This is a genomic window from Mesorhizobium sp. RIZ17 (assembly GCF_051127865.1).
GTDB lineage: Bacteria > Pseudomonadota > Alphaproteobacteria > Rhizobiales > Rhizobiaceae > Mesorhizobium > Mesorhizobium humile.
Map to the genome: position 1 here is coordinate 5,858,434 of NZ_CP147861.1, position 111,385 is coordinate 5,969,818.

Annotated in this window: 111 protein-coding genes (2 of these 111 running past the window's edge); 48 read left to right on the top strand and 63 right to left on the bottom strand. The window is 63.0% G+C overall.

The window, feature by feature from the left end; genetic code table 11:
* On the top strand, positions 1 to 21 hold the 3' end of the coding sequence (locus WDX12_RS28535; protein WP_434722836.1) for a hypothetical protein. The gene continues 216 nt to the left of window position 1, outside the view; only the last 21 of its 237 coding nucleotides appear in the window; the start codon falls outside the window, past its left edge; it ends in the stop codon at positions 19 to 21.
* An 89-nt stretch (positions 22 to 110) separates the two neighbouring features.
* Positions 111 to 449, top strand: a complete 339-nt coding sequence (fdxA, locus tag WDX12_RS28540) for a ferredoxin FdxA (RefSeq protein ID WP_434722837.1) — start codon at positions 111 to 113, stop codon at positions 447 to 449.
* Positions 450 to 879: 430 nt separating this feature from the next.
* Here the strand turns inward: fdxA and WDX12_RS28545 are convergent, their stop codons facing one another.
* Positions 880 to 2,037 carry an NnrS family protein gene (locus WDX12_RS28545; RefSeq protein ID WP_434722838.1) on the bottom strand — a complete coding sequence of 386 codons (1,158 nt, stop codon included), beginning with the start codon at positions 2,035 to 2,037 and terminating at the stop codon, positions 880 to 882.
* A 213-nt stretch (positions 2,038 to 2,250) separates the two neighbouring features.
* Between WDX12_RS28545 and WDX12_RS28550 the strand changes: the two genes are divergently transcribed.
* On the top strand, positions 2,251 to 2,637 hold the full coding sequence (locus tag WDX12_RS28550; RefSeq protein ID WP_434722839.1) for a hypothetical protein: 387 nt from the start codon (positions 2,251 to 2,253) through the stop codon (positions 2,635 to 2,637).
* Between the two features lie 355 nt (positions 2,638 to 2,992).
* Here WDX12_RS28550 and WDX12_RS28555 read toward each other — a convergent pair whose 3' ends face one another.
* The 3 genes from WDX12_RS28555 to WDX12_RS28565 are packed head-to-tail and all read right to left on the bottom strand — an operon-like array spanning position 2,993 to position 5,370.
* A complete protein-coding gene (locus WDX12_RS28555; protein WP_434722840.1) occupies positions 2,993 to 3,247 on the bottom strand; it encodes a DUF2249 domain-containing protein in 255 nt (84 codons plus the stop codon).
* Between the two features lie 36 nt (positions 3,248 to 3,283).
* Positions 3,284 to 3,865 carry a UbiX family flavin prenyltransferase gene (locus WDX12_RS28560; RefSeq protein WP_434722841.1) on the bottom strand — a complete coding sequence of 194 codons (582 nt, stop codon included), beginning with the start codon at positions 3,863 to 3,865 and terminating at the stop codon, positions 3,284 to 3,286.
* Positions 3,862 to 5,370 (bottom strand): UbiD family decarboxylase, encoded by a 1,509-nt coding sequence (locus WDX12_RS28565; protein WP_434722842.1) that lies wholly within the window; start codon positions 5,368 to 5,370, stop codon positions 3,862 to 3,864. Before WDX12_RS28565 ends, WDX12_RS28560 begins: the two co-directional genes overlap by 4 nt.
* A gap of 654 nt (positions 5,371 to 6,024) precedes the next feature.
* Here WDX12_RS28565 and ubiT point away from each other — a divergent pair.
* Genes ubiT through mog form a run of 4 tightly spaced genes read left to right on the top strand, consistent with a single transcriptional unit; the run spans position 6,025 to position 8,983 of the window.
* Complete coding sequence (gene ubiT, locus WDX12_RS28570) at positions 6,025 to 6,570, top strand: ubiquinone anaerobic biosynthesis accessory factor UbiT (protein WP_434722843.1); 546 nt, start codon at positions 6,025 to 6,027, stop codon at positions 6,568 to 6,570.
* On the top strand, positions 6,567 to 7,565 hold the full coding sequence (gene ubiU / locus WDX12_RS28575; RefSeq protein ID WP_434722844.1) for a ubiquinone anaerobic biosynthesis protein UbiU: 999 nt from the start codon (positions 6,567 to 6,569) through the stop codon (positions 7,563 to 7,565). Before ubiT ends, ubiU begins: the two co-directional genes overlap by 4 nt.
* Before the next feature lie 4 nt (positions 7,566 to 7,569).
* Positions 7,570 to 8,469 carry a ubiquinone anaerobic biosynthesis protein UbiV gene (gene ubiV, locus WDX12_RS28580; protein WP_434722845.1) on the top strand — a complete coding sequence of 300 codons (900 nt, stop codon included), beginning with the start codon at positions 7,570 to 7,572 and terminating at the stop codon, positions 8,467 to 8,469.
* A 7-nt stretch (positions 8,470 to 8,476) separates the two neighbouring features.
* A complete protein-coding gene (mog, locus tag WDX12_RS28585; RefSeq protein WP_434722846.1) occupies positions 8,477 to 8,983 on the top strand; it encodes a molybdopterin adenylyltransferase in 507 nt (168 codons plus the stop codon).
* Between the two features lie 7 nt (positions 8,984 to 8,990).
* Here mog and WDX12_RS28590 read toward each other — a convergent pair whose 3' ends face one another.
* Positions 8,991 to 10,163 carry an NnrS family protein gene (locus WDX12_RS28590; RefSeq protein ID WP_434725724.1) on the bottom strand — a complete coding sequence of 391 codons (1,173 nt, stop codon included), beginning with the start codon at positions 10,161 to 10,163 and terminating at the stop codon, positions 8,991 to 8,993.
* A gap of 243 nt (positions 10,164 to 10,406) precedes the next feature.
* Between WDX12_RS28590 and WDX12_RS28595 the strand changes: the two genes are divergently transcribed.
* Positions 10,407 to 11,111: a Crp/Fnr family transcriptional regulator gene (locus WDX12_RS28595; protein WP_434722847.1), complete on the top strand. Its 705-nt coding sequence runs from the start codon at positions 10,407 to 10,409 to the stop codon at positions 11,109 to 11,111.
* Positions 11,112 to 11,606: 495 nt separating this feature from the next.
* On the opposite strand, the gene WDX12_RS28600 is transcribed toward WDX12_RS28595, so the two are convergent.
* Genes WDX12_RS28600 through WDX12_RS28630 form a run of 7 tightly spaced genes read right to left on the bottom strand, consistent with a single transcriptional unit; the run spans position 11,607 to position 20,450 of the window.
* Positions 11,607 to 12,656: an FAD:protein FMN transferase gene (locus WDX12_RS28600; RefSeq protein WP_434722848.1), complete on the bottom strand. Its 1,050-nt coding sequence runs from the start codon at positions 12,654 to 12,656 to the stop codon at positions 11,607 to 11,609.
* Positions 12,653 to 13,231: a nitrous oxide reductase accessory protein NosL gene (locus WDX12_RS28605; protein ID WP_434722849.1), complete on the bottom strand. Its 579-nt coding sequence runs from the start codon at positions 13,229 to 13,231 to the stop codon at positions 12,653 to 12,655. Before WDX12_RS28605 ends, WDX12_RS28600 begins: the two co-directional genes overlap by 4 nt.
* Positions 13,228 to 14,058, bottom strand: coding sequence for an ABC transporter permease (locus tag WDX12_RS28610; RefSeq protein ID WP_434722850.1), 831 nt, complete (start codon positions 14,056 to 14,058; stop codon positions 13,228 to 13,230). Before WDX12_RS28610 ends, WDX12_RS28605 begins: the two co-directional genes overlap by 4 nt.
* Positions 14,055 to 14,957 (bottom strand): ABC transporter ATP-binding protein, encoded by a 903-nt coding sequence (locus tag WDX12_RS28615; protein ID WP_434722851.1) that lies wholly within the window; start codon positions 14,955 to 14,957, stop codon positions 14,055 to 14,057. Before WDX12_RS28615 ends, WDX12_RS28610 begins: the two co-directional genes overlap by 4 nt.
* Complete coding sequence (locus WDX12_RS28620) at positions 14,954 to 16,228, bottom strand: nitrous oxide reductase family maturation protein NosD (RefSeq protein ID WP_434722852.1); 1,275 nt, start codon at positions 16,226 to 16,228, stop codon at positions 14,954 to 14,956. The genes WDX12_RS28615 and WDX12_RS28620 overlap by 4 nt, the downstream gene beginning before the upstream one ends.
* Positions 16,225 to 18,147, bottom strand: a complete 1,923-nt coding sequence (gene nosZ, locus WDX12_RS28625; protein ID WP_434722853.1) for a TAT-dependent nitrous-oxide reductase — start codon at positions 18,145 to 18,147, stop codon at positions 16,225 to 16,227. Before nosZ ends, WDX12_RS28620 begins: the two co-directional genes overlap by 4 nt.
* Positions 18,144 to 20,450, bottom strand: a complete 2,307-nt coding sequence (locus WDX12_RS28630) for a 4Fe-4S binding protein (RefSeq protein WP_434722854.1) — start codon at positions 20,448 to 20,450, stop codon at positions 18,144 to 18,146. Before WDX12_RS28630 ends, nosZ begins: the two co-directional genes overlap by 4 nt.
* A gap of 216 nt (positions 20,451 to 20,666) precedes the next feature.
* Between WDX12_RS28630 and WDX12_RS28635 the strand changes: the two genes are divergently transcribed.
* Positions 20,667 to 21,542: a ferritin-like domain-containing protein gene (locus tag WDX12_RS28635; protein ID WP_434722855.1), complete on the top strand. Its 876-nt coding sequence runs from the start codon at positions 20,667 to 20,669 to the stop codon at positions 21,540 to 21,542.
* A 15-nt stretch (positions 21,543 to 21,557) separates the two neighbouring features.
* On the opposite strand, the gene WDX12_RS28640 is transcribed toward WDX12_RS28635, so the two are convergent.
* Positions 21,558 to 22,001: a pseudoazurin gene (locus tag WDX12_RS28640; protein ID WP_434722856.1), complete on the bottom strand. Its 444-nt coding sequence runs from the start codon at positions 21,999 to 22,001 to the stop codon at positions 21,558 to 21,560.
* Between the two features lie 108 nt (positions 22,002 to 22,109).
* Here WDX12_RS28640 and WDX12_RS28645 point away from each other — a divergent pair, with 108 nt between their 5' ends.
* On the top strand, positions 22,110 to 22,328 hold the full coding sequence (locus WDX12_RS28645; protein WP_434725780.1) for a hypothetical protein: 219 nt from the start codon (positions 22,110 to 22,112) through the stop codon (positions 22,326 to 22,328).
* A gap of 151 nt (positions 22,329 to 22,479) precedes the next feature.
* Here the strand turns inward: WDX12_RS28645 and WDX12_RS28650 are convergent, their stop codons facing one another.
* The 3 genes from WDX12_RS28650 to WDX12_RS28660 are packed head-to-tail and all read right to left on the bottom strand — an operon-like array spanning position 22,480 to position 24,702.
* Positions 22,480 to 22,758, bottom strand: a complete 279-nt coding sequence (locus tag WDX12_RS28650; protein WP_434722857.1) for a DUF1858 domain-containing protein — start codon at positions 22,756 to 22,758, stop codon at positions 22,480 to 22,482.
* 35 nt (positions 22,759 to 22,793) lie between these two features.
* A complete protein-coding gene (locus WDX12_RS28655) occupies positions 22,794 to 23,318 on the bottom strand; it encodes a DUF2249 domain-containing protein (RefSeq protein ID WP_434722858.1) in 525 nt (174 codons plus the stop codon).
* Positions 23,319 to 23,340: 22 nt separating this feature from the next.
* The gene (locus WDX12_RS28660; RefSeq protein WP_434722859.1) at positions 23,341 to 24,702 is read right to left on the bottom strand and encodes a hypothetical protein; all 1,362 of its coding nucleotides are present in this window, start codon (positions 24,700 to 24,702) and stop codon (positions 23,341 to 23,343) included.
* Positions 24,703 to 24,961: 259 nt separating this feature from the next.
* Here WDX12_RS28660 and WDX12_RS28665 point away from each other — a divergent pair, with 259 nt between their 5' ends.
* Positions 24,962 to 25,141 (top strand): hypothetical protein, encoded by a 180-nt coding sequence (locus WDX12_RS28665; RefSeq protein ID WP_434722860.1) that lies wholly within the window; start codon positions 24,962 to 24,964, stop codon positions 25,139 to 25,141.
* 266 nt (positions 25,142 to 25,407) lie between these two features.
* Here the strand turns inward: WDX12_RS28665 and WDX12_RS28670 are convergent, their stop codons facing one another.
* The 12 genes from WDX12_RS28670 to WDX12_RS28725 all read right to left on the bottom strand — a co-directional run bounded on the left by WDX12_RS28670 (position 25,408) and on the right by WDX12_RS28725 (position 42,139).
* Positions 25,408 to 25,677 (bottom strand): hypothetical protein, encoded by a 270-nt coding sequence (locus WDX12_RS28670; protein ID WP_434722861.1) that lies wholly within the window; start codon positions 25,675 to 25,677, stop codon positions 25,408 to 25,410.
* 97 nt (positions 25,678 to 25,774) lie between these two features.
* On the bottom strand, positions 25,775 to 26,494 hold the full coding sequence (locus tag WDX12_RS28675; RefSeq protein WP_434722862.1) for a peptidylprolyl isomerase: 720 nt from the start codon (positions 26,492 to 26,494) through the stop codon (positions 25,775 to 25,777).
* Positions 26,491 to 27,210 carry a respiratory nitrate reductase subunit gamma gene (gene narI / locus WDX12_RS28680; RefSeq protein WP_434722863.1) on the bottom strand — a complete coding sequence of 240 codons (720 nt, stop codon included), beginning with the start codon at positions 27,208 to 27,210 and terminating at the stop codon, positions 26,491 to 26,493. The genes WDX12_RS28675 and narI overlap by 4 nt, the downstream gene beginning before the upstream one ends.
* A gap of 18 nt (positions 27,211 to 27,228) precedes the next feature.
* The gene (gene narJ / locus WDX12_RS28685; RefSeq protein ID WP_434722864.1) at positions 27,229 to 27,852 is read right to left on the bottom strand and encodes a nitrate reductase molybdenum cofactor assembly chaperone; all 624 of its coding nucleotides are present in this window, start codon (positions 27,850 to 27,852) and stop codon (positions 27,229 to 27,231) included.
* Between the two features lie 10 nt (positions 27,853 to 27,862).
* Positions 27,863 to 29,395 carry a nitrate reductase subunit beta gene (narH, locus tag WDX12_RS28690; RefSeq protein ID WP_434722865.1) on the bottom strand — a complete coding sequence of 511 codons (1,533 nt, stop codon included), beginning with the start codon at positions 29,393 to 29,395 and terminating at the stop codon, positions 27,863 to 27,865.
* Positions 29,392 to 33,171 (bottom strand): nitrate reductase subunit alpha, encoded by a 3,780-nt coding sequence (locus tag WDX12_RS28695; protein ID WP_434722866.1) that lies wholly within the window; start codon positions 33,169 to 33,171, stop codon positions 29,392 to 29,394. Before WDX12_RS28695 ends, narH begins: the two co-directional genes overlap by 4 nt.
* A gap of 21 nt (positions 33,172 to 33,192) precedes the next feature.
* Complete coding sequence (locus WDX12_RS28700) at positions 33,193 to 34,446, bottom strand: MFS transporter (RefSeq protein ID WP_434722867.1); 1,254 nt, start codon at positions 34,444 to 34,446, stop codon at positions 33,193 to 33,195.
* Between the two features lie 391 nt (positions 34,447 to 34,837).
* On the bottom strand, positions 34,838 to 35,818 hold the full coding sequence (locus tag WDX12_RS28705) for a GlxA family transcriptional regulator (protein WP_434722868.1): 981 nt from the start codon (positions 35,816 to 35,818) through the stop codon (positions 34,838 to 34,840).
* A gap of 271 nt (positions 35,819 to 36,089) precedes the next feature.
* Positions 36,090 to 37,394, bottom strand: coding sequence for an MFS transporter (locus WDX12_RS28710; RefSeq protein ID WP_434722869.1), 1,305 nt, complete (start codon positions 37,392 to 37,394; stop codon positions 36,090 to 36,092).
* Positions 37,395 to 37,461: 67 nt separating this feature from the next.
* On the bottom strand, positions 37,462 to 39,264 hold the full coding sequence (locus WDX12_RS28715) for a hydantoinase B/oxoprolinase family protein (protein ID WP_434722870.1): 1,803 nt from the start codon (positions 39,262 to 39,264) through the stop codon (positions 37,462 to 37,464).
* Between the two features lie 18 nt (positions 39,265 to 39,282).
* Entirely contained in the window at positions 39,283 to 41,511 is a 2,229-nt protein-coding gene (locus WDX12_RS28720; protein ID WP_434722871.1) for a hydantoinase/oxoprolinase family protein, read from the bottom strand.
* A complete protein-coding gene (locus WDX12_RS28725) occupies positions 41,417 to 42,139 on the bottom strand; it encodes an isochorismatase family protein (RefSeq protein WP_434722872.1) in 723 nt (240 codons plus the stop codon). Before WDX12_RS28725 ends, WDX12_RS28720 begins: the two co-directional genes overlap by 95 nt.
* A gap of 167 nt (positions 42,140 to 42,306) precedes the next feature.
* Between WDX12_RS28725 and WDX12_RS28730 the strand changes: the two genes are divergently transcribed.
* The 5 genes from WDX12_RS28730 to WDX12_RS28750 all read left to right on the top strand — a co-directional run bounded on the left by WDX12_RS28730 (position 42,307) and on the right by WDX12_RS28750 (position 49,984).
* Entirely contained in the window at positions 42,307 to 43,206 is a 900-nt protein-coding gene (locus WDX12_RS28730; protein ID WP_434722873.1) for a LysR family transcriptional regulator, read from the top strand.
* Between the two features lie 884 nt (positions 43,207 to 44,090).
* Positions 44,091 to 44,951 carry a hypothetical protein gene (locus WDX12_RS28735; protein WP_434722874.1) on the top strand — a complete coding sequence of 287 codons (861 nt, stop codon included), beginning with the start codon at positions 44,091 to 44,093 and terminating at the stop codon, positions 44,949 to 44,951.
* Positions 44,948 to 47,131 (top strand): hypothetical protein, encoded by a 2,184-nt coding sequence (locus tag WDX12_RS28740; RefSeq protein ID WP_434722875.1) that lies wholly within the window; start codon positions 44,948 to 44,950, stop codon positions 47,129 to 47,131. Before WDX12_RS28735 ends, WDX12_RS28740 begins: the two co-directional genes overlap by 4 nt.
* Positions 47,124 to 48,143, top strand: coding sequence for an AAA family ATPase (locus tag WDX12_RS28745; RefSeq protein ID WP_434722876.1), 1,020 nt, complete (start codon positions 47,124 to 47,126; stop codon positions 48,141 to 48,143). Before WDX12_RS28740 ends, WDX12_RS28745 begins: the two co-directional genes overlap by 8 nt.
* Positions 48,143 to 49,984 (top strand): TniQ family protein, encoded by a 1,842-nt coding sequence (locus WDX12_RS28750; protein WP_434722877.1) that lies wholly within the window; start codon positions 48,143 to 48,145, stop codon positions 49,982 to 49,984. The genes WDX12_RS28745 and WDX12_RS28750 overlap by 1 nt, the downstream gene beginning before the upstream one ends.
* Positions 49,985 to 52,025: 2,041 nt before the next feature.
* Here the strand turns inward: WDX12_RS28750 and WDX12_RS28755 are convergent.
* From WDX12_RS28755 to WDX12_RS28770, 4 genes are all read right to left on the bottom strand, one after another.
* Positions 52,026 to 52,313: a hypothetical protein gene (locus tag WDX12_RS28755; protein ID WP_320295820.1), complete on the bottom strand. Its 288-nt coding sequence runs from the start codon at positions 52,311 to 52,313 to the stop codon at positions 52,026 to 52,028.
* 469 nt (positions 52,314 to 52,782) lie between these two features.
* Positions 52,783 to 53,904, bottom strand: coding sequence for a glycoside hydrolase family 25 protein (locus WDX12_RS28760; RefSeq protein ID WP_320295821.1), 1,122 nt, complete (start codon positions 53,902 to 53,904; stop codon positions 52,783 to 52,785).
* 149 nt (positions 53,905 to 54,053) lie between these two features.
* Positions 54,054 to 54,839, bottom strand: coding sequence for a phosphodiester glycosidase family protein (locus WDX12_RS28765; protein ID WP_320295822.1), 786 nt, complete (start codon positions 54,837 to 54,839; stop codon positions 54,054 to 54,056).
* 47 nt (positions 54,840 to 54,886) lie between these two features.
* A complete protein-coding gene (locus tag WDX12_RS28770) occupies positions 54,887 to 55,759 on the bottom strand; it encodes an undecaprenyl-diphosphate phosphatase (protein ID WP_320295823.1) in 873 nt (290 codons plus the stop codon).
* Between the two features lie 203 nt (positions 55,760 to 55,962).
* Between WDX12_RS28770 and WDX12_RS28775 the strand changes: the two genes are divergently transcribed.
* Positions 55,963 to 56,895 carry a hypothetical protein gene (locus tag WDX12_RS28775; RefSeq protein ID WP_434722878.1) on the top strand — a complete coding sequence of 311 codons (933 nt, stop codon included), beginning with the start codon at positions 55,963 to 55,965 and terminating at the stop codon, positions 56,893 to 56,895.
* Positions 56,896 to 56,911: 16 nt separating this feature from the next.
* Here WDX12_RS28775 and WDX12_RS28780 read toward each other — a convergent pair whose 3' ends face one another.
* On the bottom strand, positions 56,912 to 57,124 hold the full coding sequence (locus WDX12_RS28780) for a hypothetical protein (protein WP_140647475.1): 213 nt from the start codon (positions 57,122 to 57,124) through the stop codon (positions 56,912 to 56,914).
* A gap of 129 nt (positions 57,125 to 57,253) precedes the next feature.
* Entirely contained in the window at positions 57,254 to 57,649 is a 396-nt protein-coding gene (locus WDX12_RS28785) for a GFA family protein (protein WP_434722879.1), read from the bottom strand.
* A 181-nt stretch (positions 57,650 to 57,830) separates the two neighbouring features.
* Between WDX12_RS28785 and WDX12_RS28790 the strand changes: the two genes are divergently transcribed.
* Complete coding sequence (locus WDX12_RS28790; protein WP_434722880.1) at positions 57,831 to 58,868, top strand: isopenicillin N synthase family dioxygenase; 1,038 nt, start codon at positions 57,831 to 57,833, stop codon at positions 58,866 to 58,868.
* Between the two features lie 13 nt (positions 58,869 to 58,881).
* Here the strand turns inward: WDX12_RS28790 and WDX12_RS28795 are convergent, their stop codons facing one another.
* Positions 58,882 to 59,130, bottom strand: a complete 249-nt coding sequence (locus tag WDX12_RS28795) for a ParB N-terminal domain-containing protein (RefSeq protein ID WP_095490758.1) — start codon at positions 59,128 to 59,130, stop codon at positions 58,882 to 58,884.
* 149 nt (positions 59,131 to 59,279) lie between these two features.
* Between WDX12_RS28795 and WDX12_RS28800 the strand changes: the two genes are divergently transcribed.
* The 5 genes from WDX12_RS28800 to WDX12_RS28820 are packed head-to-tail and all read left to right on the top strand — an operon-like array spanning position 59,280 to position 64,403.
* The gene (locus WDX12_RS28800; protein WP_434722881.1) at positions 59,280 to 60,920 is read left to right on the top strand and encodes a N,N-dimethylformamidase beta subunit family domain-containing protein; all 1,641 of its coding nucleotides are present in this window, start codon (positions 59,280 to 59,282) and stop codon (positions 60,918 to 60,920) included.
* Position 60,921: 1 nt separating this feature from the next.
* Positions 60,922 to 62,304, top strand: a complete 1,383-nt coding sequence (locus tag WDX12_RS28805) for an aspartate aminotransferase family protein (protein ID WP_434722882.1) — start codon at positions 60,922 to 60,924, stop codon at positions 62,302 to 62,304.
* A gap of 52 nt (positions 62,305 to 62,356) precedes the next feature.
* Positions 62,357 to 62,866, top strand: coding sequence for a DUF523 domain-containing protein (locus WDX12_RS28810; RefSeq protein WP_434722883.1), 510 nt, complete (start codon positions 62,357 to 62,359; stop codon positions 62,864 to 62,866).
* A 2-nt stretch (positions 62,867 to 62,868) separates the two neighbouring features.
* Positions 62,869 to 63,372: a GNAT family N-acetyltransferase gene (locus WDX12_RS28815; RefSeq protein ID WP_434722884.1), complete on the top strand. Its 504-nt coding sequence runs from the start codon at positions 62,869 to 62,871 to the stop codon at positions 63,370 to 63,372.
* Positions 63,373 to 63,374: 2 nt separating this feature from the next.
* The gene (locus WDX12_RS28820; RefSeq protein ID WP_434722885.1) at positions 63,375 to 64,403 is read left to right on the top strand and encodes a histone deacetylase family protein; all 1,029 of its coding nucleotides are present in this window, start codon (positions 63,375 to 63,377) and stop codon (positions 64,401 to 64,403) included.
* A gap of 1 nt (position 64,404) precedes the next feature.
* Here WDX12_RS28820 and WDX12_RS28825 read toward each other — a convergent pair whose 3' ends face one another.
* From WDX12_RS28825 to WDX12_RS28845, 5 genes are all read right to left on the bottom strand, one after another.
* On the bottom strand, positions 64,405 to 65,673 hold the full coding sequence (locus WDX12_RS28825; RefSeq protein ID WP_434722886.1) for a cysteine desulfurase-like protein: 1,269 nt from the start codon (positions 65,671 to 65,673) through the stop codon (positions 64,405 to 64,407).
* A gap of 55 nt (positions 65,674 to 65,728) precedes the next feature.
* Complete coding sequence (locus WDX12_RS28830; protein WP_434722887.1) at positions 65,729 to 66,796, bottom strand: aldo/keto reductase; 1,068 nt, start codon at positions 66,794 to 66,796, stop codon at positions 65,729 to 65,731.
* 376 nt (positions 66,797 to 67,172) lie between these two features.
* On the bottom strand, positions 67,173 to 68,195 hold the full coding sequence (locus WDX12_RS28835) for an IS110 family transposase (protein WP_434722888.1): 1,023 nt from the start codon (positions 68,193 to 68,195) through the stop codon (positions 67,173 to 67,175).
* A gap of 323 nt (positions 68,196 to 68,518) precedes the next feature.
* A complete protein-coding gene (locus WDX12_RS28840) occupies positions 68,519 to 68,977 on the bottom strand; it encodes a hypothetical protein (protein ID WP_320295834.1) in 459 nt (152 codons plus the stop codon).
* 92 nt (positions 68,978 to 69,069) lie between these two features.
* The gene (locus tag WDX12_RS28845) at positions 69,070 to 69,300 is read right to left on the bottom strand and encodes a hypothetical protein (RefSeq protein WP_320295835.1); all 231 of its coding nucleotides are present in this window, start codon (positions 69,298 to 69,300) and stop codon (positions 69,070 to 69,072) included.
* A 76-nt stretch (positions 69,301 to 69,376) separates the two neighbouring features.
* Here WDX12_RS28845 and WDX12_RS28850 point away from each other — a divergent pair, with 76 nt between their 5' ends.
* Complete coding sequence (locus WDX12_RS28850) at positions 69,377 to 69,541, top strand: DUF1127 domain-containing protein (RefSeq protein WP_095765222.1); 165 nt, start codon at positions 69,377 to 69,379, stop codon at positions 69,539 to 69,541.
* A gap of 54 nt (positions 69,542 to 69,595) precedes the next feature.
* Here WDX12_RS28850 and WDX12_RS28855 read toward each other — a convergent pair whose 3' ends face one another.
* Positions 69,596 to 70,102, bottom strand: coding sequence for a DUF1993 domain-containing protein (locus WDX12_RS28855; RefSeq protein ID WP_320295836.1), 507 nt, complete (start codon positions 70,100 to 70,102; stop codon positions 69,596 to 69,598).
* Positions 70,103 to 70,243: 141 nt separating this feature from the next.
* Here WDX12_RS28855 and WDX12_RS28860 point away from each other — a divergent pair, with 141 nt between their 5' ends.
* A complete protein-coding gene (locus WDX12_RS28860; RefSeq protein ID WP_320295837.1) occupies positions 70,244 to 71,293 on the top strand; it encodes a DUF1176 domain-containing protein in 1,050 nt (349 codons plus the stop codon).
* 15 nt (positions 71,294 to 71,308) lie between these two features.
* Here the strand turns inward: WDX12_RS28860 and WDX12_RS28865 are convergent, their stop codons facing one another.
* The 7 genes from WDX12_RS28865 to WDX12_RS28895 all read right to left on the bottom strand — a co-directional run bounded on the left by WDX12_RS28865 (position 71,309) and on the right by WDX12_RS28895 (position 77,724).
* Complete coding sequence (locus WDX12_RS28865) at positions 71,309 to 72,196, bottom strand: alpha/beta hydrolase (RefSeq protein ID WP_434725725.1); 888 nt, start codon at positions 72,194 to 72,196, stop codon at positions 71,309 to 71,311.
* A gap of 33 nt (positions 72,197 to 72,229) precedes the next feature.
* Entirely contained in the window at positions 72,230 to 73,846 is a 1,617-nt protein-coding gene (locus tag WDX12_RS28870; protein ID WP_434722889.1) for an NTP transferase domain-containing protein, read from the bottom strand.
* Positions 73,843 to 74,547, bottom strand: coding sequence for an XdhC family protein (locus WDX12_RS28875; protein ID WP_434722890.1), 705 nt, complete (start codon positions 74,545 to 74,547; stop codon positions 73,843 to 73,845). Before WDX12_RS28875 ends, WDX12_RS28870 begins: the two co-directional genes overlap by 4 nt.
* Before the next feature lie 5 nt (positions 74,548 to 74,552).
* Positions 74,553 to 74,891, bottom strand: coding sequence for an XdhC family protein (locus tag WDX12_RS28880; protein WP_042644561.1), 339 nt, complete (start codon positions 74,889 to 74,891; stop codon positions 74,553 to 74,555).
* Positions 74,892 to 75,003: 112 nt separating this feature from the next.
* The gene (locus WDX12_RS28885) at positions 75,004 to 76,254 is read right to left on the bottom strand and encodes a vWA domain-containing protein (protein WP_434722891.1); all 1,251 of its coding nucleotides are present in this window, start codon (positions 76,252 to 76,254) and stop codon (positions 75,004 to 75,006) included.
* A 5-nt stretch (positions 76,255 to 76,259) separates the two neighbouring features.
* Entirely contained in the window at positions 76,260 to 77,183 is a 924-nt protein-coding gene (locus WDX12_RS28890) for an AAA family ATPase (protein WP_041008673.1), read from the bottom strand.
* Between the two features lie 46 nt (positions 77,184 to 77,229).
* On the bottom strand, positions 77,230 to 77,724 hold the full coding sequence (locus WDX12_RS28895) for a flavin reductase (protein WP_140647490.1): 495 nt from the start codon (positions 77,722 to 77,724) through the stop codon (positions 77,230 to 77,232).
* Positions 77,725 to 77,916: 192 nt separating this feature from the next.
* Here WDX12_RS28895 and WDX12_RS28900 point away from each other — a divergent pair, with 192 nt between their 5' ends.
* A complete protein-coding gene (locus WDX12_RS28900; protein WP_434722892.1) occupies positions 77,917 to 78,987 on the top strand; it encodes a branched-chain amino acid ABC transporter substrate-binding protein in 1,071 nt (356 codons plus the stop codon).
* A complete protein-coding gene (locus WDX12_RS28905; protein WP_434722893.1) occupies positions 78,987 to 80,003 on the top strand; it encodes a P1 family peptidase in 1,017 nt (338 codons plus the stop codon). The genes WDX12_RS28900 and WDX12_RS28905 overlap by 1 nt, the downstream gene beginning before the upstream one ends.
* 51 nt (positions 80,004 to 80,054) lie before the next feature.
* On the opposite strand, the gene WDX12_RS28910 is transcribed toward WDX12_RS28905, so the two are convergent.
* On the bottom strand, positions 80,055 to 80,312 hold the full coding sequence (locus WDX12_RS28910) for a DUF2171 domain-containing protein (protein ID WP_320295845.1): 258 nt from the start codon (positions 80,310 to 80,312) through the stop codon (positions 80,055 to 80,057).
* Between the two features lie 197 nt (positions 80,313 to 80,509).
* Here WDX12_RS28910 and WDX12_RS28915 point away from each other — a divergent pair, with 197 nt between their 5' ends.
* Both WDX12_RS28915 and purB read left to right on the top strand, forming a co-directional pair.
* Positions 80,510 to 81,034, top strand: a complete 525-nt coding sequence (locus WDX12_RS28915; protein ID WP_434722894.1) for a hypothetical protein — start codon at positions 80,510 to 80,512, stop codon at positions 81,032 to 81,034.
* A 62-nt stretch (positions 81,035 to 81,096) separates the two neighbouring features.
* On the top strand, positions 81,097 to 82,404 hold the full coding sequence (gene purB, locus WDX12_RS28920) for an adenylosuccinate lyase (protein ID WP_434722895.1): 1,308 nt from the start codon (positions 81,097 to 81,099) through the stop codon (positions 82,402 to 82,404).
* Positions 82,405 to 82,652: 248 nt separating this feature from the next.
* Here the strand turns inward: purB and WDX12_RS28925 are convergent, their stop codons facing one another.
* Positions 82,653 to 83,465: a VOC family protein gene (locus tag WDX12_RS28925; RefSeq protein WP_434722896.1), complete on the bottom strand. Its 813-nt coding sequence runs from the start codon at positions 83,463 to 83,465 to the stop codon at positions 82,653 to 82,655.
* A gap of 202 nt (positions 83,466 to 83,667) precedes the next feature.
* Between WDX12_RS28925 and WDX12_RS28930 the strand changes: the two genes are divergently transcribed.
* A complete protein-coding gene (locus tag WDX12_RS28930) occupies positions 83,668 to 84,225 on the top strand; it encodes an RBBP9/YdeN family alpha/beta hydrolase (RefSeq protein WP_320295849.1) in 558 nt (185 codons plus the stop codon).
* Between the two features lie 7 nt (positions 84,226 to 84,232).
* On the opposite strand, the gene WDX12_RS28935 is transcribed toward WDX12_RS28930, so the two are convergent.
* Both WDX12_RS28935 and WDX12_RS28940 read right to left on the bottom strand, forming a co-directional pair.
* Positions 84,233 to 85,006: an HpcH/HpaI aldolase family protein gene (locus tag WDX12_RS28935; protein ID WP_320295850.1), complete on the bottom strand. Its 774-nt coding sequence runs from the start codon at positions 85,004 to 85,006 to the stop codon at positions 84,233 to 84,235.
* A 217-nt stretch (positions 85,007 to 85,223) separates the two neighbouring features.
* Positions 85,224 to 85,544, bottom strand: a complete 321-nt coding sequence (locus WDX12_RS28940; RefSeq protein ID WP_320295851.1) for a DUF1476 domain-containing protein — start codon at positions 85,542 to 85,544, stop codon at positions 85,224 to 85,226.
* Between the two features lie 273 nt (positions 85,545 to 85,817).
* Here WDX12_RS28940 and purC point away from each other — a divergent pair, with 273 nt between their 5' ends.
* The 6 genes from purC (at position 85,818) to WDX12_RS28970 (ending at position 88,974) form a co-directional block, all read left to right on the top strand.
* Entirely contained in the window at positions 85,818 to 86,612 is a 795-nt protein-coding gene (purC, locus tag WDX12_RS28945; RefSeq protein WP_040995384.1) for a phosphoribosylaminoimidazolesuccinocarboxamide synthase, read from the top strand.
* Positions 86,613 to 86,676: 64 nt separating this feature from the next.
* On the top strand, positions 86,677 to 86,916 hold the full coding sequence (gene purS, locus WDX12_RS28950; protein WP_320295852.1) for a phosphoribosylformylglycinamidine synthase subunit PurS: 240 nt from the start codon (positions 86,677 to 86,679) through the stop codon (positions 86,914 to 86,916).
* An 18-nt stretch (positions 86,917 to 86,934) separates the two neighbouring features.
* Positions 86,935 to 87,189, top strand: a complete 255-nt coding sequence (locus WDX12_RS28955; RefSeq protein WP_320295853.1) for a hypothetical protein — start codon at positions 86,935 to 86,937, stop codon at positions 87,187 to 87,189.
* On the top strand, positions 87,186 to 87,854 hold the full coding sequence (purQ, locus tag WDX12_RS28960; RefSeq protein ID WP_320295854.1) for a phosphoribosylformylglycinamidine synthase subunit PurQ: 669 nt from the start codon (positions 87,186 to 87,188) through the stop codon (positions 87,852 to 87,854). The genes WDX12_RS28955 and purQ overlap by 4 nt, the downstream gene beginning before the upstream one ends.
* Before the next feature lie 39 nt (positions 87,855 to 87,893).
* Positions 87,894 to 88,304, top strand: coding sequence for a hypothetical protein (locus WDX12_RS28965; protein ID WP_434722897.1), 411 nt, complete (start codon positions 87,894 to 87,896; stop codon positions 88,302 to 88,304).
* 7 nt (positions 88,305 to 88,311) lie between these two features.
* Positions 88,312 to 88,974: a Pr6Pr family membrane protein gene (locus WDX12_RS28970; RefSeq protein WP_434722898.1), complete on the top strand. Its 663-nt coding sequence runs from the start codon at positions 88,312 to 88,314 to the stop codon at positions 88,972 to 88,974.
* A gap of 4 nt (positions 88,975 to 88,978) precedes the next feature.
* On the opposite strand, the gene WDX12_RS28975 is transcribed toward WDX12_RS28970, so the two are convergent.
* A complete protein-coding gene (locus WDX12_RS28975) occupies positions 88,979 to 89,227 on the bottom strand; it encodes a DUF1127 domain-containing protein (protein ID WP_434722899.1) in 249 nt (82 codons plus the stop codon).
* 91 nt (positions 89,228 to 89,318) lie between these two features.
* Here WDX12_RS28975 and WDX12_RS28980 point away from each other — a divergent pair, with 91 nt between their 5' ends.
* The 6 genes from WDX12_RS28980 (at position 89,319) to WDX12_RS29005 (ending at position 95,872) form a co-directional block, all read left to right on the top strand.
* On the top strand, positions 89,319 to 90,728 hold the full coding sequence (locus tag WDX12_RS28980; RefSeq protein ID WP_434722900.1) for a PLP-dependent aminotransferase family protein: 1,410 nt from the start codon (positions 89,319 to 89,321) through the stop codon (positions 90,726 to 90,728).
* A gap of 150 nt (positions 90,729 to 90,878) precedes the next feature.
* Positions 90,879 to 93,110: a phosphoribosylformylglycinamidine synthase subunit PurL gene (purL, locus tag WDX12_RS28985; protein ID WP_434722901.1), complete on the top strand. Its 2,232-nt coding sequence runs from the start codon at positions 90,879 to 90,881 to the stop codon at positions 93,108 to 93,110.
* Complete coding sequence (locus tag WDX12_RS28990; RefSeq protein WP_434722902.1) at positions 93,107 to 93,631, top strand: hypothetical protein; 525 nt, start codon at positions 93,107 to 93,109, stop codon at positions 93,629 to 93,631. Before purL ends, WDX12_RS28990 begins: the two co-directional genes overlap by 4 nt.
* 95 nt (positions 93,632 to 93,726) lie before the next feature.
* On the top strand, positions 93,727 to 93,960 hold the full coding sequence (locus WDX12_RS28995; RefSeq protein ID WP_320295860.1) for a BolA family transcriptional regulator: 234 nt from the start codon (positions 93,727 to 93,729) through the stop codon (positions 93,958 to 93,960).
* 151 nt (positions 93,961 to 94,111) lie between these two features.
* Positions 94,112 to 94,447: a Grx4 family monothiol glutaredoxin gene (gene grxD, locus WDX12_RS29000; protein ID WP_059185116.1), complete on the top strand. Its 336-nt coding sequence runs from the start codon at positions 94,112 to 94,114 to the stop codon at positions 94,445 to 94,447.
* A 201-nt stretch (positions 94,448 to 94,648) separates the two neighbouring features.
* On the top strand, positions 94,649 to 95,872 hold the full coding sequence (locus WDX12_RS29005; protein WP_434725726.1) for a multidrug effflux MFS transporter: 1,224 nt from the start codon (positions 94,649 to 94,651) through the stop codon (positions 95,870 to 95,872).
* A 30-nt stretch (positions 95,873 to 95,902) separates the two neighbouring features.
* Here WDX12_RS29005 and WDX12_RS29010 read toward each other — a convergent pair whose 3' ends face one another.
* From WDX12_RS29010 to rpsD, 4 genes are all read right to left on the bottom strand, one after another.
* The gene (locus WDX12_RS29010) at positions 95,903 to 96,307 is read right to left on the bottom strand and encodes a hypothetical protein (protein ID WP_434722903.1); all 405 of its coding nucleotides are present in this window, start codon (positions 96,305 to 96,307) and stop codon (positions 95,903 to 95,905) included.
* A 67-nt stretch (positions 96,308 to 96,374) separates the two neighbouring features.
* A complete protein-coding gene (locus WDX12_RS29015; RefSeq protein WP_434722904.1) occupies positions 96,375 to 97,202 on the bottom strand; it encodes an inositol monophosphatase family protein in 828 nt (275 codons plus the stop codon).
* Positions 97,192 to 98,082 (bottom strand): tRNA 2-thiocytidine(32) synthetase TtcA, encoded by an 891-nt coding sequence (ttcA, locus tag WDX12_RS29020; protein ID WP_434722905.1) that lies wholly within the window; start codon positions 98,080 to 98,082, stop codon positions 97,192 to 97,194. The genes WDX12_RS29015 and ttcA overlap by 11 nt, the downstream gene beginning before the upstream one ends.
* A 164-nt stretch (positions 98,083 to 98,246) precedes the next feature.
* Complete coding sequence (gene rpsD / locus WDX12_RS29025) at positions 98,247 to 98,864, bottom strand: 30S ribosomal protein S4 (RefSeq protein WP_320295866.1); 618 nt, start codon at positions 98,862 to 98,864, stop codon at positions 98,247 to 98,249.
* Positions 98,865 to 99,230: 366 nt separating this feature from the next.
* Here rpsD and WDX12_RS29030 point away from each other — a divergent pair, with 366 nt between their 5' ends.
* Entirely contained in the window at positions 99,231 to 99,434 is a 204-nt protein-coding gene (locus tag WDX12_RS29030; protein ID WP_112098551.1) for a hypothetical protein, read from the top strand.
* Positions 99,435 to 99,505: 71 nt separating this feature from the next.
* On the opposite strand, the gene WDX12_RS29035 is transcribed toward WDX12_RS29030, so the two are convergent.
* On the bottom strand, positions 99,506 to 99,688 hold the full coding sequence (locus WDX12_RS29035) for a DUF3008 family protein (protein ID WP_126060592.1): 183 nt from the start codon (positions 99,686 to 99,688) through the stop codon (positions 99,506 to 99,508).
* Positions 99,689 to 99,847: 159 nt separating this feature from the next.
* Here WDX12_RS29035 and WDX12_RS29040 point away from each other — a divergent pair, with 159 nt between their 5' ends.
* Positions 99,848 to 101,236 carry an RNB domain-containing ribonuclease gene (locus WDX12_RS29040; protein ID WP_434722906.1) on the top strand — a complete coding sequence of 463 codons (1,389 nt, stop codon included), beginning with the start codon at positions 99,848 to 99,850 and terminating at the stop codon, positions 101,234 to 101,236.
* Here WDX12_RS29040 and murI read toward each other — a convergent pair.
* The 3 genes from murI to WDX12_RS29055 form a co-directional block, all read right to left on the bottom strand.
* On the bottom strand, positions 101,233 to 102,033 hold the full coding sequence (gene murI, locus WDX12_RS29045; protein ID WP_434722907.1) for a glutamate racemase: 801 nt from the start codon (positions 102,031 to 102,033) through the stop codon (positions 101,233 to 101,235). The genes WDX12_RS29040 and murI overlap by 4 nt on opposite strands.
* A gap of 232 nt (positions 102,034 to 102,265) precedes the next feature.
* Complete coding sequence (locus WDX12_RS29050; protein ID WP_320295869.1) at positions 102,266 to 102,874, bottom strand: hypothetical protein; 609 nt, start codon at positions 102,872 to 102,874, stop codon at positions 102,266 to 102,268.
* Positions 102,875 to 102,955: 81 nt separating this feature from the next.
* Positions 102,956 to 103,804 (bottom strand): RNA methyltransferase, encoded by an 849-nt coding sequence (locus WDX12_RS29055; RefSeq protein ID WP_434722908.1) that lies wholly within the window; start codon positions 103,802 to 103,804, stop codon positions 102,956 to 102,958.
* A gap of 207 nt (positions 103,805 to 104,011) precedes the next feature.
* Between WDX12_RS29055 and WDX12_RS29060 the strand changes: the two genes are divergently transcribed.
* The 3 genes from WDX12_RS29060 (at position 104,012) to WDX12_RS29070 (ending at position 106,496) form a co-directional block, all read left to right on the top strand.
* Entirely contained in the window at positions 104,012 to 105,223 is a 1,212-nt protein-coding gene (locus tag WDX12_RS29060; protein WP_040981283.1) for an NADP-dependent isocitrate dehydrogenase, read from the top strand.
* Positions 105,224 to 105,307: 84 nt separating this feature from the next.
* Entirely contained in the window at positions 105,308 to 105,922 is a 615-nt protein-coding gene (locus WDX12_RS29065) for a glutathione S-transferase family protein (RefSeq protein ID WP_434722909.1), read from the top strand.
* Complete coding sequence (locus WDX12_RS29070; RefSeq protein WP_434722910.1) at positions 105,915 to 106,496, top strand: demethoxyubiquinone hydroxylase family protein; 582 nt, start codon at positions 105,915 to 105,917, stop codon at positions 106,494 to 106,496. Before WDX12_RS29065 ends, WDX12_RS29070 begins: the two co-directional genes overlap by 8 nt.
* Positions 106,497 to 106,507: 11 nt before the next feature.
* Here WDX12_RS29070 and alaS read toward each other — a convergent pair whose 3' ends face one another.
* Both alaS and recA read right to left on the bottom strand, forming a co-directional pair.
* Positions 106,508 to 109,177 (bottom strand): alanine--tRNA ligase, encoded by a 2,670-nt coding sequence (gene alaS, locus WDX12_RS29075; protein WP_434722911.1) that lies wholly within the window; start codon positions 109,175 to 109,177, stop codon positions 106,508 to 106,510.
* A gap of 365 nt (positions 109,178 to 109,542) precedes the next feature.
* Entirely contained in the window at positions 109,543 to 110,640 is a 1,098-nt protein-coding gene (gene recA, locus WDX12_RS29080; protein ID WP_320295873.1) for a recombinase RecA, read from the bottom strand.
* Between the two features lie 378 nt (positions 110,641 to 111,018).
* Here recA and WDX12_RS29085 point away from each other — a divergent pair, with 378 nt between their 5' ends.
* Positions 111,019 to 111,385, top strand: the beginning of a protein-coding gene (locus WDX12_RS29085) for a carbohydrate kinase family protein (RefSeq protein WP_434722912.1). 572 nt of this gene lie beyond the right edge of the window; only the first 367 of its 939 coding nucleotides appear in the window; it begins with the start codon at positions 111,019 to 111,021; the stop codon falls past the right edge of the window.

Here is a 111,385-nt window from a genome sequence, read left to right on the forward strand (position 1 = left end):
CCGAAATCGATCGCCGCCTGAGGCTTCTGCTACCGAGCGATACCGGAACCGCGAGCTGTAACAGCCCGAAACCACGCGCAGCCGCGCCGCACATCGAAGAGGCGGACAACATGGCCTACGTCGTCACCGACAACTGCATCAAATGCAAATACATGGATTGCGTTGAAGTGTGCCCGGTGGACTGCTTCTACGATGGCGAGAACATGCTCGTCATACACCCCGACGAATGCATCGACTGCGGCGTATGCGTCCCCGAATGTCCGGCGGAGGCGATCTTGCCCGACACGGACCTGCCCGCAACGTCGGCATGGCTCGCACTCAATCATCAGTACGCGTCGTCCTGGCCCAACATAACGCGCAGGAAGACACCGCCCGCCGATGCTGATGCCTGGAATGGGGTGCCAGGAAAGTTCGACGCGCATTTCAGCAGCGAGCCTGGCGATGAATAGCCAGTGGCAGGCGCTTCTGGCATCCCTCGCAGGGTCAAGACTGGGGATGATTGCTTTCATTTGATTCAGATCAACGCATTCCCTCCGGTCGCGCGGCTTCCTGAACTCGTCTTGGAATGGAGATCGAATGTGCCAACCGATAGTTTGATGGTCGTCGCGCCCTTGGCCGCCTTTGCATTAGTCCTGGCCGCGCTGGGCTATGCTTCTTTCCTTGAAGCACGTCCCCTACCCAAACCCCGCTTTGTCCTGGTCAAGTTGGATGCGCCAGGGAAGCCTCGCCAGAACGGTGCAGCCAGACACCTGAACCATCGGGTATGAAACGACGGGAGTAACCCAGAACCTTCCGAAAGGGCGATCTGTGTCTCGGTCCTGCATCGACAGGGCCCGCAACTGGCTTCCGCCTTCTTGGGGGTTGTTGCAAGGATTCGTCTCATAGCCTCGGAATGAGCATCCTGCGGAAAGCCCACAGAAACAGGCCGAAGGCGACAACCCACAAACTGCCTGAAAGGCCCGTCAAAGGTGCTGCATAACTCGGCAGCAATTCGACCAACAGACGCGACAGGCAACAAATCGTCATGGCTACGAACGCTCCAGTCGCGGGAACCGAGGTCGCAAACGCGCGGCGGCTGTGCTTGCGGATCATGCTCGCCATGATAGCGAGAGCCATCGTACCAATGGCGCCGATCGTCCAGGCATGAACGGCAGCCGCCTGCCCCAGGCTCGCAGGCTTTAAGATGTGGATCGCCAGAAGTCCAAAGCCCACGACGATCCAGCCATATCCGATATGAAGAGCGAGAACGGTCGACGAGACCCGGCTTCGCCAGATGCTCCATTGGGCGGCGCGTATCACTTGGCTGCAGGCTGCCAAAGCGCAGGCAGCGCCGCTTAGTTGCGCCTGCGGCGCAACAACCCACAGGCCTAGGGCACATGCTGCCACAACCCCTGCCACCCCCTCCACGAGCGCGAAACGATTGAAGGCGATCCGGCCGCCGGCGGCCTCGGCGTAGGCCACCGTCAGTGCCGGCACGACCCGTCCCCCTATGATCATGACGAGGCCGATGATCGAAGCCAGCCCAAGACGCAGAGCAAATTCCACTTGGTACGACGCTGCGGCGAGCACGTTGCCACCGCAAAAGACGAGCAGCAGAGCCAGTACCTTCAGGTTGCGGCGGTCGCGGGCAGCGACCACCCGTCCGGCTGCGATAACGAAAAGGGCGAGCACGAAGAGAGCCGCGAGGGCAAGCCCGACCGAATGCGACAGGAACAAGAAAGTCGCTTGACCAGCCAGCGAGAGAGCTACCAGCAACCGCGTGGTGAGCGGCGACACTTCACGGCGACCCGTCCATCGGGGGAGCGCCGTCAAGAGGAAACCAGTCAGGATGGCCGGAATCATTTCGAACAGGAGCACGTCGCGATGCCAATCGCCGGGAGAAATCCCGGTCGAGTCAGCGGCTCGTATCCCGAACACCGACGGCAGCCAGACCGCCGCGCCCACAATCGCGTCCAACCCGGCGATGAGAAAGAATGGCCGAAACGGCGCCGGCATCCGCTTCACCTCGAGGGCGGGCGTGCTCTCACCTGTATCCATGCAACCATTCCTCTTAGAGGATGACCGACACAACATCCTCGTTCGCGAGCCCGCGACGAGAAGGATCAGTTGGAAGGAGATACCGTCGGCGATCGACGTCGGTATTTGCTCCAGCGCAAACAGGCTTCAAAATGATCGGCTAAACTCAAGAATGCCTTTTTCAAGACTGCCATCGCCAATCAGAAGCAGGTCCAACGGCCTGAATTGCCTCAGATGAAGCCCATCGGTCCAGTGAGCGGTAACGAAGAGCGCCCTCGGCGCTTCATCGACATCGCTGTTGTCAGTCGCTTGGCGGCGGTGATCAAGGAAACCCAACTCGAATGCGAATGCAAATCCAGGCTCGACGAGGCGCTGGCGCGATTTGCAGCTCTGGAAATCCGGCGAGCGGCGCGCGAACATCTCGCCAACGCCCGCAGTCAACGCGAGCGGATCGAAGCCATCCTCTTCTTCCTACAAGATCTCGATGAAATTGGCGCGGCTGAACGGGATCGCAGCGTCTACCTGGATGTCGCGCTTCTGTTCGACGACATAGCGAACACAGCCAGGGAAGGCGCTTTCTCGATGCGGCAACTCAGCCAAACCGCACTGGTTGGCCCCTAAGCGTCTCGGCCTCGCGCTGCCGCAAAAATGATCGAAATCAAACCCGTCATGAGAGTTGAGCGCATACTGTCCGAATGTGGGAGAGAATCCTTAGCGCGCCATTTTCCCGTATACTGGAACTAGCGGTTCTGGACGAGGACGGCGCGCACTCGCTCGTTTTCCCTTGCGAAAGGACTCCGGAAGGCTGGAGGCACGCCATAACTGGAATGATTGTCGACATCAGGCCAACCCACTGGCGCGACTGGATTGAGCAAGATCATTCGGGAGCGGTTCACTGAGCGCTGCTTTTGCGGTTCTAAATCCCACGGTAGATGAGCACCCGCGTCGCTGAATGAGCGCTTCGTCGATTTCGACATCACCGCGCGGATTCAGGCCTCCCTATTTCGACCAGCCAATCCGGCGGCCCCGCTTCAAGACAAGTCCACACGTAATCGTCAGGAAAAAACGCCTCGAACTGACGCTTGAGCGTTTCGGGATCGAAATCAAGAACAACAGTGAATGTCTGGCCCGGCCTCAGTCCGTCGAACATCGACAGGACGGCAGACCGTTTCCTTTCGGCAGGAAGCCTTCGAACATCGTATGCCGTAGCCTTCGGTATCTGCAAATCCATTGCGATCCTCGCTTGCTGAGCAATCCGTCTGAACGACTAACCGACAGCGACCTTTTCGCCCCACCGCGTCAGCTTGCTGCCCGGATCCACGCCCGCCCAGCCAATCAGCCGGGCAGCCATCTCGACCACCATTTCCTCGATCGAGGCGAGCTTGACATAGAATGGCGGCACCGGCGGTGCTATGACCGCTCCCATCCTTGCCAGCCTCAACATCGCGTCGAGGTGCCCTTCGTGGAGGGGCGCCTCGCGCGGGGCGATGACCAGCCGACGCTTCTCCTTCAAGACGACATCGGCAGCCCTGGTCACGAGGTTGTCGCCCAATCCGTGCGCCATCGCCGCTAAGGTCCGCATGGAACATGGCACGACGATCATGCCATCCGTTCTGAACGAGCCGCTGGCAATCGGCGCCGCCAGGTTCTCGTGCGAATGCGCGTGGTTGGCGACAGAGGTCAACTGGGCGAGGCCATCGGCGCCAAGCTCATGAGCGATGGTCATGCGCGCGCCTTTCGAGATGACGAGATGCGTCTCCACCCCTGCCCTGACCAGCTGGCGTATGGTTTCGAGGGCGAGCACGGAGCCGGATGCACCCGTAACGCCGACAATCATCCGTTTGGTCATCTTTGCCCCCGGGCGGTCGTTTGAACAAAAATCTCGTTCCATCGCTGCGAAACCTGCTCCTCGACTTGAGCCGTCATCTTCAGCTCCTTTCCCCATTCGCGGGAGGTCTCGGATCCGATCTTGCGCGTCGCGTCGAACCCGACCTTTCCGCCAAGCCCGTCGATCGGCGAGGCAAAATCCAGATGGTCGATCGGGGTCCGGTCCACCTGCATCAGGTCGCGCGAGGGATCCATGCGCGTGGCGAGCGCCCACATCACGTCCGCCCATGATCGAATGTCGATGTCGCCATCGACCACGATAACCATCTTTGTCATCGAGAATTGCGGCAGCAGGGACCAGAAGCCCATCATCACCCGCCTCGCCTGCCCAGGGTATTTCTTGGCGATCGAGATGACCGCAATCCTGTAGGAACAGGCTTCGGGCGGAAGCCACACGTCGACGATTTCCGGTATCTGCTGGCGCAGGAGCGGCTTGTACACGTCGAGCAGCGCATCGCCGAGGACGGAGGGCTCGTCGGGCGCGCGCCCGGTGAACGTTGTCAGATAGTTCGCCCCGTCGCGGACACGAACGCGCTTGAGGCTGAAGACGGGGTATTGTTCCGGCGCGTTGTAGTATCCGGTATGGTCCCCAAAAGGCCCCTCTTGCGCCGTTTCCGTTGGAGAGACGACACCCTCCAGCACGATTTCCGCACTGGCGGGCGCGCGAAGCATTATGCTCTTGCACGGTGCCAATCCGACCCTGCGATTGTTGATCATCCCTGACAGCGCCAACTCAGACACGCCTTCAGGCGCCGGCATGACCGACGCTATCAAGGTGGCGGGATCCGCCCCGATGACGACCGCCACCGGCATCGGAAGGTTCCTTGCCTGCCACAGGCGATGGTGCATGGCCCCGCCTCGCATGGGCAGCCATCGTATGATCGCACGGTCGCGGCCGAGCACCTGCATCCGGTATATGCCCAGATTGTACGTGCTCGGGTCGTCCGCACCAGGCGGGCGGGTGATGACGACGGGCCACGTAATCAACGGGCCGGCATCTCCCGGCCAACAGGTCTGGACGGGAAGCAGCGAGAAGTCCACGTCGGCATCGCTCCAACTCGTGGGAGGCGAGACGATCTTCGGCCGCGCAACAAGTGCGCTTCGCGCAGCAGGCAGCATCGTCCGGGCTTGACGGAGGGATTGCGGCACCTGAGGCGACCGCATCCAGGCAAGCAGCGCGCCAAGGGTCTCCAGCCCGTGGAGGTCGGTGCCCAAGCCCCAAGCTACGCGCTGCCGGGTGCCAAAGAGGTTCGTGACCACCGGAAAGGCCAACCTGCGGCCGCCGCCGTCGACAGGCGCGGTCAGGCGAAGCGCCGGGCCTTCCGTGGCGATCACCCGCTTATGTATCTCGGTCAATTCATGGAATGTCGAAACCGGGGCCCGAATTTCCGTCAGTTCGCCGTTGCGATCCAGCCACGAGAGGAATGAGGAGAGGTCTGAAAACGATGGTAAGCAACGATGATGCATGGCGAGTATCCGGCTCGACCGGGTAGTCGGCCAGCGCTTTTGCCATCGGGGCCGCGGGAGAACTTTGCGCTAGCGCAAAGACCGATCGAATTATCGCCCCTATCAAACAAGTGCCGAACAACTCGGCGCACGGTTACCGACGGCGAACATGCGGGCCGTGTCGGGTCAGCTAGAGGGTTTTCAGATGGCCGGCGATCTAATCAGCGAGACTCTCGAAGCATGCCGGTCGGTGATCACTGGATTCAAGGACCAACGACGCAGCTGGGCAGCGAGAAGGGAATTTTGGGCGCTCGGTCTGGACGAATGCACGCGCATCCTTGATGACATCGGTCTAACGCCAAGCGAATTCGACAGCGCCATGCGTCGGCCCTACGGCTCTGAAGACTTGCTTCATTCGGCTATGGAATCACTTGGCCTTGACACGCAAAGTTTTCATTCACGGGCAACGCCCCGGAACAGGTCAATGTCGCGAACATGCATTGCGTGCCCGCAACGCCGTCGGTGCCACGACCATGTCGCCGCCTTGGATTTCGAACGCCATTATCGGGATTTCTGCCCCAACAGAGACAACTTTGCAGAGCTACTCGACGAAAGGCGCAACACCCTGTCCGTCGTGAGACCCGCGTGAGAGATGCTCAGGGACTCGGCGCGCAAATGCCGGGAAACACCGAGGCAAGGTTGCCGTCGGTCGTTCGCCATCTTTTCCCGACCTTTGCCGGACTGCCCCTTGGGCTGCTGCTGACGCAGTCCCTGCGCTCGCTGGCCAGGCGGGAACCTCGACTGTTCGAGCGTCTCGGCGAACACCGCTCCGCCCGGTATTTCATCGACCCCACTGATCTTGCCTTCGCATTTACCGTGGTGCCGGACGGAGACCGCTCCGTCGTCCGGGTCGTAAGGAAGAGCGAGACCGCGACATCAAGCGTCCTGATCAGGGGACCTCTTCTGACGCTGCTGAGCCTGCTCGACGGCACACTGGACGGCGACGCGCTTTTCTTCAGCCGGGTCATATCGATCAGCGGGCGCACCGAAGCGGTGCTCGCCCTGAGGAACACCATAGAGGACGCCGAGCTTCGCCCGGCGGATCTGCTCGGGCTGCGCGGCCACCTGGCCCGTCTCGTCGACGCGGGGGTTCTCGGGGCTTTGAACGTCGCACGCCAGATATCCGATCGGAATCCTGCACGCGAAGGGCCCGATGCATGACGAACACACGCATGGAACTCGTCTGCCCGGCCGGTACCCCCGCAACCTTGAGGGCAGCCGTCCAGGCAGGTGCGGATTCAGTCTATTGCGGATTTCGCGACGAAACGAATGCCCGGAATTTCCCGGGCCTCAACTTTTCCGCAGACGAACTGGCCGAGGGCGCGCGCTTCGCGCATGGTCACGGCAGCAAGGTTCTGGTCGCCATCAACACTTTCGCGCGGGTCAACGATGTCGACCTGTGGCGGAAGGCGGCGGACACGGCAGCCGAATGCGGCGCAGATGCCATCATCGCGGCCGACATCGCCGTCCTCGATCACGTGGCTAAGAACCACAAGCAGGTTCGTCTTCATCTCTCCGTGCAGGCCGCGGCCGCGACACCGGAGGCAATCGGATTCTATGCAGCCAGTTTCGGCATCCGTCGCGTGGTGCTGCCGCGTGTGCTTTCGGTTCAGGAGATCGTGGCGCTCAACCGTGCGATCGAAGTGGAAACGGAAGCATTCGTGTTCGGGGGGCTTTGCGTGATGATCGAGGGCCGATGCTACCTGTCTTCGTACGCGACGGGAAAATCGCCAAATCTGAACGGCGTCTGCTCGCCACCCGAAATGGTGAGTTACGACGACGAGCCGAACGGCACGGCAGCTCGGCTTTCAGGGTTCACGATCGACCGCTATGAGCGAAGCGAACCGGTGGGTTACCCTACCCTGTGCAAGGGCAAATTCAAGGCCGGCGGCAAGACCTCTTATCTGTTCGAAGATCCCGTCAGCCTGAACGCCGGCGGGATGATTGCCGGGCTGAAAGCCGCAGGCGTAACCGCCTTGAAGATCGAAGGACGCCAGCGTGGCAAAGGCTACGTCACGGAAGTGGTCCGCGCCTTCCGAAAGGCCGTTGACGCCGTCGAGCAAGGTGGCGACGCGATCGAGATCGATCGGATTCTTGCTGGCCAGTCGGAAGGTTCCAGGCAGACGGCAGGCGCGTACAGCAAGAAGTGGAGATAGCACCGTGTCTGGAATTGCGTTGACGCTTGGGCCCGTCTTCTTCCATTGGTCGCCCGAACGCCTCTCGGATTTCTACCGCAGGATAGCGGACGAGGCTCCGATCGACCGGGTCCACGTCGGCGAGGTGGTCTGCGGAAAGCGGATGCCGTTTTCGGATCCCGCGTGGCCCGAGATCATCGAACGCCTGGAGCGCGCGGGAAAGGAAGTGGTGCTGTCAACGCTGGCGGCGCCCGCCACCCCTCGGGAACGCAGAAGCATCGAAGACCTCTGCGCTGACGACAGGCTGATCGAAATCAACGATGTCACAGCCCTGCCATCCCGTTCCGGCAAACCCTTCGTCGTCGGCCCGTTCCTGAACGTCTACAACGAGGCTTCCGCGCAGTTCCTGATCCAACGCGGCGCCCGAACCATATGCCCGCCGGTGGAATTGTCGCTTGCAGCCATTGGCGATCTGGCCCGCTCATGTCCCGAGGCGGAGTTCGAGATCTTCGCCTTTGGCCGACTGCCGCTTGCGCTCTCGGGCCGATGTTACCACGCGCGCATCCACGGCCTTCACAAGGACTCATGCCAGTTCACCTGTGAAAGGGACCCGGACGGTCTAGCGGTCGACACCCTCGACGGTCAGCAGTTCCTCGCGATCAATGGCGTGCAGACCCTCTCCAACCAAGTGCAGGCCTTCTGCCCCGCGCCAGCCGATCTCGCCTCCAGAGGCGTGCCGCGCGTCCGTCTTTCTCCGCATACGTGCGACATGGTCGAGGTGGCAAGAACCTATAGAGCCCTTGCCGACGGAACGGAGGATGCCAAGGCTGCCCGCTTTATCCTTTCCTGCCTCGACCTGCCGGGCACGCTCGTCGACGGGTACGCCCATGCCAAGCCTGGTTGGCAAGCAGCAGCTTCGGTCTGAACGAAGAATGACCCGGATCGCAATCGTCACGGTGTCGGACCGCGCTAGTCGCGGCGAATACGAAGATCTTGGCGGTCCTGCCGTCGAACGCTGGCTTCGCCGCGTAGTGGCATCGCCATGCGACTTCATCCGTCGGATAGTTCCCGACGGCCTGGAAAGCGTTCGGGATCTGCTCATCGAGCTTTGCGACCAGAGCGGGGCCGATCTGATCCTTACAACGGGAGGAACAGGCCCCTCTCCGAGGGATCTCACCCCCGAAGCCATGCAGCAGGTCATCACCAAGGAGTTGCCCGGCTTTGGCGAGCTCATGCGACAGGCCAGCTTGAGGCAAGTGCGCACGGCCATCCTTTCGCGTCAGACTGCGGGAGTGCGCGGCAGTTCGCTGATCATTAACCTGCCCGGAAAACCGTCCTCGATCGACGTGTGCCTGAACGCCGTCTTTCCGGCCGTGCCATATTGCCTCGAACTGATCGGCGCAGGATCAATCGCAGCGGATACCGCGATGTTCGAATGATCCCGCCCTAGCGCGGGCGAATGAGCATGCCGCCGAAAACCGCCACGTAGCCGAGGAAAGCTACCGCCCATGCGACACCCGACAAATAGATCAGGATCTCTTGCGCCGGAGCAAAGGCTGCCGCGATCCGCAAGGCGGCCGCGAGCAGGATTGCGAAGTAGATTGCGCGTGTTCCGAAGCTTGCTTGCAGCTCGCGTCCCGTGTGCCCCAAAGTTGCACGGCTCATGATCGCCACGGTCATGCACCCGACAGCGCCCACCCCGAACGCATGCGCGCCGGCGGCCGTGGGGACCATCTCCGGAACAATGGCAGCCAGACCGCTCAGCAGAAGGCCGACCGGCACGAAAACAAAGCTGAGATGCAGCATCAATACCAATGGGTCGCGCAAGGTGCGGTCTCCGGCCCAGCGGAGAAGCCGTATTGCGTTGAACGCCGCGGCCGCGATCAGCAACAGGCCCGTCCCGGCCGTGACGGGAAGGAACGTCCATGCTGCAAGCGCGACCACCGACAGCGCGATCGTTACCGTATCGAAACGGCCAGAAGGAACCGGCAGGCGTCCTGGATTCTCGCGAACCAGCCAGTTGCGGGTGAAGCTGGGGATGATGCGGCCGCCGATGATCATGATCAGGACGATGGCCGCGCCGATCCCGAGCCTACGGCTTATGTCCGAAATGCCGTGGAAATGCGCCTCGGCATGAAATGCCACGTTCGCGGCAAACAGGACAGCCACGGGAAGCAGCACCTTCAAGTTCCGCCAGTTGCGCCCGACGACGATCTCGATGCCGGCAGCGACAATGACCGCAAGCAGAAACGCGCAATCCAGCCCTGCGGCGGCTTTCCACCCGATCAGCGAGGAGAAGGACACCGCCGTGCGTCCGGCCAGCCAGACGACGACGAGCGCCAGCAAGGGAAGTCCTTGTACCGGCAGCCTGCCGGTCCAGTTCGGAATCGCAGTCAGCAGGAACCCAGTCATGATTGCCGCCAGGTATCCGTACAGCATTTCGTGAATGTGCCAGTCCACGGGAGCGAAGGCGCTGAAGATCGACAGCCGGCCGTAAAATAGCGGGAGCCAGAAGAGAACCGCACCGCCTGCGTAGAACGAGCCGAGCAGGAAGAATGGCCTGAAGCCGTAGGAGAGTATGGCCGGATATCTTCCCGGCCGTGTCCGTGGGGTCGCCATGCTGCCATTCCGATCATTTGCCGGGTGGCCTTTGGAGCCGCCGACCGCTGCTTTCTCGCTTTGAGCGCCGTTGCGGTGGCTCATACGCCAGGCATTGCTGGCAAACTTTGCCGTGGCGCAAACAAGCCACTAATCGGGAAAAAAAGCCGCAGCGCGAGTCGCTTGCTGCGCTCTGCAGGACTGTGACATGGTGACTATCGAGGGCGACGCCTACGAAAGTAGAGGAGACGAAAGGAGCATCACTTGAGCCGTCTCGATCGCTCTTTGATCGCTGGCCTGTCTCTCTTCCAGGGCATGGCGCCGTCAGACCTGGAACGAATCCTCGATAGGGCCCGGTCGTTGCGGATTCCCAGGGACCAGACCATTTTCGAGCAGGAGGGCGAGGCGCAGTCCTTTTTCCTCCTGCTGGACGGGCACGTCCGCGTCGTCAAAACCACCCAGGACGGACAGGTGATCATAGTCCGCTACATCAGCCCCGGCGAATTGATGGGCATCGCGCACGCGCTGGGCCGTACTACATATCCGGCCAGCGCCATCGCGGCCGTCGATTGCGTGGTCCTGGCCTGGCCTGGCGGCCTCTGGTCGGAGTTCGCCGCTGCCTTCCCGGATTTCGCGGCCAACACCTACAAGACCGTTGGCAGCAGGCTGCAGGACGCACACAACCGCGTCATCCAACTGTCGACCGAGCAGGTGGACCGACGCGTCGCTCACGCGTTGCTAAAGCTCGTCAAACAGACGGGAAAGCAGACGGAAGAAGGCCTGCTGATCGATTTTCCGATTTCTCGCCAGGATATAGCCGAGATGACGGGGACCACGCTTCACACCGTAAGCCGGTTGCTCACGGCCTGGGAGGAGAAAGGCCTGGTCAAGAGCGGCCGCCAGAAAGTGACCGTAGTGAAGGCGCATCAGTTGCTTCTGCTTGCGGAAGGCCCTCAGCAGAAGGAATAGGTCGGCCCCAGGGAGGGACCCACTTTCGGGTTCTGTGTAAAGCCCAAACGATCCTTGGTGTAGCCACTCATGATCCCGTGTGGCCTGACATCGACAAAATCTCGAGCAAGCGGATTCCGGACGCAACACAAAGGATTGGCCACCCGAATCCTTGAGGCAAGCGGCTGCCGGATGTAGTCGATCAAGCCGAAATCGACATCTTCTCCGAACTCCGCAAGGATTCGCGTTCCCAGTGGCAGGCGGCCATGGGGCCTCGACACTCGGCCGTCCGGCCGCGGATGACGATCCGATAGTACAAGGCGGACTCGATCAAGCCGTTGGCAGCATAACCGAAAAAACAGTTATGGCCGCCGCTCCCCTAAGCCGCAGATGGCGAGCCAAACCAGGCACCTCACCTCGACAAAGAAATCGTGCTACGAGGTTCAGCCAGTCCTGGATTCCCGGCCCGCGGCATCGAGCCAGGTCAGCGACCGGTCCCCGATGCTTCCGCCCGCCTCAGGCACTTCTGTCGATTACGCGTCCGTCGGCGAGCACGAAATAGGCCCGCGTCGCTCCGGCATCGGCGAGAATCGACGAAGCCCGCTCTAAGGGCAAAACGGATAGGCCCGTCGAGAGCGCGTCGGCGCAGGCAGCAGTTGGCGCGACGACCGAGACGCTGAGATAGCGATTGGCACACGAACCTGTGGCGGGATCAAAGATGTGATTGAACCGTCCTGCTGCATCGAATTGAGTCCCGTAGCCGCCGGATGTGGAGACTGCTTGGTTGTCGAGGGCGATCGTCGCAATGAGACGGTCCTCTGCGCGCGGATTCTTTATTCCGACCGACCAGGGTCGGCCCGTCGGATGAGCATCGAGCGAGCGTGTCTCTCCCATATCCACCAGAGTATGAGTGACACCACGGGCACGCAGAAGCTCGGCGACGCGATCGGTAATGTAGCCTTGCGCGATACCGTTAAGGGTAAGGCCCATGCCCGACCGCTCGAATGCCACTTTACCGGTGTCGACTTTCACGCGCTGGTAGCCGCACTTGCCCACCGCGTCTGCGATGTCGGCCAACGACGGCCCGTTCGGATCGGCGTTCGCCACACCGAAGTGCTTCGCGTAGAGGGCCCAGAGCGGCTGCACGGTCGGGTCAAAGGCTCCGCCGGTAGCCCGAGAATAGCGCTCGCTCATAGCCAAAAGCTCGACCAGCTCCTGCGGCGGATCGGCGAGCTGGCCGTCACTGTTCAACTGGCAAAGCGCGGATGTGCTGTCATAGAGGCTGAACACGCGCTCCAGTCGGTGCAACTCGTCGAGCGCATCTGCGATAAGGCGTTCGGCTTCCGCGGCATCTGGATGGTACAGCTGCAGCGAGGCGTCGGCACCAAGCGCGATACCGCGCCATTCGTGGAACAGCCGCGATGCCCGGCCCGGCAGCGCAACACCTACTCCAAGCGCCGCAAGGCTCACGCCTGCCACGGCGCCGCTGATGCGGATGAAGCGGCGTCTGGTTATCCGGTCTGCCAACGCGTCGTTCGCATCAATTCCGTTGCTGAGGATTGTCATTGCTTTACCGCGGGTTTGGGCAACTTGGATTCGCCGACGGAAACATCGGCGGTGTGAGCGCTGTCGTCACTTTCCAGGACATAGTTCTCCGGAATCTCGTTGAAGCGCACGACGGTTCCGCCGTGAGCGGCCGTGAACGTCCAGGCAGCCTTCACATCAGAGAAGGGCACCGGCTCCTTGCCGCCCATATCGGCGTTGTAGTCGCTGCCGATCGCGTACCAGGCATCGTGCGCCTCGACCCAGGTTCCTGCCTCGGGATGCTCCCAATTCCTGGCCTTCGCCATGTCGTTAACATAGATAGCGACGACATCCTTCGGCTCCCCGGGGAGTATCGAAAAAGCGACCGCGTCGCGAACGGACGAGAACCAAAGTGGCTCGGATTTGCCGATACGGAAGGCCTGCGCCTTCGGACCGCCATGTTCGAGCAGACCCATCGAACAGAAGTAGGCGACCGATGTGGCCGTCGGCTCTTGCGGTGGCGGCTTGGGCAAGCCGGCAATGTCCTGATTGCAGCCGGCGAGCAGCACGGAGACGACAGCGGCGACCAGTGCACCGAGGACTGTAGCGCGCATCATGGCTCTTTCCTCGAAAAGACGAAGGCAGCGAGCGCAAGCGGAACCGCCACCCAGGCCGCCAACGCCGTGAGCAGCACGGCGCGGCCGAACTGCATCTGCTCGGCAAGGCCGGCCATCCCGGCGAACAGACTGGTCTTCGACAGCCCGGCAAGATTGAGGAGCCGGAAGATGTCGGCGGGATCCAAGAGGAGCAGCCAGTTGAAGGCGGCGGCGCTGATCGTCCTGCCCTGATCCGCAACCAGCAGGCCGAGCAACGCCATGTCGTAGAGAAGGACCAGAACCAGCCAGATCCCGATGGCAAGGCCTGCCGCAGTCGCACGTTCGCGCACGGTCGCGCTGATCAAGTATCCGAGCGCGACGAAGACCGCGCCGAGCAGGACAGACGAGCCGACCATGCGCGCGAAGCTGCCGAGGCTGTCGGCATCGAACTCGCCGGCCGCTAGCGCGAGCGCCGCTCCGGCGGCGCCGTAGCCGAGGACGGTCGCGACCGTCAGGATCGAGACGTGCCCGAGGAACTTGCCGAACAGGATCTGCCAGCGCGAGAGCGGGTAGGAAAGCAGAAGAAGCAGCGTGCCGCGATCTCGTTCCCCGACGATTGCGTCGTGTGACAGGAGGAGCGCGATCAGCGGAACCAGGAAAATCGTCAGGCTTGACAGGCTGACCACCGTCACCTCGAGCGGACTTGCGCCGACCACGCCCGTGGGTGCGCTGCCGAGAAACGCAAGCGTCAGTGCCAAGCCTGCCATCAGCAGGACGGCGCCAAGGGCCCAGCGGTTGCGCAGGCCATCGCGTATCTCGCGGCCGGCAATCGTTGCTATGGCATTCATTCCGCGGCCTCCCGTGTCAGCTCGTCGCAAAGATCGACCAATGTCGGCGGCATCACTTCGATGTCGCAGACGCCTTCCAGCAGCGAGACGCTGCGGATCGCCTCGATCTTGCCGTCGTCGGCGCAGGTGAGCTCGAAACGTAGGTCGTCGAGCCACTGCACGGTGCGCCGGGCGGCGAATTCCCGCGCCGCATTCTCGTCGACTATCCGCACCCGTATGCGAAGTGGCAGGTCCGCCATGCGGCGGAGTTCAGGAAGCGCGCCGCATGCGACCATGCGGCCGGCCTTCATGATGGCGATGCGGTCCGCCTGCTCGATGTCGCTGAGCGCGTGCGAGGATAGCAGCAGCGTCGCGCCGGCGTCGCGCAGCTCGGCCATGACATCGTAGAACATTTGGCGTGACTCGATGTCGAGGCCGGTTGTCGGCTCATCGAGGAAGAGGACGCGCGGCTCGCCGAGCAGCGCCTGCGCCAATCCGAGGCGCTGGCGCATGCCCTTCGAATAGGTGCCGACGCGGCGGCGCGCCGCGGCGGCGAGCCCCACGCGTTCCAGCAGTTGGTCGGCGACGCCGGCCGGCACTTGCTTGAGGCGCGCGTAGAAACGCAGCACTTCGCGGCCCGTCATGGCCGGAGAGAAGGCGACGTTCTCGGGCAGGAAGCCAATCCTGCGCCGGAACGCCATGGCCTGGCGCCCGGCCGGGTTCTCGCCGAGCAGCGTAATGCGTCCAGCGGTCGGCGTGAGCAGGCCGAGGGCCATCTTGACCAGCGTGCTCTTGCCGGCCCCGTTGTGCCCGACGATTGCGACACACTCGCCGGGCGCGACCCTGAGATCCACGTCGCGCACGACATAGGTATCGCCGTATCGCTTCGACACGCCCTCCATGAAGATCGTCGGCGTCATGGCTTCACCTCATGCGTAGGCGCGATGGGCGCCATCAGCGGCGCGCTGTCGATGACGCCACCCGGATGGAGCGCGGGGAATTCCGCTTGGGCCCAGCGGATGACCTGCACGGCCGGGCTGTTGATGAGGAGCTTGGCCGTCGGATATGTCCACACGACCTTGTCGAAGATGTCGTTCGGGCGGTAAGCGGTATCGGCGATGCCGTCGCCATTCAGGTCGAACGCCGGATTGTCGCTCCAGTAGTTGCCGCGCCCGTCCGCCGACCAGTCGAGCGATCGTGTCCCGACATAGACGACCTGCGAGCGGTTATGGACGAAGGCATTGCCCGTTATCCGGTTGCGCTCCGAACCCGCGGTGAAATGGATGCCGACAGCGCAATCCTCGAACCAGTTGTCGACGAACAGGTTCTTGTTTGCGTTGTAGATGAAGACGCACTGGTCGCTGCGGCGCACCACATTGCCTTCGATTTCCGCATCATTGGCGTAGTTGAGCAGAAGGCCGTGATCGCCGTCGTCTTCCGAGAGGTTGCGGTGGATCACCAGGCGGCTGGAATACATGATGACGTAGCCGTCATGGTTGCCGCGCGAGACGTTATCGGCGACCTCGCTGTCGTTCGTGTACATGTAGTGGACGGCGAAGCGGGCATTCTCGATACGGTTGCCGCGGAAGACGTTGTTGCGGCTGGCATTGGTGAAGATGCCGTCGCGGCCGCCTGTGATGTAGTTTCCGATCACCTGCGCTCCCGGCGCGTTCCAGACATAGACGCCGTTGCCGAGCTCGTTGGTCCTGAGGTCGGTCCGCCCGACGATGCGGTTGTTCCGCACGATCGCGTTGGCGGCGCCGTGGACATAGACGCCGACGAGACTGTTCTCGATCCGGCTGTCCTCGACGATCGCGCCCGTGGCGCTGTCTTCAAGGAAGACTGCCGCATCCATGGGGTCGTCGATGCCCGAATTGCGTATCGTCAGGCCGCGCATGGCGACGTTCGGAGCAGCCACCTCGATGGCACTCCCCTTGCCTTGCCCGTCGAGCACGGCCCCCGACTCAGCCTCGATGGTGAGAGCATGGTCGATCCGGATCGGGCCCTGGTGGATGCCGGCGGCGAGCCTCAATGTATCGCCGGATTGTGACGCGGCGATCGCCAGCCGAAGACCGTCGCCCCCCGCGGGGACGGCGAGGGTTTCCGCCCGCCCCGCCCCCGGGAGGAAGAAGGCGCAGGCGGCAGCGAGGGCCGCCGCAACTGCGCTCCGCTTATGCCGTTGCCAGATCATGCCGGCTTCGGCTCCACGATCATGCGCCCGGCCATTTCCATGTGCAGGGCGTGGCAGAACCACTGGCAATAGTACCAGTGGACGCCGGGGCGGTCCGCGGTGAAGGTCACGGACGCCGTCTGCTGCGGCCCGATCTCCATCGCAATGCCGTGGCGCACCATGGTGAAGCCGTGGGTCAAGTCCTCTACGTCGTCCATATTGGTCACGGTGATGGTGACCTCGTCACCCTGCTTCACTGTGAACTTGTCGAGGCTGTAGGCCGGCGCGACGGAATGCATGTAGACGCGCACCTTGTTGCCGTCGCGGATGACGTCGGCGGCTTCCTCGAGCTTGACGCCGTCCTTCGCCGCCTGCTGCCGCGCTTCCTCCCACATCGGGTCATCGCGCTTCCACACGATCTCAGGCCTGACTTTCGAGCGATGGACCAGGCAGATATCGTGTGGCTCCGCGAAGCTCGGCCCGTCATGGACCAGGCGCATCTCGTCGCCGGAGATGTCGATCAACTGATCGTTCTCAGGATGCAGCGGTCCCACCGGCAGGAAGCGGTCCTTGGAGAACTTGTTGAGCGACATCAGCCACTTGCCGTCCGCCTCCTTGGTCTCACCCATGGAAGTATGGTTGTGGCCCGGCTGATAGTGGACATCGAGCTTCTGGATGATCGGGTCGACCTTGGCGCCGCCATAAGCCTGTATTGCCTTGTCGAGGTTCCACTTGACGACCTGGCTGTCGAGGAACAGCGTGGTGTAGGCGTTGCCCTGGCCGTCGAAAGCCGTGTGGAGCGGTCCGAGACCCAGCTCAGGCTCGGCGACGACGACATCGCGCGGCTGGATCTTGTCGTCGAAGAGGTCGTCGAAGCGGCGCACGTCCAACAGCGTGACGGTCGGCGAGAGCTTGCAGGCGATCGCGACATGAATGCCGTCGGGCGCCGTGTTGCAGCCGTGCGGATTGTTGCCGGCAGGCACATAGCGGGTGTAGCGCGAGCCGTGCCGCCCGTCGACCACCGGCACGCCGTTGATCTCCTTGTAGTCGCCTTTCTTTACCGCATCCTCGATGCGCTTGATGTTGAAGATCACCACCCAGTCGCGGTCCGCGGATGTCATGTCGGCAAGCGTCACGCCCCGCTCCGAGTTGTAGCAGGTCGAGAACGCGTACTTGCCTTGGTAGTCAGCATCGGTGTTGTCGAGATTGCCGTCGACCAGCACCTGCCAGGCGATCTTCATGGTGTCGCCGTCGATGGCCGTGAACACCGACCAGTACTGCTTGGGACTGTCGAGGATTTTGCCGTCGTTCGGGATCGGGATGATGTGCTCGCTGTTGGCGAACACGTAGCCGGTCCGCGGATACTTCTGAACGCGCAATCCGTGAATGTCCGATGCGTTCGGAACCTCAATGATCTTGTCGCACTTCATCACGTCGCAACGGATGCGCCCAACGCGGCAATTGGCCTTGTCGTTGACGAACAGATAGCGTCCGTCATAGGTGCCGTCCGTGAAGGACATATGCGGATGATGGAGGTCGCCATTGTGGTAGATGCCGCCGCGGGTGGCAAGGAATGCCTGCGTGGTCGGCATCAGCCCTTCCGTCAGGACCTTCCGGCTCTCATTGGTGATCCCCCACCCTGTGGCGCTGCAGCGGTTGAACACCGGGATACGCATCAGTTCGCGCATCGATGGCAGGCCGATGACACGCACCTCGCCGCACTGGCCGCTCGAACTGAAGCCATAATATTCGTCGAGGTCGCCGGGGCGGATCTCATTGGTCGCTTCCTTGGCATGGGCGGGCCGCGTGAACCCGGCAACGCCGACGGCACCGCCGCCGGCCGCGCTGGCGAGGCCCGCAAGTATGGCGGCCTTGCCGCTTCCGGTCAGAAGCTTGCGGCGGCTTACTCCAGCCTCCTCCGGCCTATCATCGTCCTTCATTGGTTCTCTCCTTCTGTTGACGCGGCCTGGCTGGCCGCAGGCTTCCGTTCCACGGATAGTTCGCGCCCGTTGGCGGTCACGAGAACTCTCGGTTTTCCCTTAGAATCCGGCATCATCGACGGCGACTGCAGTGCCAGGAACTTTTCGCGCTTGATGCGCTTCTGGATCACCACCGGGCAGCGCTGGTCGTCGTGATAGAGCACCTGGCAGTTGAGGCACTGGATGCATTCGTTGGGATTGATATTCCCTTCCGGATGGATCGCCTGGACGGGACAGTCATTGGCGCAGCGCTGGCAGGGCGAGCCGCATTCCTTATAGCGCTTCAGCCAATCGAACATGCGCACACGGGCGGGAATGGCCAGCGCGCCGCCGAGCGGACACACGTAGCGACAGTAGAAGCGTTCGATGAAGAGGCCGGGCGCAAGGCAGCCGACCGCGAACAGCACGAACCACCACTCGCGCGCGAAATGCAGGATGATCGCGGTCTTGAAGGGCTCCACCTCGGCAGCTTCCTCGGCGAGGCCGAGCGAGCCGAAAGACAGGCCGAAAAGCGCGAGGAAGATGATGTATTTGAACGGCCACAGGCGCTGGTGCAGCCAGAACGGGACGCTAACTTGCGGGACGTGCAACCACCGTGCCACCCGGTTCGTCCACTCCTGCAGCGCGCCGAACGGGCAGAGCCAGCCGCAATAGGCGCCGCGCCCCCAAAACAACAGCGCGGCCGCGATGGCCGACCACAGGATGAAGATCAGCGGGTCACGAAGGAAATAGTCCCACCGGAAATCGCCTCGCAGCGAGTTGAAGAATGTGAGGATGTTCACGACCGACAGCTGCGCGTGTTCGTACCAGCCAATCCAGACGAGCGTGAACGCCAGGTAGCCAAGCCGGATGCGTTCGAAGGCGCGAGGCCACTTCACCAGGAAATCCTGGAAGAAGAAGATGGCTGTAAGCACACCAATGGCGGCGAGCATGATGGCGATGTCGAACTTCCGCGCCTGCCACATCCGCTGCCAGAGCGGCGGTTCGGCCTCTCCGGTTGCCACCGGTTGAGCGGCAGCCGACGCTGGCGCGCTGGCCGACGGCGGCGCAACCGCCGTCGGTGGCGAAACCGGCGCTGCCAGATACTTTTCCGGAGTCGCATAGTCGAGCCCCGTCGTGACGAATGCCTTGTCCAGCGCACCGGTCGCCCGCTGCACGAGAAGCTGGAACCGCCACGACGCACCGGGATCAAGGTTCGTGCCGTCGGGCGTGACGAAAACACCGATTTCGGAAAAATCCGGCGCGCCCTCGGCAGAAACCGCGCCGATCCGCCTGTAATTGCGATCGCGGAAACGTATGCTGCTCTCGCTCTGGATCACTTCGATGCGATCGAAAATGCCGCCGCGCACATAGCCGGAGCCGCGAAAGGAATACGGCCCGTCGCCGGCGATGAGGATCGCCTGCTGGCCGGGCTTCAGATCCTGGCGAAGGTGGTCATATTCAGCATCGCCGAGCAGTGATCGGCCGATCGTGGGCACGCTCGCCAGCGCGACATAGACGTCGACGAAGGGGGCGTTCGGGTCGCCTGCCTGAGGACGTGCGATCGCCGCGGCATTGCCCGTCCGCTGAAACAGGTCGTCGAGCTCCTTGTTGGTGATCGCAAGCCTGCGCACCGATCCGTCGCCGAGCAAGGCTTGCCAGGTTTCGACGGCGCTCTTGGTCTGATCGATCGAGCGGTGGGCAGGGGCAGCAGAGATGCGCGCGGCCGCCGCGCCCAGGCTGCGCGATCGCGCGACCTTAACCGCCGACTGCGTCATGCTGTCGGCGATGACCATCATCGTGACCGTCGCCCCGCTGACGATGTCGACCGGCATGCGGCTCGCCTCGCTCGGATCGAGGACACGCCGGCCGGCGAACCCGTTGATGTAATGGTCGATCTTGGCTTGAGGGATGCCGACCAGAACGATCGGCTCGTGGTGCTCGACGAGCTTTGCGCCGGTGATCTTGCCGTCGAGGTCGATGCCGACAACGATGTTGATCGGTTTGCCGGAGTAGCCGGTCGAATCGACGACGTCGCCCGTGAGGAAAGCGTAGCCGACGGGCTGACCACCCTTGAGCAGCTTCGCCGCAGGCGGGCTGCCCTCGACCTCGCCGAAGCTGTCGGCCGCCACATCGATGTCGGATGCCTTCAATCCGCCCAGGAACTCGCCGAGGCGGCCGGCCGCGCTTGCTTCGTATGTCAGCCACAGAACGGCGAGAAGAAGTACAACGACGGCCATCAGCGGGCGCGCCAGTCTCCGTCCAAATTCGATGCGTGATTTCATTTGCCGTCATCTGCTCAATGCCCGGCCGGCTGCTGACCAAGCGAGCGACACCCTTAGACGGGTAGACGGAACCGATCTTTGATCCAGCGCAATAAGATGTATCATTGATGTATGCTAAAGCTCGTCCATTCGAACCGGAGGCTTGCTCCCATGAGGCGGTTGACGGAAGAACCTACCGCACGGCCACGCAGCGTCTCGGAGCTTCTTGGTCTCGCCATGGCCATGGAGGAAGCCGCTCTGCAGCGCTACTCCGGTTTAGCCGTCCACATGGAAATGTTGGGTGAGCGACGAATCGCCGGAACTTTCCTCGGGCTCATCGAGGAAGAGCGCGACCACATCGAGGAAATTGCGCGTCGATCCCGTGATTTGACCGGATCACTTCCGCTGGCGCGCGCCGCCGATCCTCGCGATTTGCCTACCGAGACCGCCCGATTGTGGGACGAGGCGGCAGTGAGCGCGACGCTGACATCGTACAGCGCCCTTGGCGTTGCCGTGGAAAGCGAGATGCAGGTATTTGCCTTCTATTCCTACATCATAGCGCACAGCGACGATGCGACAGTGCGTGCGACCGCGGAATGGCTGGCCGGACAAGCGCTCGCGCACGCCGCTATGCTCCGCAAGGAAAGGCGCCGGGCCTACCATCGCGATAGCGCCGAACGTGCTCGCGATCCGATGAAGACGCTTGATGCGGCCTCTCTTGCGGACTTCGAGCGTCAGAGCCGACGGCTGGAGTCGCATGCGGCCGCCGTCCATCGTGGGATTGCTGCACGGCTTGCCGCATTGGCCGAGGATGCGGCTTCGGCAACGATTGCCGAAATAGCCGACCGGGAGGAAAGCGAAGCGGCGGGGTTATCGGCAAACCAGCCCCGGGTGCCCCTAGCGGGAGTACAGGTTGTCACACCCCCGCTCCTGCTACGTGAGGCTCTGCGACAGGCGGAGCAACTTCATAACGCCTATCTCCGCCTCGCTGGCCGCACACGCGACGAGGCGGTGCTGGCCGCCACGCAAGAGGCAGCGGCACGCACCATGAAGAGCCTCTCGGCAATCGCAGCGGCGCTACGCTCGGTCGTCACCCGCTCTGCACCATGCTGAAGGATTGCCCGGCCTTTATTGACCAACCTGCTTGAAGAGCTCGTCGAAGGCCTTCTTGGCCTTGCCCGGCTGGTTGACCGACTCGGCTGCCTTCAGGTTGCTGCTTGGGTCGCCGACTACGACGAGCGCCACCATGCCCATGCCGTAATGAGGATTGCACTTGATGCCGTAGACACCGGGCTTGGTGAATGTGACGGAAACATCCTTGTTCATCTCGCCCTTGAACGGCTGGGCGCCGTCCGGCAGCATGCCCGGAATGGATTCGACATCGTGGCCCTTGTCCTTGGCGACGAAATGGACGGTGTCGCCGGGCGCTACCTTGAGAAAGGAAGGCTCGAGCTGGAACATGCCGTGCTTGCCCATGTTCATCATGTTGACTTCAACTTCGGCCGCATGAGCAGCACTAGCCGTTATCAGAGCGGCTGCCGCAAACGACAGCACAAGTTTGATAGAACGCATTTTCTTCTGGTCCCTTATTTGTCTGGGTTAAGATCGCAGTCGTCTATTAGACGAAGCTCGTCGGCGAACGTTGCGCTGGATCAAATTGGGATCAAGTTGCGGACTGAAATGCGCGAGCTTGTTCCACTGCTGCGCGGGGAATGCCGCCTCGTGCCCATCCGCACCATGCGTGGCGGATCGGCCTGCCACATGTGCGGACGCTGCGCCGGGTTCAAACAGATGGTCGCGCTGGAAATCCGCTCCCCGTCGCACGAAATCGTCAATGTCCCACGCAACGCCAACGCGTTTCGTCGCGTCCGCCGGAACGAGGCAACCTACCAGACCTAAACAGGAGCCACCAGTTTCCGCCACCGAACGGCACGGCAACGGCGATGCATGGCTACCAGCCTGCGCTTGGTTGAGCTGGAATAGCGAGCGGAGACCTTCCAAGCTAGCCGAAGGCAGAAGTTTAGAGGAATTCTAATGTAGGACCCGCGCCTCAGCGATTGTGGCGATCACTTCTCGGAATCCCACCTCGCGACGCAGATCGCCGAGCCGCTCGGCTCAAACCCGCCGAAGCGGTGCTTGCGCCAGCCGATTCCAGTTGCGCGCGCAACAACGTCCAATCCAGCCCATGCTCGCGGGCGGCCTCAGGAGCCGTGTGGAAGGGCGCGATCGGACAACCGACGCATAGCATGCCGTTGCGAATGACCGCGCGGATGGTTTGCGGCCATCTGCGCATGATCTCGTCCATGGTCATTTTTTCATTCAGGGGCATCGGTAAACTCCTTTGCAAGGACTGGAGCCTCCCGCTCACCCGCGCCGGATCACTACGCGATAGTGTCCTTCAGGTTCGACCGCGCCGCGCCAGCGATGACCGCGCGCCTCCAGTTCCTCGAACAGGAAGACGGGCTCCCGCGGAAGCAGCGCCGCCAGCGTCTGGCCGTGCGAAAGAGCCTCGACGCCTTCCAGTGTCCGCACCATCGGCTCGGGCGGATCGAGATCGCGGTTGTCCAATTCGGTGACCGGCGCCGGCCAGTGCTCGTGCTCGGCGCCGATCTCGACGTCGACCGGATCCGGTCGCTCGGCTGCGGCGTCGGGCTCTTCGACGGTCGGCGTGAAGATCACCTCCCAGTCGCCGTCGCCGATCTCGCGCGCCGACGGCTCGAAGCCACGGCTCCCAAGGACATGGAACAGAGGGATCGGCTTGAAGGTGGCAAGCAGCCGCAGCCTCTGGCCGGGGGCGAGCGCGGCGACCGCCTCCATGATTGCACTGAAGGGTTCTGCGCCTTCCCGGAGGATCGGGCGAACGTCGAGTTCGTAGTCAGCTTGGGTCATTGCGGTCTCCATCTGTCTGAATTCAATGCGGCCTAGGCAGGAAAAGGCTCGATCGCGAGGCACCTTCGGGCAGGCGCTTGTCCTCCGGCACGTTCGTGAGACGTCGAGCGAGGACAAGTTCGACAACGATGGCCAGCGTCGCGAGCAACGCCATCGCGGCCGCGATCCGGAACAAGTCGGGTCGGTCGACAAGCAGGGTTTCCGTGCCGGCCGCCACTCCGAGGAAATAGAGCCCGAACCAGATCGAGCCGCGCCGCTCGATGACAAGGTCCTGCACGCGCGGCGTCGGCTTCTTGCCCATTATCGGACCATAGCATTCCAGCCAGGTCAGGAACGGCACGATCTTGTAGAGCTGCGAAAGCCCAAGGCCTGTCAGCCAGCCGAAGGCCACGAGATAAAGGAGCGCGCCGACGTGTTGCTCCAGCGTTCCCGTCGCAAGCAGGGCAAGCAACAGAACCGCCGATAGCGCAAGCGCTAGGAAGGCACCCTGGGCTGCGCGGCTGTTCAATTCGACGGTGCGGCGTTTGCGGTGACGATAGAAGAAGGCGAGATCGAGACCGTAGAGCCCGAGGCTAGACACTCCGAACAGCACTGCCGACACCATCGCCGGGCTGTCGGCTTCCGGAAGTTCCACTCTTGCCAACAAGGCGGCGATCGGCGAGGCGGACACCGTCAGCAGCAGCGCGGCGACCCCGCTCCACCAGACCGCCCGGCTGCTCCTGCGCTCCCGGTCGGGCGACAGCATGAACATCGGCAAAAGCCTATAGGAGACGCCGATCGCCGTGAAACTCAACCATCCGGCAAGCCCCATGGCGATGTGGACTGGAAGGGCTTGGGTGCGAAAGTCGATCTCGGCCAAGCCGGGAAGCATGCCCGAAAGCATGAGGGTGAACAGCGCGCCCAGGGTGGCCGTGACGAGGGCGCACGACAGACCCACGGCAACGAAACGCGCCGGGAGTGGCAGACGGTCGCCCCACAGCGTGCCGCCCAGAACGCCAGCCACAAGAAGGAAGCCGGCCGGCAGAAGCGCGCCTGCGAATGCGAGGAGGGGAACGGCGGTTTCGAAGGCACCCGCCAGTTGCAAGAACCCCGCCAGAAGAAAGGCGAGCCCGGCCAAAAGACATATCAAGGCTGGCAACGCCAGCCATCCCCACCGTAGCGGTCGCGCGATCAGCACGGGTACGAACTGAAACAGGGCGCCGCACATCAGCAGGCTGAGCCAGCCGATCGTGACCATATGGACGAGCAGCAGCGTCTCGGGGGCCTCGACAGGCGCTGCGGGAAAGCCGTAGCCGACAACCATCAGCGCCTGGGCACCGACAAGGAAGACCAAGGCTGCGGTGAAATACGACATCGTCCAGCGCGAAAGCGCGGTGCCAATCATGGCCGTCACCTCAAAGCGCCGCCACAATGGTCAGCGCGTCAAACCGTCGAAGTCTCGCTTTCGCCTTGATATCGAGCCTCGATAGAACTTTTGCCGGGCAGACCTCCCAGCAAAAGGATCGGCACCAAAGATAGGTCGGGCCGACTAGCCGGACTTTGTCCCAGCGCAAACTTTGTTAGCGAGCGAAGCGTTTCTGTTCGATAGGGAAGGGTCGAGCCCGCGGGATCACGGACGATGCGTTTGCTTCGAGATGGAGCCCATGGCGGCCAAATGGCGCTTAGCCACTCAGCTCGTCACCCGCAGCCTCTATAGCGATGCCGCCTGTAGTCAGCCTTGGAGCAATCCGTTCGCCCAGATCTCTATGGCCATGAGCCCGCTGCGGACTGCGCCGATGACCCGCATCTACACCGACTCGGTAGTTGTCACGGTTACCTACTGACACACCCGGTCGAAATCTGGGGCCGGATTCCTTCGCGTTTGGTCCAAGTCAAAGCCATCATTTGGCAGACAACCTATCGTCGTCTTGTGACTGGTTAACCGCCCGGGTCAGGGAACGCTACTAAGATGGGATCACTGAATGGGGAAGGCCGATCCGTCAGATTGCCTGCAGATCTCTGGCTGGCGGGGCTAAAAGTTGACGGGGCCACAGAGTCGTCGTCCCGGTAGCGGATGAAGGACGGCCCAGCCACCGGAGTGAGACGATATCTATGCGTCCACGACCCATCTCAAGATCGTTTGCACAGCCGAAAGGCCGGGATCTTCCGATTTCCGGATCACTGTCAGAAGCTGGAACCAGAGATCATCGTCGGCTTCGTCGAGAAACGCCCTCACGGCACCAGCTGAAAAGTCAGCCACAGACATCGACGCTGCGGCCGCGCGTCCAGCAACCTGTACAGCAAGTTCCCCGGGGAGGGTCGACAGGACATCGGCAACCACCTCCGGCTGGTCCAGTGTGGCGATCAAATCCCCAAGCATGTCACGCCCACCCCTGACTTCTTCCGTAGCCTCAACGAACTCAATGGGAACCCTAGCCCGGTCAGCAGGTCCAAGCGCAAACTGCACAAGGTCGAGCCTATTGCACCAAAGGCGACGGGCTTGCTTCCAGATGGATGCCCTCGACCTCCGCCTGTCCGGCCAGGATGCTGACATACTGGCGCAGCGCCCTTTCCTCCACTCGTGACCGGAGCCGTTCGGCGATCCGCTCCTGGACGACTTCGAACGGAAGCTTGCGGCCCGGGATGCGCTGGTCCACCGCCACGATGTGGAAGCCGTAGCGCGTCCTTGCGAGTTCTCGCAGGATTCCCAACGCTCCGAACTTGAAGAGGGCCTTCTCGAACTCCGGCACCATGTCGCCGCGGCCGACCTGGCCGAGATTGCCGCCCTGCTGGCCCGAAGGACAGTTGGAAAGCTCCGCCGCCATCGCGGCGAAGCGGTCCGGCTCGGCAAGCAATGTGTTCAAGGCCTGCTCGGCGCGGGCTAGTATCTGCGGCACGTTAACATGCGGCGTCACCTGGAACAGGATGTGCCGCGCGTGGACGAGGTCGCCGCTCTCGAATTCGGCCGAGTTCTGCTCGTAGTAGCGGCGACACTCGGCATCGGTGGGTGCCGGCGTCGCCACCTCCTTCTCCAGCAACGCTTCGACCGCCGACTCGACAGCCGCGTCGTCTTCAACGGAGGGATCGAGCAAACCGACCGCAACCGCGCGCTGGCGCAAAAGCTCGCGCGCGGCGGCAAGCTCCGCCGGATGGTCGGCCTCGACCGCCACGGCTATGCCATTCACCGACAGGATCATGGCCTGGTCGGCTCCTGGGCACGGGTTTTAGGCGTGCGCACGATCTGGTAAGGCCTGAACAGATAGGAAAGCGCCCCTGCCCCGCTCCAGATATGAATCATGCGCGTGAACGGCGAAACCAGGAACAGCGTGAAGCCGAGCAATATGTGCAGTTTGTAGGTCAGCGGCACCCCCATCATCGATGCCGCCGCCCCGCCGTCGAGCGTCACTATGCCTTTCACGTAGGCCGTCAGCGTCTCGAACAGTTGGCCGTCCATGTGGAACGCCGACAGCGGCACGGTGAGCAGGCCGAGCGCAAGCTGCAGCCACAGCATGAAGGTGATGGCGATGTCCCATTTGCGGCTGTTCAGCCTGATGCGAGGGTCGCCAAGCCGACGGTGAATGAGGATCGTCAGCCCGACGATGGCGACGAGGCCGGCGATGCCGCCCACCACCATCGCAAGTAACTGGTGCGCGACCGGCGACAGCGCCCAGTCGACCGCCCAGTGCGGTGCCAGGAAGCCGATGAAGTGGCCAAGGATGACGACGATGACGCCGTAATGGAAGAAGGTGGAGCCCAACTGCAGTTCGCGTTTGCGCAGCATCTGCGAGGAATCGCTCTTCCAGGTGAAGGGCTCGCGGTCGAAGCGGATCAAGCTGCCGATCAGGAGCACCACGAGACAGATATAGGGATAGACGCCGAAGAGCAGCGTGTTGACGTAAGAATTGGTGAGCATCGAGAGCCTCCTTCCTTCTCAAATCGTGGAGCCGCCGCCGGGCGGCGCGGCATCGGCAAAGGCGGGGCGCTCGACCCAGTCGCTGTCGAGCGTTTCCGTCTGCTCGCGGACCGGCTTCACCTTGGCCGCGTCGATCGGCTTCTCGCCGGCGATGACCAGCAGCGCCTGGATGACGGCGGCATATTGGCTTTGCCGGGCGAGCAAAGAACGGCAGATCGAAGCGAGAATGGCCGCGCAGTCGGCCAGCAGCTCGCGCGCTTCCGTCATGTTGCGCAGGCTCAGGTACTCCAGCACGACAGGCAGGTAGTCCGGCAGTTCCGATGCGGTCAGCTCGAAGCCGGCAGCGCCATAGAGGGCCTTCAACTCGACCATCGCGACGCCCCGGTCGCGGCCATCGCCGTGCAGATGCTCAAACAGATGCAGGGACAGAGCCCGGCCGCGGTCGAACAGGTCTACGTAGCGCTCCTCGGTGGCAAGCAGGCTACCCTCTCCGATCTCGTCGATCAGCGCTAGCAGGACATCCCGCTCGCGCGCGGCCACTAACGGCGAGGTGCACACGACCTCGGCGATGTCGGGCAGTGCCTGGCGCATCTCTTCGCTCGGATAGGACAAAAGTGCGCTGAAGGCCTTGAATATCAACATGGGACCATCCTCACGTATCGAGCGGCCGCACGGGATTGAGCTTGCGGCGGCCCATCTTGCCGCCGAAAAGCGTCGAATGCGGCGGCCCGAAATCGCAGCCATTGCCGAAGGTGAAACCGCAGGAGCCCTTGAGCCCGTAGGCATCCTCCGCGTCCTCGCGGTGGCTGGTCGGGATGACGAAACGGTCCTCGTAATTGGCGATGGCGAGATAGCGGTGCATGTCCTCGACCTGCGCCACGCTAAGCCCAGCCTGCGCCAGCACCGCTGCACCATCGCCCTCGCCGAGCTGGCGCTGGCGGAAGTAGATGCGCATCGCGAGCATCCGCTCCAGCGCCGCGACGACCGGCGCCTCGGCGCCGGCGGTGAGCAGATTGGCGAGGTAGCGCACAGGGATGCGCAGCGAGCGCACGTCGGGGATCTCGCCCACCGTCTCGATCGCGCCGGCATTGGCGTGCGACTGGATAGGCGAAAGCGGCGGCACGTACCACACCATCGGCAAGGTGCGGTATTCGGGATGCAGCGGAAAGGCGATCTTCCAGTCCACCGCCATCTTGTAAGCGGGCGAGCGCCTTGCCGCCTCGATCCAGTTGTCGGCGATGCCGTCCGCGGCCGCCTGTTCCGCGACCGCCGGATCGTTCGGATCGAGGAACAGCTTGAGCTGCGCCTCGTAGAGATCCTGCTCATCCTCCACGGAAGCCGCGCGCTCAATGCCGTCGGCATCGTAGAGGAGCACGCCGAGATAGCGGATGCGGCCGACGCAGGTTTCCGAGCAGACGGTCGGCTGCCCGGCCTCGATGCGCGGATAGCAGAAAATGCACTTCTCCGCCTTTCCCGAGGTCCAGTTGTAGTAAATCTTCTTGTAGGGACAGCCCGACACGCACATGCGCCAGCCGCGGCACTTGTCCTGGTCGATCAGGACGATGCCGTCCTCCTCGCGCTTGTAGATCGAGCCGGAGGGACAGGAGGCGACGCAGCTCGGGTTGAGGCAGTGTTCGCACAGCCTCGGCAGATACATCATGAAGGTGTTTTCGAACTGGCCGTATATATCCTTCTGCACCGCCTCGAAATTATAGTCCTGCGAGCGCTTGTCGAACTCGCCGCCAAGGATCTCCTCCCAGTTCGGCCCCCATTCTATCTTCTCCATCGGCCGGCCGGTGATCAGCGACAACGGCCGGGCGACGGGTGCGGTCGGGAGTTCGGGCGCCTTCTGCAGATGCTCGTAGTCGAAAGTGAAAGGTTCGTAATAGTCGTCGATCTCCGGCATGTTCGGATTGGCGAAGATTTTCGCCAGAATGGCGAGCTTGCCGCCCTGCTTCGGCACGATCTTCCCGTTCTTCTTCCGCTTCCAGCCACCGTTCCAGCGCTCCTGGTTCTCCCAATCCTTGGGATAGCCGATGCCGGGCTTGGTCTCGACGTTATTGAACCAGGCGTATTCCATGCCCTGGCGCGAGGTCCACACCTGTTTGCAGGTGACGGAGCAGGTGTGGCAGCCGATGCATTTGTCGAGGTTCATCACCATCGCTATCTGTGCGCGGATCTTCATGATGCAGCCTCCTCGGCAACCGGATCGACGGGATTGGAATGGTCGAGCCATTCGACCTTGACGAGCTTGCGCACGACCACGAACTCGTCGCGATTGGAGCCGACCGTGCCATAGTAGTTGAAGCCGTAGGAAAGCTGCGCGTAGCCGCCGACCATGTGGGTCGGCTTCAGCATCGTGCGCGTGACCGAATTGTGTATGCCGCCGCGCTGGCCAGTGATCTGGGAACCCGGCACGTTCACGATCTTCTCCTGCGCATGGTACATCATGCACATGCCTTCCTGGACGCGCTGGCTGACCACAGCGCGCGCCGCGATCGCGCCATTCAGGTTGAACAGCTCGATCCAGTCGTTGTCGACGATGCCGGCCTTCTTGGCGTCCGTCTCCGAAAGCCACACGATCGGCCCGCCGCGCGACAGCGTCAGCATGATCAGGTTGTCGGTGTAGGTGGAGTGAATGCCCCATTTCTGGTGCGGGGTGATGAAGTTTAGCACGATCTCCTTCTCGCCGTTCGCCTTCTTGCCGAGCATGGCGGCGGCCGTTCGCGTGTCGATCGGCGGACGGTAGACGGCAAAACCCTCGCCGAAATCGCGGAACCAGCGATGGTCCTGGTAGAATTGCTGGCGGCCGCTGATGGTGCGCCACGGGATCAGCTCGTTCACGTTCGTGTAGCCGGCCGTGTAGGAGACATGCTCGCTCTCGATCCCGGACCAGGTCGGCGAAGAGATGATCTTGCGCGGCTGCGCCTGGATGTCGCGAAAGCGGATCTTCTCGTCTTCGCGCGTCTCGGCAAGATGGGTGTGGTCGCGCCCGGTGATACTGCCGAGCGCCTCCCAGGCCTTCACCGCCACTTCGCCGTTAGTCTCGGGTGCCAGATACATCACGGTTTCGGCTGCATCGATGTCGGTGTCGATGCGCGGCCGCCCGTCGGTCGGTCCGCCGTCGTTGACGCGATGGTTGAGCGCGCCGAGCCCCTTCACCTCGGCCTCGGTATTCCACGAAATGCCCTTGCCGCCATTGCCGAGCTTGTCGGCTAGCGGGCCGAGCGCGGTGAAGCGGCGGTACGTGTTGGGATAGTCGCGCTCGACCACGCCGATCTGCGGCGCGGTCACCCCGGGCACCAGCTCGCATTCGCCCTTCTTCCAGTCCTGCACCTCGAAGGGCTGGGCAAGCTCGGCCGGCGTGTCGTGCTGGATGGGTGTTAGCACCACGTCGCGCTCGATGCCGAGATGGCCCTCGGCCAGCTCGGAAAAGCGCTTGGCGATCGCCTTGTAGGTCTCCCAGTCGCTCTTGGCCTCCCACACCGGATCCACCGCGGCGGAGAGCGGGTGGATGAACGGATGCATGTCGGAGGTGTTGAGGTCGTTCTTCTCGTACCATGTGGCGGTCGGCAGCACGACGTCGGAATAGAGGCAGCTCGTCGACATGCGGAAGTCGAGCGTCACCACGAGGTCGAGCTTGCCTTCGGGCGCGGCATCGCGCCACTTGACCTCGGTTGGCTTCTCTCGGCCTTCCTCGCCGAGGTCCTTGCCCTGCAAGCCATGCCGGGTGCCGAGGAAATGGCGCAGGAAATACTCGTGTCCCTTCCCCGACGAGCCGAACAGATTCGAGCGCCATATGAACAGGTTGCGCGGGAAGTTGATCGGATTGTCGGGGTCCTCGCAGGCCATGGCGAGCTTGCCGGATTTGAGCCCGGCAACGACATGGTCCTTCACCTCGACGCCTGCTTTCTCCGCCTCCGCCGCGAGCGTCAGGGGATTGACGTTGAGCTGCGGCGCCGATGGCAGCCAGCCCATGCGCTCGGCCCTTACGTTGAGGTCGATCATGCTGCCGCGGTAGGGCGCGGGATCGGCGAGCGGTGACAGCAACTCGGCAACGTCGAGCTTCTCGTAACGCCACTGGTCGGAATGCGCGTAGAAGAAGGAGGTGCCGTTCATGTGGCGCGGCGGCCGCACCCAGTCGAGCGCGAAGGCGAGCATGGTCCAGCCGGTCTGCGGCCTGAGCTTCTCCTGACCGACATAATGCGCCCAGCCGCCGCCGGACACGCCAACGGTGCCGCACATCATCAACATGTTGATGATCGAACGGTAGCCCATGTCCTGGTGGTACCAGTGGTTCATGCCCGCCCCGATGATGACCATGGAGCGGCCCTTCGTCTTCTCGGCATTGGCGGCGAAGCCGCGAGCCACGTCGACGGCGTGAGCGGCCGAAACGCCGGTGATCTTCTCCTGCCAGGCCGGCGTATAGGGAACGTTGTCGTCGAAACTCTTGGCACAGTCCCCGCCCAGCCCGCGGTCGAGCCCGTAGTTGGCGCAGAGAAGGTCGAAGACGGTCGCGACATGGGCCTCGCCGTCGGCGAGCTTGACGCGCCGCACGGGCACGCTGCGCAAAAGCACGTCGCTACCCTGGTCGTTGCCGGGAAAATGCGGATGCGGAATGCCGCCGAAATAGGGGAAGGCGACCGAGAGCACGTCGTCGCGCCGGTCAATCAGGCTCAGGCCCAGCCGCACCTCCTTCCCCGTCTCGCCGTCCTTTTCCTCAAGGTTCCAGAGCCCCTTATCCTCGCCGTCCGCCGGCCAGCGGTAGCCCATCGAGCCCTGCGGCACGACGAGGTCGCCGCTTTCCTCCGCCACCGCCACCGTCTTCCAGGCGGCCCGGTCGGATCTCGGCGTTTTGCGACGCGATTTCGGCCCGTCGGCGAGATCGCTCCGGCGGACGTAGCGGTCAGGCACGAAGCGGTCGCCGTCCTTCCTCAGCCTGACCAGCATCGGCAAGTCAGTCAGACGGCGGCAGTAGTCCTCGAAGTAGGGTGTCTTGCGGTCGAGGAAGAATTCTTTCAGGACAACATGGCCCATCGCCATGGCGAGCGCGGCATCCGTGCCCTGCTTGGGATGCAGCCAAAGGTCGGAAAGCTTCGCTACCTCGGAATAGTCCGGTGTCACGGCCACGACCTTGGTGCCGTTGTAGCGCGCCTCGACGAAGAAATGCGCGTCGGGCGTGCGCGTCTGGGGCACGTTCGAGCCCCAGGCAATGATGTAGGCGGAATTGTACCAGTCGGCCGATTCCGGCACGTCGGTTTGCTCGCCCCAGGTCTGGGGACTCGACGGCGGCAGGTCGCAATACCAGTCATAGAAAGAGAGAAGCGTGCCGCCGATGAGGCTCAGATAGCGCGCTCCGGAGGCATAGGAGACCATGGACATTGCCGGGATCGGCGAGAAGCCGACGACGCGGTCCGGGCCCCATGTCTTGATCGTGTGGACATTGGCGGCGGCAATGATCTCGGCCGCTTCCGCCCAGGTCGAGCGCACGAAGCCGCCGCGCCCGCGCATCGCCTTGTAGGACTCTGCGACCTTCCCGTCGCCGACGATCGAGGCCCATGCCTCGACGGGTCCGAGCGTCTTGCGCAACTCGCGCCAGGCGCTCACGAGGCGGCCGCGCACCATGGGATATTTGATGCGGCTCGCGCTGTAGAGATACCAGCTGTAGGAAGCTCCGCGCGAGCAGCCGCGCGGCTCGTGGTTTGGCATGCCGGGACGGGTACGCGGGTAGTCGGTCTGCTGCGTTTCCCAGGTGACGACACCGCTCTTGACGTAGATTTTCCAGGAACAGGACCCGGTGCAGTTCACGCCGTGGGTGGAGCGCACGATCTTGTCATGCTGCCAGCGCTGCCGGTAGCCTTCCTCCCACATCCGGTCTTCGTCGCGCAATTCGCCATGGCCGTCGGCAAAGGGTTCACGGCGTCGGGACAGGTAGGTCAGGCGTTCCAGGAAGTGACTCATCCGGCATTCCTTTCATCAGCGTCAGGCTTGCGAGGCTTTCGGCTGTGCCGCCTCCTCGCCCATGACCGGAGCGCGCCGCACCTCGGTGAGGTAGTTGAGCGTCAGCGACACCCACACGATGCCGTAAAGCAGCATGAAGCAGCTCGAATTGACCCGTGTCCCGTCGAGGATCGCTCCGAACATGATCGGTAGGAGAAAGCCGCCAAGGCCGCCGGCCATGCCCACTATGCCGGACACCGCGCCGATGTTCTCAGGGAAGTCGCCTCCGATGTACTTGAAGGTTGACGCCATGCCGCAGGCAAACGCGATGCCGAGCACGAACAGGAGCGCGGTGAAGAACTCGGCCGATAGCGCTATGCCGAAGCTGGCCGGGCCGTCGATGGTATGGATGGTGAAGTCGGTCCTCGGATAGGAAAGCAGGAACAGGCAGATCCAGGCGACCCACAGCACCCACCAGGTGACGGCGTGGGCACCGAAACGGTCGGAGAGCCAGCCGCCGAAAGCGCGAAACATGCCTGCCGGCAAAGCGAAGCACATGGCGAGCAGCGATGCCTGTGCGATGGTGAGCCCGTATTCCGACTTGAAGTACTGGGGCATCCAGATCGACAGCGCCGTGAAGCCGCCGAACACAATCGAATAGTACTGGCAGTATTTCCACACGCGCGGATCGCGAAGGACAGCAAGCTGCGACAGCATGGAGGACGAAGTCCGCGGCCGCTCCGGATCAGGCGCGGAAAGGCCCCAGAATATTGCCGCCGTCACGATCAGCGCGGCGGCATAAACCTTGGGCACCATCTGCCAGCCATAGGCGTCGATCAGCCACGGCGCCACGAACATGTTGAGAGCGGCACCCACCGTGCCCGCCCCGAAGAAACCCATTGCGAAGCCCCGTTTCTCCTTCGGGAAGAAGCGCGCCACATAGGGCGTGCCGACCGAGAACGAACCACCCACCAGCCCGAGCACCAGTCCCAGCGCGAGGAATTGCCAAAGCGCCGTGGCATAGGACGAAATCCAAACGGGTATGGCGCAGCCCATAAGCAGCGCGAGCATTAGGGGGCGGCCGCCGATCCGGTCGGTCCATATGCCGAGCGGCAGACGGAACAGTGCGCCAGAGAGAACAGGAGTAGCGGTGAGCAGCCCGAATTCGACCGAGTTCAGGCCGAGTTGTTCGCGGATCGGGATGCCTGTCACTCCGAACATCATCCATACCGCGAAGCAGATGGTGAACGCCCAGGTAGTCGCTAGCAGGACGATGAAGCTTCGAACTCCGGTCATCATATCTCCGAAACGGTCGGTAGATTAGAAGTCGGTAAATTAGAAACAGACGCTTGCGGGAACACTGAAGACTTGCTGGCACCTTAGTAAAGTATCTGGCCGACGCAAGCCCTAAGCGACGGACAGGACTGCGGATGCGCCAGGTCCATTCAAAGGGGCGATAGCGCAGGCTATCACTCGGGGCGTGGGCAGTCGTCTGAGATATTCTTTTGCAAGGAGATCGATTTCCATTTAGCGCATGCGCAAGCCGACATCCTGAGTGCGGGGGACCGACTAGACTAAAGTGCGAGCGTCTGCTGCCGCCCGAAAACGGCGTTTTGGAAGCTCGTGAGTATCTTGCACGACGCATCCCAGGGCACACGTTTCCCTATCGGAACGAGTAGCCTGGGAATCATTGCTTCGCAAACACGCGGGAAAGGCGGTTGGGATGTCTGAGATGGGTTGGCGTGATACCTGTATGCTGGCGGAACACCCGGCTGAAATGCCCGGCATTTTCGAAGCCGCATCGGTACGCGATTTCCCCTATCTGCAGGTCGCTGCCTTGCAGCAGGGACTTCGCATAGTGAACCCGCATAGTGAGATAGGCAGCCATCGGGCTGATACCGAGCTCATCGCCGAAAAGACGCTCGAGCTGGCGTCGCGAGCAATTCAATCTGCTTGAGATCTCGGTTATCGACACCTTCTCCTGAAGGTTGCTCTCCATCAAAAGCAAGGCGCGCTTCACGGCGCGACTCGAAGCTCCGGGAAACAGGTCGCCGACAGGCTGCACGTCCCTGCTGTTGCGGATGCGATCGAGCACCAGGATCTTGGCGGCTTTCTCAGCAGCTTTCTGGCCGATGAACTGCGAGACGAAATAACCGGCGAGGTCGGCGGCACCCGTGCCGCCGGCACAGGTCGCGCGGCCGCGGTCGATTGAAAACAGACTATCCGCATGCGCGTTCACGTCGGGGAATTGGTCTCGAAAGTCCTTGATGTGGAACCAGCTGACGGCGGCGCTGTAGCCGTCGAGCAGGCCGTACCGGGCTAGCACGAAGCTCCCAGTGCAAAGCGCCGTCAGCGGCACGCCTTTCTCGGCGGCTCGCAACAGGAACGCCTCCTTTTCCGAACTCAAGCTACGATTGACATCGAGCAGACCGCCGACGACGACGACATTGTCGAAATCCTCCGGATTGCCGATCGCCTTGGTCGGCAGCAGTTCGATGCCGCAGCTCGCCCGGATCGGCAGGCCGCGCTCGCCGACGATCTGCCAGTCGAACTCGACCCTGCGGCTGCGGTCGCCCTCGTCGCCCGCCAACCGCAGCGTGTCGATGAAAAGCGACAATGGCGACAGGGTGAAGTCGCGGACTAGCAGAAACGCAAACCTTTTGGCCATTCTTCTCAGAGCTTTCAGCGGCGGCGCGACGCTGCATACGGCAATCAGCGGGGCTGCCTTATGGTTCTGCGGCTACCTCGATAAAATCAATTCGCTTCACAGGCTGGATCATGAAAGCGGATTGGCATGCAACGCTGCCATGCGATCGCTGGGAGAGGCGGCCAGCCTCTCCCAGCATTCCTTCCGCGCCTGCTTGGCTACGAAGACCAAAACGCAGGCAGATTTGCAGAGCTGCTACCTGAACCAGCCCCAGCACAAAGGGTCATTTGCATCAAGCCAGCGACTCCGCCGCACCGACAAGTTTCGCATCCGAGACGTCGTCAGGAATGACCTTCGGGGCAGCGCAAATCAGTAGTCCGGACACGAAGCAGGGCACGGCTCCGAAATAAAGAGCGGCAAGCTGCCATGTCGACCCAGCGTTAAGCAGGTAGGTTGCGCCAAGTCCCGCCAGAATGGCGCCGATCGGTCCCATCGCGGCGACGAGCGCGCCCCCAGTCGCCCTGATGGTCGTCGGGAAGCTCTCGCCGATGAAAAACAGCAGCGCCGCATAAGGGCCGATAAGGAAGAACAGCCCAAGGCTGTAGAGTGCCATAACCGGACCGAGGCTGTGGGGGGCATACAGCATGCCCGTGAACAAAATGCCGCCTATGGTCCAACCCCAAGCGATCGCATTGCGCCGGCCAATGCGGTCACCGAGAAAGCCAAAGGCAAGATATCCGAGATAGCCGACAAGGTTGGATAGGATCAGGACGATCAACGAGTTCTCGAAAGAGACATGATGAACGTCCGTGATCACGGTCGTCCCAAGCACGCTAAATACCTGGATGGCAAACCAATTGAGCAGGAACGCGCCTCCAAGAACCAGCGTCGTCCGCCGCGTCGGGCCCTGCAGCGTCGCGCGCAAACCGTGTTGATCCCGATCTTGAGTTGCGGGCTGACTACGTTTGAGCTGGTGTGCCAGGAACTGCGGGGTTTCCTTCAGTTTGCGCGCGAAGACGACGATGATCAGCGAGGGAAGCGCGGCAAAGATGAAGCACCCTTGCCAGCCGATCAAAGGCAGCAGGATTGCGGTTAGCGCGGCTGCCAGAAGCGCGCCGATCGGCCAACCTCCCTGCACGAGGCTGTAGAGGAAGCCTCGGCGCCGCGCCACGCTGGGAGGCGCAGCGGCATAAAGCTCGCTGAGATAAGTAGCGTTGACCGTCTGCTCGGCATATCCAAAGCCTCCGAGCGAGCGTATGAGCACCAGGATCAGGCTGCCGAAACCGCCGCCTATCGCCGTAAGGGCCGAGCAGATGGCGGCCCCGGAGACGGTCAGGATTATTCCGTTTCGGCGGCCCATACGGTCCACCGTCGGTCCAACCAGCAAGGCAATCACCGCGGTGCCAACGGCAATCCACGTCGCGAGTCCAGCCTGAAACGCGGTGCTCCAGCCCTCTTGCCTGCCAATTTCCGGGAGCAGCGTCCCGAACAGGATGAAATCGTAAACCGCGAAGACCCAGGCGAAAAGGGTCACCCAGGTCGCGTAGCGTACGTCCTTGGCGCTCATGCCAGCGCTGTTTCCGGTAGTCTCGAACATGCTCTCCTCCCATTGTTGTCGTGGATCAGGGCGTGTTTCAGAACGCCCAAGGGTCAATTCGCGGGTGCTATGAGGCTTTTGCGAGCGCTGCCCGCAGCGCCGCGGTCGCCTCGACATCGACCGTTTCCTGCTCGACGTCGACCGCGACGCCGTAGACATCGCGCGCGTGCTGCGCCGAATAGAAGCCGTCGAGCACGTCCTCGAGCACCTTCTGGGCAGGCCGCTTCAGCGGCGAGCCGTAACCGCCGCCATTGGGGCTGTAATAGGCCATGGTATCGTTGGCCTTCACGGCGAGTCCCGAGAACTTCGAGTGCATCTCGCGGGCAGCACCTGGCGCCGAGGCGTTGTAGATCAGGCATTTGCCGACCGCGCCGTCGGTGCCGCCAAAGATGCCCCAGGGCGCATCCTTGTGGCGTTCTGACTCGTGCGTGATGAAGCCATCGGTCAGCACGCGCTGCGCCTTGACCACGCCCAGTCCTCCCCTGAACTCCCCGGCGCCGGGAGGCACGTCGTCGCGCAGTTCGTAGCGATCGCAGATCATCGGAATATGCATCGCCAGGTCCTCGAGCGGATTGTTGCGCGTGTTGGCCATCAGGTTGTCGATGCTGTCTGGGCCGTCCGAGCGCGGGCGACCGCCATAGGCGCCCTCGTTCACTTCGAGAAACACCCAGTAGTCGCCGCTCGGACGCACGCCCGAATATGCAGCGAAGGAGATCGAGGCGGAGCTTCCGGCAATCACGGTATCCGGCATGACGGGCGCCAGCGCGCGGATGATCAGATCGATCATGCGATTGCACTGGGTGAAGCGCGCCTCCGCGGATGCCGGCGGCTTCGGGTTGAAGATGGAGCCCAGCGGCGCGATCACGTTGATCGGCCTGAACGAACCTTCGTTGGAGGGCACGCGCACTTCGGATGTATAGGCATCTAGCAGAAGCTTGCGGAAAGCCGCATAGGCAGCGACTTTGGTCGAACCTTCGAACGGCACGTTGTAGGCGGTTGGCGTCTGGTCGGCCGAGCCGGTGAGATCGACATCGAGCTCGTCGCCCCTGACGCGGACGGTGACCTTCACCTTCAAGCGCTGGTCGCGATTGCGCCCGTCGTCGTCGAGCCAGCCCTCGGACGTATATTCGCCGTCGGGAATATCGCGGATGCGCTGGCGCATCATACGCTCGGCATAGTCCATCAGCTGGTTGGCCGCCTGGAAGACCGTGTCTTCGCCGAACTTCTCGATCAGCTCCACGAAGCGCTTCGCGCCAAGTCTGGCCGAAGCGACCTGGGCCTCGATGTCGCTCACCAGTTGCTGGGCTGCGCGGCTGTTGTTGCGGATGAAGCTCCACATCGCGTTGTTGGGCTGGCCCTTGCGGTAAAGCTTGATGCCGGCAAACAGCATGCCTTCGGCAAAGACATCCGGCACGTCGATGATGAGGCCGGGCGTCGCCGCTCCGATGTCCACATGGTGGGCGGTGTTGCCGGCAAAACCGATCAGGCGACCGTGCCAGAAGACAGGCACCACGATCGCGAGATCGGGCGTGTGGCTGGAGCCGTGGTAAGGATGGTTGTGGACGATCACGTCGCCTTCGTACCACTCGCCATCCTCAAGCGTTGCCTGGATGCCGCGCAGGTACCCCGGGATCGAGCCGATATGCATCGGGGTCGATTCCGACTCGCACAATGTGTTGAATTCGATGTCGAACAGGCCGGCGCCGAGATCCTCCGATTCACGGATGATCGAGGAAAAGGACATGCGGTAGAGGACATGCGCCATCTCTTCGGCGATGGTCTCGAACGACCCGCGGATGACCTGCAGCGTGATGGGATCGATTTCGGCCGGCATCTCTTTGAGCGCAACGACCTGGGCCATACTGATCATGATTTCCTCCCTTTTCTCTCAAGCCACGCCAGCGCGATGCACACGCGTGTTGCCGTATTCGAGCGTCTCGGCAACGTAGCCGGGCGGCACCAGGGTCGTTGAATCGTGCTGGACGAGGATGGCCGGTCCACTGACCTTGTCGCCCGCGTAAAGCTTCGTGCGATCGTAGCGCGGCGTCTCGAGCGTGCGGCCGTCGTCGAAGGTTGTCGCCCGCACGAACATCAGCGCCCGGTCGATGCTGGATCCGTCTGTGGCTCTGACCTTCGGGATAACGATGCGTTTCACTGCGGCGCGGCCGATGGCGCGCAAGGTGATCAGTTCCACCTCCTGCTCGCGATAGCTATAGCCGTAGTCGAGCTGATGCTGGTCATGGAAGCTGGTGATGATCACCGCCTTGTTGGTTTGCGTGACTGACCCTTTGGGCATCTTTGCGCGCAGTTCGAATCCCTGGCCGTGATAACGGCATTCCGCCACGATCTCGATTTTCTGCTGGTCGCGCGCGATGCCGTCAGCGTCCAAGTCTGCAACAACCCGCTCGCGCAGCGAGGCTGCGGCGCGGTTTATGCGCTCGAGCTGGGCCTCGTCCGCCGCATTGAGCTCGACGATGACCGCCTCGGTCTGCTCGTATTGCAGGTCGGTCTTCAACAGGCCGACGGCGGCGGTAATGCCCGGCGCCACAGGAACGATCACGTCTCGTGCCGAGATCGCCACCGCCAGCGCGACGCCGTGCAGCGGCCCGGCCCCGCCGAACGGCAGGATGGAGAACTGGCGCGGGTCGATGCCGCGCGCCACCGAATTGGAGCGGATGGCGAGCGCCATGTTGTTATTGATGATCTTGATGATGCCGAGGGCCGCGTCCGTGACCGACAGGCCAAGCGGTTTGGCGATCTTTTCCTCGATCGCCGCCCTTGAAAGCGCTGGGTCGAGTTTCAGGTCGCCGCCCAGCACCAGGTCGGGGTCGAGGCGGCCGAGCACGATCTGCGCGTCAGTTACCGTGGGTTCCGTGCCGCCGCGGCCGTAGCAGGCTGGGCCTGGCTCCGATCCCGCCGAACGCGGCCCCACGTTGAAGGCGCCCGCCTCGTCGATATAGGCGACCGAGCCGCCACCGGCGCCGATGGTGACGAGATCGATCATCGGAGTGAGTACGGGATGGCCCGACACGTAGGTGTCGCGCGGATTCATGATCTTGACCCGTCCGTCAGGAATGGTGCTGATGTCGGCAGAGGTTCCGCCGATGTCGACAGTAATGATGTTTCTCACGCCCGCCATTTCGCCTTCCGAGGCGCCGCCGATCACGCCACCGGCCGGACCGGACATCAGGATGCGCACTGGGCGTGTCGCGCAGGCCTCGACGGTGGAGACGCCGCCGTTCGACTGCATGATGCGCAGCTTGGACGACACGCCTGCCTCACGCAGCTTCGATTCCAGGTCGCGCAGGTAGAACGCCGTTTTCGGGCCGACGTACGAGTTCATCGCCGCCGTCGAGAAACGCTCGTATTCGCGCATGACGTTGGCGACCTCGCTCGACAGCGTCACATAGGCATCCGGCATCTCCTGCAGCACAATGTCCCTCGCGCGGCGCTCGTGGGCATCGTTCAGGAACGAGAACATGAAGCCGATCACGAGTGAGTTGATACCGCGCTTCTTGAAGAGCCTCGTTGCCTCACGCACTTCGTTCTCGTCGAGCGCCGTCTCGATATCGCCGCGCGGCGGGAGGATGCGCTCGGAGATGGCGATGCGGTTGCGGCGCTTCACCAGCGGCTGGCTCTGCCATGGCACGATGAAGTGAAGCGAGAAATTGTACGGCCGCTTGTGCCGCCCAATATGCAGGATGTCGCGGAAGCCGCGCGTCGTGAGCATGCCCGTTTCCGAGCCGTTGTGCTCGATGGTGATGTTGGTCGCGGTGGTCGTCCCGTGGACGATGACATCCACCTCGGACGGCTCGATCCCGGCCAGGCTGCAAATGCCCCGGACGCCTTCGACCACGCCGATGGACTGGTTTTTCAGGGTCGTCGGAACCTTGTGGTAGAACACCCCTCCGGCGCATTCGAGCACCAGGTCCGTGTTGGTTCCGCCGACGTCAACGCCGATGCGTGCCATGTTCATTCCTCCCGATCGATGAAGGCGCGCCCCCAGGGACGCGCCAGCCAGGTCACTCGGCCGCAATGCGGGCGGTGTTGACCGTGTTGAGATACTCGACACATTCGTCCACGCTGTGGACGTCGGCGAACTTCGCGTCGATGTCATAGAGGTTCCAGGCAACCGCGCCCGGAACGCGATCGCCGATGCACTCACGCACCGCGATGGTGCGGAAGCCGTCCGCCAAGCCGTCGCAGATCGTGGTCCGGACACAGGCAGTCGCGGTGACGCCAGTCACCAGGATCGTGTCGACGCCGGCGGCCCGGAGCAGCCCGGCCAATCCGGTGCCGTGGAAAGAACTCGCCCGCTTCTTGAGCAGAGTGTATTCGCCTTCGATCGGCGCGATGCGGGAGTCGATTGCCCACAGTTCCTTGTCTTTCAGGTTCACGACGTCGATCGGAATCTTGCAGTGCCAGAGACCCATGTCAGTGAAACCGGCATCGCGATCGGTGATCTCGTAGGCCGTCGTGACGTGGATGACCGGGTGGCCGTTGGCGCGGCAGGCCTTTAGTAGCCTCTGCATGCCGGGGATGATTTCGTTGTCCATGGCCTGCTGGTCGCATGTGAACGGATTGCCCGGCCGGGTCCACGCATTGGCGAGATCGACGCTGACAAGCGCCGGACGGCTCCCGAACCCGACACGGCGCTGAAAGCCGCGTTCCTGATAGATTTTTGTCGATGCGGCGAACGCCTGCTGCAGCATGCGGTCGAGTTCCTTGTTGTCCACGTCGCTCATGACGGTTCCTCTGTCTGTGCCGACAATGCGGCGTCGTTTCTCTGCGGTGACCAGGGGACATTCGCGTCCGTCGGTATCCGCCGAAAGATTGCCGCGTCTCCGTCTTGAGCTGAAATGGTCTTTGGCCAATTATTCTTGCGCCAAACGCATCAATCGAGGGGATCGTTATGGACACGGAAGCGGGACTAGAACTCACCCATTCCTTTCTCGTCGTGGCGGAAGAGTTGAGCTTTCGCCGCAGCGCCGAGAGGCTGAACATCGATCAGTCAGCGCTCAGCCGGCGCATCCAGAAGCTCGAACATCTACTGGGCTTCCCACTCTTCGAGCGCACAACGCGCGAGGTGGCGCTGACTCCTGCCGGACGCAGCTTTTACGAGCAAAATATCCGGCTCATGCAGACCTATTCGAATTCAGTGAAGGCAGCGCGGTTGGTTGCAGAAGGCAAGACCGGCAGCCTGCGCGTGGCCTACATGGCCTTCGCCGCCACCGAATTGATGCCGTTCGCCGTATCGCGCTACCGGCGGCTCTATCCCCATATAGACGTCAACCTGCGCTACATACGCACTCAGGGTCAGAAAGTGGCGCTGGCGCATGACGAAGTCGACGTCGGCTACATGATCGGTCCGTTCGACCACAGCGATTTCCACTCGCTGCTCCTGTCCGAGGACCCACTTTACGTCGTGACGCCAAGGAACCACCGTCTTACGCGGTTACATGAGGTGCGACCCACTGACCTGGCTGAGGAGGATCTTATTCTCGGCGACATGATCGAATGGGAGGCATATCGCTGGCGGCTCGACGATATGTTTTCAGCCGAAGGCGTGGCGCTCAACATCAAGTTGGAGGCTTCCAACACGCTGGCTCTGCTTGGCCTCGTCGCCGCAGGCCTCGGCGTCACAATCTATCCCGAAAGCCTGATCAACTTTCTCGGCCGCAATGTTGAGGTGCGGCCGATCCTCAATCCCGGCTTTCGCTCCCAGACGGTGCTCGTATGGAAGCGCACCAATCGCGCCAAAGCGGTGCTTAACTTCGTCGAGGTGGCCAAGAACCTGCCGGCGCGCGGCTGATCGTCGTCGGGTCATGCGTCACGGCTTCGCGTTAGAAGACCGTACGATATCTTCCGGTGATACGCGCCTATTAGCGGTAACGATGTATGTCGGGTTTTGGAGATTGTAGGGTTCGCCGGAAGGACCGGAATAGGCCCGTTGCTGCCCGGCAGCCATTGACCACGCCATCCGGTCCCCGCGGTCGCTCCTAGATATCCGGCGCATCACGTCAGAGGATTCTTACGCGGCCGGCCGGGGGCGGCATAAGGTGAGCAAACTTGCTACAATCGCATACATGATAGGATTCGCTGTGAATCCATTCAGTAATGTCAGGCCAAAACCAGGAACAACGAAAGCATTAAGTCCTATAGATTTCAATTGTTGACAACAACAATGAGTCCTTCTCAGCGCTATATCGAGTCCTTTATGGCAATCAACTTGTACCAAGCGGGAAAGACGAGATCAACCGCTAAGCCATACGGCACTTAACCTACCGTAGTTCGCAAAACCCGATTGCCTCCCCGTCACATATATGGCAGAGTGCTCGTTTCATGGGCGAAGGTGAGAGGGGCTTCCATCGGAGCCGCACCCCGGGCCTGAGGGGCCCGCAGCGCGGTCGTCTTCTGCAGGGAGGACTGACACAGGGACAGCCAGGACATAGTAAGGGGCCCGACGCCCGAGCCGACCGTCGCGTCCGGGCTTTATCTCATTCTAAACGACAGCTCTGGCGCTCCTGCAAAGGCGCGCGCGCTTGGCGTTTGGTTGGCTGAGTGTGCTGCTAAACGCCCGATCAACGGAAAGGAGGTTGGCGGACAGTGATCGCGCTTGCCCCGCAAAACAACGGCGCCCCCAATCGTTGGGAGCGCCGCTAAACCCGGCCAACCTCATGCCATCAGAAGCTCAGGTTGGCCATCACAATCAGCCGCCAGAAAACGGCGCCAACCGTTTTCGGCGCAATCAACTGCCCCCGGAGAGTCGCATCTGCCAACTCCGGCGTCAAGGGCTTGCGTGCCGAAATGGACGGTTGGCGCCCGAAAGGGCCAACCATGAATCCCGAACCCACACCCATCAATGCACCCGCCGGAGACACGTTCTCCACCTACATGTTCACTCCGCCTCGCGGGTCGCTCGCATCGCGCCTACCGCCATTGCGCAGCATATTCTCCGCGCGCGGCGCGCTGGTTGCCCTGGGCCGAGCGATAGTCTTCGAGTCCGATCTAGAAAGAAAGCAGGCTCTGGTCCTCCTCGCGAGCGGGCAGACCGCCGACCTCATTGACCAGCCTACATCGCTCAAGTTCGTCGGTTTCGGGGACAAGGAATTTTCCCACACCTTCGATTTCGCGTGGGTTCTAAAGGATGGCCGACGCGCGTTCGTCTACTCCAAGCCGGCGGAAAAGGTCGCCAGACGGAATCTGAATGCGTTGGTCGAGCGCATGAATGCCCAGCTCGCTCCGGAAGTCGCCGACGGCATCCTGTTGATGACCGACGAAGACATCAACCCTACCGCCGTATTCAACGCGGAGCTGATGCACGCGGCGCGGCGCTGCGGAAACCCGGTCGTCGAGAAGCTTATCCTCAGCCACTGCGCGACGCAGGCGCAGCCAGTATCCATCGGCGCTCTGGTTGCCCTGTTCGGCGGCGGCGGACTTTGCTTCCGCCCGATCATTCGCCTTGTCGCGGAAGGTCTCCTGTCCGCTGACGGAAAGGGCCGGCTCGGCTACGGCACGCTTGTAGCTGCCGCCCGTTGTGGGGAGCGCGTAAAATGACCCAGAGAAAAGCTCGCCTCGGCGACTACGACCGCCTCACGATCAAAGGCGTCCATTATTCCCTCGGCGAAACGCAGGCTGGCGGATACCTACTTGTCCGGGAAGGCGCGAAGGGCCTGGCCGAATTCTATTCCCATGAAGAAATCTGGACCGGCTTGGATTCGGGCGAGATGCTCAGGGACAAGGGCTATTTCACCGTATCCGCCGTCCGGCTCCGCCACTACTCCGCAATAACCTCCCTGGCTCATCTGCCTGACAGCGAGCAGGCCGACATTCTCTGGAAAATGGAGTGGGTCCGCAGATACCTGAAGCTGAAACGCCAACCCGGTTTCCGCAGGTCCACAGCCGAACACATCATCGAGGTGATTGCTCCGGACATCGAGAAGATGGAAGTCGCTAGGACCAAAGTCGCGAGAGGCCACAGAAAGCCACGAAAGAAGACGGCCGGTTCCGCGAAAGTTACACGCGAGCCTCCATGCCCGGACACACTTCTTGGCTGGGTGAACAGACTGGAGGCAAGCGAGTACAACCCGCTAGCCCTGCGAGATCGTCGCCATGTCAGTTCGGGGAATTTTACCGCAAGGCTACATCCGCAAATCTACGCGCTCCTCGCGTCTTGGGCCGAGAAATGCAAGAGCGAGGAAGGTCCCTCAATTCGGCGGCTCCATAATGACCTGCGCGGGGACCTCGATAAAATCAACAAGGAACGGGAGGCTCGCAACGAAAAAGCCCTTGAACCTCCTTCGTACGACCTCCTTCGCGAATACGTTCACGACCTTCCCGAGTACGACAAGTACGCCGCGCGTAAGACCCGTGGCGCGGCCGAACGCAAGTTCCGCATGATCGGCGTCGGCCTCGATGACACTGTCGTACGCGCCATGCAACGTGTCGAGATGGATGCGTGGGAAGCGCACCTGCATGTGTTGCTCCAAAAGGCTGGGGCCTGGGACGAGTTGCCCCCGAAACTCAAGGAATACATTGAAACCGCGAGACCAGTCATGACTGCGGCGTTGGACTATGCGACAGGCTGCTTTCTGTCGATCTCGATGGACGTTACCGAGTCGGTGAGTGCTGCCCTCGCCTGTCTCCGGATGATGACGAGGGACAAGACGCGGTTCGCCCGGAGCCTGGCTGCCTGGACGGATTGGTACATGTCCGGCACCGCCGAGATGGTCGTGACAGACAACGGACCCGCCTTCATCGCAAATTCATTCCGTGGCGCGATCGTCGATATGGGGTCCACGCACGAGATTTCCGTGGGCGGTGTGCCCTGGCTTCGATCAACGGTGGAGTACGCGTTCCGTCGCGTTGCCCGAGATGTCGTTGGCTACTTTACCGGGCGGACATACTCGAACGTTGTTCAGCTGGGTGAATATCCTGCCGAAAAACGAGCGTCCCTAAGGGCTGAAGAATTCTTTCAGGTGTTGGTCCGCTGGATCGTCGACGTCTATCACAACACGCCACAGGCCCGCCTCGGCGGCCAAACACCGAAGGAACGCTGGGACGAACTGGCGGAACTCTATGGGGTCGAACCGGGGCCGGATCGCGAGAAGGCGCGCGCAATTTTCGGGGTGAGGGTTGAACGCGTACTCGGCCCTCACGGCGTTCGCTTCATGGGGATCCCCTACAACTCGGAGGCTCTTCAGAAGCACCGGCGAACCGTTGGCGACGTGCCTGTCGCTACCTGCATCGATCCGGAAAACGTAGGTCGCGCATCGGTAGCGATAGGCGAGGACTGGGTAACCGTCCCCACGCACCGAGATTTGGACGGCGTGACTTTGGCGGAATGGATGGCCACCTGCGGCGAGGTACGGCGGAAGATGCGTGCGGGGCAGGAGCGCAACCAGGAAGTGATCCTCGCGGCGCTGCGGGACATCCGGGGCATTGCCCAGGATGCTGTCGATCGCGCCTGTTTCCAGACGTCGCCTACGCCCGAGGAGCTGGACCTATCCGAGCGCACTATCGCGGTCGCCTTCGATATGGGCGAGGTAGAGCCGGACGACGCTGGTGTCGAGGAGGTAGCGGAGCGCCTGCTCGCCAGACTTCCGTCACCGACTGAGCGTCCTGGGTCTGATGTCGTGGCGGAAGACTCCAAGCCGACAGGCCAGGACACGCCGGATCCTAAACGTCCCGCGCCCAAGCGCCGGAAATCGCGCATGGAGGGCGAAGGAGATGTTTAGCGCCCTTCCTGACATCGATATCGCCGACCCGGCTCTCCAAGGCCTGCTCGACACGCTAAGGCCAATGTACCTTGTGACCGACCGAGACGACCGCCTGAGAGCCGCCTTTCACCTCCTCAGGGGTAGCGGATTCTCGTTGTCCGACGCACATGGCCGCAACCAAGAAGGTCGCATGCTGCTGGTGGTTGGAGAAACCGGCACGAGCAAAACGTCAGCGATCAAGCGACTTGCGCGGGCGGAATTCGGGGAGGGCGCAGGCAAAGCGCCCTCCCCTTTCCTGAGCGTCGTGTTGCCTTCGCAGTTCAATGTCACGAAGCTTGGGGATCGTATCCTCACAGCCTGCCAATATCAGTTGGCAAGAATGCCGAAGCCGAACGACATGCTGCGAAAAGTCGACGGCCAGCTCAGGAATCTGCGCCCACAGATCATTCACTTCGACGAGTTCCAGCGCATCCGCAGCGTCTCCAAGACCTTTCATTCGACCTATGAAGAGGTTTTGCGTGACGCGATGAACTACGTGATGCTGTTTTTGGCCGACGGGTTCAATTTGCTGATCTCGGGCCCTCCAGAAATCGAGGGTCTCTTTGATCCCGGCTATTTGAAACGGCGTGCGACCCGAGTTGAATTCGAGCGGGTCGTCGCTACTGGGCACGTCATCGAGGACCTCACCGAGGCGATCGCATCCTACTGCCGCGTCGCAAGGATACAGGTGTTCGGCGACGAGGCGATCGACGCAGTCCCCCGGCTGATCCACGCGGCATCCGGTGGACAGGGATTGGCGCTCGAGGTGGGAAAGGCGGCCGTTTTCTATGCCGCCTGGAAGGGCAAAAGCAGACTCGGCCTGGATGATTTCGCGGATTACTTTCACGATGTCACAGGAGCCTCGTTCTCCGAGAACCCTTTCCTGGTCTCCGACTGGCGCGCCCTGCCAGATACGCTGGTCGCGACGGTCAGGGCCCTGAAAGAGCGTGAAGACCCGCCTTCGGCAAAGAAGACGGAGAGGAGGTTTTGATGGCGCCCCTCCCTCTCACTGTCCCACTTGGCGATGGCGAAACAGCCGCAAGCTTTGCCAGTCGGTTAGCCGGCCGGAACGGAGCCGCCAATGTCGTGGAGTTCTGCTACGACATGGGTTTTGACTTCGCCGCCGTCCTGCGCGGCGATGCGGACGCGGTCAGTCGTCTCGCAAGCCTCGGCGGAGTATCTGCCGAGGCGCTGCAGGCGTTTGCGTTTCGCAAGGAGGGCTCGCGCATTATTCTCGGCGGGGAGGTGCTGCTGAAGAGCTGCCTCGTTCGGCAGCGCATCCGTATTTGCCCAAAATGCCTGATCGAGGACATCGAGCGCTCGCCGCACCTTCCCCCCGATATCGCTGTCCATGGCCGAGCGATCTGGTGCGTTCGCCCTGTGTACACCTGCTTTCGCCACCACTGTCGGCTGGTTGAGATCGCCAAGCCTGAGCGCGGCGAATACGCACACGACTTCTCGGCGATCTTCTTCCGGCGGGACCTCACCGTTCGGCAACTCGCGAACAATGCAGCCGACCAATGCCCGACCCCATTCGAGAACTATGTGGGCGAGCGCGTCAGCGGGGTCGGCGGAAGCCCGTGGCTCGATCAATGGCCGCTGTTCGCCGTCATACGCGCGGCGGACATGTTCGGGGTCACCGCCATGCAGGGACCGAGGTTTCTCGTGCCTGAGGACGAAGAGGGAAAACGCATCGCGGGACAAACGGGGTTTGAAATTCTGGCCGCCGGACCAGCGCGCATCTCACGGTTTTTGGTCGAATCGCACAGTCGCTTCCATCGGGCCGCCGACAGGCTGAACGGCCCTAAAACGAGCTTCGGCTACTTTTGGGACTGGGCTAACGTTGACCTCCGCGATGACGGGTATTCCCGCCTACGCGCCCTGTTTACCGACTTCTTGATCGACACGTTTCCCTATGGCCCAGGAGACGAACTCTTCGGTCAGCCCGTCGATCGGCGCTCGCTGCACAGCGTTGCAACCGCAGCCAAGGAGTGCGGCATGCACCGAAAGACGCTGCGCAAAATGTTGAGGGAAGCGGGAGTCCTCAACGAGGAAGAGGCCCGCCTCCCCGCCAGCCTGGCCCTGTTTCGCGCTCACGAGGCCGAGGCCATTTTGCGCGACGGCCCGACCGCACTGTCTCTGGAGGATATCGCCCGCGAGTACAACTGTCCTCGCCCACACAACTACATGCTGTACCATGAGGGGTATCTCAAACCGCTTTTCAAGCGTCAGGGACACGGGAACGGCCTCGGGCTACATTTCAGCCGATCACAGCTGGAAGCCTTCATGGCAGCACTCTTGAAAAAGAGTAAGCGGATCGGCGCCCCCCGCCCCGATCAGGTCGGCATTCTCGAAGCAGCACGAAGGGCAAATTGTGCAGTCCGCGAAATCGTTGATCTGATCCTTGAAGGTCGGCTGGCTTGGATCGGGCAAGATGGTCGCACATCCGGCTTCAAGGCAATTTTGGTCGACTTGGAGGAGGTATGCGAGATGACTCGCGGCCCAGACCTTCCCGGCATGACAAAGGAGCAAGTCGAAGAGGCTCTCCACGTCAACGACCGCACTCTGAAGGCCATTATCGCGAGCGGTCTGCTACCGACTGAAACGGCTCGCAATCCGCGGAAGCGTCATCTGCAGGAAGTGATCAGACTGGAAGCCCTGGACGCTTTCCGACGAGATTACGTCACATTGGCCAACCTAGCTGTCGAAAGGAGGATGCACTTCCGACGGCTTATGATCGAACTCCACAACGCCGGTGTGCAACCGGTGCTGCGTCGCGAGGTCCACGGAGCCACGGTATATAGACGAAGCCAAATCCCACCCGCCAGCTGAGAGCCAGACATTCTTTTGAAGCCGAGGAGCCCCGAAAACCGGGGCTCTTTTTTTTGTTCTCATACCGGCCCCTGAACCCGGATGATTTTGGCTCATCAGCCGAAGTGATTATGGGCAGGAGAGGTCGAAAAATCGTTTAGAATCAATTGCACTTTAAGAAAATTACGGGGCGCTCTGCAACCACCTTGGAAGCATGAAATGAGCGAGCCCGGCCTGACGCCTCTCAGAATCTCGCTCAACGTCAAGCTAGATCGCTCATTCGACACACGAAGTCTGCTCACCCCCGGGCGATAAGCCAAAAACCCAATCTCCCGGGCGCTTTTCGCGCCCGGAAATGCCAACAAGAACCCAAGTGCGCCTTGCGGCCAAGTCAAACGTGAGCGAAGGGACGATCCGCGACTTCGAGAGCGGGAAACGGCGGCTGCGTCCTGGAAGAGTTACCGCGATACGCCTAGCCCTTGAATTGGCCGGCGTCCTGTTTACAGAACGTCATCTGTCACTTCACGATAGAAAAGCCGGCGCCCATCAGCGGAGGCGCGGGCTCGGTGTTGCACACCAGTCTGCGGTTTTTGAGGGGACGCCGCAGACACCTTTCCAACAATGGACCGCAGGCTCCAGTTCCCATCTTTCTGACGAAAAGGCCCGCCGACCGAGGCCGACGGGCAGATGCTGGTAGCCTAGGTGCGCAAAGTGGCAACGTGCGCAACAGGTTGTCCCGGAACAGCGCGACACCTTGCATTGTTCCCATAATCAATGTGCCTTGCCCGTCAGTCGCACATACGTGAGACGAAGGTCCCTGCCTTGCAACTCATAGGTCCCGACCGTGAAACATCTTCCCGAGATGAATCTTAGCATGCGCAGGCGAGCATAGTCCCTTCATCGCCAGTTCGTGGATGCCCACCATTTACCTGCGATGATGGTGGGCATCCGCTCCAGTTCGGTGCGGGAGGCCCTATTGCCAATTCCTGACAGCCTCAATGACCAAAATCTGAGGTTTGATTGTCCAAGATGCCGGCATCCGGTCATCCGCAAAGGCTCATGGTTCAAGGTCATAGCCACCTTTAGATGTCCGGGCTGCAAGGCGGCGCTGCGGCTTGGATATCCCGAAAAGTTGCGCATCTTCGAAGCCCACAAGCAACTGACCGAACGCGCAAACCAATGATGCAAAAAACCCTGGCGCCCCGACACCGCCGCTGAATAATCCGGACTGGCGCGATCGAGTGACACAGATCTTGTAGGCCGGACTACTCAGCGAAATAGCCTCGCCACCACATATTGAGCCCAAGCCAGAATATGAAAAGCCCGCCGCTTGAAGGGAGAAAGGGCGACGGGCAGGAGTGTGGATATGGTAGCTGCATCCTCGCAACAGGAACCGACCACTGTCCATAAATTCCTATCGCAATCGGTTTGTTCCGTAATGAGAAACGATTCGCCGCAAAATATCGCTCACCTGCGGTATGGATAGTGCCTTCGCCCTTAGCAGAGAGGACCGCCTTGGGCACTCTCCCGTCCAAGACGTTGCGATGGAAGAGATATTGGCTGCGGCGTGCATCGTCCACAGCATTCCCATCGCTTTCGATGCAATGACTGCCGATCGCACTGAAACACGGCTCCATTCATAGGGCGTGAAATGGTAGCGCTCGCCCCGACGCTTACATCACCGGACGTTCGCCAATCGATTGTCCGTTACCTGCTTGATCATGTCGAAAGCCCGAGCGTTTCGATGGCCGAGGCCATCCACGCCGTCAGAGAGCGGTTCCCGCGTTGCGAGCTGACGGATTGGGAACTTGGCGATTACATAGCGCGAAGCGCGATCGACGCGGGTTTCGCTGTGGAGTTCGATGCGGAGGTCCCCTGAGCTCCATCTTTTTTACCAGCTGCTTCGTTTCTAGACTAAGCGCCGCGCCGGCGAGGGAGATGGAGGGCTTTCACGCTATAGTAGCGCGCAGGTGACACACTTTCGCCGCCTCATCGCCGCCGACAACCGATAAGGCGGACACGTGGTCCGCCTTATTTCCTTCTGTTAGGCCGTGAGAACGAGTTAGCCACCCATCTTCTTAGCCATCGCGCAGAAATCGGCGTGCGCCTTGTTGAGCGTGGTATCGCCGCAGTCTTTCAGCACCGCAGTTCGTTCGTCAGGTTTCATCGCCATCCACGCCGTTTTGAAATCGGTTTCCGACCTCAGGGTTTTCATACCGGCATCGGTGAAAAACGGAGACATCTTGGCCGGATCATCGAGCGCAGACGTGCCTGTGGTGGACCCAGCCATCGCTGCACCACCCATCAGAGCGAGCGCAAGTGCGCCCATGCTGAGCGTCTTGATATTCATCGGACTACCTCCTTGCCTTCCAAATAATGACCCTGGAAACAGAACGTCCTCCTAATGAGAGAGTTCCAAACGCCGCTAACGACGGTGGTCGTTTGCTAGCGACCGTACGGCGATGCCTGTTTCTCCCGGAAATTCTGGAGCGAAGATGCCTCAACTTAGCTCGCTGCGGGGGAATTTCACTTGGCCGGTAATGCCCAGCTTTACCCATTCGCCCTAAGAAACGGGTCGATCCTCGGATCTGCGCGCGTCGCTTCGTTCCTTGCTCCGCCCGTGGATGACGAAGGCGCGCCGCGGCCCGATACTTCAAAGGAGCGGCCTTCCCTGGAACACCCCTCATCCGGCCGCTTCGCGGCCACCACCCGGCCCTTCGCAGGCTCAGGGCATTCGACGCTCGAAAAGCCAAGCAATTGGCTTTTCGTCCGCTAACGCGGACCGCCTCTCACCCCACAAAGGGAGAAGGCAGAAGCACCTAATCCGCGTCGGCAACCATCTGCCCGCCGCCGCCCAGCCATGCGCGCCATTGCCGCTCGTCGCCATGAAACACGTTGAGGTCGATGCGGCCGCTCACGCCATGCGATAGGCCGGAGCCGGAATACTGCCAGAACACCCACTTGCGGCCCGGATAGACCTTTGACGGGTGCGCCGCCACAGCGCGCAGCCAGAACGGATAATCCAGGAAGGCGCCGCGCAAATTGTCGCGATAGAAATCGGGGCTGGTGTAGATGATGGGCCGCTGGCCGTAGTGGCGTTCCAGCTTGTCCATGAACACCTGCATCTTCTCCAGCACCTTTTCGCGCGAAGGCCGCCGCTTGCAGGAGGAATCGCCGTTCCACTCGACATCGATGACCGGCGGCAGCGCGCCGTCCATCTTGGGCACGTTGCGGATGAACCAGTCGGCCTGCTCGCCGGCCGTGCGGCACCAGTAGAAGAAGTGATAGGCGCCGCGCTTCAGCCCGGCGGCATCGGCATTGCGCCAGTTCTTCATGAACATCGGGTCGAGATGGTCGCCGCCGTCGGTCGCCTTGATATAGGCGAAGTTGGCGCCCTGGGCGCGCAGCTTCTCCCAGTTGATGTTGCCCTGCCAGCGCGAGACGTCGACACCGTGCACGGCGAGATGGCGAGGCGAAGAGCGGCCGAAATTGATCGGCTTGGCGTCGCGGAACGCAGAGCGGGTAACTGGGCCAGCGAGCATGGCGGGCGCCGCGCGCGACAGCCGCTTCGGCGGCGACACGAGCGCGGCCTCCTGCACCGGCGGCTCGACGCTGTCCGGCAGATCGGCCGCCGGGAAGTTCACTGTCTCCTCCTCGGCAAGGCCGAAGGGGCGCTGGTTCTCATCGTCGGAACGAGCGTTCTCTTCATCGAGCAAGGGCGCCGGCGGCTTGAAGCGCGAAGCGCTCGACATCGACGCGGTCGAGACGGTTCTTTCGGTTACGGCGGTTCGCACGCCCTTCGACACCGGCGCGCTCGGCCGCACGACCGAGCTCGTCGTCTCGTTGGACGGCATCTGCAAGGCATCGACGCCCGACGTGGACGAGCAGCCGGCAAGGTATAGCGAGGCGAGCACGAAACTGACGACGCCAAAAATCCGCATCTTTGACCTGTACGCAAAACAAAACAGACCGAGGCAGGAACAGCGCCGCCGGAACCCCCATTCCTAATGAGAAATTACCAACAAAGTTTGAATCAAAATTTACTTTTGGCGCGACCGGATGATTCGGAGCGGCGTCGAAGCAAGCTTGGCTAGCGCCTGAACACGCCGATCATCGGCCCGAGATTCCAGAAATCGTCGTTGCGGCCGATGCCGGGCGCATAGAGGCTCGAGATCGAGCCGTCGAGGAAGAGCGCGTTCGGGCAGCCGAGCTGGTCGCGGAACAGCCGCGCGAATTCGTGAAAGGTCACGACATCGTCCGAGATCGCGAAGACCGCGACGCCGTCGGCGCGCACGCCCACACCATCGCGGATCTTGCGCGAGGTGCCGTCTGCCTGGAATTTCGGATGCAGCTTGCCATCGATGACCAGCATCGGCCCGGACTGCGTGGCGTAATCGACGCGCGGCGGACGCTTGAGATAATCCTTGGTCGCGCGAACCCCGGCCTTGCCGCCGCTGAGATAGAAGATGCCGTTGGGCTGCATCGAGAAATTGCCGGTTCCCGACCCGATCTTCGCCGGCGTGACCTGCTCGCCGCGTTCGACATAAAGGCCGACCGGCGCGAGGTTCGGGTGGTACATGCCGGCATTGATGCCGAAGAGCATGGTGCGCCCCGTCGCCTGCTGCGCGCTGCGCAGATTATGCAGCGACCGATAGAGGTCGCCGTCCTTGTTCTTCCAGAACAGCTCGATGGAAAAATGCTTCGGGTCGGCTTCGCAGACGAGGTAGGCCGCGTTCTCGAAAGTCTGGTTGCGGCAAGGCGGCAACGCCGCCAGCCATTGGCCAAGGCCCATGCCGGCGCCAAGTGCCGCCGGCGCCGCCGATTTCACCAGCGTCGCCAGCAAAGGCAAAGATTGCAGCAAGCTAACAAGATCCATCGGCGCATCCGAGGGTCAGGGCGATATGGCGGATTAGGCCGCGCCCGCTAGGTGAGCCAGCCGGTGGCGACGCAGATTAGCAGCACCACGCCGAGCAGGCCGCGATAGATGACGAACGGCCAGGCGGAGAAGCGCTCGAGCACCCGCATCAGCCCCCAAATGGCGAAGAAAGCCGAGATCGAGGCGACGATAAGGCCGACGGCCAGGATCGACCAGCCATGCGCGTCGAGATGCACCTTGTGCAATTCCCAAAGTTCCTTGAGGCCGGCCAGCGCGATGGCCGGCAAGCCGAGCAGGAAGGACAGGCGCGCGGCCTCCGGCCGGGCGAAGCCAAGCCCCATCGCCGCCGTCAGCGTCGAGCCCGAGCGCGATACGCCGGGAATAAGCGCGCCGACCTGGGCGACGCCCACCAGCAGCGCATCCAGGATCGACGCCTGGCGCAGCATCAGCTTGTGGCTGGCGAAGATTTCGGCGAGCGCCAGAAGGATCGCCATGGCGATGCATGCCCAGCCGATGACGGCAAGCCCGCGCAAGGGCGAATTGCAGGCGTTGAGCACGCCGGAAAGCGCCAGGCCGGCAATGACGATCGGGATTGTGGCAAGCACGATGCTCATCGCGAGGCGGAAATGGCGGTCGCCGAAATCGCGGCGCGAGATCGCCGAAATCGATCCGAACAGCACGTCCCTGACATCGGTCCAGAAATAGCTGATCACCGCAGCCAGCGCCGCCAGCTGCATGGCGGCGGAGAAGGCCGAGCCGGGGTCCTGCCAGCCGAGCACGGCCGGCACGATGCGCATATGCGCCGTGGACGAGATCGGCAGCAATTCGGTGATGCCTTGCACGATGCCCAGAAATGCCACCTTGGCATAACCCAGGCCGACAAAGCCGGTGTCCAGTCCTTGAGTGCAGACGTCGGTCATACCGGTCCTTTCCCCGTGTCCCGGTCGTCATCCGGGCAAAAAGTGAATCGTCATCGAAAGCCCATCGAGGACAGGCTTAGCCTCACGATAGCGTGATTCCAACTCACGGATTTGTAAGGTGCCGCTAATCCTGCTTGACAACAGGTGTCATCATATTATTCTCTGCTAATCTTACACTGTAAGGCAAATCGGAGGAGCATGCCATGTCGACCGCCGCCCTCTCGGAACTGCAGCCAGTCGTGCCGCCGCAAACGCACGCCCCGGACATCGCGATCGAGGAGGTGTCGCGCGATCTCAGCCGCGCCATCGAGCGCACCGAAGTCGCGGCCTGGCTTGACGCATACGCAGCGGCGCCCGCGGATTTCGCGGCACGGCAAGGGCTGTCGATCGCGCGCGACGGCGACCTTGTCTGGACCACCTGCACGACGATCCCGTTCATCCATTTCAACTGCGTGAAGAATATCGGCGTCGATGGTCCGGCGACCGAGGAACAACTCGATGCGCTGCTCGCGCACTACCGCGCGGCCGGCATCATGCGGCCGTGGTTCTACAGCAATCCGCATACCGAGCCGTCGCGGCTGAGATGCTGGCTGGAAGCGCGCGGAATGCAGCAGCACGGCGGCTGGGAGCGCATCTATCGCGACGCGACGCCGCTGCCGGATAAGCCGCTCTTCCCAGCCGATCCGCTTATCCCGGTAGACGATCTGGTGGTCGAGGAGGTCACGCCCAGGACAGCTTCGGATTGGGCCTCTTTCATCGATGCCAGATACAGGCTGCCTACCTCTCCCTGGCTCACCGCGCTCGTCGGCCGCAGGGGCTGGCATCACTACATGCTAAGACGCAGAGGCGCCGTGGAGGCGGTGCGCTCGCTCTTCATCGGCCCAGACGGCGCCGCCTGGAGCGGCATCGACGCGCCGGTGCCGGGGATCATGGCCCCAAGCTTCGATCTTGATGCCATGCTTGGCGAAAGGTTGGTTCGCGACGGCATCGCCGCCGGCGCGAAACTGTTTGTCGCCGACATCGAGGCGCCGCGCCCCGACCGCGATGGACCGGCCTATCGCAACTACGACCGGCTCGGCTTCAGGCTCGCCTATTTGCGCAGCCACTACAGTTACTTACCCGCGAATTCTAGCTGACGGTCCCAAGGCTGCCTCAGCGATAGAGCCACTGCTTCAGGCAGCTTCTTGCCACCACATGGGCGGGCGGCACCGAAGCCTGGTCGATGCGGGAATCCTCGCCCGCCCTGTCGCGAGCCTTTTCCAGAAGCAGGCGAAGCTCGGCCGGGCGCACGCGGTCGCGCGCCATTACGAGCTGGACCATCGGGTCGTTCAAAAGCTCGTCCAGGGTGTTGATGCTCTCGCTCATCCGTCGCCTCCTCGATGCCTTCCCGCATGGCGCTTAGATAGGCAGCCAATGATGGCCCGCCAATGACGCTTTGCCGGCTATCTCGTGAATCGAAGATGAAATTTTTGTGCAGGCCTGCGTCGCAATGACTCAGGCCGGCGGCGCGCCTTCATATTGCGGCAGGCCATCGTCAAGCATCACCCAGGACTGCTTCGAGGCGGTCCAGAAATGCATGTCGGGCTTGAACAGCGACGGATCGTCGAGCGAGCCGGAGGTGACGCCGAGAATGCCCCTTGAGTCGCGGCGTGAGAACATCGTCGTGCCGCACACCGGACAGAAGCCGCGCTGGAGGTCGGGCGTGGAATTGATCGTCGCCACCGGCCCTTCGATCGTCACGTCGTCGATGCGGAACAGAAGCCGCGCGTTGAAAGCGGCGCCGATCGCCTTCTGGCAGATCCGGCAGTGGCAGACGCGCTCATTGATCGGCTCCGCCTCCGTACGATAGCGCACCGCGCCGCACAGGCACCCGCCCTGGTATTTCGTCATGACAATCACTCGGTTACTGGAGAACGCCGGCACGGTAGCGCCGGGCATCACAGCGTCAATCAAAAACCATTGATGGGTTATGATCGGCCGCCCTGATGTGGTGGCCCAATAACGGGGACTCGCCTGCGATTGACAATTGCCAGCCGCCACGCCCTGCTTGCGGTGTCCGACGGAAGGAAGAATGATGGCCGACATCGACACAATTGCGATTGCAGCCTTGTTCGGTCCGCCCTCGCCCGCCCGCGACCAGGCCGACGCCAGAATCATGGCGGCGGCCTCCGGCATCGGCTTCATGGCGATCCGCGATTTCCCGGGCGACGACTGGCTGACGCCGCAGAACCGGGCGCGGTTGCTGGCGATCTTTTCGCTGCCCGAGGCGGAAAAGCAGAGGCTCCTGCGCTGGAATTTCGACCCCACGCGAAAGAACGTCTATCGCGGCTGGTTTCCGCTGCAGCCGACTGCCGTCTCCTACAAGGAAGGTATCGACATGGGGCCGGACATTGCCGATGCGCGGGCCGCCCCCACAGGCCTCGATGCCAACGACCCGCTTTGCGAGGCGACACCGCTGCCCGCGGAGAACATCCTGCCCGGCTGGCGCGCCGCCGCCGCCGGTTACTACAAGGCCATGGGATCGGTGGGTAACGCCCTGCTGCGCTCGGTGGCGCGCGGGCTGGGTCTTACCGAGACAGTCTTCGACGCCGATTTCGAAGGCGGCATCTCGACATTGCGCCTGATCCGCTATCCGCTGCGCGATCCAAACAGCAGCGTCGACCTCTCCGGCCCCGACTTTTCAGTGATGCACAAAGGCGAGACGCGCACGATCATCGGCCGCGAGCATGCCGATTCCGGCTTCGTCACCTTGCTGGCGCAGGACGGCGTCGAAGGCCTGCAAGCCAAGAACCTCGCCGGCGAGTGGATCGACGTGCCGCCGGCCGATGGCACGCTCGCCGTCAATTTCGGCCAACTGCTGGAGCGCTGGACCGCTGGCCGGGTGCGCGCGACAATGCATCGGGTGATCGCGCCGAGAAAAGCGCGCTTCTCGATCCCCTTCTTCTATGAGCCGCGCGTAGACGCCGAGATCGCGCCGTTGCCTTTGGCCGGCGCCGAACCTTTCGAGCCCTTCCTTTATGGCGACTATCTCTGGGATACGGCGACGAAATTCGTCGAGATGAGCGGCGTCAGGCACCTGCGCCAGCCACGGCGGGCGAAGGCTTCTTGAGCGAAACGAAGGATTAGTGGCGCTTGGCCTGGACGAGATAAGCGTCGATCTCGGTCTCGCCCAGCCATTTGGCCGCTTCCAGCCGGTGCAGGCCTTCGACCAGGATGTGACGCTTGCCGTCGTGGCGCACCTGGATCGGCGTCTTCATGCCGTTCTCCAGGATATCTTCGGCGAGATGGCGCACGGTTTCGGGATGCAGCGTCTTGCGCCGCGCCGTCGGCACGTAGATGTCGTCGACCTTGACCTTTTGCACACGCAGCATGTTGGCTCCCGCGATTGGAACATCGCCCGAAGCTGAATAGTCCGTTTGCCGGATATCGCCAAGCGCAAGCGCCTGCTGGCCCGATGCTTTCCATTTGACGCTTGGCCGGCCAATGGTCTCAATGACGGCCTCGTGATCTCAGGTGCTCCTTGACGCAACTGCCCACCGAATTCCCCGATTTCGGGCTGACGCCCGAGCAGCGCCGCGAAGCGGTGCGCGGCCACTATTACGAATGGCCGGGAATGGATGGCCCAAGCGGCGAGATCTGGTGCTACAGCGACCGTTTTTCCTATCGTCCGGGCGAGACGGTGACGCTCTTCGTCAGTTCAACCGGGCCGCAATTCAGCATCGCCATCGTCCGCGACGGCGCCCCCGAAACCAAGGTCTTCGAGAAGACAGGCCTGTCGGCGCGCTGGCAGGACACGCCCGACCAATGCTCGGTCGAAGGCTGCGGCTGGGAGGCGTCGTTCGAATTCCGGGTCGGCGACGACTGGCCGTCAGGCGCCTATCGCGTGACGCTTTCGGCCGATGGGCGGGACGGCAAGCCCTTCCACAGCCATCACCTCTTCATCGTCGCGCCCCCGCCCGGCCGAAAAGCTGGCCGCCTGCTGCAGGTGGCGGCGACCGGCACATGGCTCGCCTACAACACCTGGGGCGGTTCCAACCACTATCAGGGCATCACCGGCCCGAACCGCGACCAGTACGCGACCACGGTGTCGACGCAGCGCCCCTGGTGCCGCGGCTTCGTTGTGCTGCCCAAGGATGCGCCGCGCGTGCCACTGGAAGTCGCGGTGCCGCCGAAGACCGTACCGCGCTATCCGCATATGGAATGGGCTTTCGCCACCGGACATTCGAAGAAATATGCCTCTTCCGGCTGGGCGAGCTATGACAGCCACTTCTTCCGCTTCGCCGAGCGCGCCGGCTACCAGGTCGATCTCGTCAGCCAGCACGAGCTGCATTTCTCGCCCGAAATCCTCGACGGCTATGACTGTGTCGTCTTCGTAGGGCACGATGAATACTGGACCTGGGAGATGCGCGACGCGGTCGACAATTATGTGACCCGCGGCGGGCACGCGGCGCGCTTCGCCGGCAATTTCATGTGGCAGACCAGGCTGGAGGACGAGGGCCGTCGCCAGGTCTGCTACAAATACAAGGCACGCGCCGAAGACCCCGCATATCGCGGCGGCGACATCACCCGCGCCACCAATTCCTGGGAGGCGCCCGAGATCGGACGCCCGGGCAGCGCCACCTTCGGCCTCAATGCGACGCGGGGCGTCTATGCCGGCTGGGGCGGCTGCGCGCCGCGCGGCGTGCGCGGCTTCCCGGTGTACCGGCCCGACCACTGGGCCTTCGCCGGCACCGGCATCTACTATGGCGACCTGCTCGGCGCCGACAGCCATGTCTATGGCTATGAGGTCGACGGCCTCGATTTCGAGATCCGCGGCGGCCTGCCCTACCCGACCGCGACCAGCGGCGCGCCGGACGGCTTGCAAGTGCTGGCCGTCGGCATGGCGAGCCAGGTCGAGGAAAGCGCCGACATCCCGATCGAGGACCAGTTCCTCACCGACGAGGACGGCCGCTTCACCGCCGAGACCTTGTTCGGCGAGGCCAGCGACGCCAATCTCGACAAGGTCAAGCGCGGCAACGGCATGATCGTCAATTTCCCGCGCGGCAAGGGCGAAGTGTTCCACGCCGGAAGCTGCGAATGGGTCGCTGGCCTGCTAAGGCAGGACGCGATGGTCGAACGCGTGACCAGAAATGTTCTCGATCGCTATCTCGGAAAGTCCTGACATGCCGAAGTCCCAAGCCAAGCCCTCGCCCGAAATCGAAGTACGGCCGCCGTCGCATCTGTTCTATCTGTCCAGCCTGCGCCGGCCGCTCGTCGATCGCGCCGAGGGCATCTATTTCTGGACCAAGGACGGCCGACGCTTCATCGACGGTTCGAGCGGGCCGATGGTCGCCAATATCGGCCATTCCAACCGCAACGTGCTCGACGCCATGAAGCGGCAGATGGACAAGACCACCTTCGCCTACCGGCTGCATTTCGAGAACGAACCCGCCGAAGAGCTGGCGCGGGAACTGGCCGGAAAACTCCCCGAGGGCATGGACCGCATCTTCTTCGTCTCCGGCGGCTCGGAAGCGACTGAGTCCTGCATCAAGCTCGCCCGCCAATGGGCGGTCGCCACCGGCCAGCCCAAGCGCTGGAAGGTGATCACCCGCTTCCCTTCCTATCACGGCGGCACGCTGGGCTCGCTTTCCATCACCGGCGACGATGCGCTGGCCGAAACCTTCACGCCGATGATGCGGGTGATGCCGATGATGCCGGCGCCGACCGCCTGGCGCGACCGCGACAACCTGTCGATGGAGCAGCGCGGCATCCGCTACGCCGACATGCTGGAGGAAAAGATCCAGTCCGAAGGGCCGGAAAGCGTGCTGGCTTTCATCATGGAGCCGATCGGCGGCGCGGCAACGGCTGCCCTCGTCGCGCCCGACAGCTACTATCCGCGCATCCGCGAAATCTGCGACCGCTACGGCATCCTTCTGATCCATGACGAAGTGATGAGCGGCGCCGGCCGGACCGGCAAGTTCCTTGGCGGCGATCACTGGAATTGCAGGCCAGACATCGTAGCGCTCTCGAAGGGGCTGGGCTCGGGCTATGCGCCGCTCGGCGCTCTTGCCGCGCCGATGCGGCTGGTCGAGCCGCTGCTGGCCTCGGGCGGCTTCCAGCACGGCCACACTTATGCCGGCAATCCACTTGCCTGCGCGGCCGGCCTCGCAGTCCTGGGGGAAATGGATCGGCTCAACCTCATCGCCAATGCGGCCGCGATGGGCGACGTGCTGATGGCGGAGTTGAAAGGCTTGCAAAAGCGCTTCCCCTTCATCGCCGACGTGCGCGGAAAGGGCCTGCTCACCGGCGCCGAAATGGTCGCCGATCCGGAGACGCTGAAGCCGATCGACCCGGCCAGCAAGGCAACGCAGCGCCTGCTTGACCAAGCCTATGCGCGCGGCCTGATCATCTATGGCCGCAAGGTCAAGGGCGGCGTCGACGGCGACAATTTCATGGTGGCGCCGCCGATGATCATCACTAAAGAGCAGATCGGTGAGATGATCGCCATCATCGGAGATTCGCTGCAGGCGTTGGCGGAGGAGCTCGACCTGCCGGTGGAAGGCTGACCATCGCGCAATGTGGTGCACCGTGGTGGACAGTCGCGGAGGAAACGCCGAAATGGAGAGGGTGCTCGTCTCGGCCTGCCTGCTTGGCAGCAAGGTACGCTACAACGGCTCCTACAGGCTCGACGGTCATCCCGTGCTCGCGCGGTGGCAGTCGGAAGGACGGCTCGTGCAAATCTGCCCCGAAGTTGCGGCCGGTTTCTCCACGCCGCGCCCTCCAGCGGAGATTTGCGGCACGGGCGACGGCCATGCAGTGCTGCACGGACAGGGCCAGGTTATCGAGAAGACCGGGAAGGACGTGACTGAGCTTTACCTTGAAGCCGGGCAGCTTGCGCTTGATCTGGCGCGTGAAACAGGATGCCGCTTTGCGGTCCTGACCGACGGCAGTCCATCCTGTGGCAGCACCTTTGTTTACGATGGGAGTTTTTCAGGAAAACGCGTGGCGGGCCGTGGCACGACCACCGCGCTGCTCGAAGAGAACGGCGTTCGTGTCTTCTCGGAAGACCGGATCGACGAGCTTGATGATCTTCTGACCGGCCTTGGTCCGCCAGGATCCGTGGCCTGACAATGCGACAGGAAGACACCAGGACAGTCATCCGCCCGGGCCGCATCGAGGACGTCGAAACCATCCACGCCGCCCTGCTGCGCCTCGGCACCCATATCGGCGCGCATCAGGAAATCACCTCGACGCCGGACGACCTCCGCCGCTATGGCTTCGGCGCAAGCCCCGCCTTCTCGACTTTGATCGCCGAGATCGGCGGTGAGTTCGCCGGGCTTTGCCTGCATTTCCCGATCTTCTCGACCTGGATGGGTCGGCCAGGCGTCTATGTGCAGGACCTTTACGTCGAGGACCGCTTTCGCGGCCGCCGGATCGGCGAGAAACTGCTTCGGCGCGTGGCCAGGGAGTGTCGCGCGGCGGGCGGCGTCTATCTGAGGCTCTCCGTCGATACCGACAATGAAACGGCCAAGGCCTTCTACGAAAGACTGGGCATCGGCTGGTCGAGTTACGAACAGGTGCAGAAGATCGTCGGCGATGCCTTTTTCGCCTTTGCCGACACGCCGGAGGAATGACGATGAAAGCCTTCTATGCCGAGGAGCAGAAACGCCACGATCCCAAGGCCTTCCTCTCCAGCGGCGCGCCGCAGCCCAATCCGGAAAAGCCGGAGCGGATCGAACGATTGTTAGCCGGCGCAATATCGGTAGGTTTGACGGTCGAACGTCCAAGGAATCTTGGACTTGGACCGATCGCGGCGGTGCATACGCCTGAATATCTAGACTTCCTCAAGCACATTTTCACGCGCTGGCAGCGCATCGAAGGCGCCTCGGCGGAGGTGATCCCGAACATCCATCCGATCGCCCGCAACGGCTCCTATCCGGCCTCGGCGGTCGGCCAGGCCGGCTACCACATGGCCGACACCGCTTGCCCCATCTCGGCTGAGACCTGGAACAGCGCCCTGTGGAGCGCCTGGAGCGCGGTGGAGGCAGCCGAAGCGGTTATGGCCGGCGCACCGTCGGCCTACGCCCTTTGCCGCCCGCCCGGCCATCATGCCTTCGCCGATGTCGCCGGCGGCTTCTGCTTCATCAACAATTCGGCCGTCGCCGCGCAGGTTCTGCGGAAGAGTTCCGCCCGCGTCGCCATCCTCGATGTCGACCTGCATCACGGCAACGGCACGCAAGGCATCTTCTATGCCCGTCCCGATGTGCTGACCGTCTCGCTGCACGCCGATCCGGTGCGCTTCTATCCGTTCTTCTGGGGACATGCCGACGAGCGCGGCGAAGGGCCTGGCCTCGGCTACAATCTCAACCTGCCGCTGCCGCGCAAGTCCGGCGACGCGGCCTTTCTCGAAGCGCTGGCGACGGCCTTCCAGCGCATCCGCGCCTTCGCGCCGGAAGCGCTGGTCGTTGCGCTCGGCCTCGACGCTTTCGAGGGCGATCCGTTCGGCGGCCTGTCGGTGACGACGCCGGGCTTCTCGCGCATCGGCGAAGCGATTGCCGGACTTGGCCTGCCGACGGTGATCGTCCAGGAAGGCGGCTATCTCTGCGATGCACTCGGCGACAACCTCACCGCTTTCCTGACCGGTTTCGGCGGCAAGAAGGACTAACTCAGCAACGTTCCTGCCTCAGCATCGCGATCACGCGATGCACGCTTTCCAACGTCTCCTCGATCTCGGCCGCCGTGTTGTAATGCGCAATGCCGATGCGCACGACGCCCTGCTCGGCGGGTATGCGGAGCTGGTGGACGACCTCCCACGCATAATTGTGGCCTGACCACAGGAAGATGTTTTCGGCATTCATCTGCCGCACGATCGTTTCAGGCCCGATGCCTTCGACGGTGAAGGAAATGGTCGGCACCCGCTCGGCAAGCCGTTCCGGATCGGTGATGCCGTGGATGATCAGTCCTTCGATGTCGGACAGGCCTTCGATCAATTGCCGGGCAAGCGTGTTCTCGTAAGCGATCGAGACTTCGAACGCCTTGGCGATCTGCTGCCGTCGCGAGCCGCCCTCGCCGGCGGCGGCGCCAAGATCGGCGAAATAGTCGATTGTCGCCGTCAGCCCGGCCATCAGCTCGATCTGCGGCGTGCCAAGCTCGAACCGCTCGGGCAGGACGTTCGAAGAGCAGCGGCATTTGTAGGGTTTCAGCGCATCGATGACGTCGCGACGGCCCCACAATATGCCCATATGCGGCCCGAAGAATTTATAGGCCGAGCAGATCAGGAAATCGCAGCCGAGCTCCTGCACGTCGACCAGTCCATGCGGCGCGAATTGCACGGCATCGACATAGACCAGCGCGCCGGCTTGTTTGGCTGCCGCCGCGAGCGCCTTCACCCGGTTGATCGAGCCGGTGAGGTTCGAGGCATAGTTCAGCGCGACGAGGCGTGTCTTGTCCGAAAGCAGCGCCTTGAGCGCCGCTTCCTCCACCTGCCAGCTCCGCTCGTCGAACGGCAGGACGCGCACGACAAGGCCGAGATCCTCGGCAAGCTGCAGCCAGGGCGAGACATTGCCTTCATGGTCCATGCGCGTGACGATGATCTCGTCGCCTGGCTTCATCGTGCGGCCGAGCGTGCGCGACATGTGATAGGTCAGCGTCGTCATGTTGGCGCCTATGACGATCTCCTCGACGCTTGAAGCATTGAGGAAATCGGCCATCGCGGCATGCGCCCCATCGACCACTTTTTGCGCCGCAACCGTGGTCTCAAAGAACCCGCCCAAATTGGCGTTGGTCGAGAGCAGGCAGCGCGACACCGCATCCGCCACCGTCAGCGGCACCTGCGTGCCGGCGGGATTGTCGAGATAGATGCGCCGGCGCCCGTCATGGGCCAGCGAAAGCGCCGGAAATCTGCCGCGCACGGCCTCGATTGGAAAGTTTTCCATCGTCTCCATCCCCCTGTTTTTTCTCAACGATTTGTCTTTTATCGGCGATAACCGGTCACGGACATGGATTGCCGACACGCTGGTGGATGGCGTCGACAGCCTTCTGCATTTCTTCCGTCCAGCTGACATCGACCGAAGAAAGCGCCATCTCGAGCTGCGCGATGGTGGTCGCGCCGACGATGTTCGCGGTCACGAAGGGCCGGCTCGCCACATAGGCGTTGGCGAAGAGCGCTGGCTCCAGGCCGAAGGAGCGCGCCAGCTCGGTGTATTCGAGCAGCACTTCCGCCGCATTCGGCGTTTCGTAGCGCTGGCCGCGGTTGAAGAGCTGCGAGCGGGAACCCTGCGGTCGCGCGCCATGATTGTATTTGCCCGTAAGATAGCCCTGCGCCAGCGGCGAATAGGGGAGAAACGCGATCTCCTCGCGCTCGCAGACCTCGGCAAGGTTCACCTCGAAAGTGCGGTTGACGAGACTATAGGCGTTCTGCAGCGAGGCGACGCGCGGGCCGGAACCCTTCTCGGCTTCGAAGACGAAACGCATGACACCCCAGGAGCTTTCGTTGGAGAGGCCGAGATGGCGAATCTTGCCTGCCTTCACCAGTTCCTCGAAGACAGCCAGCGTCTCGGCAATCGGCGTCTCGTCTCCCGGAGCGCCTGCCGCATCCGCGCGCCGCGCCACCGCTCCGACGCGCGTCGGGTTCGAGCCCCACGGAATATCCCGGTCCGGCCAGTGGATCTGATAGAGGTCGATATAGTCGGTGCCGAGCTTGGCCAGCGATTTCTCGACCGCGTCGAAAATGTCGGCGCGCACCAGCTTCGACGGACGATTGCCGCGGAACCATGTATTGGCCGTGCGGCCGACCACTTTCGAGGCAAGGATGACCTTATCCCGGTTGCCGTTGGCCTTCATCCAGCTGCCAATGGTTTTCTCGGTGCGCCCTTGCGTCTCAGCCTTGGGCGGGATCGGGTAAAGCTCGGCCGTATCGATGAAATTCACGCCGCGCGAGAACGCCAGATCCATCTGCGCGTGGCCTTCGGCTTCGGTGTTCTGCTGGCCCCAGGTCATCGAGCCGAGGCAGATTTGCGAAACAAGGAGATCGGTCCGACCGAGGCGGCGTTTATGCATGGGGTTTCTCCGGCGGGAGGTTTGCGCGGACAGTGCGGGGAGGAGATTGAACATAGAGCAAAACGCTTGTGTTTTGCAAAGTCGCCCAGTTTCGAGATTGGCCGAAGCGTCAGTCAGTTCGTCATGTATGGACGGCCCCTCTTGGGCAAGAGGCAAAATAGCGGCGACGGCTTAAGTCTGGAGCGGTCATGTATTCGGCCTTTGATGCGGTCGATTTGATGACCGCTGGCCCTCAGGGGTTACGCGGATCGAGTTCCAATCATTCTAGCGCGCTTTTTAATCGCGATGACGAAGGCGGAGTGTCTCGACCCAGGTCCTGACCATTTTGCCGTGCTGCTATTTGCTCCTTACGCTGTTAAGGGCCTCGCTTTGCGGGTTATGCCGCAGCCGGCGCCCTGTATTCCTGTCCCGAGCTCAGCATTGCCCAGATGATGCGCGCGGTCTTGGCTGCCTGCGCCACGACCGCGACCTTGACCGGGCGCCTGGCCAGCAGGCCGCGTATCCAGGGCGAGCCTCTGTCGGGCTTGGCCCTGACCTGGCGCAGCCAGGAACTGGCGCCGAGAATGAGCAGCCTTCGCAGGTCTCTGTCGCCGGCGCGACTGATATGGCCCGTCAGCTTGTGCTTGCCGCCGGTGTCATGACTCTTGCGGGTCAGGCCGAGCCACGCCGCGAAGTCCCTGCCCGAGGCGAACTGGCGGCCGTCGCCAATGGCCGCGATGGTTGCATGTGCGATGATCGGGCCGACGCTCGGGATCGTCGTCAGCCGCAAGGCCGCTTGCTGCTGCCTGACCTGAGCCAGGATCTGCTTGTCCAGCTTGCCGATCTCGCCATCCAGCGCCCGCCATTGTCCGGCCAGCGGCGCCAGGCAGATCAGCAGCGCCGCGGGGATGGCCTCATCCGAGGTCTCGATGCGCTGCAGCAGCGCTTCCAGGCCCGCAGCCCCCTGGGCGCTTGTCTGGCCCATCTCATAGAGCAGGCCACGCATGGCGTTGGCCAACTGCGTGCGCTGGCGCACCAGAAGGTCACGCGTGCGGTGCAGGCCCCTGGCCCATTGCTGTTCGACCGTCTTGATCGGCACGAAGCGCATGTCGGGCCGGCTTACCGCCTCGCAACAGCCGTGCGCGTCGCGCACATCGTTCTTGTTGCGCGGAACATAGGGCTTCACATAGGCCGGCGGCATCAGCTTGACCTCATGGCCAAGCGCGCTGAGCGTGCGGGCCCAATGATGAGCCGAGCCGCAGGCCTCCATGCCGATCAGCGCCGGCGGCTGCGCGGCGAAGAACTTCTCCACCTGCGCGCGGCGCAGCTGGCGCTGCACCACCACGCGCCCGGCAGCATCCACGCCGTGCACCTGAAACACATTCTTGGCCAAATCGATACCAAATCTGATAGCTTGCATGACGGACGGTCTCCTTCCGCTGGAGTTAATCACAGCCCAGTTTGGCACATTCGATGCCGCAAGGGGCCGTCCACCCATCATTCTAGGGCGGAGCAAGGAGCGAAGCGAAGCGCGCAGACCCTGGAATCCATTCCGTTACGCTAAGGCGTTGCAGCGATTACAGAATTCTGCACCGTTGCACTCTACATTGAAGGTCACGGCATGGATCCTTGGGTCTGCGCTCCGCTTCGCGTCGCTACGCCCAAGGATGACGAACATTGGCGAGGCTCCAGCCAATCTCGATGGCTTGCGATGGGTTGCCGAAGCGAACCTGATGGAGGGAACTACCGCCTCACCCCGGCCAAAGCCCGCCGCTTGGCCTCGTCGATCAGCATATTGGCCACCTGCATGCGGATCATGGCGCGCTGGCGCAGATGCGGCGCGACGCGGTCCGGATGGTTGGCGAAGGCGAAGTTGCGGCGGATGCGACCGAAATCGGCGTTCTTGGCCGGGCGGTCGAGGCCGAGCTCGCCGGCGATCGCTTCGGGATCGATCGGCGGCAGCTTTTCCTCCGGCCGGTGCTCTTCGCCGGCCAGCGCCAGTTTCGCCTGGTCGAGCAGTGCCGCGAACTCGGCCGCAAGGTCGGCGCCTTGCTCGCGGTATTCGGCGGCGACGCTCTCGCCCGCAACCTTTATGCGGCCGGAATGCAGCTCATCGGCCACGGACAGATAGTCGAATGGGATAGACGGCCGGGCGCCCTCGTCCTCGCCTTTCTCCGAGGCGACGATCAGGTCGTCGAGCAACGAAGCGAAATCGAGCTTGTTCCCGGTGCCGATCTCAGCCTCCCCCTATGGTGACGGCATGCATTGATGCCGCCGAACATAGGGCGCTCTCGTTAAAAATGAATGCTGGCGATGTTGACAATTGCCGGCTTTTCCAGCCCGGCGGGACGACTTTCAGATAACAAAAAGCCGGACTGCATTTTCGTGCAGTCCGGCAAGGTCGCCAGGAGTGGCGAGGAAAAAGCCAGCCATGAGCCGGCACGGTGCCTACGTTCGAGCCCGCCGGAAAGTTTCACGGAAAATCGATTGTGGCGGAAAAAATTTCGTGTGGACATGGCAGCCATGCAATTGCTGCACTGCACAATTTTAACAAATCGCCTATATCTTGGTGCCGGGAGGACCAACAGGGGCAACTGAGTCATGGGGTTCTTCACTGAAATGTTCGCTAGGCCGAGGCCGCAGGAACACCAGCGCTACCGCTCGGCGCTCGCGCTTCTGAACGCGATGAGCAATGCGGACCGCGCCGACATCGGCATCAAGCCGGCCGATTTTCCGCGCATCGCGCGCGAAATGTCGATCCGCTGAGCTGAACCAGAGAGGTTTCCCGGGATGTCGGGAAACCTCCAAGCCATTCAAAAATCAGCGATTTCCGAGGAATGTCTGCTTGCCGAGCGGCACGCCGTTGTGGCGCAGGATGTCGTAGGCGGTTGTGACGTGGAAGTAGAAATTCGGCGTCGCCACATGCAGCAGGTACTGCAGGCCGGGCAACGTAGTTTCGCGCCCGCCGAGCCTCAGTTCGACCGTCCTGTCCTCCGAGCCTTCCAGATCGGCCGCAGTAAACGTCGCCAGATGATCGAGCGTCTTGGCGATCCGGGCCTGCAGCTCGGCAAAGCTCGCTTCATTGTCCTCGTATTTCGGCACCTCGCGGCCGGCCAGCCGCGACGGCGCGCCCTTGGCATGGTCGGTGGCGATCTGGACCTGCCTGGTCAGCGCGAACATGTCGGGCGCCAGCCGCGCGGTGAGGAACACCTGCGGATCGATCTTGCGTTCGCCGGCATTCTGCTCCGCCGCCGTCAGGACGCTGGCCAGCGCCTTCAGCCTGGCGGAAAACACGCCCACCGATATGTCGTACATGGAAATGGTCATGGGCAATCTCCCACGCGGCCCCAGCGCCGCGGGCCGTGACCTAGCGCCTCCCGCCACGATTCTTCAAGCGGCCCTGCCCATGGCGTCACCGCGCCGCCGCAATCGCCATGGTAGTATTTTCGTTACCGAGCGGAGGATTCGATGAAAAGAGCCACTTTCGCAGCGACTGTCTTTTTCTCACTGGCCGGCTTCACGCATTCCGCGCTCGCGGCCGATGCCCCCTATATCGATGACCGATCAACAGCCGATGCGGTCGTCCGTTCACTCTACAGCGCCATCAACCGCCACGAATTTGCCCGTGCCTGGGGTTATTTCGGCGATACAAAGCCGGCTAAGGACTTCAACGCCTTTGTCAAGGGTTACGACGGAACCGACAGCGTCGACGTCAAGACCGGCGCCGTTTCGGACGAAGGGGCGGCCGGCAGCATCTATTACAGCGTGCCTGTCGCCATCCAGGCGACCGACAAGAAGGGCGAGGCCAAGGTTTTCGCCGGCTGCTACACGCTTCGCCAGGTCAACGCGCAGATCCAGGAGCCGCCCTTCCAGCCGATCTTCATCGACAAGGGCGCGCTGAAGCCGTCGACCGAGGATTTCGACAGCGCCGTGCCGGCAAGCTGCGGCGACGGTCCGCCGCCGCCGAAGAAGGACGAGGCGCTGGAACAGGCCAAGAAGGCGTTCCTAGCCACCTATGGCGGCCAGTGCGACAAGCAAAGCCCGGACGGCAAGCCGATCGGCGAGCCTGAGGCTCATTCCATCCACTACAAGGACAAGGACGCCCAGCCCAGCGACCCGGAGCGCGAGACGCGGCTGTTCCGCTTCTTCTGCTCGATGGCCGCCTACAACGAGACGGCAGTCTACTACATCGCCGATGACGTCAACGGCGTGACCCAGCTGCAGTTCACCGAGCCGGATCTCGACATCCGCTACGAGAACAACAACAGCGAAGGCAAGGTCGAGTCGATCCACATCATCGGGTTCAAGACCAGCGGCTGGGCGACCAACTCGGACTATGACGACAACACCAAAACCATCACCACATCCGACAAATGGCGCGGCGTGGGAGATGCCTCGTCATCGGGAACCTATCTGTTCCGCAACGGCGATTTCTCGCTCGTCCAGTATGACGTCGATGCATCCTATGACGGCGAAATGAATCCGCAGACGATCATCGACTACAACACTGCCCCTTGAACACGGATTCGCTGATCAGGGCGCCTTCGTCAGCATCCAGTTCAGCGTGCCGCGCCAGTCGACCATGCGGATCGGCGTGCCGTGCGTGCCGGTCTCGAAGCGTACGAAGCGGGTCGGGTAGGACTTCCTGGCCAGGATCGAACGAAAGAAGGCTTCCTGCTTCTCTACCGGGAAGACCACGTCATGGCTGCCTTGGCCGAAGAACACCGGGACGCGGCGCTTGAAGGCCGGGCTGGTGAGGAAGCTGTCGTCCCATAATGAACCCAGCAGCAGCAGGCCGTTGATGCGGCCGCCCGTGTCCTTTCGATCCGCCAGCTTCCAGCAGATCATGCCGCCCATAGAGCCGCAGGCGACGAAGATTTTCGCGCCCGGCGATTGTTGGCCATAGTGATCGATGAGCGCCGCGACCTGCGCCGCGCCCTTGTCGCCGAAATCGGGGAAATCGGGCGAAAGATAGAGCCCATTATTGCCGGCCATCAGGTTCTTGATGCGGTTGAAATTGCCGCCGAAGGTGAAGTCGTCGACGCCTTGCTTACGGCTGCCGCCCTGGCCGTGCAGGTAGAGCACGATGATGGAAGCGCCTTCCGTCCTGCCGACCGCGACATGCCTGATATCGCCGGCATCGGTCTTCAGCATGAGGTCCTGCTGCACCTTGCGCACACCCGGGTCGGTGTATTGCGCACGCACGCGCTTTTCCGGCACCTCGTCGCGCTGGTTGATGTCGCGCATCTCGTGATAGTCCAGCACGGTATAGGCGCCATTGTCGCCGGTCGAGAGCGCTGGCGGATAGGCGAAGAGGTCGTCCTTGAACGGCTTCAGCGACAGCGTCTGCCCCTCGGCAGCGGAGAGGGAAAGCGCTGTTGCGGTGATCAGGGCGAAGAGACGTCGGAAGCGGAAACACATGCCGAGAGCCATGCGAAATTCGGCTCGGCTTTGTCAATCCTGCAGAACGCCGCCCGCCCCTTCCAGCGCCTCGCGCGTGTCCACATCGATTGAGGCGCCCTGCCCGATCTCGACATCGATGACGTCGAGCCCCTCGGCCTCGACCAGGTGGCGCGCGCCTGTATCGCCCTCGAGTTGCGCGACGGCCGCGAAGAGCGATCGAGGCAAAAGCACCGGATTGCCGCGCTTGCCCTGGTGCGAGGCGCGCACCACGGCGTGACCACCGGAGCGGCGAAACGCATCGATCAGGCTGTCGAGGTCGTTCGACGAGACGCCGGGCATGTCGCCGAGCACGATCATGGCGCCGGCCGCGTCGGGCGCGACCTTCGCGATACCCGCCTTCAACGACGAGGCAAGACCGTCCGCGAAATCGGGATTGTCGGCGAGTTTCACCTCGAGTCCGCCAAGCGCCGAACGCACGCGCTCACGCTGATGGCCGGTGACGACAATGGTGCCGGCGGCCTTCGAGCCCAGCGCCCGCCCGGCGGTACGCCGCACCAGCGGCTCGCCGTCGAACAGCGCCAGAAGCTTGTTCGGGCCGCCCATGCGGCTCGAACGGCCGGCAGCCAGAAGCACGATATCGACTTTCAGCGCCGACCTTGCCGGCTGCGGCGCCGGCTCGCGCGGCTGCGGCCTGGTCGGTATTTCCATCAACAGCCCGCCGACGCCCATGCCGGCAATATCGCCCGCGGTGACCTCGAGCCCGGCAACCAGGCGATCGAGCACCCAGTCGAAGCCGTTCTCCTTCGGGCTGCGCGCGCAGCCCGGCGCGCCGACGACGCGCTTGCCGTCGAGCGTTCCGAGCACCAGCAGGTTGCCGGGATCGACCGGCATGCCCGCGCGAACGACGGTACCGCCTGCGCGCTCGATCGCGGCCGGCACGACATCGGCGAAGTCGCTCATCGCCGATGCCCCGAAGATCACCACCATGTCGTTGTCGCGCGCCAGCGCCGTCGCGGCCGCCGCCACGGGCGCAACCTCATGCGGCGTGCGCCGCTCGGCCGTCAGCCGGCCGCCGGAGCGCGCCAGCCGCGCCTCGGTGACGCGCAGCGTCTTGTCGAGCACGCTCGGCTTGATGCCGGGAAGCACCGTCTGGATGACGCCGACAGTGACGGGGCGATAGGCATTGACGGCAAAGATCTCGCGGCCGGCGCAGATCCTCGCCACGCTATCCACCAGGCTTGCGGCGACGGCAAAGGGGATGATCTTCACCGTCGCAACCATCTGGCCCTTCTCGACCGGCGCGTGCTGCGGCAGCGTCGCGATGGTGATGGCCGGATCGACGGCATTGATGGCGTCGATCATCCCGGCGTCGACGGTAAAGACGCCGGAGGCCCCTGCATGCAGGTTCACCCGTCCGGTCGCGGCCGGCTTCACCTCGATGTTGCGGTGGCTCATGGCGGCGGCGATCCTCGCGGCGGCGGCATCCTCGCCGAGATCGTCCTCCGCAAGCACCGCGGCGACGACTTCGGCCACGCCCGCGGCTTTGAGCGCCGCGATGTCCTCACGGCTCAGGCGGTGCGCCTTGCGGAACCGTTTTTCACCGGCGGCGGTCGCGTGGGCCAGCACCGCCCCTTCCGCCTCATCGATCGGAACCGGTCCGAATTTCACGCCACGGCGCCTTTTGCTTCGAGACCGCGCGAGCGGAAGGCGTGGATCGTCTGCGCAAGCACGGCGACGGCGATCTCAGCCGGACTGGCGGCACCGATATCGAGGCCGATCGGCGCGTGGATGCGGGCGATCTGGTCAGCGCCGGCACCGAGCGCCAGCAGGCGTTCGACGCGCTTGGCGTGGGTCTTGCGGCTGCCGAGCGCCCCGACATAGAAGCACCTCGCATCGAGCGCCGCCTTCAGCGCGAAATCGTCGATCTTCGGATCATGGGTCACGGCGGCAAGCGCGGTGTAGCTGTCGAGCGGCGCGCGCTTCAGCACATCCTCCGGCCATTCGGCATGCAGCGCGACGTCGGGAAAGCGTTCCGGGGTGGCGAAGGCGGTGCGCGGGTCTATGATCTCGACGGGATAGCCGGCGATCCTGGCCATCGGCGCCAGCGCCTGGCTGATGTGCACCGCGCCGACCACCACGAGGCGCGGGCGCGGCAGATGCGCATTGAGAAAGAAGCTCCGCCCTTCCGCCTCCACCGACCGCGAATTGCCGGTGCGGAACGCATTGGCGATTGCCGCCCCGAGATCGCCCGCAACATGGTCGCCCTCGCGCACGATGCGGTCGCGGCCGTCGCCAAGGTCGGTGACGAGCACCGCGGCCCGCCGGGCGCGGCGCTCTTCGTTGAGTGTCTTCAGGACATACGGATCCATGATGGTCAGCCCAGCCTTTCGACATAGACCTTGATGCGGCCGCCGCAGGAAAGGCCGACCTGCCAGGCGGTCTCGTCGGCGACGCCGAACTCCAGCATCCTGGCCTTGCCCGAGCCGATGACGTCGATCGCCTCGGTCACCACGGCGCCCTCGACGCAGCCGCCGGAGACCGAGCCATGGAAATTCCCCTCGGCGTCGATGACCAGGTGGCTGCCGACCGGACGTGGCGCCGAACCCCAGGTCTCGACCACGGTCGCGATGGCGACATCCTTGCCGTCCTTCATCCAGCCTTCCGCGATGATCAGGGGATCGCGGGCTTCATCGAGATAAATGCTCTCATCCATCGTCGCTTCTCACAAAGTCTGTTTTTCAAGGGAAATTTTGGTTTTCCCTTCGGAAACTTTAGTTTCCCTCACGAGGAACATCCTCAGAAATATATGGCTGCGGGACATATGGCTACGCGGCCTGCCTCGCGCCAGTTTGCAGCCAGCGGCGCGGATCGACCGAAGCCGCCGGCCGCTGGTCGAGCGAGGCGCAAAGATCGGCCAGCGCATCGAGATTGTGCACCGCCCGGAACTCGTCGACATGCGGCAGCATCGCCTTGACGCCCCGGGCGCGCGCCTCGAATCCGTCGAAACGCAACAGCGGATTGAGCCAGACCAGCCGCCGGCAGGATTTGTGCAGCCGCTCCATCTCCTCCGAGAGGCCGGTGACGTCATCGCGCTCGAGCCCATCGGTGATGAGAAGCACCACGGCGCCCTGCCCGAGCACGCGCCGCGACCACAGCCGGTTGAACTCGGCTAGCGTGTCGCCGATGCGGGTGCCGCCCGACCAGTCCTTCACCGCCGCCGAGCATTCGGCCAGCGCCTCGTCGGGATCGCGATGGCGCATCTGGCGGGTCAAATTGGTCAGCCGCGTGCCGAAGACGAAAGCATGCACGCGGCGGCGCTTTTCCGTCAGCGCGTGCAGGAAATGCAGGAAGATGCGCGTGTACTGGCTCATCGAGCCGGAAATGTCGGCCAGCACGACCAGCGGCGGATGCACTTCGCGCGGCGACCGGAATTTTGGCAGGATAAGCTCACCGCCGGTGCGGGCGGCCGAGCGCATCATGGCGCGCGGATCGATGCGGCGCCCCTGAGCGTCGGGATTGAAGCGCCGCGTGCGGATCAGATCGAATGGCAGGCGCAAGGCCGCGATCGCCTTTTTGGCTTTGGCCATCTCGGCCGCATCCATCTGCGCGAAATCCTTGCCGCGCAGCACCTCGTTGCCGGAAAAAGTGAGGCGCGCGTCGACCTCGATTTCCGGCACTTCCCGGACCGGCTGGTTTTTCTGGTGGCCTTCGAACATCGCCTGGCTGACGCGGTTCTCGGCCGCCCGTGGCTTCTGCTTTTCAGCGTTGTCCGGCGCGACCGGCGAAAACATCGCCAGCAATTTCTCGATCAGTTCGCGCGATTTCCAGAACAGGCGGAAGGCCTCGTCGAAGACGGGATGATCCTCGTGCCGCGAGACGAGCACCGCATGCAGCGTCCAGTAGAAATCGTCGCGCGAGCCTATGCCTGCGGCGAGCACCGCTTCGATAGCGTCCTTCACCGAGGCCGGGCCGACGCGCATGCCGGCCTTGCGCAGCGCTCGGGCGAAATAGACGATGTTGTCGGCGATGCGCCCGTCCGGCGTCGCTTCTCTGGGTTCCGGACGCGGCGACGGCACCGCGGCTACTCCGCCGCCGAAAGCTCGGCCTTCACCTCATTGAGGATGCGCCGGCCCTCGCCTTCGCCGATACGGGCGATATCGTCCTGGTATTTCAAAAGCACGCCAATCGTATCGGATACGGTTTCCGGATCGAGCGCCACCTTGTCGAGTTCGGTCAGCGCGCCGGCCCAATCGATGGTTTCGGCGACACCCGGCGCCTTGAACAGCTCGACCTGGCGCAGCTTCTGGATGAAGGACACGACCTCCGCCGACAGCCGGCGGTTCGCCTGCGGCACCTTGCGGCGCACAATCTCCAGCTCACGCTCGGCATTCGGGTAGTCGACCCAATGATAGAGGCAGCGACGCTTCAGCGCGTCATGGATCTCACGCGTGCGGTTGGTGGTGATGATGACGATCGGTGGCTCTTCCGCCTTGATCGTGCCGAGCTCCGGGACAGTCACCTGGAAGTCCGACAGGATCTCGAGCAAGAACGCCTCGAACGCTTCGTCCGTACGGTCCAGCTCGTCGATCAGGAACACCGGCGCCGCACCCGCCTTGCCGGTCAGCGCATCGAGCACCGGACGGCGGATCAGGTATTTCTCGGAAAAGACGTTGCGCTCCATGTCGGAGCGCACGACCTTGCCTGCCGCCTCCTCCATGCGGATCTCGATCATCTGCGCGGCATAATTCCACTCATAGACGGCCGAGGAGACGTCGAGCCCCTCATAGCATTGCAGGCGGATCAGCCGGCGGCCGAGCGCGTCGGCCAGCACCTTGGCGATCTCGGTCTTGCCGACGCCCGCCTCGCCTTCGAGGAACAGCGGCCGCTTCATGCGCAGCGATAAAAACAGCACCGTCGCCAGCGAGCGGTCGGCGACATAGTCCGCGCCGGTCAAAAGATCGAGCGTTTCGTCGATCGATTTCGGCGCGGGGCGCGGCGCGGTCATCTTGTCTCCGTGGATCCCGCCAATCCGTTTCAGGAAAATGGCCGTTTCAAAGAAAATGGTAGCCGCGGTTGTGGTAGATCAGCGGCCGCAAATTATCGCCGATGCGCAGACCTGTCACCTTGCCAAAAAGCACACGGTGGGTGGCAAGGTCCTTGGCATCGATGATCTCGCAGTCGAACACGGCAAGGGCGCCCTTCAGCGTTGGCGCGCCGGTCGAGATCACATCCCATTCGGCAAGCGCGAAGCGCTCCTCCGCCGGCAGGCCGGTTACGCCGGAAAAGCCGACCGAGACCGCTTCCTGGTCCGAGGCCAGCGTGTTCAACGCGAACTTGCCGTTCTTGACGAACGCCTCGTTCTTGGCGTTCTCGCGGTTGAGACAGACCAGCACTGTCGGCGGCGTGTCCGAGACCGAACAGGCGGCGATCACCGTCGCGCCTCTTTTGCCGCCGGGCCCGTCCGTCGTCACCACATGCACATGGCCGGCAAAATGCGCCATCGCATCGCGATAGTGCTGCGGCCCGATATCATTGATCTTCAGCACCCGATAATCCACCTGTCGGAACCAGTTCGTTATATATGGCGGCATATTGCACGCCACAAGTTGCATAGCACGAGCGAAGTGCTTGACTGCAATCCGCAAATTCGCGTGTTGCGCGGCGCTTAGCCAGCCTTTAGGCATTTCTTGAAATAGTGCCGGGACTGTATTCCCGGCATGGAGGATCTCTTAGCCCGAATGCGTCTTCTCACGACGACATTAGCCGCGCTGCTCTTGCTGTCGCTGGCCGCGAGCGCCGACGCCGAGACGCTGGTCGGCGTCGCCGCGCCGCTTTCCGGCCCGTCGGCGATCCTCGGCAAGCAAATCGAGGTCGGCGCCGGTCTGGCGGCCGAGGCGAACGGCATCTCGATCAAGGCCATCGACGATGCCTGCACCGCAGATGGCGGCGCCGCGGCGGCAAGGGAATTCGTCGACGCCAAGGTCAACGTCGTGGTGGGCTTCCTCTGCACGGAGGCGATCGAGGCCGCGCTGCCGATCCTCAAGGATGCCAACATCCCGGTCATCACGGTCGGCGTGCGCACCGAAAGCCTGACCGATCGGCGCGCCAAGACCGGTTGGCTGGTCTACCGGCTCGGCCCGCGCGGCGACGACGAGCGCAATGCGGTTGCCGCCAAGCTCACGCAGCTCTGGCGCGACGACCTGTTCGCCATCGTCGATGACGGCACCATCTATGGCCGCGAGATGGCCGAGACGTTTCGCGCCGCGGCCGAGCAGGCGGCGCTGAAACCCGTCTTCGTCGACACGTTCCGGCCGCAGCTCGACAACCAGATCGGGCTGGTCGGCCGGCTGAAGAAGGCCGGTGCGACAAAGGTGTTCGCCGGCGGCGACGGCGACGACATCGCGATCATGGGCCGCGATGCCGCGCAGCTCGATGCCGGCATCACCTTTGCCGGCGGCGAGAACCTGCGCACGCCGCCGGGCGATGTGCCCTACGCCGTCGGCACGCTGATGGTCGCCCCACCGGAATGGTCGGAGGTCGCCGATCCCAAGGTGATGCAGGCTTTCGCCGCGAAGAACGTCGTGCCGGACGGCTACACGCTGCCGGCCTATGCGGCGGTCGAGGTTGCCAAGGTCGCGCTGACCGGCGCGGAAAGCTCCGGCCAGCCGCTTGGCCAGGCGCTGACCGGCCATGATTTCACCACCGCGATCGGCACCATTCGCTTCGATGAAAAGGGCGATCTCGGCCAGAACCCGTTCCGCGTCTTCCGCTTCGACGGCACGCATTTCGTACCGCTGGAGGACAATTGATGTTCCGCACCGGGCGGCGCAACCTGATCACCGACGTTGCCGGCCTCAGCGTCGGCAATGCCGCCGACGCCAGGCTGAAATCCGGGGTCACGGTTGTGCTGTGCGATGAGCCTGCCGTGGCCGGCTTCCAGGTGCTTGGCGGCGCGCCGGGCACGCGCGAGACAGACCTGCTCGAGCCGCAGAATTCGATCGCGACGATCCATGCCGTCGTCCTGTCCGGCGGCTCCGCCTTCGGCCTCGACGCCGCCTCCGGCGTGCAGGCGGCGCTGCGCGAGAAGAACATCGGCGTCGAGGTGGGCGGCTTCCGCGTGCCGATCGTGCCGGCCGCGATCCTGTTCGACCTGCGCAATGGCGGTGACAAGGATTGGGGCCGTTATCCGCCTTATCGCGAGCTCGGCTATGAGGCCGTGCAGGCGGCGACAGTGGATTTCGAAATCGGCACGGCTGGCGCCGGCACCGGCGCGCTGACCTCCGGGCTGAAAGGCGGCCTGGGTTCGGCCTCGACCGTGCTCGACAGCGGCGTCACCATCGGCGCGCTTGCCGCCGTCAACCCCACCGGCTCGGTGACGGTCGGCCGCGGCCGCCATTTCTGGGCGGCACCCTTCGAAATCGGCGACGAGTTCGGCGGACTGGGTTATCCCGATCCACTGCCCGAAGACGCCAGGAAGCTCCTGCTGAAATACCGCGACAGGCGTGTCGGCGGACATGAGGAAGCCGGCAGCACCACCATCGCCGTCATCGCCACCGACGCCGTGCTCACCAAGGCCGCGGCCAAGCGGCTGGCGATTTCGGCGCATGACGGCTTCGCCCGCGCCATCTGGCCGACGCATACGCCGGCGGACGGCGATCTGGTGTTTGCGCTGGCGACAGGCAGGAGCGGCATCGAGCTCGGCGCCGATGCCGCGATCGATCTGTTCGCGGCGGCCGGCGCGACCATGGCACGCGCGATCAGCCGCGGCGTCCACGCCGCGACACCCGCCGACGGCGACTTGTTTCCCGTGTGGTCTTCTCGTTGACTGACGCAATTCCAGAAAAGATTTCATCCGGAATTGCGCAAAAAACAAAGATCAGGTCGGATCGGATTTCTCTTCCTCGAAGGTGACGGCGACATCCGAATTCGCGGAGAGCCATACCTTCTGCCCGTCGATCTCCGCGACAAGCGCAAGCGAAATGTAGTGGTGATGGCCCTTGTGCGAGCCCATGCCGCTGTCGGCCTTGGTCAGCTTGATCCTGTCGCCCTCGACCTTGTCGACGGTACCGATATGGACGCCGTCGGCGCCGATCACTTCCATTTGTTCGCGTATCTTGCTGATGTTGGTGCTCATGCTGGTTCTCCGCTGGATGGCGATTTGCCCTTTCGGATGCGAGGCGGCCGACAATAACAAATGAACGCCGGATTGGATGCATCGCGCGGCACGTCTCGTTCACCCTGGCGTGATAGGCATGACGTCCATGAGACAGATGTCATGCCGATGACGCCCAGCCTGCCCGGTCACCAGACGCGCGACAGAGCTCGCCGCTCATGACGCCGCTGCAGCAGGTTCCCTTGCGCCGCGGTGTCATGGACCGGTTGCATGCCGCCGTTCCGTCGGCAAGCGAGGCTGTTGTCGGAACTTTGCTCTGGGGCGCCGCCATGGGTGCGAGCGCGCTGGCAAGCCTTCTGCTGGCCGGCTGGGAGACACCTGACAGAATCCGTTTCGTCGCGCTGCTTTATGTTCTTGGCGGAATGCTTGCGTTTCCGGTTGGGTTGACGCTGGCCAGGCTGGCTTCTCGCGGCCGTCAATGGGAAACAGCCTTCGCCGCGGCATTCGTGTGGCTTCTGGCGGCAACGCTCGCCTTCACCGGCGGCCTGTTCGCGCTGCAATATCGCTCCTATTATGCCGAGTGGCATGCGCCGGCATTCACGCTGACTTGGGCATTCGAATTCGCCTTCACCATGCTGACCGCGCTCTACCAGTTCGTGGTGCTTGGCGTTCGGCTCTATTTTCCGCTGGGTTTTGCGGCGCTTGTCGGGGTCAGCATCTGGTTTACGCGGCAGCGACGTTGAGCATCGGGCCCGCCTCTGTTAGGACGCGGCCAGCGCTTATCTAGGCAGGACTTAAAAAACGAATGATCCCTCGCTATTCCCGGCCGGAAATGGTCGCCATCTGGTCGCCCGAAACCCGCTTCCGCATCTGGTTCGAGATCGAGGCGCACGCCTGCGATGCGCTGGCGGAGTTGGGCGTCATCCCGAAGGAAGCGGCAAGGACCATCTGGGAAAAAGGCGGCGCCGCCAAATTCGATGTCGCCAAGATCGACGAGATCGAACGCGTCACCAAGCATGACGTCATCGCATTCCTGACCCATCTCGCCGAATTCGTCGGACCGGATGCCCGCTTCATCCACCAGGGCATGACGTCGTCGGACGTGCTCGACACTTGCCTTGCCGTGCAGTTGACGCGGGCCAGCGACATCCTGCTTGCCGACATCGACGGCCTGCTGGCGGCGCTGAAGCGCCGCGCCTTCGAGCACAAGGACAACGTCACCATTGGCCGCAGCCACGGCATCCATGCCGAGCCGACCACCTTCGGCGTCAAGCTGGCGCAGGCCTATGCCGAGTTCTCGCGCTGCCGCGAGCGACTGGTGCACGCGCGCGAGGATATCGCCACCTGCGCCATTTCCGGCGCCGTCGGCACCTTCGCCAACATCGAGCCCTATGTCGAAGAGCATGTGGCGGCAAAGCTCGGGCTGAAGCCGGAGCCGGTGTCGACCCAGGTCATCCCGCGAGACCGCCACGCCATGTTCTTTGCGACGCTCGGTGTCATCGCCTCGTCGGTCGAACGCCTCGCCATCGAGATCCGCCACCTGCAGCGCACCGAGGTGCTGGAAGCGGAAGAGTATTTCTCGCCGGGGCAGAAGGGCTCGTCGGCGATGCCGCACAAGCGCAACCCGGTGCTGACCGAGAACCTCACCGGCCTCGCCCGCATGGTGCGCGCCTACGCCATGCCGGCGATGGAAGACGTGGCGCTCTGGCACGAGCGCGACATTTCGCATTCCTCGGTCGAGCGCATGATCGGGCCGGATGCGACGGTGACGCTGGACTTCGCGCTGGCGCGCCTGACCGGCGTCGTCGACAAGCTGCTTGTCTACCCCGAGAACATGGAGAAGAACCTCAACAAGTTCCGCGGGCTGGTGCATTCGCAGCGCGTGCTCCTGGCGCTGACCCAGGCCGGCCTGTCACGCGAGGACGCTTATCGGCTGGTGCAGCGCAACGCCATGAAGGTCTGGGAGCACGGCGCCGATTTCCTCGAGGAACTGCTTGCCGACAAGGACGTGACGGCGGCCCTGCCCGAAGCCGAAATCCGCGAAAAGTTCGACCTCGGCTACCACACCAAGCATGTCGACACGATCTTTAAGCGGGTTTTTGGAGAGGCTTAAGGTCGGGTAAGAGTTGCCCGCCAGCGCCAAGCTGGAACACCCCTCATCCGTCTTGTCGTTTCACGACAAGCCACCTTCTCCCACAGGGGGAGAAGGGGGAGTTTGGCACTACGTCTCCGCAAATCACCGACGCTTGCGATTAGCGGTAGCGCTGGCGCGGCCTTCCCTTCTCCCCTTGTGGGAGAAGGTGGATCGGCGCGACGGCGCCGAGACGGATGAGGGGTGCTCCAGCTAGGCGCAGCCCTCTGTTACGCCTTCCCAGGCACCGTCCTGATCACCGTGCCCCACGGATCCTCACGGCTCGTCTCGGCCTTCGCATTGTCCGAACGCATCTCGACCCAGGCGAGGCCCGAGCGGGACGGATCGCGGCGGCCGGCGCCGGCGCTCTGCCAGGCATTGGCGCCGATGTGATGATGGTAATGGCCGGACGACAGGAACACCGCCTGGCCGCCATATTTGGCGACGGTGTCGAAGCCGAACTGGTCATGCCACCAGGCCTCCGCATCTTCCGGCCGGCCGACGCGCAGATGCACATGGCCGACAATGGTGTTTTCCGGCGCGCCCTGCCAGCCGGCATCGCCCGCCGGCACACTGCCGACAACCGTCGGCAGGTTCAGCCGCTCGGTCGCCATGGCGATCTTGTCGCCGTTCCACTTCCAGTCCTGCGGGCGGCGGTCGGCATAGATCTCGATGCCGTTGCCCTCCGGATCGGTCAGATAAAGCGCTTCGCTGACCAGATGGTCTGATGCGCCCTCGATACCGATGCGGTTGGCGGCGGCGTGGCTGATCCAGCGGCCGAGATCCGCCCGCGACGGCAAAAGGAAAGCCGTGTGGAAAAGCCCGGCGCTGCGTGGATCGTCAGGCTTGGCCGAAGCATCCGGCTCCAACACCAGCAGCGGCCGGTTGGCGGCACCAAGCGTGATCGCACCGTCGGCACGGCTCAGTTCCTGCAGGCCGACAACGGCGCGGTAATAGGCGGCCAGGCTCTCGGCGTCGCGCGCCTTCAGCCCGACACGCGAAACGCTGACCGGGGTGGTCGCGGCAAAAGGCAGTTCGCTCATCAAACTCTCCGTTCGGGCGGCACCTGATCCCAACATGGGGATTTTCCTGGCCACCAGCAATTGTTCCTTCTTCTCCTTCCAAATCGTCGATTGCGATCGTTCACACAAGACAGCAAGAATCGAACAGGTTGTTCACAATTGTGATCGCTCCGAATTTTCCGACAGGGTTGCAGCCAAGAAGGACGCTCGCTACATCGGCGCCATGAAAGTCAAAGACGCAGATATTCTGATCGTGCCGGGCTATACCAATTCCGGTCCCGAGCACTGGCAGACCCGCTGGCAGTCGAAGCTGTCGACGGCCCGCCGGGTCGAGCAGGCGGAATGGACCAAGCCCGTGCGCGAGGACTGGACGGCGAGCGTTGCGAGCGCCGTCAACGAGGCCGAGCGGCCGGTGGTTCTCGTCGCGCACTCGCTAGGCGTCGCGGCTGCGGTGCAGGCCATCCCGCAATTCAAGAAGCCGATTGCCGGCGCCTTCTTCGTCGCGCCGCCGGATGTCTCCAATCCGGAAATCAGGCCGAAACATCTGATGACCTTCGGCCCTTATTCGCGCGATCCCCTGCCCTTTCCGTCCATCGTGATCGCCAGCCGCAACGATCCGTTCTGCGCCTTCGAGGTCGCCGAGGACATTGCCGCCGCCTGGGGATCGCTCTTCATCGACGCCGGCGAGGCCGGCCATCTCAACCACGACGCCGGCTTCGGCCCATGGCCTGAGGGTTCGATGACTTTCGCCAAGTTCCTGACGGAATTGAAGCAGCCGTAGGCCGCGTTCAGCTTCCTATGGAATCCCGCATGCTCTTCAGCAGCGTCTTAGCGCCAAGCGAGATCAGCGTGTGATCCGAGCCCATGGCTAAAAGCCGGTAGCCCATCGACACGACGCGGCCGGCGATTGTCGGTTCGATGACGTAGATCGCGGCATGCTTTCCGGCCTTGCGCGTCCGCTCGGCGATCGACGCGACCGTCTCCATCATGCTTTCCAGCGTCGAATTGATGGTGGTGCCGTTCGACCAGGCGATCGAGAAATCCGACGGACCGACGAAGATGCCGTCGATGCCGGGCGTGTCCAGAATGCCGTCCAGCGCCTCGAATGCCGCCCGTGTCTCGACCATCGCGAAAGCCATGGTGCGCTGGTTGGAATCGCGCAACCATTCGGCATGGTCGCCCTTGCCGTGGCGCGGGAAGGCATAGGTCGGGCCCCAGGAGCGCTCGCCCAGCGGCGGGTATTTCATCGCCGCGGCGAACTGCCTGGCATCGGCCACGGAGTTCACCATCGGCGCGATCACCGCCTCGGCGCCGAAATCGAGCGCGCGGCTCGCCATGTCGAAGCGTCCGACCGGAATGCGCACCAGCGCCGGCTTGTTGGCGGCCAGCACCGGCACCAGGCCACGCAGCACGCTGTCCTCGTGGTGGCCGCCATGCTGCATGTCGAGGGTGACGGCGTCAAAACCCTGCTTGGCGATGATTTCGACCGTCAGCGCGTCCGGCACGCCCGACCATGCGGTGAACAGCGTTTCGTCGGCGGCCAGGCGAGACTTGAGCGACATCGGAACTTTCCTTGTTAACAATCCGCAGTTTCGTCGGAAACCACGCCAACGCAAAGAAAAACCGCCCGGCTTGGCCGGGCGGTCGATTGGTCCAGTCGGAGCAATTCCAGGAAAGTTTGTACCGGGTTTCCGCCCGGAATTGCGTAAAAACAAAGAGATAGAGCATGATGCCGAAAAGCGTGAAGCGGTTTTCCGGCGACATCATGCCCGTGCAGCCTCAGGTGTTCTTGATCTGCTCGATCGCCTGCGCCATCAGCTCATCCATGGTGCGGCGGATCTGATGATCGGACTGGTTGACGCCGGCGGCGTCGAAATCCTGGCGGATCTTGCGGAAGACATCGTGGTCGCCCGCTTCCTCGATATCGGAGACCACCACTTCCTTGGCATAGGCCTCGGCATCGGCGCCGGATTTGCCCAGTTTCTCGGCGGCCCACAGGCCAAGCGCCTTGTTGCGCCGCGCCGCAGCCTTGAAGCGAAGTTCCTCGTCGAAGGCGAATTTGCGCTCAAAACCCTCTTCGCGGTCTTTCATGCTGCTCATGGCGTCCCTCCGATCAATCCGATTCGCTTGGCGGTGTATATGTGTGTTGGGCAAGCACAAACCAAAAGGCCGCGGGCCGGTCAATATGCTTCGTCGCATGCTGCGCTGCGGCATTTCAGTCCCGAAAGCGGTTGATTCGCGGGATTTGCCGATTGAGCAAACAAGACGATTGCGATAACACCGGCATTGAACGCCGCCTTCGCCATACTAATTTAGGCAGACGGACAGGAACTGGTCACTCGCCGCCTGCCCGCAGATCCAGAGAAAAATCAGATGAAAAATCGCCGCCGCATTTACGAAGGCAAGGCCAAGATCCTCTATGAAGGACCTGAGCCGGGGACGCTGATCCAGTTTTTCAAGGACGATGCCACCGCCTTCAACAAGAAGAAGCACGAAGTTGTCGATGGCAAGGGCGTGCTCAACAACCGCATTTCCGAGCACATCTTCAACCACTTGAACCGGATGGGCATCCCGACCCACTTCATCCGCCGGCTCAACATGCGCGAGCAGCTGATCAAGGAAGTCGAGATCATCCCGCTCGAGGTCGTCGTGCGCAACGTCGCCGCCGGCTCGCTGTCCAAGCGCCTCGGCATCGAGGAAGGCACGGTGCTGCCGCGCTCGATCATCGAATTCTACTACAAGGCCGACGCGCTCGACGACCCGATGGTGTCGGAAGAGCACATCACCGCCTTCGGCTGGGCAAGCCCGCAGGAAATCGACGACATCATGGCCTTGGCCATCCGCGTCAACGACTTCCTGTCCGGCCTGTTCCTCGGCGTCGGCATCCAGCTCGTCGACTTCAAGATCGAATGCGGCCGCCTGTTCGAGGGCGACATGATGCGCATCGTCGTCGCCGACGAGATCTCGCCCGATTCCTGCCGGCTGTGGGATGTCGCCACCCAGGACAAGCTCGACAAGGACCGCTTCCGCCGCGATATGGGCGGCCTGGTCGAGGCGTATCAGGAAGTTGCCCGCCGTCTCGGCATCATCAACGAGAACGAGCCGCCGCGCCCGACGGGTCCGGTGCTCGTTGCCTCTTCCGAGGCGCCCAAAGGCCTGAAGCACTAATATTGACGGGCCTGCCGGACACGGCAGGCCTTTTTCCTAAACGACTGTCTGCCCAGGAGTATCGATGAAAGCCCGTATCACCGTGACCCTCAAGAACGGCGTTCTCGACCCGCAGGGCAAGGCGATCGAGCATGCGCTCTCCGGACTGGGCTTCGACGGCGTCGGCCAGGTGCGCCAGGGCAAGGTGTTCGACATCGAGCTCGCCGGGGCCGACAAAGCCAAGGCCGAGGCCGACCTGAAAGCCATGTGCGACAAGCTTCTGGCGAACACGGTGATTGAGAATTATAGTGTTGCTATAACCTGAGGTTGTAGCGGAGGCACAATGCCGGAAGCCACGAACGAATTGATGTTCGAGCTGTTGAAACGGGTCCATCACGAAATCGGCGAACTTCGCCAGGATGTGTCCGAAGCCAAGCGTGAGTTGAACGTGATGCGAGGTCACATGGTGGCCACGCAGAGTGATATCCATAACATCTATGGTATTCTTGGCCGTCAGGACGAGCGACTCGAACGCATAGACCGCCGTCTCGACTTGCGGGAACTTGCCGAAAATCAGAGGCCTTTCGAACCAAAATGAAATCAGCCGTCGTCCTCCTGCCTGGCCTCAACCGCGACCGCGACATGATCGCGGCGCTGACCAAGATTTCCGGCCAGGCGCCGGCGACCGTCTGGCAGACCGACACGGAAATCCCCGATGTCGACCTGATCGCCATCCCCGGCGGCTTCTCCTTCGGCGATTATCTGCGCTGCGGCGCGATCGCGGCGCGCATGCCGGTGATGCGGGCGGTCGCCGAAAAGGCCGCCAAGGGCGTCACCGTCATCGGCGTCTGCAACGGCTTCCAGATCCTGGTCGAGGCCGGGCTGCTGCCCGGCGCCCTGATGCGCAATGCGTCGCTGAAGTTCGTCTGCCGTCAGGTGAAGCTCGAGATCGCCAACGCCAACACCATGTTCACCCGCCGCTACCAGCCGGGACAGATCATCCGCTCGCCGGTGGCGCATCACGACGGCAACTACTTCGCCGATGCCGAGACGCTCGCCCGCCTCGAAGGCGAAGGCCAGGTGGTGTTCCGCTATGCGGACGGCACCAATCCCAACGGCTCGATCAACGACATTGCCGGCATCGTCAACGACAAGGGCAACGTGCTCGGCCTGATGCCGCATCCCGAAAACCTGATCGAGGCCGCGCATGGCGGCAATGACGGACGGGCGCTGTTCGAGAGCGCGCTCGGCATCGCGGCTTGATCCTTTGACATCCTATCGGAACGCGGGGGCGGACTGACCATGAGACTGACGATTGCGCGCCTTGCTCTCCTGGCGGCGGCCGGGCTCGCCTTGGCTTCCTGCCAGTCCAGCCCCAAGACAACGCCGGTTCCGTCAGGCAAAAGCGCCTCGCTGCTTGCCATGGAACAGGTCGCCATCGCGGCGCATAAATGCTGGATCGCCAGCAAGGATCCGGCCTTCAAGACCTATCAGATGGCCAACGAGCTCAATTCCTACAGCGGCACGCCGCGCTTCCTGCTGGTGCCCGCCAAGCATTATGGCGGCAAGCCGCTGCTGGTCGTTCAGGCGCAGGGCAACTCCAGCCGGGTCGATGTGTTCGGGCCGCTGATGAATGAGCCGCTCGGCGCGCGCGTCGGCTCAGACATCGCCCGCTGGCAGGCCGGCAATCCGTCCTGCGCGGCTGCCGCGTAAGATTGCCATGGGCCGGTTCCTGCAGATCGCGGGGCTGGTTGTCGGGCTGATCGGGCTCGTCCTGCAGTTTGCGATTACCATTCCAGCGTCGATGGCGGCAGGCCGTGGCCTGCTCGGCTCGATCGTCTTCTATTTCAGCTTCTTCACCGTGCTGACCAACATCGCGGCGGTGATGGTGCATGCTTCGCTGCTGTCACCCGCCGGCTATGCCTGGTTCCCGGCCTTCGCCGGGCCGCGGATGCGAACCGGCGTGGCGGTGGCCATTACCCTGGTTTTCATCGTCTACGCCACGGTCCTGGCGAAGCTCTGGCAACCGCAGGGTTTGTTCCTGCTCTGCGACATCCTGCTCCACTACGTCACGCCGCTGATCTTCGTGCTGTGGTGGCTCATAGCCGGTGCCGACGGCACGGCGCGCTGGCGCGATATCTCCTGGTGGATAATCTACCCGCTCGCCTATCTCGCCTACGCGCTGATACGCGCGCCCTTCGCCGGCGAAGTGCCCTACCCGTTCCTCGACACTGCCAAGAACGGCGCGGCCAGCGTCGCCGTTTCGGCGCTGGCCATCACTGGGTTGTTCATCGCATTGAGTGTACTCGCCGTGTTTGTCGATCACGGCATCGGCAGGCTGCGGGGAAAGCCTGCAACCCGGACGGAATCTGGCCGAAGATAGGCCGTCATTCCCAGAACGCCCGGATGCCCTCGCGATACGCGTCGCAGCGCGAGATGCCGATATCCTTCAACTGATCGTCCGTCATCTCCATCAGCGCGAGGCGGCCGCGCCGGCGCTGCAGCATGCGATCGATTTGTTTGGCGACGGAACGGACCACAAATACCAGGCGGCCGATGAAGCCGCGGCGGCTCTGAGGATCGGCCTGCGCGCCAAATGCCGGACCGGCGTAGCGAATTGTGTCGATTGTATCCATTTCCGTTCTACCTTGTCTCGATTGTACCTTTCCAATCGCCGGTTCGATATGGATTGACTCATTACGCGGTGCAATATAGAAAATTGTCACCATGACAAATTGGCTCCCTGACCTCTCCTCTGGCTCCGGTCCGCTCTATCAGCGTCTTGCTGACAGCATTGAGTCAGATATCGACAAGGGCGTCATCGATGCCGGTGCAAAACTGCCGCCGCAGCGCGACCTCGCCTATGACATCGGCACGACGGTCGGCACCATCGGCCGGGCCTATCAGCTGCTGCGCGAACGCGGTCTGGTGAGCGGCGAGGTCGGCCGCGGCACCTATGTGCTTGGACAGCGTACTGAGACCCCGAAATCCGATGTCGAGCCAGGCTTGCAGGGCACGCGCCCCATCGACGCGCCGAGCGGCAAGCTGCGTTTCGACAGCACCGCCGCGCCCGATGTCGGCCAGGGCGCCGTGATTGCCGACGTGCTGGCGCGTACGGCGCAGGAGCATCCGCACGACATTTCGAGCTACACGCGGGATTTTCCCGAACGCTGGTATGAGGCAGGCAGCCGCTGGCTGGCGCGCAATGCCTTCCGTCCCTCGCCCGATTCGATCGTGCCGACGCTGGGCACCCACGCCGCGGTCATGGCTGCGATCGCAGCACTTACCATGCCCGGCGACTATGTGGTCTTCGAGCATCTCACCTATTCGCAGATCGCACGCAGCGCCGGGCTGATCGGCCGCCGCACGGCGCTGGTTTCGACTGACGACGACGGCATCGACCCGGACGATTTCGAGCGCGTCTGCGCGCAGAAACATCCAAAAGTGATGTTCCTGATGCCGACCGCGAAGAACCCGACCCTGGTGACGCTCTCGGCGGAACGGCGGCAGGCGATCGCGCGGATCGCACGCGAGTACAATGTCGCGCTGATCGAGGACGATCTTTACGGCGAGCTCACCGACGACCCGACGCCGCTGCTGGCCGAATATGCGCCGGAGCGCACCATCGTCGCCGGCGGCTTGTCCAAATCCGTCGCCGCCGGCGTGCGCGGCGGCTGGCTCTCCTGCCCGCCGACCTATCGCCATCGCATCCGCGTCGCGCACAAAATGATGACCGGCGGCCTGCCTTTCCTGCTGGCCGAGGTCGGCTCAAGGCTGGTGATGTCGGGCCAGGCGGGCGAGATCCGCAAGCGCTGCATTGCCGAAATCCAGGCGCGCCTCGCCATCGTGCGTGACGTGCTGGCCGGGTTCGACATCCAGGCAAGGGACAACGTGCCCTTCCTGTGGCTGACCTTGCCGGACCCGTGGCTGTCCGGCACCTTCAAGAATGCCTGCCTGGCGCAAGGCGTGCTCATCGACGACGAGGACGAGTTCAAGGCCGGCCGCTCCGAGCAGGTCTTCCACGGCGTGCGCTTTGGCGTGTCGCAGCCCCGGCAAAGCAAGGATGTCGCCGGCGGCGTCGCCGTCATCCGCCGCCTGCTCGACGAAGGCCGTGCCGGCTACGACAGTTTTTCCTGATCGAGCCGGCAAGCCCCAGATCCTTGTGCATCGCCGCGGAGGCAGTTTTCCGGCGTTTTTCATCATCCAATGGGGGTGTATCGCGCGAAAGCTTGCGATAAGAGGAGACTCAAAGAACCTCCCCTTTCCCACGGACAAAAATCGCCGCTCATGACCATTTCCAATTCCGTGCCGATCACCCCCGAGCTCGTCGCCGCGCATGGGCTGAAGCCCGACGAATACCAGCGCATCCTCGATCTGGTCGGCCGCGAGCCAAGTTTCACCGAGCTCGGCATCTTCTCGGCGATGTGGAACGAGCACTGCTCCTACAAGTCCTCCAAGAAATGGCTGCGCACGCTGCCGACCAGCGGCCCGCAGGTGATCCAGGGTCCGGGCGAGAATGCCGGCGTGGTGGATATCGGCGACGGCGACTGCGTCGTCTTCAAGATGGAGAGCCACAACCACCCCTCCTACATCGAACCTTATCAGGGTGCCGCGACCGGCGTCGGCGGCATCCTGCGCGACGTCTTCACCATGGGTGCCAGGCCGGTTGCGGCGATGAACGCGCTGCGCTTCGGTGCGCCGGACCATCCGAAAACCCGGCATCTCGTTGCCGGCGTGGTTTCGGGCGTCGGCGGCTACGGTAATTCCTTCGGCGTGCCGACCGTCGGCGGCGAGGTCAATTTCGATGCCCGCTACAACGGCAACATCCTGGTCAACGCCTTCGCGGCCGGCCTTGCCAAGACCAACGCCATCTTCCTGTCGCAAGCCAAGGGCGTCGGCCTGCCGGTCGTCTATCTCGGCGCCAAGACCGGACGCGACGGCGTCGGCGGCGCCACCATGGCCTCGGCCGAATTCGACGACAAGATCGAGGAGAAGCGCCCGACAGTGCAGGTCGGCGATCCCTTCACCGAGAAATGCCTGCTGGAAGCCTGTCTCGAGCTGATGGCGTCGGGCGCCGTCATCGCCATCCAGGACATGGGTGCGGCCGGCCTCACCTGCTCTGCGGTCGAGATGGGCGCCAAGGGCGATCTCGGCATCGAGCTCGACCTCGACAAGGTGCCCGTGCGCGAGGAGCGCATGAGCGCCTATGAGATGATGCTGTCGGAAAGCCAGGAGCGCATGCTGATGGTGCTACGCCCCGAGAAGGAAGAGGAGGCCGAGGCGATCTTCCGCAAATGGGGCCTCGACTTCGCCATTGTCGGCAAGACCACCGACGATCTGCGCTTCCGTGTCCTTCATCAGGGCGACGAGGTCGCCAATTTGCCGATCAAGGACCTCGGCGACCAGGCGCCGGAATATGACCGCCCATGGGTCGAGGCGCAGAAGCCCGCGCCGCTTGCCGCCAACGATGCGCCGAAGGCCGATGTCGCCGATGCGCTGCTGAAAATGCTTGGCGGGCCGGACCTCTCCTCGCGCCGCTGGGTGTGGGAGCAGTACGACACGCTGATCCAGGGCAATTCGCTGCAGCTTCCCGGCGGCGATGCCGGCGTCGTCCGCGTCGAGGGTCATCCGACCAAGGCGCTGGCCTTCTCCTCCGACGTCACGCCGCGCTATTGCGAGGCCGACCCTTACGAAGGCGGCAAGCAGGCCGTGGCCGAATGCTGGCGCAACCTCACCGCCACCGGCGCCTTGCCGCTCGCCGCCACCGACAACCTCAATTTCGGCAATCCGGAGCGGCCCGAGATCATGGGCCAGTTCGTCGGCGCCGTAAAAGGCATCGGCGATGCCTGCCGCGCCCTCGGCTTCCCGATCGTCTCCGGCAATGTCTCGCTCTACAACGAAACCAATGGCCGCGGCATCCTGCCGACGCCGACCATCGGCGGCGTCGGGCTGATCGCCGACTGGTCGAAGATGGCCCGTATCGGCTTTGCCGCCGAGGGCCAGATGATCGTGCTGGTCGGCGCGCCGCCGAGCTGGGGCAGCCATCTCGGCCAGTCCGTCTATATGCGCGACATCCACGGCCGCGTCGACGGTCCGCCACCGCCCGTCGACCTCGACCATGAGAAGCGCGTCGGCGATCATGTGCGCGCGCTGATCTCTTCCGGCATCGTCACCGCCGCCCACGACGTCTCCGACGGCGGCCTGGCGATAGCGCTGGCCGAAATGGCGATGGCCTCCGGCATTGGCGCCACGATTCCCGGCCTTACAGGCACCGATCCAATCCCGGTCTGGTTCGGCGAGGACCAGGGCCGCTATCTGCTGACGCTGTCGATCGACCCGCAAAGCGGCGAATGGGACAGGATCCGCGAGGAGCAGGGCAAGCTCGGCATCTTCGCGCCCTGGATCGGCACCACCGGCGGACGTGAGTTGAAGCTTGGCGAGGCACGGTCGATCCCGGTCAGCGAGCTGACCGCCACCCATGAGGGCTGGTTCCCGCGCTTCATGGATCAGGCCAGTTGACGAGGTTAACCGCCAGGGCGCTGATCGCAGTCGTCTTCTGGCCGTGCCTGTTCTTCTTCTGGTTTCTCGGACCATTCGTGCTGTTCCTTCTGTCGACAACCTCGGGCGAGGTCTGTCCACTGCTGGAAACCCGCGCGCAATTCCTCGCCGCGGCTAACGGCACACTGCCAATGCTCGTCGTGCAGAACCTGATCTACGCGGTTCCGGTCGTCTGCCTGGTGCTGTGGAACAGGCTTTCTCCGGAGCCTGCGCGAGCAAGGCACGTCGCGACCTGCATCAAGCTCTTCGCCGTCGCCGTGGTGATTGGGGCGGTTTGGGAATATGGCTCGTCCTTGACCTGCGACGGCTACGGCCAGCCCTTCTTCTCACCCGCATGGCAGATGACGAGCTACCTTCCGATCGTCAGCCTGTTGATCAACATCCCGCTCTACATTCTGGTCTTCAGCCTCGGCCGCGCCTATTCGACGCGCGATGACATCACCGAAGACGGCGTGGTTCATTCCAGCCGGGACAACGCCTAAGTCCCTACCGCCGATGGAACGGCTTCAATCCGGGCCGGAAAGGCTTTAGGCTCACCCGAGTCACACTACGTGCCCGCATGAAACAGGATTTTGCCATGGCAATGAATGCCCACGACATCGAAAAACTGATCAAGGAAGGCATTCCGGACGCCCAGGTGACGATCCGCGATCTGGCCGGCGACGGCGACCATTACGCAGCCGAGGTCGTTGCCGAGAGTTTCCGGGGCAAGAGCCGCGTGCAGCAGCACCAGATGGTCTACAACGCGTTGAAGGGCAATATGGGCGGCGTGCTGCACGCGCTGGCGCTGCAGACCAGCATTCCCGACTGAGCGCCGTCGCCGCTCAGGCTTAGCCCAAAATCGCGTTATCCCTTGCGCCATCGGGCCGGCGTCGCGGCTAACGTCTTGTTTCAGCCAACCTATGGGTTTATTTGAAGGACATGCTTCGAGCCTGACTCCCACAGGCGTGAAAGGATTGTCCATGACCGGCATCAACGACTACATAGACAATGAAGTGAAGAGCAACGACGTCGTGCTTTTCATGAAGGGCACACCCGGCTTCCCGCAATGCGGCTTCTCCGGCCAGGTGGTGCAGATCCTCGATTACATCGGGGCCGACTACAAAGGCGTGAACGTGCTCGACTCGGCAGAATTGCGCCAGGGCATCAAGGATTATTCCAACTGGCCGACCATCCCGCAGCTCTATGTGAAGGGCGAATTCGTCGGCGGTTGCGACATCGTGCGCGAAATGTTCCAGGCCGGCGAATTGCAGGACTTCCTGGTCGAAAAGGGCGTCAGCGTCAAAGGCGCGGCCTGATTCAGTTTTTTGCTCGCCGGCGCGGAGGCCAACCCTCCGGCCGGCAAGCATCGCCCGGGGCCGCCCCCACCTCGGCAATTGTGACCCGAATATCGGGGATGAAACGAACCAGCGCGCCGGCCAGCCGGCGCTTGTTCGTTTGAAAGATCGGACTTTGCCGTGGACAAGCAGGTAGAAGCGTCGCAACGGGCAAGCTTGCCCATTCCGCGCTGGGAATTCATTGCGCTCTGCGCGGCGCTGATGGCGCTCAACTCCTTGGCCATCGACATCATGCTGCCGGCGCTGCAGCAGATCGGCGCCTCGCTCGGCGTCGAAAGCGAAAACCACCGCCAATATGTCATCACCGCCTATATGCTCGGTTTCGGCGGCGGACAGCTTTTGTTCGGGCCGATCTCGGACCGCTACGGCCGCCGCGCGCCGCTGGTCTTGGGGCTTGTCGTCTATGTCGTGGCTGCCGGTGCCGCCGCGGTAGCGCCCAGCTTCGCCCTCTTGCTGACGTGGCGTTTCATCCAAGGCGTCGGCGCCGCCGCGACCCGCGTCATCGCCGTCTCGATCGTGCGCGACACGTTCGAAGGACGCCGCATGGCCGAAGTGATGTCGCTGATCTTCATGGTGTTCATGGCGATCCCGGTCATCGCGCCGGGCATCGGCCAGTTCGTCATGCTATTTGCCAGCTGGCACTGGATCTTCGTGACCATGGCGGTGGGAGCGCTGATTGTCTCGACTTGGGCGCTGATGCGCTTGCCGGAAACACTGCATCCGGAATATCGTCGGCCGCTGACGGTAAGCTCGGTTGTCGGCGGTTTCCGTATCGTTCTGACCAATCGACTGACGCTTTGCTACGCGTTTGCCAGCACCTTCATCTTCGCGGCCATGTTCGGCTTCATCAGCTCGGCCCAGCAGATCTACATCAATATCTACCACGTCGGCGAGCTGTTCCCGTTGATCTTTGCCGGCGTCGCCGGCGTGCTCGCCTTTTCCAATTTCCTGAACTCGCGGCTGGTCGGGCAGATCGGCATGCGCCGCCTGTCGCAAGGCGCACTATTGATCTTCCTGTGCATCAGCCTTGCCTGGCTGGTCGTCTCGCTCGAAATGCGGATGCCGCTCTGGCTGTTCGTCACCTTCTTTGCCGGCGCTATGCTGCCTTTCGGTGGCCTCGGAGCGAACTTCAATGCGCTTGCGATGGAGCCGCTCGGCGAGCTCGCCGGCACGGCGGCATCCATCCTGGGCTTCATGCAGACGTTCCTCGGCGCCCTCATCGGCGCGGCGATCGGGCAAGCTTATAATGGTACTGTCACGCCCTTGGCCGCCGGCTTCTGCAGCGTCTCGGTCGCGGCGTTGCTGATGATCCTGATTGCCGAGCGCGGCAAGATGTTCCAGCCGCAGAATGCCCCCGTTTCAGGGCACATTACCGATCTACACTAACAGCATAGAGCTGCTCTTGAACAAGCGCGGTCAGGATTTGCGTTCCTGCGTCGCCCTGAAGAGCGGGCAAAGGGGGCGCCCTGCAATCGCACCACCCATGCCTTCGGTGAAAGGCACTGGCAGTTCCTTGTTAAGGGCCTCGATCACCGAAGCAACGAAAGCCCTGTTCAAACTGCCGTCCGGCCCTAGTTTGGAGAAAGTGGCGCGCGGCTTGCCAATAAGCGTTCCGTCGCGACGAAGCGAGAAGCATAATGTCAAAGTCAGGTCTGCCGTGCCCGGCGGTGGCTGCCAGCAGGCGTAGATGGCCTCCGCCATCTCGGCGATGGAGTTGACCGGATCGCGGCTGCCGCAAGTGCGCTCCTGCGCCTGGGCCTTGCCGCAACCCGCGCCGGCGATCAAGGCGAAAGCCAGCGCGTACCGGAAATTCATTGGCATCCCCCGATTCCGCTGCAGGGTCATAGCGGCCTGGCCGGTACTGCCCCGCAACCGAACCGAACCGATCCTACTCAGCCCAGAGCTCGCGGCGCAACTCGTCCCAGCTTTGCTTGTCCGGCGCGACCAGCAGGCCGCCATCGACATGCGACGGCAGGTAGGCGCTGCCGTCGACGCGCGCGACGTGGCCGCCCGCTTCCTGATGGATCAGCGCCCCGGCGAGATGATCCCAGGGCATCAGCTTGTTGTAGAGCACGAAATGGGCGTGGCCGCTGGCCAGCAGCCGGTACTCATGCGCCGCGCAGCGATAGGCAAAATGCGACAGCGTCTTGGTTTGGTTGCGGGCAAGCCGCGAGCGCTCGGGCTCCTCGAGAAACTGCCAGGAAACGGCGCCGGTCATCTGCGACATCGGCACCGGTGCGGCGACTCCCACCTTCTCCAGCGCGCCATCCGCGTGGCGGATATGGCTGCCGGCACCTTTGGCGCCAATCAGCCAGTCCTTGCCAATCGGGTCATGAATGATGCCAGCGACAGTCTCGCCATTGACGACGACGCCGGCCATGACGCCGAACAGCGGCACGCCGGACGCGAAGTTGAAGGTGCCGTCGACCGGATCGATCACGAAGGCAAGCGCTGCATCGCCAAGGCCTGACAGCAGCGCCGGGTTGTCGGAGCAGGCTTCCTCGCCCACCACCATGGCGTCGGGATAGAGCTCGCGCAGTCTGGCGGTGATCAGCCTTTCGGCGTTGACGTCCGCCTCGGTGACGAGATCGGCGGCGGACGTCTTCTGGCGCACGTCCCCCTCGCCCAGCCGGCGGAAGCGCGGCATGATTTCGGCCTTTGCCGCGTCGGCGAGAAGCTCGGCCAGCCAGTCGATCGCGTTGTCGTCAAATCTCATCGGAAATGTCTTGTCCTGGGTTCGTGTCGAGCCCCGCGAAGTCGAACAGCTTCCTGTCCAGGAGATGCGAAGGCCTTACATTGGTCATGGCGCGGATCATCGTATCTTTGCGGCCCGGCATGCGCTTCTCGATGTCGTCGAGCATCGCCTTCATGGCGTTGCGCTGCAGCCCTTCCTGGCTGCCGCAGAGATCGCAGGGGATGATCGGGAATTTCATGGCGTTGGCGAATTTTTCGAGATCGGCCTCGGCATTATAGGCGAGCGGCCGCAACACCATGATGTCGCCCTCGTCATTGAGCAGCTTGGGCGGCATGGCGGCGAGACGCCCGCCATGGAACAGGTTCATGAAGAAGGTCTCGAGAATGTCCTCGCGGTGATGGCCAAGCACCAGCGCCGAGCACCCCTCCTCGCGTGCGATGCGGTAGAGATGGCCGCGCCGAAGCCGCGAGCAGAGCGAGCAATAGGTGCTGCCTTCCGGCAGCTTGTCGGTCACCACCGAATAGGTGTCCTGGTATTCGATGCGATGCGCGATGCCGTTGGCGTTGAGATAGTCTGGCAGGATGTGCTTCGGGAAATTCGGCTGGCCCTGGTCGATATTGCAGGCGAGCAGCTCGACCGGCAGCAGGCCGCGCCATTTGAGGTCGAGCAGAAGCGCAAGCAGACCGTAGGAATCCTTGCCGCCCGAGAGCGCCACCAGCCAGCGCTCGCCCGGCTTCACCATGGCGAAATCCTCGATCGCCTGGCGCGTCAGCCTCAAGAGCCGCTTGCGCAGCTTGTTGAACTCGACCGAGGATGGCACGTCGCGGAACAGCGGATGGAAGCCGCCTTCGGCATCGTCGTCGATCGGCTCGAGGGTTTTCACATCTGGCAGCATGTTCATGGCGCCGGCCCCATAGTTCTGTTGGCGCCCGGCTTTAGAGCATTTTGCAGCAGAGTGGAATCACTTGGCTGCGCATAAATGCGGCTAAAATGAACAACCAAGGCCAACAAAGAAAAGGCCGCCTCGAAAGGCGGCCTTTGGATGCTGCGGCTGATTGATATCGATCAGCGCGAGTAGAATTCGACGACGAGGTTCGGTTCCATCTGGACGGCGAACGGAACGTCCGACAGGCCCGGAACGCGCCCGAAGGTCGCGGTCATCTTGTTGTGGTCGGCTTCGATGTAGTCCGGCACGTCGCGCTCGGCGAGAGCGACCGATTCCAGCACGATCACGAGCTGCTTCGACTTCTCGCGCACCTCGATGACGTCGCCCGGCTTGCAGCGATACGAACCGATGTTGGTGCGCTTGCCGTTGACGTTGACATGGCCGTGGTTGACGAACTGACGGGCGGCGAAGATGGTCGGGACGAACTTGGCGCGATAGACGATCGCGTCGAGACGCGACTCCAGCAGGCCGATCAGGTTCTCCGAGGTGTCGCCCTTGCGGCGGTTGGCCTCTTCATAGACCTTGCGGAACTGCTTTTCCGAAACGTCGCCATAGTGACCCTTCAGCTTCTGCTTGGCGCGCAGCTGCAGGCCGAAGTCGGAAAGCTTGCCCTTGCGGCGCTGGCCGTGCTGGCCGGGGCCGTATTCACGCTTGTTGACCGGGGACTTCGGGCGGCCCCAGATGTTTTCGCCGAGACGGCGGTCGATCTTGTATTTCGCGGATTCGCGCTTGCTCATCGCATTCCCTTTCAAAACAATATACCCGGAGCCCCATGGCTCCGGGCGAAGGAAACGCGCCCTCCTCTGGCCCCCGTTTTCGAGGCCTGACAGGGTTTTCCACGCAAAGCGACGGAAAACCCACGGGACACGTCAAAAGAAACCACCGGGCGTCGCCACCCGGTGTTGGTGGGCCTGTTAAACACAGATTTAACCGGTGTCAAGCTTACAGCTGGCAGCGCGGGTCGCAACCGGGTAGCATTTCCCGCGTTGCGTGCGGTGCCGGTTGTGGCGAAGGCCGTCGGCAGCGGGGCAGCGTGTGCTTCAAGGAGCCGCTCTGCTCTGCCATCTTAATGAAGGGACTGGAGCAGAGGAGTCCGAATTCCCATGAAGAAGTTCTTCCTTACCTTGACCGGGGCCGCTGTGCTGGCAGGTTCGATGGCGGTCATGACGCCGGAGCCCGCCATGGCCAGGCATTGGCACGGCCATAAGCAGATTTGCCGCGTCGTGGTGAAGAAAAGAGTCGTCTGGCGCCACGGCCACCGCCATGTCGTACGCTACAAGACAAAGCACTGCTGGTGGCGCCGCTAGGTTATTTTGCAGCACGGGATTGACGGAGGCCCGCGGCCGACGCCGCGGGCATTTTCATTCGACCTCGCGCTCTATGACTTCTTGCTGGGCAGGCCTTTGCGCTTGGTCTCCGCGAATTCCTCGAGCTGCTTCTCGCTCATGGACTCATACATTTCGCGCGAAGCACCCTTGAGTTCGCTCTTCTTGGTCTCGCCGCGCTTTGCGGAAAGCGCTGCGCCGGCGGCCTTTTGCTGGGCTTGTGATGTGGCGGGCATGGCTATGTCTCCTTTGCTGTTAGAAACGCCGCGCTTGAGCGGCAGTTCCAGCGCCGGCGGTCCGGATCCCGATAAGGGTGGCGTCGGCCGTCAGGCGACCGGTCGGCGATTTTCGCTGGCAGCCTTCCCGCGTCCGGAGCGCCAGTGTAGGACGGCCGCATGAAATCGCTGACCGATCCCTCACAGGCGCTCTCCACCGGCCTTGCGAAAATCCGCGCCGAGTTCCACGTGCCGGATGGATTTCCGCCGGAGGTGGCGACCGCGGCGCAAGCGGCGGCAAAGCGTGTGCCCGCGCAACATGCAGACCGAACCGCGATGCCCTTCGTCACGCTCGATCCGGCGAGTTCCACCGATCTCGACCAGGCCTTCTCGATCGAGGCCAGTGGCGGCGATCTTCTCTTGCATTATGCCATTGCCGACGTTGCCTGGTTCGTCGAGGAGGGCGACGCGATTGATCTCGAAGCCTGGAACCGGGGCGAGACGCTTTATTTGCCCGACGGCAAGGCCGGGCTCTACCCGCCGGTGCTCGCCGAGGCTGCGGCGAGCCTGCTGCCCGATGGGCCGCGTCCGGCGATCATCTTCACGGTCCGGGTCGCCGAGGACGGCGCGGTGAAGCTGGACGGCGCGGAGCGGGCAATCATCAAAAGCCGCGCGAAGCTCGCCTACGACAGCGTGCAGGCCTCCGACGTTCCGGCTGACTTCGCGGAACTGGCGCGGCGCATGGCGGCTAACGAAGAGCGTCGCGGCGCTTCGCGCGTCGACCCGCCCGAGCAGGAGGTAGAAAAGCAGGCCGACGGCACATTCCGGCTTTCGTTCCGGCCGCTGCTGCAATCGGAGCAGGACAATGCGGCACTTTCGCTGGCCGCCAATATGGCGATTGCCGACGCCATGCTGGCGCACAAGACCGGACTGTTCCGGGTGATGTCGGGGCCGGACGCCTCCAAGGTGCAAAGACTGCGCAACGCCGCACAGGCGCTTGGCCTGTCCTGGCCCGCCTCCACCAGCCTGGGCGACTATCAGCGCACGCTCGATCCAGCCGATCCGAAGCAGGCCGCGCTGATGCTGGAAATCCGCCGCGCGGGCAACGGCGCGTCCTACCAACCCTACCAGGAGGGCGTCGTCCCCTGGCATGAGGCGATGGCCGCGACCTATGCCCATGCCACCGCGCCGCTCAGGCGGCTGGCCGACCGCTATGTCGTGCGCTGCGCGCTGGCGATCGCCAACGGCCAGCCCGTGCCGCAGGCCGTCACCGACGCGTTCGCCAGATTGCCGAAGGTGATGGGGCGCGCGGACGCCCGTGCTTCGCAGATCAACCACGCCGCCATCGACCTTGCCGAAGCGGTCATGCTCAAGGGACGCGAGGGCGAGACGTTCAAGGCCGTCGTCACCGATATCGTCGACCATGGCGTGCGCGTGCAGCTAGCCGACATGCCCATCGTCGCCAACGTGAAGGCTTCCGGGTTCAGGCAAGGTGACGGTCTGAGCCTAAAGCTTGTCTCGGCCGATCCGGATCAGCGCAGCATCGTCTTCGAACCTGCCACGCCCTAACGAGCGGTCAGTCCGAACCCCTGGATCAGTCGCCTTGTGGCGAAATCCACCTTGCCCGAGGTGAAAACGGCAAGATCGGGCTCGCTGTCGCCGGATGTTTCCGCGACCGGTTCCAGCAGCGACATGGCACGCCGCGCGATCGCCTCGGCGGGATCGATCCAGTCGACCGGCCAGGGCGCGGTCTTGCGCATGCGGTTGACGAGAAACGGATAATGCGTGCAGGCGAGCACGACGATGTCGGTGCGATTGCCGTCGCGCTCGATGAAGCAAGGCGCGATTTCGCCGCGCACGGCCTCCTCGTCGACGAAACCCTGGCGCATATAGATCTCTGCGAGCCCCGCCAGCCGGTCGCTGCCAACCAGGCGCACATGGCATTTCTGCGCCCATTTGCTGATCAGGTCGCGCGTGTATTGCCGTTTTACCGTGCCGGGCGTCGCCAGCACCGACACCAGCCCCGAATGGGTGCGTTCGGCGGCCGGCTTGATCGCCGGCACGGTGCCCACGAACGGATGGCCAGGGAATTTCTCGCGCAGCGCATCGATCACCAGGGTCGAGGCGGTGTTGCAGGCAATGACGGAAATCGCCGGCTGAAGCCGATCGAGCAATTTGCCGAACAGCGTAAGGATGTGATCCTTGAGCGCCGGCTCCTCCCAGGCGCCATAAGGAAAAGCCGCGTCGTCGGCGACATAGACGAAGCGGCGGTCCTGCATCAGCACGCGCGCCTCGCGCAGCACGGTCAGCCCGCCAACGCCGGAATCGAACATCAGGATCGGGCGTTGGCTTGATCGATCGCTCATTGTCATCCGGCCACCAGAGCAATTCCAGGAAAAGTGTGAAACGGTTTTCCGTCCGGAATTGCGTCAAACAAAGAGAAGCAGCAGGCCCGTGATTGGACCGACGGCGCTTCTATCGCGAATGATCGTGGTCTTGAAGAGGCGAATGCGAGCAGCTTTTGCGCAGCCGCCAGAGCATGATGCCGAAAAGTGTAAAGCGGTTTTCGGACGACATCATGCTCTCTCCAAGACTCAATTATATCCCACGTTTGCCGAAGCCGGCAGGCCGCGGCCTGCCGAAAGGCTGCGGCGCGGGCGGCACGCGCGCGGCGGAAGCGGCGGGACGCGGGGTTGCCGGCACGCTTGCTGTCACGGTGCGTCCGGCACGCGCCGGTGCCGGCAGCGGGCCGTCGAAATCGAAAACATCAGTCAGTTCGTCGATGTTGCTGCCGGCGACGGGTTTCGCCCAAAGGATCGTGCACCAAAGGCCGAATATCGAAAACGCGAGCAGGTTCAGCCCACCTGGAATGCTCTGGGGATCGCCGAACTTGACGACCAGCAGCACGCCCGCCTGCAGGAGGGCGTAGACGGCCGAAAGGGCGATGTAGGCCCACAGGATCCAGCGGCGCCCATTGGCATCGCGGGTGCGGCGCGAGGCGATGTTGCCGCGCAGCGCGACAAAGATGAGCGACGTGACAAGGACGGCGCCCGCCATACCCTGCCGCGACGGACCGGGCGCTGAATTAAGCAGCCCCTCGAAGCCGATCGTGCCGACAATGCAGATAAGGATTACCACGGTCTCGGCCACTGCGAGACCGAGAGAATAAAGGAAAAAGCGCAGACGACCAATATTGGACGCAAACATGTGCCACCCCCAGTATCGCGGCAAGGATGACGTACGACCGAATAAAATTCGGTTACTTCAAATGTTCACAGCTTATCGATTTTAACTTTCTTCTTTTTTGGCGCGACTTCGCGCGGCTGCCGGCAACCGTCTGGGATCGTCCCCGGGCGAGCCGTCGCCCCGCGGCATGGCCGGCGAGAACCGGTCGAGCGACGAGATGATGCCGCGCAGCACCTTCAGTTCCGGCTCGGCAAAGCCCGCGCGTGTCAGCACGGCGCGCAGATTGTCGACCATCTTCGGCTTCTTTTCTTCCGGGCGAAAATAGCCGCGCGCTTCCAGCGCGCTTTCCAGATAGGCGAACAGGCTGTGCAACTGCTCCTTGGTCGCCGGCACCAGCTCCGGCCCGGAGAAATTGGTCTGGGTCTCTTCGGCGAGGCCGGACTTCATCCACTCATAGGACATCAAAAGCACTGCCTGGGCGATGTTGAGCGAGGAAAAGCCGGGGTCGACCGGAAAGGTGACGATCTCGTCGGCGAGCCCGACCTCGTCATTATAGAGGCCGAAGCGCTCGCGGCCGAACAGGATGCCGGTGCGCTCGCCCGCCTCGACATGCGCTCTCAGCGCCCTGCCCGCTTCCACGGGACCGCGCACCGGCTTGAAGCCGTCGCGCTCGCGCGCCGTCGTGGCGAAGACGAAGTTGAGGTCGGCGACCGCCGATGCCAGGTCGTCGAAAACCCTGGTGGCGTCGATGACATGATCGGCCCGGCTGGCGGCGGCGCGCGCCTTCTCGCTCGGCCAGCCGTCGCGCGGATTGACCAGCCTGAGCTCGGACAAGCCGAAATTCGCCATGGCGCGGGCGACCATGCCGATATTTTCGCCGAGCTGCGGCTCGACCAGAATGATCGCCGGTCCGGCGGAAGCGGTCTTGGTTGTGTCTTCGATGGCTGGCATGGCTGTGGGTAACCGAGGTTTGCGGCGTTTCGGCGTCCCCTGCCACATCCGGACCGGAAAATGAAGCATTCACAACGGCGGCACCCGTCCGCCCGGCGCGGATCGCGGTTTGCGCGCTGAAAAAGCCTTTGATATACGCTCCGCATCCCCGGCCGAAACCATGCGGGCAAGGCCGTTCAGATCCCCCAGCAACGAGGCATTCTTTCCATGGCGAAGATCAAGGTGGCGAACCCGGTCGTCGAGCTCGACGGCGACGAGATGACCCGCATCATCTGGCAGTTCATCAAGGACAAGCTGATCCACCCCTATCTCGACCTGAAGCTCGAATATTACGACCTCGGCATCGAGCATCGCGACGCCACCAACGACCAGGTGACGATCGACTCGGCCAACGCCATCAAGAAATGGGGCGTCGGCGTGAAATGCGCGACGATCACCCCCGATGAGGCGCGCGTCGAGGAGTTCAAGCTGAAGAAGATGTGGAAGTCGCCCAACGGCACCATCCGCAACATCCTCGGCGGCACCATCTTCCGCGAGCCGATCATCATGAAGAATGTGCCGCGTCTGGTGCCGGGCTGGACCAAGCCGATCGTCGTCGGCCGTCATGCCTTCGGCGACCAGTACCGCGCCACCGACTTCCGTTTCCCCGGCAAGGGCAAGCTGACGATCAAGTTCGTCGGCGAGGACGGCCAGGTGATCGAGCACGACGTCTATGACGCGCCGGGCGCCGGCGTGGCCATGGCCATGTACAATCTCGACGAGTCGATCCGCGAGTTCGCCCGCGCCTCGCTGAACTACGGCCTGCTGCGCAATTTCCCGGTCTATCTGTCGACCAAGAACACCATCCTCAAGGCCTATGACGGCCGCTTCAAGGACATCTTCCAGGAAGTCTACGAGAAGGAGTTCGAGGCCGAGTTCAAGGCAAGGAAGCTCTGGTACGAGCACCGCCTGATCGACGACATGGTCGCCTCCAGCCTGAAATGGTCGGGCGGTTATGTCTGGGCCTGCAAGAACTATGATGGCGACGTGCAGTCCGACACGGTGGCGCAAGGTTTTGGCTCGCTCGGCCTGATGACCTCGGTGCTGATGACGCCGGACGGCAAGACGGTGGAAGCGGAAGCCGCGCACGGCACGGTGACGCGCCACTACCGCCAGCATCAGAAGGGCGAGGAAACCTCGACCAATTCGATCGCCTCGATCTTCGCCTGGACGCGCGGCCTCGCGCACCGCGCCAAGCTCGACGACAATGCCGAGTTGAAGCGCTTCGCCGAGACGCTGGAGAAGGTCTGCATCCAGACCGTCGAAAGCGGCTTCATGACCAAGGACCTGTCGCTGCTGATCGGCCCCGACCAGCCCTGGCTCTCGACCACCGGCTTCCTCGACAAGATCGACGAGAATTTGCAGAAGGCGATGGGGTAAAATCCAGATATCCGGCATACCGAAGGCTCCGAAAGGAGCCTTCGCTTTTTGAGCATTACCACGAGGGGAAGTGAGAGCTGATCGATGGCCAAGCCAACTCTCTACGGCGCCGACTACAGCGTCTATGTGCGCATCGCGCGCATGGCGTTGGAGGAAAAGGGCGTCGGCTACGAGCTCGTCCCGCTCGACATCTTCGCCGCCGAGGGCGTTCCGGCCTGGTATCTGGAGCTGCACCCGTTCGGCCGCATCCCGGCCTTCGAGCATGACGGCTTTCGCCTGTTCGAGACCGGCGCAATCGGGCGCTACGTCGACGAAGCCTTCGATGGTCCGGCCCTGCAGCCGGCCGACGCTCGCGGTCGCGCCAGGATGGGCCAGATCATCGGCATGCTCGACGCCTATGGCTATCGCGCGATGGTCTGGGACGTCGCCGTCGAGCGGCTGGAAAAGACGCAGCCGGACGAGGCGCTGATCGCCAATGGGCTCCGCCAGGCCGAGACGGTGCTCCAGGTACTGACATCGCTTAAGGCCAAGGGGCCATGGCTGCTCGGCGGCCAGCTGACGCTGGCCGACCTGCACGCCGCGCCCATCATCGCCTATTTTCTCAAGGTCGCCGAGGGACAGAAGCTTTTTACCCACTTTCCTGACTTGCAGGGCTGGTGGGGTAGTATCGCCAAGCGGACAAGCTTCTCCAATGGCTGAGCTTTCTCGCCGCGATGCGTTGACCGTAGCCAGGATAGTCCGGGTCAACCACGCAGGCGAGTTTGGAGCGATCCGGATCTATTCGGCGCAAATCCTCGTTGCCGAGCACTTCTGGCCGGATTGCGTTCCATCTCTATCGGAGATGCTGGGACACGAGCGCCAGCATTGCGCCGCCTTCCTTGCCGCCATGCCGGCACGAAATTCGCGTCCATGCCGCGTGATGCAATTCTGGAGCTGGGGTGGCTGGCTGCTGGGCTTTTTTACCGCTTTGCTCGGCCCGCAAGGCATCTGGGCTTGCACCGCCGCCGTCGAAGCGACAGTGCACCGCCATCTTGACGACCAGCTCAATTATCTCGCTGGGCGTGATCGCGAACTCCACGCCGTTATCCTGTCGATCCGCGAGGAAGAGCTGGCTCATCTCCATCACGCCGAGCAGCAGTTGCAAGCACCGGGCTTACTGCTGAAACTCCTGCGCGTGGCGATTGCCATCGCCACGGATTGCCTCATCTGGCTATCCACGTGGGGCGACTCCGTCAGAATGGCGCACGCCCTGAAAGCGGCAAAGCTTTCCTGATTTCCTCAGGGCTACGCCGCTTCCAGCGCCGCCTTTACCGCCGCGATCGCATCATTGGCCTTGGAGGCGTCGGGGCCGCCGGCCTGCGCCATGTCGGGCCGGCCGCCGCCGCCCTGCCCGCCAAGCGCGGCGGACGCGACGCGCACGAGATCGACGGCGCTGAAGCGGCCGGTCAGGTCGTCGGTGACGCCGACGACCACGCTTGCCTTGTTGTCCTCGCCGGCGCCGACGAAGACGACCACACCGGAGCCGAGCGTCTTCTTGCCGGCATCGGCCAGTGGCTTCAGGTCCTTCGGCGCGACACCGCTGACTGCCTTGCCGAGAAAGCCGACGCCGGCGATGGTCTCGTTGGCGGCCGGGGCATCGGCAGCGGCCGAGCCGCCACCCAGCGCCAGCTTCTTGCGCGCTTCGCTCAATTCCTTCTCAAGCTTCTTGCGTTCCTCAAGCAATGTTTCGACGCGAGCCGGCACGTCAGCCGGCGCAATTTTCAGGGTCGCCGCCGCGGCTTTCAGCCGCCTGTCCTGCTCGTCGAGATGCTTGCGCGCCGCCTCGCCGGTCAGCGCCTCGATGCGGCGCACGCCGGCCGCCACCGCGCCGTCCGACAGGATGCGCACCAGGCCGATATCGCCGGTCGACTTCACATGCGTGCCGCCGCAAAGCTCGACGGAATAAGGACGATTGGCCTTGGCGCCGTGCAGGCCGGTGCCCATCGACACGACGCGCACCTCATCGCCGTATTTTTCGCCGAACAGCGCCATGGCGCCCTCGGCGATCGCGTCGTCGACCGACATCAGCCGCGTCGTCACCGGGCTGTTCTGCACGACGATCTCGTTGGCCATGCGCTCGACCTCCTCGAGCTCATCGGCCGAAATCGGCTTGTTGTGCGAGATGTCGAAGCGCAGCCGCTCCGGCGCGACCAGCGAGCCTTTCTGCGCCACATGGGTGCCCAGCACCTCGCGCAGCGCCTCGTGGATGAGATGCGTCGCGGAATGGTTGGCGCGCAGCCTCGAGCGGCGGGCATGATCGACCTTGAGCTCGACGGCAGCACCCGTCTTGACCGTGCCTTTAGCCACCTTGCCGAGATGCACGAACAGACCGTCGGCCTTCTTCTGCGTATCCGAGACCTCAATCGAAAAACCCTCGCCGGAGATCACCCCGGTGTCGCCCATCTGGCCGCCGGATTCGCCATAGAACGGCGTCTGGTTGACGACCACGGCGACCGCATCGCCCTGGGTGGCGCTGTCGATGGTCTTGCCGTCCTTGACCAGGGCCTGGACGATGCCTTCCGCCTCCTCCGTCTCATAGCCGAGGAATTCGGTGGCACCGGTCTTCTCGCGCACCGAGAACCACACCGTCTCGGTCGCGGCCTCGCCCGAGCCCGCCCAATGCGCGCGCGCCTCGGCCTTCTGCCGCTCCATCGCGTCGGTGAAGCCGGCGAGATCGACCGAGATGCTACGCTGGCGCAGCGCATCCTGCGTCAGGTCGAGCGGGAAGCCATAGGTGTCGTAGAGCTTGAAGGCCGTCTCGCCATCGAGCATGTCGCCGGCATGCAGCGTTTCCGTCGCGTCCGAAAGCAAGCCGAGGCCACGCACCAGCGTCTTGCGGAAGCGCGTTTCCTCGAGCTTCAGCGTCTCGGTGATCAGCGCCTCGCCGCGCACCAGCTCGGGATAGGCCTGGCCCATCTCGCGCACCAGCGCCGGCACCAGCTGCCACATCAGCGGCTCCTTCGCGCCAAGCAGCTGCGCATGGCGCATGGCGCGGCGCATGATGCGGCGCAGCACATAGCCGCGGCCTTCGTTGGACGGCAGCACGCCGTCGGCCACCAGGAAGGAGGACGAGCGCAGGTGATCCGCCATGACGCGATAAGACGCGACGTTCTCCTGGTTCGGACCCTGGCCGAGCGCCGAGGACGCCGCGTCGATCAGATGCCTGAACAGGTCGGTCTCGAAGACGCTTTCGACGCCCTGCAGGATGGAGGCCATTCGCTCCAGGCCCATGCCGGTGTCGATCGAAGGACGCGGCAGGTCGATGCGTTCTTCCTTGGTAACCTGCTCATACTGCATGAACACCAGGTTCCAGAATTCCAGGAACCGGTCGCCATCTTCTTCCGGGCTGCCGGGCGGTCCGCCCCAGATATGCTCGCCGCGGTCGATGAAGATTTCAGAGCACGGGCCGCATGGGCCGGTGTCGCCCATCGCCCAGAAATTGTCCGAGGTCGGGATCCGGATGATGCGGTCGTCGGAAAAGCCGGCGATCTTCTTCCAAAAGCCCGCCGCTTCGTCGTCGGTGTGATAGACAGTGACGAGCAGCTTGTCCTTCTTGAGGCCGAAACCCTTGGTGATCAGGTTCCAGGCAAGCTCAATCGCGCGCTCCTTGAAATAGTCGCCGAACGAGAAATTGCCGAGCATCTCGAAGAAGGTGAGATGGCGCGCGGTATAGCCGACATTGTCGAGGTCGTTGTGCTTGCCGCCGGCGCGCACGCTCTTTTGGGCGGTGGACGCCCGCGAATAGGGACGCTTCTCCAGGCCGGTGAAGACGTTCTTGAACTGCACCATGCCGGCGTTGGTGAACATCAACGTCGGATCGTTGCGCGGCACCAGCGGGCTGGAGGCGACGATCTCATGGCCCTCCTTGCGGAAGTAGTCGAGGAATGTCGACCGGATGTCGTTCACGCCACTCATTGCATACTGCCTTTTTCGCAAGAACCGCCGGCGCTGCCGGCGGCTGATGGGCTTTCATGTTTCAGAAGATAGATTGGCCTTTTAGCGATAGCTCCGCACCCTGTCCAGAAACACGGACACAGGCACGTCGCCCAAAAGTGCGCAGCAGCTTTGGGAAAACGACATGCATAAACAAAGACCAAAGCGCATCGCCTGAATTCATTGCAGCGCGAGGCGCTTTGGGCCAATAAACCGGCGAGCGGCAGCACCGCCCGCAAACGCAAACCGCCGGCGCGAGGGCCGGCGGTTCGGGACGCAATACCAGAACTCAATTACATAAGCATATACGAATATAACAGGATTATGGCCAAACTCCGACCGTCGCGTTACATGGCGCCGGCTTCGTCCTCGAAACCGTCGTCCCCGCCTTCGGAGCCACCATTTTCGAGGAATTTCTCAGCGATCAGCCCGGCATTCTGCCTGAGCGCCATCTCGATCTCGCGCGCCGTGTCGGGATTGTCGCGCAGGAACAGCTTGGCGTTCTCGCGCCCCTGGCCGAGACGCTGCGAATTGTAGGAGAACCAGGCGCCCGACTTCTCGACCACGCCGGCCTTGACGCCGAGATCGACGAGCTCGCCGGTCTTGGACACGCCCTCGCCATACATGATGTCGAACTCGACCACCTTGAAGGGCGGGGCCAGCTTATTCTTGACCACCTTGACGCGGGTCTGGTTGCCGACGACCTCGTCGCGGTCCTTGACCGAGCCGATGCGGCGGATGTCGAGGCGCACCGAAGCGTAGAATTTCAGCGCGTTGCCGCCCGTGGTCGTCTCGGGCGAGCCGAACATGACGCCGATCTTCATGCGGATCTGGTTGATGAAGATGACCATGGTGTTGGAGCGCGAGATCGAGGCGGTCAGCTTGCGCAGCGCCTGGCTCATCAGGCGGGCCTGCAGGCCAGGTAGCGCATCGCCCATCTCGCCTTCGATTTCGGCGCGCGGCGTCAGTGCCGCGACCGAGTCGATGACCAGAACGTCGATGGCGCCCGAACGCACCAGCGTGTCGCAGATCTCCAGCGCCTGTTCGCCGGTATCGGGCTGCGAGATCAGGAGGTTCTCCAGGTCAACGCCGAGCTTGCGGGCATAGACCGGATCGAGCGCATGCTCGGCATCGACGAAGGCGCAGATGCCGCCCTTCTTCTGCGCTTCGGCGACCGTGTGCAGCGCCAGCGTGGTCTTGCCCGAGCTTTCCGGCCCGTAGATTTCGACGATGCGGCCGCGCGGCAGGCCGCCGACGCCGAGCGCGATATCGAGGCCGAGCGAGCCGGTCGGCACGGTTTCGATCTCGACCGCCTGCTCGTTGGCGCCGAGCCGCATGATCGAGCCCTTGCCGAAGGCGCGCTCGATCTGCGACAGCGCCGCGTCCAGAGCTTTTGATTTGTCCACTGCCTTATCCTCTACAAGCCGCAAAGTATTCTGAGCCATGATACATCACCCCTTGGTCGTCAATGAAGGCCGGACAATCCGTGATCCTTGTCGGTTTGTACCTTTTTTGTTCTCATTTGGCAAGGGGATACAACCAACTGAAAAACAATCAATATCTGGATTTGTTCTATTTTTGTCTCACCAGGGCTGGTACAAACCGGAACCGCTGGTCCAGAAGAGATCTCGTATCCGGCCGTCCGAATCGCGAACGATTGCAGGGCGATCCAGGGAAACTTAGAGCAATTCCAGGAAAAGTGCGTAGCGGTTTCTGTCCGGAATTGCGCAAAAACAAGATCTAGAGCGGTTCGGCGATTCCGTGAAACGCTGAACCGCTCTAGTGTGCGCAGCCGCACGATCAACGGAAGTCACCGATCCAATATGCCGACATCCCCAAATATCCTGGCGCTGGGCGGCGCCCATATCGACCGGCGCGGCCAGGTCTCGGGCACTTATGTGCCGGCCGCCTCCAACCCCGGCATGATGCGCGAGGACGTCGGCGGCGTGGTTTTCAACGCGTTGCGCAGCGTGGTGAAGCGCGGCGTGTCGGCCTCGCTGATTTCGGTGCGCGGCGGCGACGCGGCGGCGGACACAGTCGCCTCGGCGATCGACAACGCCGGAATAACGGACCTCTCGGTGGTGTTCCTCGACCGCACGACGCCGAGCTACACGGCGCTGATCGACCCCGAGGGCGAATTGATCGTCGGGCTGGCCGACATGGCGCTCTACGACCTCGCCTTCCCCAAGC

Excerpts from the sequence above, each read along its gene's own strand:
- WDX12_RS28845 (WP_320295835.1), bottom strand. The coding sequence starts at position 69,300 with ATGGCTGCCATGTCCACACGAAATTTTTTCCGCCACAATCGATTTTCC.
- WDX12_RS28705 (WP_434722868.1), bottom strand. The coding sequence starts at position 35,818 with ATGGCCAAAAGGTTTGCGTTTCTGCTAGTCCGCGACTTCACCCTGTCG.
- WDX12_RS28655 (WP_434722858.1), bottom strand. The coding sequence starts at position 23,318 with ATGACCCAAGCTGACTACGAACTCGACGTTCGCCCGATCCTCCGGGAA.
- purB (WP_434722895.1), top strand. The coding sequence starts at position 81,097 with ATGATCCCTCGCTATTCCCGGCCGGAAATGGTCGCCATCTGGTCGCCC.
- WDX12_RS28745 (WP_434722876.1), top strand. The coding sequence starts at position 47,124 with ATGTTTAGCGCCCTTCCTGACATCGATATCGCCGACCCGGCTCTCCAA.
- WDX12_RS28700 (WP_434722867.1), bottom strand. The coding sequence starts at position 34,446 with ATGACCGGAGTTCGAAGCTTCATCGTCCTGCTAGCGACTACCTGGGCG.
- WDX12_RS28790 (WP_434722880.1), top strand. The coding sequence starts at position 57,831 with ATGATGGCCGACATCGACACAATTGCGATTGCAGCCTTGTTCGGTCCG.
- narH (WP_434722865.1), bottom strand. The coding sequence starts at position 29,395 with ATGAAGATCCGCGCACAGATAGCGATGGTGATGAACCTCGACAAATGC.
- purS (WP_320295852.1), top strand. The coding sequence starts at position 86,677 with ATGAAAGCCCGTATCACCGTGACCCTCAAGAACGGCGTTCTCGACCCG.
- WDX12_RS28620 (WP_434722852.1), bottom strand. The coding sequence starts at position 16,228 with ATGATCTGGCAACGGCATAAGCGGAGCGCAGTTGCGGCGGCCCTCGCT.
- WDX12_RS28915 (WP_434722894.1), top strand. The coding sequence starts at position 80,510 with ATGACGCCGCTGCAGCAGGTTCCCTTGCGCCGCGGTGTCATGGACCGG.
- WDX12_RS28665 (WP_434722860.1), top strand. The coding sequence starts at position 24,962 with ATGGCGGCCAAATGGCGCTTAGCCACTCAGCTCGTCACCCGCAGCCTC.
- WDX12_RS28900 (WP_434722892.1), top strand. The coding sequence starts at position 77,917 with ATGCGTCTTCTCACGACGACATTAGCCGCGCTGCTCTTGCTGTCGCTG.
- WDX12_RS28890 (WP_041008673.1), bottom strand. The coding sequence starts at position 77,183 with ATGACCGCGCCGCGCCCCGCGCCGAAATCGATCGACGAAACGCTCGAT.
- recA (WP_320295873.1), bottom strand. The coding sequence starts at position 110,640 with ATGGCTCAGAATACTTTGCGGCTTGTAGAGGATAAGGCAGTGGACAAA.
- WDX12_RS29015 (WP_434722904.1), bottom strand. The coding sequence starts at position 97,202 with ATGAGATTTGACGACAACGCGATCGACTGGCTGGCCGAGCTTCTCGCC.
- WDX12_RS28880 (WP_042644561.1), bottom strand. The coding sequence starts at position 74,891 with ATGGATGAGAGCATTTATCTCGATGAAGCCCGCGATCCCCTGATCATC.
- WDX12_RS28865 (WP_434725725.1), bottom strand. The coding sequence starts at position 72,196 with ATGTGTTTCCGCTTCCGACGTCTCTTCGCCCTGATCACCGCAACAGCG.
- WDX12_RS28910 (WP_320295845.1), bottom strand. The coding sequence starts at position 80,312 with ATGAGCACCAACATCAGCAAGATACGCGAACAAATGGAAGTGATCGGC.
- WDX12_RS28630 (WP_434722854.1), bottom strand. The coding sequence starts at position 20,450 with ATGAAATCACGCATCGAATTTGGACGGAGACTGGCGCGCCCGCTGATG.
- WDX12_RS28770 (WP_320295823.1), bottom strand. The coding sequence starts at position 55,759 with ATGACCGACGTCTGCACTCAAGGACTGGACACCGGCTTTGTCGGCCTG.
- WDX12_RS29040 (WP_434722906.1), top strand. The coding sequence starts at position 99,848 with ATGAAATCGCTGACCGATCCCTCACAGGCGCTCTCCACCGGCCTTGCG.
- ttcA (WP_434722905.1), bottom strand. The coding sequence starts at position 98,082 with ATGAACATGCTGCCAGATGTGAAAACCCTCGAGCCGATCGACGACGAT.
- purC (WP_040995384.1), top strand. The coding sequence starts at position 85,818 with ATGAAAAATCGCCGCCGCATTTACGAAGGCAAGGCCAAGATCCTCTAT.
- WDX12_RS29055 (WP_434722908.1), bottom strand. The coding sequence starts at position 103,804 with ATGCCAGCCATCGAAGACACAACCAAGACCGCTTCCGCCGGACCGGCG.
- WDX12_RS28795 (WP_095490758.1), bottom strand. The coding sequence starts at position 59,130 with ATGCTGCGTGTGCAAAAGGTCAAGGTCGACGACATCTACGTGCCGACG.
- WDX12_RS28935 (WP_320295850.1), bottom strand. The coding sequence starts at position 85,006 with ATGTCGCTCAAGTCTCGCCTGGCCGCCGACGAAACGCTGTTCACCGCA.
- WDX12_RS28675 (WP_434722862.1), bottom strand. The coding sequence starts at position 26,494 with ATGATCCTGTCGGTGAATGGCATAGCCGTGGCGGTCGAGGCCGACCAT.
- WDX12_RS28695 (WP_434722866.1), bottom strand. The coding sequence starts at position 33,171 with ATGAGTCACTTCCTGGAACGCCTGACCTACCTGTCCCGACGCCGTGAA.
- WDX12_RS28610 (WP_434722850.1), bottom strand. The coding sequence starts at position 14,058 with ATGAATGCCATAGCAACGATTGCCGGCCGCGAGATACGCGATGGCCTG.
- WDX12_RS28725 (WP_434722872.1), bottom strand. The coding sequence starts at position 42,139 with ATGAGCGACGTGGACAACAAGGAACTCGACCGCATGCTGCAGCAGGCG.
- WDX12_RS28830 (WP_434722887.1), bottom strand. The coding sequence starts at position 66,796 with ATGCATAAACGCCGCCTCGGTCGGACCGATCTCCTTGTTTCGCAAATC.
- WDX12_RS29035 (WP_126060592.1), bottom strand. The coding sequence starts at position 99,688 with ATGCCCGCCACATCACAAGCCCAGCAAAAGGCCGCCGGCGCAGCGCTT.
- alaS (WP_434722911.1), bottom strand. The coding sequence starts at position 109,177 with ATGAGTGGCGTGAACGACATCCGGTCGACATTCCTCGACTACTTCCGC.
- WDX12_RS28825 (WP_434722886.1), bottom strand. The coding sequence starts at position 65,673 with ATGGAAAACTTTCCAATCGAGGCCGTGCGCGGCAGATTTCCGGCGCTT.
- WDX12_RS28905 (WP_434722893.1), top strand. The coding sequence starts at position 78,987 with ATGTTCCGCACCGGGCGGCGCAACCTGATCACCGACGTTGCCGGCCTC.
- WDX12_RS29065 (WP_434722909.1), top strand. The coding sequence starts at position 105,308 with ATGGCCAAGCCAACTCTCTACGGCGCCGACTACAGCGTCTATGTGCGC.
- WDX12_RS28820 (WP_434722885.1), top strand. The coding sequence starts at position 63,375 with ATGAAAGCCTTCTATGCCGAGGAGCAGAAACGCCACGATCCCAAGGCC.
- WDX12_RS29010 (WP_434722903.1), bottom strand. The coding sequence starts at position 96,307 with ATGCCAATGAATTTCCGGTACGCGCTGGCTTTCGCCTTGATCGCCGGC.
- purQ (WP_320295854.1), top strand. The coding sequence starts at position 87,186 with ATGAAATCAGCCGTCGTCCTCCTGCCTGGCCTCAACCGCGACCGCGAC.
- WDX12_RS28850 (WP_095765222.1), top strand. The coding sequence starts at position 69,377 with ATGGGGTTCTTCACTGAAATGTTCGCTAGGCCGAGGCCGCAGGAACAC.
- WDX12_RS29050 (WP_320295869.1), bottom strand. The coding sequence starts at position 102,874 with ATGTTTGCGTCCAATATTGGTCGTCTGCGCTTTTTCCTTTATTCTCTC.
- WDX12_RS28710 (WP_434722869.1), bottom strand. The coding sequence starts at position 37,394 with ATGTTCGAGACTACCGGAAACAGCGCTGGCATGAGCGCCAAGGACGTA.
- WDX12_RS28965 (WP_434722897.1), top strand. The coding sequence starts at position 87,894 with ATGAGACTGACGATTGCGCGCCTTGCTCTCCTGGCGGCGGCCGGGCTC.
- WDX12_RS28730 (WP_434722873.1), top strand. The coding sequence starts at position 42,307 with ATGGACACGGAAGCGGGACTAGAACTCACCCATTCCTTTCTCGTCGTG.
- ubiU (WP_434722844.1), top strand. The coding sequence starts at position 6,567 with ATGACGAACACACGCATGGAACTCGTCTGCCCGGCCGGTACCCCCGCA.
- WDX12_RS28720 (WP_434722871.1), bottom strand. The coding sequence starts at position 41,511 with ATGACATCGACGCGAAGTTCGCCGACGTCCACAGCGTGGACGAATGTG.
- WDX12_RS28765 (WP_320295822.1), bottom strand. The coding sequence starts at position 54,839 with ATGGATCTTGTTAGCTTGCTGCAATCTTTGCCTTTGCTGGCGACGCTG.
- WDX12_RS28670 (WP_434722861.1), bottom strand. The coding sequence starts at position 25,677 with ATGCTTGGGGATTTGATCGCCACACTGGACCAGCCGGAGGTGGTTGCC.
- WDX12_RS28545 (WP_434722838.1), bottom strand. The coding sequence starts at position 2,037 with ATGGATACAGGTGAGAGCACGCCCGCCCTCGAGGTGAAGCGGATGCCG.
- WDX12_RS28550 (WP_434722839.1), top strand. The coding sequence starts at position 2,251 with ATGAAGCCCATCGGTCCAGTGAGCGGTAACGAAGAGCGCCCTCGGCGC.
- rpsD (WP_320295866.1), bottom strand. The coding sequence starts at position 98,864 with ATGAGCAAGCGCGAATCCGCGAAATACAAGATCGACCGCCGTCTCGGC.
- WDX12_RS28930 (WP_320295849.1), top strand. The coding sequence starts at position 83,668 with ATGAAAGTCAAAGACGCAGATATTCTGATCGTGCCGGGCTATACCAAT.
- WDX12_RS28775 (WP_434722878.1), top strand. The coding sequence starts at position 55,963 with ATGTCGACCGCCGCCCTCTCGGAACTGCAGCCAGTCGTGCCGCCGCAA.
- WDX12_RS28835 (WP_434722888.1), bottom strand. The coding sequence starts at position 68,195 with ATGCAAGCTATCAGATTTGGTATCGATTTGGCCAAGAATGTGTTTCAG.
- WDX12_RS29030 (WP_112098551.1), top strand. The coding sequence starts at position 99,231 with ATGAAGAAGTTCTTCCTTACCTTGACCGGGGCCGCTGTGCTGGCAGGT.
- WDX12_RS28660 (WP_434722859.1), bottom strand. The coding sequence starts at position 24,702 with ATGATTGGCACCGCGCTTTCGCGCTGGACGATGTCGTATTTCACCGCA.
- WDX12_RS28640 (WP_434722856.1), bottom strand. The coding sequence starts at position 22,001 with ATGCGTTCTATCAAACTTGTGCTGTCGTTTGCGGCAGCCGCTCTGATA.
- WDX12_RS28760 (WP_320295821.1), bottom strand. The coding sequence starts at position 53,904 with ATGCGGATTTTTGGCGTCGTCAGTTTCGTGCTCGCCTCGCTATACCTT.
- WDX12_RS28955 (WP_320295853.1), top strand. The coding sequence starts at position 86,935 with ATGCCGGAAGCCACGAACGAATTGATGTTCGAGCTGTTGAAACGGGTC.
- fdxA (WP_434722837.1), top strand. The coding sequence starts at position 111 with ATGGCCTACGTCGTCACCGACAACTGCATCAAATGCAAATACATGGAT.
- WDX12_RS28805 (WP_434722882.1), top strand. The coding sequence starts at position 60,922 with ATGCCGAAGTCCCAAGCCAAGCCCTCGCCCGAAATCGAAGTACGGCCG.
- WDX12_RS28980 (WP_434722900.1), top strand. The coding sequence starts at position 89,319 with ATGACAAATTGGCTCCCTGACCTCTCCTCTGGCTCCGGTCCGCTCTAT.
- mog (WP_434722846.1), top strand. The coding sequence starts at position 8,477 with ATGACCCGGATCGCAATCGTCACGGTGTCGGACCGCGCTAGTCGCGGC.
- WDX12_RS28715 (WP_434722870.1), bottom strand. The coding sequence starts at position 39,264 with ATGATCAGTATGGCCCAGGTCGTTGCGCTCAAAGAGATGCCGGCCGAA.
- WDX12_RS28995 (WP_320295860.1), top strand. The coding sequence starts at position 93,727 with ATGGCAATGAATGCCCACGACATCGAAAAACTGATCAAGGAAGGCATT.
- WDX12_RS29070 (WP_434722910.1), top strand. The coding sequence starts at position 105,915 with ATGGCTGAGCTTTCTCGCCGCGATGCGTTGACCGTAGCCAGGATAGTC.
- WDX12_RS28565 (WP_434722842.1), bottom strand. The coding sequence starts at position 5,370 with ATGCATCATCGTTGCTTACCATCGTTTTCAGACCTCTCCTCATTCCTC.
- WDX12_RS28875 (WP_434722890.1), bottom strand. The coding sequence starts at position 74,547 with ATGGATCCGTATGTCCTGAAGACACTCAACGAAGAGCGCCGCGCCCGG.
- WDX12_RS28860 (WP_320295837.1), top strand. The coding sequence starts at position 70,244 with ATGAAAAGAGCCACTTTCGCAGCGACTGTCTTTTTCTCACTGGCCGGC.
- purL (WP_434722901.1), top strand. The coding sequence starts at position 90,879 with ATGACCATTTCCAATTCCGTGCCGATCACCCCCGAGCTCGTCGCCGCG.
- murI (WP_434722907.1), bottom strand. The coding sequence starts at position 102,033 with ATGAGCGATCGATCAAGCCAACGCCCGATCCTGATGTTCGATTCCGGC.
- nosZ (WP_434722853.1), bottom strand. The coding sequence starts at position 18,147 with ATGAAGGACGATGATAGGCCGGAGGAGGCTGGAGTAAGCCGCCGCAAG.
- narJ (WP_434722864.1), bottom strand. The coding sequence starts at position 27,852 with ATGTTGATATTCAAGGCCTTCAGCGCACTTTTGTCCTATCCGAGCGAA.
- WDX12_RS28855 (WP_320295836.1), bottom strand. The coding sequence starts at position 70,102 with ATGACCATTTCCATGTACGACATATCGGTGGGCGTGTTTTCCGCCAGG.
- WDX12_RS28940 (WP_320295851.1), bottom strand. The coding sequence starts at position 85,544 with ATGAGCAGCATGAAAGACCGCGAAGAGGGTTTTGAGCGCAAATTCGCC.
- WDX12_RS28590 (WP_434725724.1), bottom strand. The coding sequence starts at position 10,163 with ATGGCGACCCCACGGACACGGCCGGGAAGATATCCGGCCATACTCTCC.
- WDX12_RS28740 (WP_434722875.1), top strand. The coding sequence starts at position 44,948 with ATGACCCAGAGAAAAGCTCGCCTCGGCGACTACGACCGCCTCACGATC.
- ubiT (WP_434722843.1), top strand. The coding sequence starts at position 6,025 with ATGCCGGGAAACACCGAGGCAAGGTTGCCGTCGGTCGTTCGCCATCTT.
- WDX12_RS28750 (WP_434722877.1), top strand. The coding sequence starts at position 48,143 with ATGGCGCCCCTCCCTCTCACTGTCCCACTTGGCGATGGCGAAACAGCC.
- WDX12_RS29060 (WP_040981283.1), top strand. The coding sequence starts at position 104,012 with ATGGCGAAGATCAAGGTGGCGAACCCGGTCGTCGAGCTCGACGGCGAC.
- WDX12_RS28560 (WP_434722841.1), bottom strand. The coding sequence starts at position 3,865 with ATGACCAAACGGATGATTGTCGGCGTTACGGGTGCATCCGGCTCCGTG.
- WDX12_RS28970 (WP_434722898.1), top strand. The coding sequence starts at position 88,312 with ATGGGCCGGTTCCTGCAGATCGCGGGGCTGGTTGTCGGGCTGATCGGG.
- WDX12_RS28755 (WP_320295820.1), bottom strand. The coding sequence starts at position 52,313 with ATGAATATCAAGACGCTCAGCATGGGCGCACTTGCGCTCGCTCTGATG.
- WDX12_RS28605 (WP_434722849.1), bottom strand. The coding sequence starts at position 13,231 with ATGATGCGCGCTACAGTCCTCGGTGCACTGGTCGCCGCTGTCGTCTCC.
- WDX12_RS28975 (WP_434722899.1), bottom strand. The coding sequence starts at position 89,227 with ATGGATACAATCGACACAATTCGCTACGCCGGTCCGGCATTTGGCGCG.
- WDX12_RS28645 (WP_434725780.1), top strand. The coding sequence starts at position 22,110 with ATGCGCGAGCTTGTTCCACTGCTGCGCGGGGAATGCCGCCTCGTGCCC.
- WDX12_RS28785 (WP_434722879.1), bottom strand. The coding sequence starts at position 57,649 with ATGACGAAATACCAGGGCGGGTGCCTGTGCGGCGCGGTGCGCTATCGT.
- grxD (WP_059185116.1), top strand. The coding sequence starts at position 94,112 with ATGACCGGCATCAACGACTACATAGACAATGAAGTGAAGAGCAACGAC.
- WDX12_RS28780 (WP_140647475.1), bottom strand. The coding sequence starts at position 57,124 with ATGAGCGAGAGCATCAACACCCTGGACGAGCTTTTGAACGACCCGATG.
- WDX12_RS28815 (WP_434722884.1), top strand. The coding sequence starts at position 62,869 with ATGCGACAGGAAGACACCAGGACAGTCATCCGCCCGGGCCGCATCGAG.
- WDX12_RS28810 (WP_434722883.1), top strand. The coding sequence starts at position 62,357 with ATGGAGAGGGTGCTCGTCTCGGCCTGCCTGCTTGGCAGCAAGGTACGC.
- WDX12_RS28600 (WP_434722848.1), bottom strand. The coding sequence starts at position 12,656 with ATGACAATCCTCAGCAACGGAATTGATGCGAACGACGCGTTGGCAGAC.
- WDX12_RS28555 (WP_434722840.1), bottom strand. The coding sequence starts at position 3,247 with ATGGATTTGCAGATACCGAAGGCTACGGCATACGATGTTCGAAGGCTT.
- WDX12_RS28925 (WP_434722896.1), bottom strand. The coding sequence starts at position 83,465 with ATGAGCGAACTGCCTTTTGCCGCGACCACCCCGGTCAGCGTTTCGCGT.
- narI (WP_434722863.1), bottom strand. The coding sequence starts at position 27,210 with ATGCTCACCAATTCTTACGTCAACACGCTGCTCTTCGGCGTCTATCCC.
- WDX12_RS28650 (WP_434722857.1), bottom strand. The coding sequence starts at position 22,758 with ATGCCCCTGAATGAAAAAATGACCATGGACGAGATCATGCGCAGATGG.
- WDX12_RS28635 (WP_434722855.1), top strand. The coding sequence starts at position 20,667 with ATGGCCATGGAGGAAGCCGCTCTGCAGCGCTACTCCGGTTTAGCCGTC.
- WDX12_RS28615 (WP_434722851.1), bottom strand. The coding sequence starts at position 14,957 with ATGACGCCGACGATCTTCATGGAGGGCGTGTCGAAGCGATACGGCGAT.